A 115,343-nucleotide genomic window follows, 5' to 3' on the forward strand; every position below is an offset into this window, starting at 1 on the left:
ACGATCCAACTCCCCATACGACACCGACTCGTCACCACACCGCACCGCCACCACATCCGGCGCCGCCGCAACCCACGCCTCGATACGCTCCAGGATCAAACCGCCAGGCAGCTCAGCCCCCGTGGCATTCCACTCCGCCACCACCCGAGCCCGCTCCACCTCCCCCAACACATCGATCTCACTGACCCGCACCCCCGGATCAACCGCCACCGCCTCCAACACCCGCACCAACCGCCCCACCAACCCCCGAGCCGTACCCTCGTCAAACAAATCCACCGCATACAGCAACGCACCACCCAACCCCGCCGGCGCCCCCACACCATCGCGGTGCTCGGCAAGGTCCAGCGACAGATCGAAGCGCGCCGGGACCTGGGCGGCCGCCGGTATCCGCCGGACCCGCAGCCCCGGCAGGCCCCATTGCGGCGCCGGTACGCTCTGCAGGGCCAGCAGGACCTGGAACAGCGGGTTGTGGGAAAGCGAGCGTGACGGGTTCAGATCCTCGACCAGCCGCTCGAACGGCACGTCCTGATGTGCGTACGCGGCCAGATCGGTCTCCCGCACCTGGGCCAGCAGCTCCGTGAAGGACGGGTCCGCGCTGAGGTCGGCGCGGACGACCAGGGTATTGACGAAGAACCCCGCCAGGTCATCCAGCGCCGGGTCGCCACGGCCCGCGATCGGCACGCCTATCGGGATGTCGTCGCCCGCACCCACCCGGCTCAGCAGCGCGGAGAGGGCGGCGTGCACCACCATGAACATGGTGGCGCGGCCACGGCGGGCCACGTCCAGCAGCCGGGCGTGGGTCTCGGCGCTGATCTGGATCGGCACTTCGCCACCGCGGAAGGAGGACACCGCGGGCCGGGGCCGGTCGGTCGGCAGCGCGAGCTCCTGGGGCGCACCGGCCAACGCCTCACGCCAGTAGTCGAGTTGGTCGCTGATCACACTGTCCGGGTCCTCGGGGTCGCCCAGTACCTCGCGTTGCCACAGCGCGTAGTCCGCGTACTGCACCGGCAGCGGCTCCCACTCCGGCGCGCCACCCGCCCGACGGGCCGCGTACGCCGCCCCCAGGTCCCGCGCCAGCACGCCCATCGACCAGCCGTCCACGGCGATGTGATGCGCCACGATCAGCAGCACATACTCCGACGGCCCCGTCTTCAACAGCCGTGCCCGCCATGGCGGATCGACGGTCACATCAAAGCCACGGTCCGCGTGCAGCCCGAGTTCGGCCGCGAGGAGTTCCCCGCTGGTCTCCACGACGACCAGCCGCGGTCGGCCCGCCTCGCCTTCCAGCACCTGCTGGCGCGGCTCGCCATCGGTCTCAGGAAACAACGTGCGCAGGCTCTCGTGCCGGTCGGCGACATCGCCGAGGGCGGCTTCCAGCGCGGTGACATCCAGCTCTCCGGTCAGCCGAAGGGCCAGCGGCAGGTTGTAGACGGCTCCGGCCCCCGGGTTGGTCTCCTCGAGCCGGTTGAGGAACCACATGCGCCGCTGGGCGTACGAGAGCGGCAGTGCTTCCGGCCTCGGCCGTGGTGTCAGCGCGGACCGGGCGGCCGTACCTCCTGCCGCCGCGACGAGGCGGGCGACTCCGGCCACCGTGGGGGCGGCGAACAGCTCGCCGATGTTGAGCTCGGTGTCGAGGACGGCGCCGATCCGGGCGATGAGCTTCATGGCGAGGATCGAGTCACCACCGATGGTGAAGAACGACACCTCGGCGCCGACCCGTTCCAGCCCGAGAACCTCGCAGTACAGGCCGCTGAGGATCTCCTCGGTCGGCGTGGCGGGACCGCGCCCGGTAGCGTCGGTGAAGTCGGGTGCGGGGAGGGCGGCGCGATCCAGCTTGCCGTTGACGGTGACGGGCAGGGCGTCCAGGGCGACGACCGCTGCGGGGACCATATGGTCCGGCAGCCGCTCGGCCACGTACTCCCGCAGCCCACCGGTGTCCACATCCCCGTCAGGGACGACATAGGCGACCAGCCGCCGGTCCCCGGGACGGTCCTCCCGCACGACGACGGCCACGTGGCCGACACTCCGATGTCCGGCGAGGACGGCCTCGATCTCGCCGGGCTCGACGCGGAAGCCACGCACCTTCACCTGGTCGTCCGCACGGCCACCGAAAATCAGCTCACCATCGGTCGTCCATGTGGCGAGGTCACCGGTGCGGTACATCCGGCCACCCGTGAACGGACAGGCCACGAACCGTTCCGCCGTCAGCCCCGGGCGGCTGAGATAGCCACGCGCGAGCCCCGGCCCCGCGACATACAGCTCGCCGGCCACGCCTTTGGGTACGGGCCGCAGGAACTCGTCCAGCACAAACGCCCGCGTATTGGCGATCGGACGGCCGATCGGCACCGGCCCGGACGGCTCCAAAGGCCCACTCATCGTCGCGCATACGGTCACCTCGGTCGGCCCGTACGCATTGACCATCCGCCGCCCAGACCCCCACCGCGCCACCAACCCCGGCGGACACACCTCACCCGCAACCACCAACGTCCGCAAACTCCCCGGCAGCTCCTCCACCGTCGCCAACACCGACGGCGGCACCGTCACATGCGTCACACCGAACTCCGCCACCACCTCACCCAACGACCCCCGCGGCGGCAACCTGTCCACACCCGCCAACACCAACGCAGCACCCGAAAGCAACGCCATACACATCTCGGACACCGCGGCATCAAAACTCAACGACGCCAACTGCAACACCCGCGCATCCGCGTCCACCGCGAACCGCTCGATCTGCGCCGCCGCCAGATTGCCGATGCCTCGATGGGTCACCGCCACACCCTTCGGCCGCCCCGTCGACCCCGACGTATAGATCACATACGCCACATCATCGACATCCACCGAAACCGCAGCCGCAGGCACGGACTCCGCAGACGAACCCCACACCAGACACTCCACCCCGGACGGAACCAATCCACGGGTCCCCTCCGAACACACCACCAGCACCGGCCCGGCGTCCTCGACCATCCACCCGATCCGCTCCACCGGATACGCCGGATCCACCGGCACAAACCCCGCCCCCGCCTTCACCACCCCCAACAACACCGCCACCACATCCACCGACCGCTCCAACACCACCGCCACCAGATCACCCCGCCCCACACCCCACGCACCCAACACACCCGCCACCCGATCCGACCGATCCCCCAACTCGCCGTACGACCACTCCTCACCACCCGCACCCACCACCGCCACCGCATCCGAGGAGACGGCCACCCGCTCATCGAACAAATCCCCCAACGACCCCACCGGCACCACCCGGCCAGTGGCGTTCCACCCCTCCACCACCCGCTCCCGCTCACCGCACCCCAGCACCTCGACCTCACTCACCCGCCGCGCCGGATCCGCCGCCATCTGCTCCAGCACCCGGACCAGCCGCCGTACCACGCCCCGGGCGGCATCCCCGTCGAACGCGTCCGGGCGGTAGTCCAGCCAGAACTTCAGCTCGTCCGCCGGGTCCACCCCCAGCGTCAGCGGGAAGGTGGTCGCCATCCGGGTCGTGCTGTCGGTGAGTCGCAGAGGGGCGGCCGGTCCCGTCTCGCCCGCGTGGAAGTTCTCGAAGGCCATCAAGGTGTCGAACGTGGCGCCCGGTCCGGCCAGGCGCTGGATCTCCTTGAGGCCGAGGTGCTGGTGGTCGAGCAGCGCCGACTGCTGGGTCTGCACGACGCTGAGCAGGTGGGCGATGGAGTCTGCCGGGCGCAGCCGGACCCGTACGGGGATCGTGTTGATGAAGAGCCCCAGCATGTCCGCCATCCCCGCCAGTTCCGGCGGACGTCCGGCCACCGCGGCGCCGAACACCACATCACTCCGGCCGGTGAGCTTGCCGACGACCTGGGCCCAGGCCACCTGCAGCACGGTGTTCAGCGTGACGCCGTGGCCTCGGGCGAGTTCCCGCAGCGCACCGGCCAGTTGGTCGCCGGTCTCGGCGAGAACCTTGCGGGTCAGGACGGGTTCGGCGTTCGGGTCGAGCGCGGCGACCGTCGTCGGCTCGGACACGCCGTCCAGCGCCCGCTGCCAGGCGGCGCGCGCAGCCTCCCGGTCCTGGCGGGCGAGCCAGGCCAGATACTCACCGTAGGGAGTGGTCGGCGCCAGCTCGTGGGTGTCGCCGCCGGCCGCGTAGGCGGCCCACAGCTCGCGGATGAGGATCCGCAGCGACCAGCCGTCGAGCACGATGTGGTGCAGAGTCACGACCATGCGGTGGCGGTCGGGGCCGGTCTTCGCCAGCAGGATCCGCGCCAGCGGCGGGGCGGCGAGGTCGAAGCGGCGGGCCCGTTCCGCGCTCTCCAACCGGTCCGCCCGGTCCCGTGCCGCCTCGGTGCCGAGGTGCGACAGGTCCACCTCGTGCCAGGGCAGGGTGATGTGGCGGGCGATCACCTGGACGGGTTCGTCCACGCCGACCAGGTGGCGGAAGCCGGTGCGCAGGCTGCCGTGCCGTTCGACGAGGGCCTGCCAGGTGGCGCGCAACTTCCGTACGTTCAGCGGCCCTTCCAGCTCCAGGACCTTCTGTTCCACATAGATGTCCCGTTCCCGCTCATCGAACATCGCGTGGAAGAGCAGGCCCTCTTGGAGCGGTGACAGCGGCAGTACGTCGACCAGGCCGCCCGCCACCTCGGCTTCCAGCTCCTCGATCTGGGCTTGGTCGAGTGCCATGAGCGCGAAGTCGGACGGCGTGTGGCCACCGCCGGAGTGAGCGGCGAGGCCGGACAGCATCTCCGCCCATGCGTCGAGCAGGCGCCGGGCGGCCGGTCCGGTGAGGAGGGGCTCCGGCCATTCCAGGCTGAGGACCAGTTCGGCTCCCTCGACGCGGGCCGCCGCTTCGAGCGGATGCGTGGGCGGCCGGTCGTCGTCGCCCGGGGCGGTGAAGCCGAGCTGCGGAGTGGGCAGGTCGGCGAGCGTGGCGGCGGTGTCGGGGGTGAGGTGGCGCAGCAGGCCGTAGCCGAGGCCATCGCCGGGGACGGCCCGCGACTGTTCCTTGATCTGCTTCACGGCCCGGCCCGCGGCAGGCCCGCCGAGGCGGATCTCCGCGAGGTTGAACGGGCCGGTGTCGAGCCGTACGGGGTGGCGGTGGGCGAACGAACCCACGGTGCGGGAGAGATCGGCGCCGCCGCCCAAGGCGCCACGTCCATGGTCCGGCACCGCCACGTCCACGAGGAAGCCACCGGTCCGGTCCTGGCCGTCGCGCCAGGCGGCGAGGGCCGCGGTCAGCCCGGTCAGCAGGACGGTCCCGGCGCCGGTGTGGAACGCGTCCGGCAGGGCAGTCAGCACCGCCGCCGTGGTGTCGGCCGGGATACGCACGGAGGCGCACCGCACCGGGGCGTTGGCGTCGCGGGCCGGGTCGACGGGACGGGTGGTGAGCAACCGATCGCCGGCGGCGAGGAGTTCGGTCCAGGCAGGCAGCTCCGCGCGCCGCAGCGGGCTGTCGGCCTGCGTGACCAATGCCCGTGTCCAGTGGCGGAACGACGTCGGGACCGACGCGATCTCCCGTCCCACGACCGCGGCGGCCACGTCCTCCAGCAGGATCCGCCAGGACACCGCATCGACCACCAGCCGGTCCGCGACGACGAGCAGCCGCCCCGGCTCGTCCGGCCCGCTGTCGCACCACACGGCCTGGGCCATCACCCCGGCCCGCCGGTCCAGTCGCCGTCCGGCCGCGGCCGACTCGGCGGCGAGCAGCCGCTGGCGCCGATCGGCGTCCGTACCTGCCGCCGCCACCCGCCGCGTCCACGGCCGGACGGACACCGAGCCCGCCGGGGGTACGGTCAGCCGCCGCTCCGGCGTGGTCTCGAGCCGGGCCCGCAGCATGTCGTGGCGATCGACGACAGTCTGCAGCGCACGGGCGATGTCGCCCAGGCCGAGTCCGGCCGGGAGGTCCAGCACGGCCGACCGGAATCCCGCAGCCACCTCGGGTCCGCCGGGCCCCTGAAGTCCCTCCCGGTCCAAGAGGTCGTGCATGGCCGGGGAGAGCGGCACATGCCCGGCGCCCCGCGCCCGGTCGCCCGGCGCGGCGCCCGCGTCCAGCGGCTCGGCGACGTCGGCGAGGCGGGCCGGGGTGGCGAGCTCGAACACCTGGTACGGGGCGATCACCAGCCCGGCGCGCCGGGCCACCGACACCAGCAGCATGGTCAGAATCGAGTCGCCGCCGAGCTCGAAGAAGGATGCCTCCGCACTGACCCGCTCCAGGCCGAGGATCTCGCCATAGAGCCGGCACAGCAGTTCCTCGGTGGGCGTCCGCGGACCACGGCCCTCGGCGGCGTCGGTGAAGTCGGGGGCGGGGAGGGCGGCGCGGTCCAGCTTGCCGTTCACCGTGACCGGGAGCGCGTCCAACGCGACGACCGCGGTGGGCACCATGTACTCCGGCAGCCGCTCGGCCACGTACTCCCGCAGCCCACCGGTGTCCACATCCCCGTCAGGGACGACGTAGGCGACCAGCCGGCGGTCCCCGGGACGGTCCTCCCGCACGACCACGGCGACGTGGCGGACACCCCGATGCCCGGCGAGAGCGGCCTCGATCTCACCCGGCTCCACCCGGAAGCCACGCACCTTCACCTGCTCATCGGCCCGGCCACCGAAGACCAGCTCACCGTCGGCCGTCCGCCGGGCGAGGTCGCCGGTGCGGTACATCCGCCCGTCCGTGAACGGGCAGGCCACGAACCGTTCCGCCGTCAGCCCCGGGCGGCCGAGGTAGCCACGCGCGAGCCCCGGGCCCGCGACGTACAGCTCGCCCAGCACGCCCTCGGGGACCGGCCGCAGACGCTCGTCCAGCACGAACACCCGCGTGTTGGCGATCGGCCCACCGATCGGCACCGGCCCGGACGGCTCCAGGGGCGCGCTCATCGTGGCGCACACGGTGGCCTCGGTGGGGCCGTACGCATTGATCATCCGTCGTCCAGGAGCCCACCGCGCCACCAGCCCCGGCGGGCACGCCTCACCCGCCACCACCAGCGTCCGCAGGCTCTCCGGCAGCTCGTCCACCGTCGTCAGCACCGACGGCGGCACGGTCGCATGCGTGACGCCGTACTCCGCCACCGTCTCGCTCAACGACCCCTGCGGCGGCAACCTGTCCGCGTCCGCCATCACCAACGCGGCACCCGAGAGCAACGCCATGCAGATCTCGGACACCGCGGCGTCGAAGCTCAACGACGCCAGCTGCAACACCCGCGCATCCGCGTCCACCGCGAACCGTTCGATCTGCGCGGCCGCCAGGTTGCCGATGCCGCGATGGGTCACGAGCACGCCCTTGGGACGGCCCGTCGAGCCCGATGTGTAGATCACATACGCCACGTCATCGGCATCCACGGACACCGCGGGCGCCGGTTCACCGTCCGCGGCCGGATCCCGGACCAGGCACTCCACGCCGGCCGGAACCAACGCCCGCGTCTCCTCCGAGCACACCGCCAGCACCGGCCCGGCGTCCTCGACCATCCATCCGATCCGCTCGGCCGGATACGCCGGATCCACCGGGACGAATCCCGCCCCGGCCTTCACCACCCCCAGCCACACCGCCACCAGCTCGGCGGACCGGTCCAGCACCACCGCCACGAGGTCACCCCGCCGGACCCCGTGCGCGGCCAGTGCCCCGGCCACACGGTCCGCTCGCGCCCCCAGCTCCGCGTACGACCACTCCAGACCGTCCGGGCCGATCACCGCCACCGCGTCCGGCGACTCGGCCACCTGGGCGTCGAACAACTCGCCCAGCGGTCGCCAGGATTCGGTCGTGCCATGCATGGATGTCTCCCTCTACTGCCTGCTGCGGTACGCGATGGCGGTGATCGGAGCTACGTGTGCTCAGCCGTGGCCGGAGCTACGTGTGCTCAGCCGTGGCCGGGCGGCGGGCCGCCGGGCATCGCCCGCATGCCCGGATGGGGCCCCGGCGCATGCCCATTGCCCACCGGCCCGTGGCCATGAGGCGGCACCGGCCCACGTCCATTGGGCGGTCCCTCATGGCCGCCCGGCCCCGCACGCCCCGCGAACTGCGTGCGGTACAGCTCCGCGTAGAGCCCACCCAGGGCCAGGAGTTCCTCATGGGTGCCGCTCTCCCGCACCCGGCCGCCGTCGATCACGAGGATCTGGTCGGCGTCGCGGATCGTGGACAGCCGGTGGGCGATCACCAGCGAGGTGCGCCCCGCGAGCGCGGTCTCCAGCGCCCGTTGCAGCGCGGCCTCGGACTCGGAGTCGAGGTGTGCGGTGGCCTCGTCGAGGACGACGACCGGCGGCGCCTTGAGCAGCAGCCGGGCCATGGCGATGCGCTGCTTCTCGCCGCCGGAGAGCCGGTAGCCGCGGTCGCCGACGACGGTGTCGAAGCCGTCCGGCAGGGACTCGATCAGGCCCCAGACCTGGGCGGCCTCGCAGGCGTCGATCATCTCCTGCTCGGTGGCCTCCGGGCGGGCGTAGCGGAGGTTGTCGCCGATGGTGGCGTGGAGGAGGTAGGCGTCCTGGGTGACGACGCCGATGGTGTCGTAGAGGGACTCCAGTGTGAGGTCCCGGAGGTCGTGTCCGTCGATGCGGACGGTGCCCTCGCCGGGGTCGTACAGCCGGGGTACCAGATGGGTGATGGTGGTCTTGCCGGCGCCGGAGGGGCCGACGAGGGCGGTGAGCTTTCCGGCGGGCAGCCGGAAGCTCAGCTCGCGCAGGGTCCAGTCGTTCCTGGTGCGCTCCGTCCGCGGCAGGGCGATCGATTCGAGGGAGGCGAGCGAGACGTCCGCGGCGGCCGGGTACGAGAACGAGACGCCGTCGAAGACGATTTCGGGCGCGCCGTCGCGGGGCAGGGCGATCGCGTCGGGCTTCTCGGAGATGAGCGGTTTGAGGTCGAGGATCTCGAAGAGCCGGTCGAAGCTGACGAGCGCGGTGACCACGTTGGCCTGGGCGCTGGAGAGCTGGTTGATCGGGCCGAAGAGCCGGGTGAGCAGCGTGGCCAGGGCCACCAGGGTGCCGATCTCGAAGGCGTCGTCGATGACGAGGCGGCCGCCGACGCCGTAGACCACGGCGGTGGCGAGCGCGCTGAGAAGGACCATCGACAGGAAGAGCAGCTTGCCGTTGACGGCGGTCAGGACGCCGAGGTCGCGGACTTTGCCGGCCAGCTTGGTGAACTGGCGCAGCTCCCGGCCGGGCCGGCCGTACAGCTTGGCCAGCAGCGCTCCGGTCACGTTGAACCGCTCGTTCATCAGCGCGCCCATTTCGGCGTTCTGCTCCATCTGGGAGCGCATGAGCCGCTGCAGCCGGCGCCCGACGACCTTGCCGGGAAGGATGAAGAAGGGCAGCACGACCAGGGAGATCAGGGTGATCACCCAGGACAGGTAGAACATCGTGATGAGGACGAACAGCAGGGTGAGCGCGGCCGAGACGACCGTGGACAGCAGTGAGGTCAGGGCCTGCTGGGCCCCGACCACATCCGCGTTGAGCCGGCTGACCAGGGCGCCGGTCTGGGCCCGGGTGAAGAACGCCAGCGGCTGGCGCTGCACATGGTCGAAGACCTCGGTGCGCAGCTCGTAGACGAGCCCTTCACTGACCCGGGCCGAGTACCACGCCTCGCCGAACCCCAGCAGCGCACCGAGGACCGCCAGTCCGCCGACCGCCACGGCGATACCCACGACGACATCGGAATCATGTTCGGCGATGCCATTGTCGATGAGGTATTTGAAGAGGATGGGGACGGCCACCACAATGGCGGCGTTCGCCACGGTCATGAGCAGCAGCAGACAGATGCTGACGCGGTACGGCCGGGTATACGGAACTATCCGTTTCGCGGTCCCGGCTTTTATTTTCTGCTTGGTCACGGATGGGTCGGGGCCCACCGCGCGAATCATCATCGGCCCTGGGCCGCCTATGGACACGACGCTCTCCTCGGCTTGGGTCGTTCCGACCTATGTGAGCTGGTCGATGAGGCTCTTGGGGCGCATGTCGCGCCAGTTCTCCTCGATGTGGTCCAGGCAGTTCTTGCGGGCGTCCTCGCCGAATACGACGCGCCAGCCGGTCGGCACCTCGGCAAAGGCGGGCCACAGCGAATACTGGCCCTCGTCGTTCAGCAGGACCAGAAAGGAACCGTTTTCGTCATCGAACGGATTGGTCATCTTCACTCCTTCCAACTTCCCTGGAACGGGCCGGAATTCAAGGTAACGAGGGCCCATCGGGAGCGGCAAGGTCGACTATTGAAGTGGCGTCCAACCGCGTATTCTCTGCACTTGGACAACGGGTGAAACCCCGCGGAAACCGGAGCCGGGGCATTCTGGATCCCGTTGTCCAGGGGGCAGGGCCGAGCAGGGCCGGTTGGACAGACCGAGGAGGGGGAGCGGGTGCGCGTGCTCGTGGTGGAGGACGACCAGGAAATGGCGCAGGCGGTGGCCGTCGGCTTACGGCGGGCGCAGATGGCCGTCGATGTGGCGTTCGACGGGGAGAGCGGTCTTGAGCGGGCGCTGCTCAGTGACTACGACGTGATCGTGCTGGACCGGGATCTGCCCGGGATGCACGGCGATGAGATCTGCTCCGAGCTGATCGCGTCCGGCTGCCGCAGCCGGGTGTTGATGCTGACCGCGGCGGCCTCCGCGGAGGATCTGGTCGACGGGCTCAATCTGGGGGCCGATGACTATCTCGCGAAGCCGTTCGACTTCCCGGTGCTGATCGCCCGGATCGGCGCGCTGGCGCGGCGGGCGCATCCGGCCGTGCCGCCGGTGGTGCACCACGGCGACCTGGTGGTGGACACGGCGCGCCGCAAGGCCGCCCGGGCGGGCCGGCCGCTGGAGCTGGCGCCGAAGGAGTTCGGCGTGCTGGAGCTGCTGCTGTCGGCCAAGGGGCGGGCGGTGTCGGCGGAGGAGCTGCTGGAGCGGGTGTGGGACGAGGCGGCCGATCCGTTCACCAGCGCCGTGAAGATCACCATCAGCCGGCTGCGGGCCAAGCTGGGCGATCCGCCGGTGATCGAGACCGTCGCCAAGCGCGGCTACCGGATCTGAGGCCGCCGATGTCTCCGCTGTCCCGGCTCATGTCCCCGCTGTCCCGGCTCATGTCTCCGCTGTCCCGGCTCACCGCCCGGCTCGCGCGTTCGCCACTGCCACGGCGTACGGTCCGGCTGAAGCTGACCCTGCTGTACGGGGCGCTGTTCCTGCTCTCGGGGGCGGCGCTGCTGACGATCACGTATCTGCTGGTGCTGGGCTCCAACGGCGGTTCGCTCTCCGGCGGGCAGCAGGCGCCGGACGGTGGTGGGCCGCGGGCGGGCGGGACCGGCGGCCACTCCCCGCCGGTGCCGCCGCCGCGGGGGCGCATCGGGGAGAGCACCCGCGATGTCCTCCCGGCCGCGGCGCGGGAGATCATGGAGCTGCAGCGGGACGCCGTGCTGCACGACCTGCTGGTGCAGTCCGCCATCGCGCTCGGGCTGATGTCGGTCATCTCGATCGCGCTGGGCTGGGTGGTCTCGGGGCGGATACTGCGCCCGCTGCGTACGGTCATCGGCGCCGCCCGGGAGATCTCGGCGACCAGCCTGCATCAGCGCCTCGCCCTCGAGGGCCCGCGCGATGAACTCAAGGAGCTGGGCGACACGTTCGACGGTCTGCTCGGCCGGCTGGAGACGTCGTTCGAGGCACAGCGGCGGTTCGTCGCCAACGCCTCGCATGAGCTGCGCACTCCCCTCGCCCGGCAGCGGACGCTGGGGCAGCTCGCCCTGTCGGACCCCGACGCGGACGTGGCATCGCTGCGCGCGGCGCACGAACGGATCCTCGCCGCGGGCGCCCAGCAGGAGCGCATGATCGAGGCGCTGCTGACCCTGGCCCGTAGCCACGCGGGGATCGAGGTGCGGCGGCCGTTCGACCTGGACCGGCTGGCGCGGGAGGTCGTGGCGGCCCGCCGGACGGATGCGGAGCAGTGGCGGGTCACGCCGCGCTGTGCGCTCACGGCCACGGTCGCGGCGGGCCACCGGCCGCTGGCCGAACGGCTCGTCATCAACCTGGTGGACAACGCGCTGCGGCACAACGAGCCGTACGGCTGGGTGGAGGTGGCCACGGTGGACGAGCCCGGCCGGGCCGTCCTGACCGTGGCCAACTCCGGTCCGGTGGTGCCGCCGAGCGCGCTGGACCAGATGTTCCAGCCGTTCCAGCGGCTCGGCGACCCGCGGACCAACAAGGACGGCCTGGGCCTGGGGCTGTCGATCGTGCAGGCCATCGCGGTGGCGCATGACGCCACGCTCGCCGTGGAGGCCCGCCCGGAGGGGGGCCTCGTCTTCACGATCGGCTTTCCGCACCCGCCAGTCCACCGGCAAGAGCCGCCACCGAGCCACCGGCAGGAAGCACCACCGGACCACCGGCCGGGATCGCCAACGGCTCACCGGCAGGAACCGCCACCCGCCCACCGCCCGGGACCGCCACCCCAGCGGCGAGGGGAGCGGTGAAGAAGTCGACGAGCGCGGCGTTCACCGCGGCCGGCTTCTCCAGATAGCCGTAGTGTCCGCAGCCGGGGATCTCGGTGTAGCGGGCGCCCGGGATGGCGTCGGCGACCTCCCTGGTGAGCTGCGGCCGTACGATCAGGTCGTGCTCGAAGCCCAGGACCAGGCACGGGCAGCGGATGGCCGCGTACGCGGGCAGCCGGTTGGGGATCAGTTGCAGGCCGAGCTGACCGCGGACCGAGGCCAGGTCGATGGCGGAGATCTCGAAGATGTCCAGCCAGTCCCGCAGCCGTTGCTCATCGGCCAGGGTCTGCGGGGACAGGCTCTGCAGCGCGTTGACATAGGCGGCGTAGCGGGGCGGCAGCTTGACCCCGCTGTCGGCCAGGTCCATCTCCGCGATCGCCTGGGCGGTGGCGAAGGTGTCGGCCCGGCCGCTGGTCGCCATCAGCACGGCCGACCGGACGAGTTCGGGCCGGGCCAGGAGCAGCTCCTGGACGATGATGCCGCCCAGGGAGAAGCCCACGACCCGGCACGGGCCCGCGCCGAGGTGCTCGATGAGGCCCGCGATGTCCGCCGCCATGTCGTCGAGGGTGAAGCCCTCGGCGCAGGGGTCGCTCGGCGGGATCCCGCGGTTGTCCACGGTGATCACCTTGAAGCCGGCCGCCTTGAGCGCGGGCACCTGGTGGGTGCGCCACATCCGGCCGGGGGCCCCGGTGCCGGTCACCATGACGACCGGGTCCCCCGTCCCGTGCTCCTCGTAGTTCAGCTGGATCCCGTTGATCCGGACGACAGGCATCGTCAGGCCGGCCCCGGCTGCCAGAGCATGCCGTCGTCGGAGGTGATGAGCCCGCCGGGGAACATCGGCACATCGGGGCCGAGGTCCTCGCCGAGGAAGGCCCGGCTCTGCACCTGCGCGCCCTCCTGCATCGCCTGGCGCACCGCGGAGGAGCGGAACAGCGGCGTCATGTTCCCCTCGGCGTCGGCGGACATCTCGTCGATGGCGGAGACGAACTCGGCGGACTTGGACTTCATGCGCAGCGCGGCCGACTCGGCCCCGTCGAGGTCGAACTCCGAGGACGACACGCCCGCCACCAGCTCGACGAACGACTCCAGCTCGGTGTGCTGGTTGCGGGTGACCTTCTTCGCCGACCAGAAGTAGGAGTTCTCGTCGACGTGCATGTCGTAGAAGGACATCAGGAACTCGTAGAAGACGCCGTACTCCCGGCGGTAGCGGGCCTCGAACTCGGTGAACGCCGCCTCCTCGGAGACGATCCCGGCCAGGCTGCTGCTGATCGAGCGGGCCGCCAGCAGGGCGCTGTAGGTGGCCAGGTGGACACCGGAGGAGAAGACCGGGTCGACGAAGCAGGCGGCGTCGCCGATGAGCACGAGGCCGGGCCGCCAGAACGTGGTCTGGTGGTACGAGTAGTCCTTGCGCACCCGCAGCTGGCCGTACTGGCCCTCCGTCACCCGGGTGGCGTCCGACAGATACTCCTTGATGAGCGGGCATTCGTCGATGAGCGCCAGCAGGGCCCGCTCCGGATCGCCCTGGATCTTGTCGGCGTTCTCCCTCCGGACGACCGCGCCGACGCTGGTGAGGTCCGGGGTGAGCGGGATGTACCAGAACCAGCCGCTCTCGAACGCCACGGACAGGATGTTGCCCGAGTTGGGGGCGGGCAGCCGCTTGCCGCCCTCGAAGTAGCCGAACAGCGCGAGGCTGCGGAAGAACTGCGAGTACTCCCGGGTGCCGCCCACCCGCTTGTGCAGCCGGCTGCCGTTGCCCGACGCGTCCACGACGTACGTGGCGTGCACCTCGTGCTCGGTGCCGTCCGCGTCGGTGTACCGCACGCCGGTGACCCGCTCACCGTCCTCGAGCACATCGGAGACCGACACCCGGAAGCGCACCTCCGCGCCCTTCTCCACCGCGTGTTCCAGCAGGATGTTGTCGAACTTCGAGCGCTCGACCTGGTACGCGTGCGAGGTGGCACCCGCGATCTTCGGGGACACCGAGAAGGAGAACGTCCACGGCTCGGTGTTGGCACCCCAGCGGAACGTGCCGCCCTTCTTCGGGGTGAACCCGGCCGCGGCCAGCTTCTCCGCCACTCCGGTCATCCGGCAGACGCCGTGGATCGTGGACGGCAGCAGCGACTCGCCGATCTGATACCGCGGAAACGTCTCCTTCTCCAGAATCAGGACCCGGTGGCCCCGCATGGCGACGAGCGCGGCCAGCGTCGACCCACCGGGACCGCCCCCGACCACCACGACGTCGTACTGCTCACGACCCTCACTGCTCATTGCTTCCCCCTCCTGGCGTTCATTGCTCTTCTCGCTCTTCTCGCTCTTCTCGCACTTCTCGCACTTCTCGCGCTACTCGCTCTTCTCGGTGGCGCACCGGGGCGCGGCCGCGGTCATGCGCCCTGCCCCGCGAACCGGCCGACCTTGCCGATGACGTCCTCGCCGTACAGGCGCAGGGCCTGCTGCAGCGCGAACTCGGCCATATAGCGGCGGAACTCCTCGACCGGTTCCTCGGCCCCGCCCAGCATCCGCCGGTTGGGCACGACCGCCGGGCCGCCGAGCCGTTCCACGGCGCCGGCCACGGCCGTGTCCATCTCCTCCGGCTCGACCACCTCGTCGATCAGCAGCCGGGCGTCGGGCTCGGTGGCCCGGATCCGGCGGCCCTGGAGGATGACCTGCCGGGAGATCCGGGGTCCGGTGTGCCGGCCGAGCCGGAAGTTCGCGGCCCCCGGCACGATGCCCTCCCGGGCCGCGGGCAGGCTCAGGTAGGCGTCCGACGCGGCGAGCACATGGTCGAAGACGAGCAGCAGCTGGGTGCCGCCGCCGATGGCGAACGTGTCGACGGCCGCGACCCACGGCTTTTCGACCGTCGGGGAGTGCCAGGGCGCGGTGTCGGTGCGCACTCCCCTGACCAGCTTGTGGATATAGCCCAGCTCGCGGCGGAGCAGAAAGCCGACCAGCGAAATGGCCCCGGCGTGCAGGCTCTTGAGGTTGATGCCCGCGCTGAACACCCGCCGGCCCCGGTAGCGGGGATGGCTCATCGGGCCGCCGCGCACCACCCCGACCCTCACCTCCGGGTCGAGCAGCGCGAGGTCGACGGCGGTCTCCATGTCGTCGACCTGCTGCTCGTCCTCCGCGTTCAGGCAGTCGTCCCGGCACATCGTCAGATACGCCGCGCCGTCGCACCGCTCCATCCTTACGGACGTCGTCTCGAGAACACCGGTCCTCGTGAACTCCGGCAGCAGCCGCAGCGCCCGCGGCGTCGGCCGCAGCATCGCGTCGAGCAGATGCGGCCCGGACCGGGGCGAGCCCAGCACGGCGCGCAGGAAGATGCCCTGATCGATCTCGTACCCCTCCTTGTCCGCCTGCCGCCGGGCGCGGTCGGCCGCGAGCCGCCCGGCCGTGGGCAGCAGCGCGGGGAAGGCGGCCGCGGCGGCGCCGACGAGTTCGGCGATGCGGAGCTCGTCGGCGCCGCCGCTGGTGAGGTGGTCGTACACGGCGTCGGCGTGGGTGTGCAGATAGCGCGTCCGCAGCGCCCGGGCGGTGTCCTTGGCCGCGGCGAGCTCGGCCCGCTCCTCAGGTCCCCGGGCGCCGGGCTCGGGCAGTTTCGCCACCAGTTCGTCGACGCGGTGGGCCGCCTGCCGCAGCTCCGGCCAGAGCGGGACGGTCATGACGCCTCCACCACGGTCATGACGCCTCCCCCACCGGCCGCCGCAACACCCGGTCGCAGGCGGCCAGATGGGGGCCGAGGGCGTCCTCGAAGCTGGTCGTCGCGGCGTCGAAGAGCAGCTGCCGGCGGATCGCGATCTCCTTCCCGGCCAGCCCGCTGACCAGCCCGGCGGCGGCCGCGATCGCACCGGCCGGGTCGTCGGCCAGCTCGTCGGCCACGCCGAGCGCGAGCGCCTCGGGGGCCTCGATGGGCGCGCCGAACAGCAGCGCCCGGCGGACCCGCGCGGGTCCGGCCAGCTGGACGAGCCGGTAGCCGGCCATGCCGGGCCAGGTCGCCGTGGTGTCGCCGTGGACGAGCAGCCGGGTGCCCGGGGTGACCACCCGGATGTCGCAGACGAGGAAGGCGTCCAGGGCCGCGCCGCCGCAGTCGCCCGAGGCCACCGCGACGGTGGCCCGGGGCAGCCGCTCCAGGCGGCGCAGTGTCCGCTCCCACTTGCTGACGCGCATCACATCGAGGTCGCCGGGCCAGTCCGCCGCCGGGGCCCCGCCGGCCTGTACAGCGACGACTCCGCGGCCGGGGCGGTCCTCGGCCTTCTCGCACACGGCCTGTACGGCGTTCACGGTCGCGGCGGTCGGCGGCTCGGCCCCGTCGATCGCCACGGTCAGCAGTTCTTCCATGACACCCTCCGCGCTCACCACTGGACCAGCGCCGTCTCGATCGTGGAACCGGGCCCCATGGTCATCAGCACGCCGTACTCACCCGGTTCGGCGACTCCCTCGTCCAGGAGCCGTTCGTAGGAGAACAGGAACGAGCCGCTGGACACGTTGCCGTAGTCGCGCAGCACACCGACGGTGTGCCGGACGTCGTACCGGGTGAGCCCCAGGTTGACGACGACGGCGTCGATGACCTTCTTGCCGCCCGAGTGCACCAGCCAGTGGGAGATGTCGCCGCGGCGCAGCCCGGTGTCCGCCAGCAGCCGGTCCACGACCAGTTCGGCGTGGGCGCCGACCACATACGGGATCTGCGGGTCCAGGTAGAAGCTGAAGCGGCCCTGCTCGCGGTCCCAGTCGTAGCGCATGGCGTCGGACGCGTCCGGGATGATGCAGCTGGCGAACTTGAGGATGCGCGGCCCCTCGGGGTCGGCCACGCCGTCCGGTCCTGAGCGGAGCGCGATCGCGCTCGCGCCGTCCCCGAAGAGGCTGTTCACGACGGCGGTGCGCATCGTGGAGTCGATCGCGTACGCGGCGGAGCAGGCTTCGGCGCAGAGCACGACGGCGAGTTCGCCGGGGTGGGCGGCGGTCCAGCCCGCGACCACGCCCAGGGCGTTCAGCCCGGCGTTGCAGCCCATGCCCACGATGTCGGAGCGGCTGCAGTGCCGGTCGATGCCGAGCTCCTTGATGAGCAGGGCGCTCAGCCCCGGGGTGAGCAGTCCGGTGGAGGTCACGCAGCACAGGTGGCGCAGCTCGGCCAGCTCGGCGCCGGCCCGCTTGAGGCAGGCGCGCAGCGCCTCGGCGCCCATCTCGATGGCCTTGGCCTTGTGCTTGTCGAGCAGGTCGCCCTGCGGTTCGGGGACGCGGCCGCCCTTGCCGTCCGGCGGCGGGAGCGTCAGATGGCGGCGGTCGATGGCGCTGTTGAGAAAGACCGAACGGATCTTGGGGTCGGTGATCTCGAAGGCGTCGAGCACCTCCTGCTGGGTGTACGACGTGGATGTCACCGCCGTCCCCACGCCCAGGGCGCGGGGCCGTAACTCGGCTGCCAGGGTCATCGGAAGGTCCACCCCCACATACGCGGCTTGCTCCGGGGCCGGCGACCGCGACTCAGTCCGGACACGTTGCCTCACCTTTCTCACTGGGATCCGCTGGTGCTGTGCGACGCGCTGGGTGACGCGTCATGCGGCGCGCTGTGCGACGCGCTGTGCGCCTCGATGTGCGCCTCGATGAAGCGCGCGAGCCTCGCCGTGCCCTCGTCGATCTCGGCGGGCGTCAGATAGCTGATGGACAGCCGGATGCCGTGGTGGCCACCGGTGCCGGGGTAGAAGTGCGCCATCGGCGTCCAGATCACGCCGAAGTCCTGTGCGGATGTGGTCAGTACGGTGTTGTCCACCCGGAACGGGACCCGCATGGTGAGGAAGAAGCCACCACTGGGCTCGTTCCAGCGCACCCCGAGGGCTTCCCGGCGGGCGGCGGGCAGCCGGGCGTCCAGCCGCCGCAGCACCTCCCGCATCGCCTCGCCGTAGTACGCGGCCGCCTCGGCGTTCAGCTCCGACAGGCGGCCCCGGGCGCCGAGCAGCGCGCCCGCCACGGCGGCCTGGCTCAGCGACGAGGTGTTGACCGTCACCATGCTCTTGATCTTGGCGAGTTCGTCCGCCAGCAGCCGCTCACCGCCCGCGGCGTCCCGGACCCGCTGGTCGGCCACGACGAACCCGACCCGGGCGCCGGGGAAGACGGTCTTGGAGTACGAGCCCAGGTGCACCACGCGGCGGGCCCGGTCCCGGGACTTCAGCGTCGGCAGCGGGGTGCCGGGGCTCACCTGCCGGTACGGGCTGTCCTCCAGCACCAGGAAGTCATGGCGCTCGGCGAGCTCCAGCAGCTCCTCCCGGGCCTTCGGGCCCATGGTGTTCCCGGACGGGTTGGAGTGGTCGGGCACGACGTAGAACGCGCGGGGGCGGCGGCCGCGCGCCCGCTCCGCCAGCACCGCGGCCTCCAGATCGGCGGCGTGGAACCCGTCCTCGCGCTCCTCCACCGGGCACACGGCCACATCCAGCAGCCGGGCCGCGCCGGTGATCCCCACATAGCAGGGGCTGGAGACCAGCAGGACGTCGTCGGGGCCCGCGAAGAGCGCCCGCAGCACCAGCAGCATCGCCTCCTGGGCACCGACGGTCACCACGATGGACTCGGCCGGCACATCGGTGTCCTCGTCCACGCGCAGCGAGTCCGCGATGATCTGGCGGATCTGACCGGCGGTCGGCCCGTACTGGTACAGCGCGGTGCGGATGTCCGCCGGTGAACTTCCCTGCTCCGCCAGGTGGTCCAGATAGCGGCGGATGTGGGTGAAGACCTGCTCGGTGTCGAAGAAGCCGTCGTACGGCCGGCCCGGGGCGAAGGAAATCGCGTCGGGATAGCGATGGGTCACCTCATTGAGGAAGTTCATCGTGTCCAGCACCGGCTCGGAAACGCTGCCGTGCAGCTCTGCCATTTCCAGATGGTCCCGTGGACGGGTCTGCGCGGCGACGGTGGTTCCTGCCATGAATTCCCCCGGGCGGCAATTGAATGAGGGCGGCTGTATGAGGGCGGCTCGGATACTTCAGCATCACACGTCGGTCGGCCTTTCGACAACGCCGTCCAATTGCTCGAACTGCGCGCTTGGACAGGCTTGTCGGCGGCCCTGTGGAGCGCTATCCCGCGGGCACCGACTCAGCCGGTGCCCGGTCCCATCCGTCGGCGCCCAGCTTGGCCCCGATCCGCTCGGCGTCGGCCATGGGAACGGGCACGCGCACCCGCAGCCCGGTCGCCTCCGCGGCCTCCACGGCCTCCACGGCCTCCACGGCGACGTCGTCCACGGCGATGCCGAGCGCCGCGACGGCGCCAAGCAGCCGGGCCAGCTCCCCCGGGCGGTCCGGGACCAGGATCCGCAGGCCCGCCTCGGCCACGGGCGGACCGGCGCCCGGTCGCGGCAGTCCGGCGAGCCCGGCGACGCCCCGGGCCAGCAGGTCCTCCAGGGTCCGTACGCCCTGGTCATGGCCTCCGTAGTCGTCCTCGGCGAGCACGTCTTCCTCGGCGAGCAGGTCGAGCGCCGCCGCCACCCGGGACAGATCGGCCCGCAGCTCCCGCACGACCCCCGCCATGGCGGCCGCGTTGGACCGCAGGATGTCGCTCCACAGCCGGGGGTCCCCGGCGGCGATCCGGGTCACATCGCGCAGCCCCTGACCGGCCAGCAGCGGCACCCCGGCCGGGCCGTCGCGCAGCCGGGCCGCCATCACGCTGGCCAGCAGATGCGGAACGTGCGAGGTCAGCGCCACCACCTCGTCATGCTCCCGGCTGCGCATGACGACCGGGGCGGCGCCGCACAACTCCGCGAGCTCCAGACCCCGGTCGAGGGCGGCGCGCGAGGTCAGCCAGTGCGGCGTCAGCGCCCAGGGCCGCCCCCGGAACAGCTCGGCCCGCGCCGCCAGCGGCCCCGACCGCTCCCGGCCGGCCAGCGGATGGCCGCCGACGTAGCGGGAGGGTTCGGGGGCGCGGGCGAGCACGGCCCGCTCCGGGCCCGCCTTCACGCTCGCCACATCGGTGTAGACGCGGGCCAGACCGCGCTCCTGGGCCGCGATGAGTGCCTCGGCGATCCGGCTCGGCGGCACCGCGAGCACGGCCAGGTCGACCGGCTCCGGCGGGTCCTCCGCCCGGCCCGCGCCGAGTGCGGCGGCGGTCCTGGCGGCGGCCCGGTTCCGGTCGGAGAGATACACCGACACGCCCTGCCCGGTGGCGGCGAGCGCGACCGACGTACCGATGAGGCCGGTGCCGATGACAGCCATCGTGTGCATCACAAGACATCACCCGTCCCGTCCAAGAGGACCGCGACCCGGAAACACAAAACACGGCACAGCTTATGGAGAAGGCCCGGCGTCCACGAGTTCCGCTAACCGCCGTAATGGCATCGATGGCTGGACGCGCTTATGGCCGCCTAAAGTTCTGCGGGCTCGGTTTTCTTCCGCATCTGGGGGGCCATCATGACGAATTCACCAAATGCCGCGGAGCCGCTCGCGGATCTCGCCATCGACTATGTCGAGTTGTATGTGGAGAACCTGGATTCGAGCGCGTTCCAGTGGGTCGACCGGTATGCGTTCGCCATCGTCGGCAGCGGCGGTTCCGCGGACCACCGCAGCCTGGCACTGCGGCACGGCGAGATCACGCTGGTGCTCACCCAGGCGACCTCCGACCGCCACCCCGCCTCGGCGTACGTGCTCAGCCACGGCGACGGCGTCGCGGACATCGCGCTGCGCACCGCCGATGTGCGGGCGGCCTTCGAGGTGGCGGTGGCGAACGGTGCCGGTGTCCACCTGCAACCGGTCCGGCACACCGGTGACGGCCCGTCCGTCACCGCCGCCGTGCACGGCTTCGGGGACGTGGTCCACACCCTGGTCCAGCGCGCGCCGGACGCGGGCCCCGGACTGCCCGCGGGTTTCGTGCCGACGGACGGCCAGCAGCGGCCCGACGGACCGGGCGCCGAGGTGGGTCCGATCGAGGCGGGCCCGGCCGAGGTCGGTCCGGTCGAGGCGGGCCCGGCCGAGGTGGGTCTGCTCGACATCGACCACATCGCGGTCTGTCTCGGCACCGGCGACCTCGGCCCGGCCGTCGCGTACTACCAGCGGGCACTGGGCTTCCGGGACGTCTTCGCGGAGCACATCGTCGTCGGCGCCCAGGCGATGCACTCGAAGGTCGTACAGAGCCCGTCCGGCGCCGTCACCCTCACCCTCATCGAGCCCGACGACACGGCCCTGCCGGGGCAGATCGACGAGTTCCTGAAGAGCCACCAGGGCTCGGGCGTGCAGCACCTGGCCTTCTCCTCGCACGACGCCGTCGGCTCCGTGCGCGCCCTGTCCGACCGCGGCGTCACCTTCCTCACCACGCCCGACGCCTACTACGACCTGCTGGGTGAGCGGATCGGCCTCAGCCCGCGGCGCCTCGCCGATCTGCGCGCCACCGGGGTGCTCGCGGACGAGGACCACGACGGGCAGCTGTTCCAGATCTTCACGGCCTCCACCCACCCGCGGCACACCCTCTTCTACGAGGTCATCGAGCGGCAGGGCGCCCAGACCTTCGGCAGCGCGAACATCAAGGCGCTGTACGAGGCCGTGGAGCTGGAGAGGACCGGGCAGCGTGACTTCCGGCGCTGACCGCACCGTTCGCGGTGCGGCCGAGGCAGCCGCTGACGCCGTCGGCGATGTCGAGTGCCTGGCCGACCTCGAGCGCGCCGCCGCCGCCGCCCTGCCGCCCGACGTCCGGGACTTCGTGGCGGGCGGCAGCGGTGACGAGCTGACGCTGGCTGCCAACCGCGCGGCGTTCGACCGCACCTTCCTCGTGCCCCGGGTGCTGCGGGACGTCTCGCGGTGCACGACGGAGGCCACGCTGCTCGGCCGTCCGGCGGCGCTGCCGCTGGCGGTGGCCCCGGTGGCGTATCACCGGCTGGTGAGCGAGGACGGTGAACTGGCCACCGCCCGGGCGGCGAAGGCCGCGGGGGTGCCGTTCGCGGTCTCCACGCTGAGCAGTGTGCCGGTCGAGGAGATCACGGCGGTCGGCGGGGCGGTCTGGTTCCAGCTGTACTGGCTGCGCGACGGCGCCCGGACGCTGGAGCTCGCCCGCCGGGCGGAGGACGCGGGCTGTGCGGCGCTCATGCTCACCGTGGACGTGCCGTGGATGGGCCGCCGGCCGCGGGACATCCGCAATCGGTTCACGCTCCCGGCCGGGGTGCGGGCCGCCAACATCGACGCGGGCGGGACGGCACACCTCCGGCCCGCCGGTGCCTCGGCCGTGGCCGCGCACACCGGTGAGATGTTCTCCCCGGCGCTGACCTGGGCCATGGTGGACCGGCTGCGGGAGCATACGCGGCTGCCGCTGGTGCTCAAGGGCGTCCTGGCGCGCGAGGACGCGCTGCGCGCCGCCGAGTCCGGGGTCAACGCGCTGGTGGTCTCCAACCACGGCGGCCGTCAGCTCGACGGGGCCGTGCCGAGCCTGGACGCGCTGGCCGAGCTGGCACCCGTGCTCGACGGCCGCTGCGAGCTGCTGCTCGACGGCGGTGTCCGCAGCGGTACGGACATCCTCCGGGCCCTGGCCCTCGGCGCGGCCGGGGTGCTGGTGGGGCGGCCGGTGATCTGGGGTCTGGCCGCGTCCGGGGAGGCGGGTGCGCGGCGGGTGTTCGAGCTGCTGGCCGCCGAACTGCGGTCGTCCCTGGGGCTGGCGGGCTGCGCCGATGTCACCGAGGCCCGGAGCCTGCGCACCGTACGGTGAGCGGCGTCCGCGGAGGCGGTCCGGCCAGGACGGGCCCCTCGTCCTGGCCGGACCGCCGTGTCGGCACATGGGCTCGGCCCGCGTGTCCAACCACGGATTCCCGCTGGTTGGACACTGCCGCACCAGCGGGCGGGAAGTGGCCGCGGTCAGGAGGGAGCCGGGCCCGTGCTGGCGCGGATCACCAGCTCGGGGTCGAACAGCAGCTCACCGGTGGGCACATCGCGATTGCTGACCAGGGCCAGCACCGTACGGCCGACTTCCAGCGCGAGCCGGTCGGCGGGCTGACGCACCGTGGTGAGCGGAGGGTCCACGAACTCGGTGATCATCGTCCCGTCGTATCCCACCACCGAGATGTCCTCGGGCACCGAGCGGCCCTGGCGCCGCACCCCGCGGATGGCGCCGAGTGCCATGTAGTCACTCGCCGCGACGATCGCGGTAGCGCCGAGACCGAGCAGGGTGGTGGCGGCCGACTGGCCGCCCTCGACGGTGTACGACTGCCGGATCACCCAGCGCTCGGGGTCCTCGATGCCGCGCTTCGCCATGGCCGTGCGGAATCCCTCGACCCGCTTGTCGGCCGGGTGGTTGCCCACCGGGCCGGAGGCCATGCCGATCCTGCGGTGTCCGAGCCGGTGAAGGTGGTCGACGGCCAGTTCGGCGGCCAGGACGTCATCGGTGGAGAACACGGGCGCGGGCACACCGTCCGCGAACTCCCCGTTGATGGCCACATAGGGAATACGGCGCGTCCGCAGCATCTCGTAGGTCTCGAGATCCGCTCCCTCGACCGTGTTCGACGCGGAGAGGAACACCACCGCCGCGATGCCCTTGTCCACCAGGGAGGCGATGAAGTCGCGCTCCTGGACACCGCCGGGGAACGCGGGGCACACCACCGTCTTCAGGCCATGGGGTGCGAGCGAGGACTCGATCCGCTCGGCCACGTCCGCGAAGAACGGATTGGACACGTGCTCGGTGAGCAGGGCGACCAGCTGGCCTTGGGTCGGGCGTTCGTAGCCGAGCTCGGCCATGGCCTGCTCAACGGTGTCGCGGGTCTTCTTGGAGACTCCCGGCCGCCGGTTGATCACACGGCTGACGGTCGCCTCGCTGACCCCTGCCCGCGTGGCGACCTCGGTGATCCCCACCTTCACTGTGTGCCGCCTTCCCTGATCCGGAGTGTGGCCAGTCCCATGCTCGGTACGGGCACCGTGTGCAAGCCGGGTGTGAGCACCCGCCGACACCGGTCGATGATACGGCCACGGGGGTCGTGCACCGTGATGTCCGCGGTGCGGGCGTCTCCCTCCGCCGCCACGGTGAGCCGGTCCGCCGGGCCCGCGTTGACCAGCACGATCTCCTGCTGCCCGGCGGGCCGCAGCGGTACGACGCGGTCGCTGTGCACATCGATGACGCACACTCCATGGGCGGCCGAACGGACCAGCGGGTAGAGCTCGTCGGGGCGCCCGGGCTCGACCGTTCCGTCCAGCAGCTGCGGACGCAGACGGCGCCATTCGGCGAGCCAGAACCCGATCGCCTCACGGTGGGCCGCGGGGAGCCGGTCCAGTCGCACCGAAAGCTGCGGTACGGAGTGGAGGGTGCCGATGAGCTGGCGCACCGCGGCCTCGACCGGCGCGGAAGGATCCCACAGCAGCATGTCGGAATGGACCGCGCCACCGACGGTGAGAAGTGAGGTGTCGATGGTGCGGACCCGGTTGGCGATGGCGTCCGCGGGGCAGTCGAGGGAACGCATCATATTGCCGTACGGAGCCATCCCGGGACCGGTGTACGGCTGGCGCAGTTCCAGCAGCACATCGGGGCGGATGGTCTGCAGCGCGCACCGCAGGTCGGTCAGGAGGAGGGCCATGGCCGCTCCGACGTCCCCGGCGCCGTCGCCCGCGTACACCATGGCCTGGTCGAGGAAGTCCACCTTCAGGCCGTCGAGTCCGTGGTCGCGCACCAGGCGGACGCAACGCTCGACGATCCGGGAGCGCACCTCCGGGTGGCGGGGGTCCAGGACGGCGGCGCCGGGGACCGTGGCGGGGCGCGTGGCGTACGGTGCCCACTCCCGGTGGCATGCGGCCCGTGGGCCCAGCAGGAGCGGGGCGATCCAGACCAGGTAGCGCAGTCCGTGGCCGCGGACCCGGGCGACATGTGCGGTGAAGTCGGGGAACTTGGCCCCGTCCGGCTCCCAGTCGCCGCAGCCCGCGTAGCCGCGCCCGTGGCCGTGGCGTTGCCACCCGTCGTCCAGGATCAGGACTCCGCAGCCGAGGTCGGCGGCCAGCCGGGCCTGGGTCTCCACGGACACCGCGTCCACCTGCTGGTTGAAGGCGTACCAGGTGGAGTAGACGGGGGTGCGGGCGCTGTCGGGCACCGGCAGCGCCGCCACCTCGGCGGTGAACCAGGCGCGCAGGACGCGCAGCGCCGCGGCGACCGACTCCGCGCGCGGTACGAGCAGCAACCGGTGCGGGCCGTTCGACGCGGGCAGATGGACATGGACGACATAGGTGTCGTTCTCCTCCGAGACCCCGAACCGCAGGGCGGTCTCCGGAACCGGATCGACGGCCGCGAAGGTCAGCAGAGTGGCGCCGGAGTGGTCGTAGAGGCACCCCGCCGCGTGTCCGCCGACCAGGGAGGCCACCGACCGCCCCGCCCAGTCGGCGGGCAGGGTGCGATGCCATCCGACGCGCGGATGCCAGTATCCGGCGGCATCCCCGAGCGGTACGGAGAACCGCACCTCGACGGGGGCGCCATCGGCCCGCAGCCACAGGGTGCTGGGCCCCCCGGGCTCCTCCACAAGGTCCCAGGAGACATCCGCACCGGGGGCCGCCACCGCGATGCTCACTCCGTCGAGCAGCGGCTCACAGGCCGCGGGAGCCAGCTCCGCGGTGGTGACGGCCTGGTGGGTCGCGTGGGACATGGTCACTCCTTCACGGCACCGGCCAGCAGGCCGGAGACAAAGTGGCGTTGCAGCACGAGGAAGACGACGGCCATCGGCACCGCGGCGACGGCGGTACCGGTGAGGATGGCCCCGTAGTCGGTGTTGTTGAGCCCCTGGAGAGCGGCGAGTGCCACGGGGATGGTGAACGACTGGCTGTCGCGCAGCACGATCAGCGGCCAGATGAAGTCGTTCCACTGGTAGAGGAAGAGGAAGATGGCGAGTGCCGCGAGGGCGGGTCTCATCGGTGGGAGGACCACTTTCCAGAACAGCCGCAGCTCGCCGCAGCCGTCCATCCGGGCCGAGTCGAGCAGCTCATCGGGGAGGGCGGCCATCGACTGGCGCATGAGGAAGATGCCGAACGGCAGAGCAAGGTTCGGCATGACCACGGCCTGGTAGGTGTTGAGCCACTCCAGCTGGGCCATCAGTTTGAACAGCGGGATCAGCGTCACCTGGACCGGGATCACCAGCCCGAGCATCAGCAGTCCGAACAGCGCTTCGCGCCCCCTGAAGCGGTACTTGGCGAAGCCGTATCCGGCGAGGGTGCACACCGCGCCGGCGCACAGGGTGTAAATGGCCGCGATCAGCGTGGAGTTGAGCACCACGCGACCGAAGGACGCGGTCCGCTGGAGGGTGTCGAGGTTTTCCGCGAGGTGGCCGCCGGGCAGCAGGGGCGGGGGGCTGTCGAAGATCTCACGGCTGCTGTGGGTACTGGCGATGATCAGCCAGTAGAGGGGGATGACCACCGCGGCCAAGGTGATGGCGAGCGAGGAGGTCAGCAGGATGGCATGGCGGCGCCGCGCGGGTCTCATGACTCGCCTCCCAGCACTCGGAACTGGATCAGTCCGAGAATTCCGATGAGGACGGCGAGCACATAGGCGATGGCCGAGGCGTAGCCGAAGTCGAAGTACTTGAAGGCGGTCTGGTAGAGGTACACGCCGATGGTCAGGGTGGCGTTGTCCGGGCCGCCCCCGGTGAGGATGTACGGCTCGTCGAAGAGCTGCAGGGTGCCGATGGTGGAGAGGACCGTGGTGAGCAGCAGCGCGGGGCGGATCCCCGGCAGGGTCACCTGGCGGAAGGACTGCCAGGGTCCCGCTCCGTCCACGGCGGCCGCGTCGTAGAGCTCCTTCGGTACGGTCTGCAGCCGGGCCAGCAGAATCACCGCGTTGTAGCCGGTGTAGTGCCAGGTCAGCGCGAGGCCGATGGAGATCTTCGCCCAGAGGGGGTCGGTCAGCCAGGGGACGCCGTCGGCGCCGAAGAGTTCCAGGAACCAGTTGACCAGGCCGTACTCCTGGTGGAGGAGGACGGAGAAGACGATGCCGTAGGCCACCAGACCGGTGACCATCGGCAGGAAGAAGCCCAGCCGGAAGACCGAACGCCCGTGCAGAAGCGTCGAGTTGAGCGCCACGGCGAGTCCGGTGGCGAGGGCCAGCATCACCGGGACCTGGACGGCGAGCACCACGGCGGTGTTCTTGAGCGCGGTCCAGAACAGCGGATCGTCGACCAGCCGCCGGTAGTTGTCGCCGCCCACGAAGGTGTCGGTGCCGCCCACCGTCCTGTGGAGGCTGAGCACGAAGGACCAGCCGATGGGGTAGAGCTTGAACGCCGCGAAGAGGGCGAGGGCGGGCAGGATGAAGAGGTAGGGGGCGAGGCGCCCGCGCGGTCGGCTTCTCCTCGACCGGGCCACTCCGGCGGGGGCGGTGGCCGCCGGCGCCTTGTGGAGGACCGCGCTCATCGGACGATCTTCCGTCCGGTCTGCTTGCCGAGCTGGTCGGCGGCGCCGCCCAGCACATCGGCCGGGTCGGCGCCCTTGAGCAGCACCTTGGTCTGGGCGTCGGTGACCGCCTTGAGCGCGCGGGCGTAGTCGGCGGAGTAGTTGAACGCCGGGGAGGGCGCCTTGAGCGCCTTGAAGAAGACCTCTCCTCGCCGCTGTCCTCCGAAGTAGGCCGAAGGCTCGTGGAAGGCGGCGTCGTCGTACGTCTTCATCAGGGCCGGGGCGATGGCCTGGTCCCGGTAGATCTTCACCTGTGAGGCCGGGCGGGTGAGGACGTACTCGACGAAGGACCAGGCGGCGGCCTGGTGGGGGCTACTGCCCGCGACGGCGAGGTGGGTGGAGTTGACGGTGGCCGAACGGGAGCCGCCGGGGCGGACGGCCGGCGGCAGCTGGACGCGCCACTTGCCCTTCTGCTGGGGCACCTCGCGCTCGATGACACCGCCGAACCAGGTGGGCGAGGGCTGCACTGCGACGGTGCCCTTCTTCAGCGATCTCACCATCGTGTTCCAGCCGCCGGAGAAGTCGCTGACCAGCCCGGCGTCGTTCAGCCGCTTGACGATCCCCATGGCACGCACCGCCTCCGGGGAGTCGAGTGTGATGTCACCGGCGGCGTTGAAGTAGAAGGTGCCCTGGAGCTGGAGGAGCGTCTGGAAGAAGTTGGCGGCGTCGGCCTGGGAAGCGGGCTTGTCGATGCCGATGAGGCGAGTGCCGGTGTTGGCCTTGATCTTCTTTCCGGCCTCGATGGCGTCGTCCCAGGTGGCCAGGGCGCCCGCATCGACACCTGCCTTCTCGAAGAGGTCCGCGCGGTACCAGAAGCCCGCCGAATTGGCCTCCCAGGGAAGGGCGTTGACCCGGGTGCCGTCCGGGGAGACCGTGCGCCACAGACCCGGGGCGAAGGCCCCGCGGTATGTGTTCGCACCCAGCCCGCCCAGGTCGGCGAGTCCGTCCGGGAACTTCTCGGTGTAGCCGGGGAGGTAGTCGACGCCGATGTGCAGCACATCGGCGAGCCCCTCGCCGCCGGCCGCCATGGCGGTGGTGATCTTGTCCCAGATGGCTGGGTTCCCGATGTCCTGGACGGTCACCTCGATGCCCGGGTGCTTCTTGCGGAACTCCGGCACCAGTGCCTTGAGCGCGGTGGCGGGTCCCTGCCAGCTCCAGACGGTGATGGAGCCCTTGTTCTTGTCGCCCACGCCGCCGGCCCCGGCGGAACCGGTGCCGGAGCACGCGGAGAGCGAGGTGGCGGCGGCGAGCACGCCGCCGAACTGGAGGAGTCTTCGGCGGTCGATACCGAGGGGAGTGTTCACGGGCGAGACATTCATGGCTGATCCCTGTCTGCGGCTGCGTGCACAGCCGCGCCGTGGCACGAGGGGTGACGCCAGGAACGTAGTACTTGCAAAGATTCGCTGCAATCTTTCTGCAGACTTTATTTGCGATCCTGAGAGTGTCCAAGAAATCATGCGCATGCTCATTGCAAGCTGGTCCGGCCGATTGCTAGCGTCACCGCCCCAAGGGCCGCCCGGCTCCCGTCCACGCCAGCTGACGACCGGGAGAAACGATGAGACCTTCCCGCCTGCCCGCGCTGTCCGTGCTGTCCGCGCTCGGCGCGCTCGCGGTGACACTTCTGCCCGCGGGAGGGACGCCCGCCGCGGCCACCCCACCGGCCCTGCTGACCGTCACCGATCCCGGCTTCGAGCAGGAGGGCGCGGGCTGGACCCTCACCTCCGGCGCCGGAACCGCCACCAACCTGCCCCACGGCGGCGACCGGCTGCTCTACCTCGACGCGGGCCCGGGCAAGAAGGCGTCCCAGACCATCACGGCCCGCCGCTCCGGCACCTATGACTTCTCCGCGTGGATCGCCACCGGAGGGCCCGGCGCCCACTTCACGGTGCGGGTGAACGGAAAGGTCAAGGGCTCCGTCGCGCTGCCCAGCCGCCCGACGTACGCCCGCTTCACCATCAGCCGGGTCGCCCTCGCCCCCGACGACCAGCTGGAGATCGCCTTCGAATCCGGCGACGGCTGGGTCAACGCCGACGACGTCATGGTGTCGCCGTCATCCCCGGTGGACCCCGTGATCAGCTCCTCGGACCCGAGAATCGTGGAGATGTTCACCTGGTCGAAGCGGAAGGCCAGCAGCTGGGTGCAACTCCCCGGAACCACCGGCCCGTTGAACGTCGACGAAAACCACCGATCGGGAACCGGCACCGGTACCTACGGCCCCGCGTACTGGGCGGGCTACGCCCACCGCAGTGCGTACTACTCGCGCGACTTCGCCCACCAGCTCGGCGGAGCCGCCGTCCTCGGGCTCGGCGCCGAGAACAAGTCGATGCTCCGCTCCTACGCCGCTTCCGCCACGGCCGAACACCGCTACTACCCGGTCTGGTCGCTCAACTTCGACACCAGCACCGCGCACGCGATCGACTACCACGGCCCCGACGACTTCGTCCGCGAAGTGCCCGCCACCTTCGAACTGGTGGAGAAGGCCAATGAGGCCTACCGCTGGAGCGGCGACCGCGCCTACCTCGACGACCCCGCCCTCTGGGACTACTACCGCCACGCGACCGGGGAGTTCGTCGATCTGCACGATGGCACCAAGGACAACGGGAGGTCAAGGTGGCCGAGGGCACGGGGAAGGGCATCTTCGCCGGGGCCGCCAGCTACAACGAGGAGGGCGACGAGCACCTCGCCGAGGCCGGAGACGGTATCGCGGCGCAGTACCAGGCGTACCGCGCGCTGGCGGAGCTCGCACGCGACAAGGGCGACCGCGCCCTCGCGGCCGCGTCCGCCGCACGGGCCGAGCGGCTCAAGGAGTATTTCAACGACACCTGGAGCGGTGGCGGATCGGGCGCGTCCATGGTGCGCGCCTACCGCACCGATGGCACGGCGGTCACCGGCTGGGGCAAGGAGAACAGCTGGTTCATGCCGATGAAGGGCATCATCGACCCCGGCCCCCGCAACGACGCCTACCTCGACTACATCGACGAGCAGGCGAGCGGCCCGGGCAGGCCCGGGAACATCGAGGCCCTCACCTACCTCCCCGACACCTTCTTCCGGCACAACCGCGCGGACACGGCCTGGAAGTGGATGCGCCACATCTACGAGCAGCGGAACACCCAGCACACCGTCACCCGCCAGGGCCCCAACGGGGACTATCCCGAGGTGTCCTTCACCCTCCTGAGCCAGACGGTCCAGGGGCTGATGGGCGTCGCGCCCGACGCGCCCCATCGCTCCCTGACCACCCGGTCACGGCTGCCCAGCGGGATGGACTGGCTGAAGCTGGACCAGCTGCGCGTCGGCAAGAGCACCTTCAGCCTGCGCCACGACGGCACCACCTCCTCCACCCTCGCCCACACCTCCGGGAGCGCCGCCTACACCTGGGAGGCCCGGTTCCCCGGCAAGCACGGCCGGATCACCGTCGACGGGAAGCGGCGCCCGGTACGGACGAAGACGGTGGACGGCATGACGTACACCTACGCCGTCGTCTCCGTGGCCCCCGGAATGTCCAGGACCGTCCGGGTCGGCTGACCACCCTCCCCCGAACCGCCGCCGCACCGGGTGCCACCCACCCCCGGTGCGGCGGCCCGCGCTCCGGCGGGCGGAGGCCGGGGCGCTCCCTCCGAGGGCCCGAGTGCCTCCTCGGTGCCCGCGCGCTGTGCAACGATCGTCGCGTCAGACAGTGCGGAGAGGGGAAGCCCATGGCCGACCGGGCCGGAGACCGAAGCGATCATGCGAGCCGCGCCGGGGACACGGAGCCGGCGAGCGGCGCGGAGGAGCCCTCCGACCTGGGAGTCACCGTGGCCGAGCGGCTACGCCGCGTACAGGGCGGTCTCTCCCGGGCCGAGATGAAGATCGCCCGAGAGCTGACCGCCAACTACCCGGCCGCCGGGCTGAACTCCGCGTCGGGGCTCGCCTCCCAGGCCGGGGTCAGCGCGCCCACCGTCGTGCGTTTTGTCGCCCGGCTCGGATTCGACGGCTATCGGCAGTTCCAGCAGTCATTGCGCGAGGAGGTGCAGGCGCGCCAGGCGTCGCCGCTGACCCTGGCGCCGGTGATCGGCGCCGATTCGCCGACGTCCGAGCTGGTGGAGGCGGCACGGCAGGTGGGCACCGCCACGCTGGGGCAGACCTTCGCCGCCCTCCCCGAGCAGGAGTTCGATCACGCGGTGGGTCTGATCTGCGACCCGGCCAAACGGATCGCGTGCTTCGGCGGCCGCTTCTCCCAGCTCCTCGCCGAATACCTCGATCTGCACCTTCGGGTGCTGCGTCCGGGGACGATCGTGCACGCCCCCGCCCCGGGACGGGACGCGGGGTTCCGTGTCGATGTGGGCCGGCGGGACGTGTGTGTGGTCTTCGACTTCCGCCGCTATCAGGACGACACCGTGGAGCTGGCCCGGCACGTCCATGAGCAGGGGGCGAAGGTCGTGCTGTTCACGGATCCGTGGCTGTCGCCCGTGGCCGAGTTCGCCGATGTGGTGCTCCCCGCGCGGGTCGAGGCGCCCAGTCCGTTCGACAGCATCGTCGCCCCCCTGGCACTGGTGGAGACCCTGGTCGCCGCCGTGCACGCGCGCCTGGGGCCGGCGGCCGAGGAGCGGATGCGGGCGACGGAGGACATATGGCGGGGCGGGACCGCGACGTCATGAAAAATTTGTTTCAGCATCACCGTTGACGTGACGCATGTAATGAATATTTCATGAGGGTGTCCGCGGGCCACGCTCATGTGGCCCCCTTCTGCTCGGGAGTACGTCGTGCCCGATCATCCTCATCCGCCACGCAAACTGCGCCTCTGGGAGGCGCTGGCTCTCTCCGTCGGCCTCATGGGTCCCACCCTGGCCATGGGCCTCAACGGTGCCGGCGTCGCGGCCACCGTGGGCAAGGCGGTGCCCCTCGTCTTCCTGTTCGGTCTCCTCGGTGTCGCCGTCGTCGGCTACGGCTTCTGGCGGCTGACCCAGCACTTCCATCACGCCGGATCCGTCTACGCCCTGGCCGGGGCGACCATCGGGCCCCGCGCCGGTTTCTTCGGCGGCTTCGCCCTGCTGGGCACCTATCTGGCCTTCCTCGTCTGCACCCTCGCCGCGACGGGTGTCTTCGCTCACGCGTTCCTGCACTCCCTCGGTGTGACGTCCACGGGCCCCTGGGCCGCCGTGGCGATCGCCGCCGGCCTGGGTGTCACCGCGCTCAACTCGCGTGACACCCGGATCACCGCCCGTACCCTGCTGATCGTCGAAGGCATCGGCATCGTGGCGATGCTGCTGCTCGCCGCCGTCGTGATCGGGCGCACCGGCACCGGATCGGCCCCTCGCCACCAGTCCTTCGACCTGTCGGTGTTCACACCCGGCGCCGCCACCTACGGCGCCGTGATGACCGCGACGGTCTTCGCCTTTCTGTCCTGGGCCGGGTTCGAGGCCTGCGCGTCCCTGGGCGAGGAGACCGACGACCCCCGGCGCAACATCCCGCGTGCCCTGGCGGGCAGTGTGGTGCTCACCGGTGTTCTGTACGTCCTGATGATGTTCGTCCAGACCATCGGCTTCGGCACCGACGACAAGGGGGTGAGCGCGTTCGCCGGTGCGGAATCGGCGCTGGTGACGCTCTCCGACAGCTACGTGGGCACCTGGTTCTCGCTCGTCGTCGCCTTCACCGCGGTGGCCTCCGCCTTCGCCGCCGCGCTGTCCTCCTCCGCCGCGGCGTCCCGCATGGTGTTCGCGCTGGCCCGCGACGGCTTCGGTCCGCCGGTGCTCACCCGAACCGATCCCGGCACCGGCGCCCCCACCAGGGCCCTGTGGCTCTGCGGTGGCGTGGGAATCACGTTCACCCTGGTCATGTACGGCGTGGGCACCTCCGCGTTCGACACCTACTACTGGTACGCGACCATCGGCGTGCTGTGCGTCCTGGTGGTCTACGCCCTCGCCGGAGCCGGCGTGATCGTCTTCACGCTCTCCGGCCGCGGCGCCGTCCCCCGACGCGAACTCCCCATCCCCCTCATCGGTTTGGGCTACCTCTGTTTCGTCTTCGTCAAGCAGTCCACCGGGCTCAGCGCGCCCTACACCTACTTTCCCTGGATCGCCGCGGCCTGGTGCCTGACCGGCGTCGCCATCATCCTGCTGGCTCCCTCGCTCGCACGGCGCATCGGCACCCGTCTCACCAGTGAGCTGAACGGGGACACCGGCGTCGGACGTGAACCGGGCCCCGAGCCGGCCGCTGACAACACCAAGGTGGTTTCATGACACTCTCCGCCGACAGCTCCACCACCGTCTTCGTCGCCACATGTGACCTGGCCGGCCTGGTGCGGGGCAGGTCAGTGCCATCCGCCGCACATGACGCGGTGCTGCGCGGCGGCACCGGCTGGGTCCCCGCGAACCTCGCGATCTCCTCGTTCGGGCCGATCGCCCCCGACAACGTCTTCGGTTCCCGGGGCGACCTCCGGCTGGTCCCCGACGCCGCCACCGCGGTCGGCATCCCCGCCGACAGCACCGCGCCCGGAATGCTGCTCTACCTCGCCGACCAGACGCTGCCGGACGGGCAGCCCTGGGCGTGCTGCCCGCGTACCTTCCTGCGCGACACCCTGACGGAGCTGCGCGAACACACCGGGCTGGAGGTCGTCGCGGCCTTCGAGCACGAATTCGTCCTCGACGGGCTGCCCGAGAGCGCCCCGTTCTCACTGCGGCGCTTCCGGGACGCGGAACCCTTCGGCACGGATCTGGTACGGCTGCTGGAACACACCGGTCTTGAGCCGGAGACGTGGATTCCCGAATACGGCGACGGCCAGTTCGAGCTCACCCTGCGCCCCGCCGAGGCTCTGGCCGCGGCCGACCGTGCCGTGCTCCTCAAGGAACTCGTCCGTGATCTGGCCCGGCGCCGTGGTCTGCCCGTCACCTTCTCCCCGCTCGTCGCCACCGCCGGAGTCGGCAACGGTGTGCACATCCACCTGAGTCTGCGCGACGCGGACGGACGCCCCGCCCTGTACGACCCGCGGCGCCCCGGGCGGCTCTCCGCCACCGGTGCCCGGTTCAGCGCCGGCATCCTCGCCCACACCCCCGCGCTCACCGGCCTGACCGCGCCGAGTCCGGTGTCCTTTCTGCGCCTGACACCGCACCGCTGGAGCAGCGGCGGGGCGTTCCTGGCCGAGCGCAACCGCGAGGCGCTGCTGCGCATCTGCCCCACCACCACGCTCGGCGGCTCGGACCCCGCCGCCCAGTTCAACCTGGAATATCGCGCCGCCGACGCCACGGCCAATCCCTGGCTCGCGCTGGCCGTCCTGATCCGCGCCGGTCTGGCGGGCCTCACCCGGAACTACGACGAGCCCACCGTATGGCCGGAGGAGACCGACGAGTCCGTGCTGGCCCAGGCCCCGGCCCTGCCCGCGAGCCTCGACGAGGCCTTGGACGCCCTCGAGAAGGACCACACCGTCCGGTCCTGGTTCGACCCGCGGCTGCTGGCCACCCACCTGTCCGTCAAACGGTCCGAACTCGCCCAGCTCGACGGCCTGGACGACGCGGAGCGCATCCGGAGGGTGCGGAATGTCTACTGACCGGCTCGCCGCCGAGATCGAGCGGCTCCCTCTCGTGGATCACCATGTGCACGGCGCCCTGCGCCATGAGGCCGACCGTGCCGCGCTGGAGCGGATGCTCACCGAGTCCGACCGCCCGATCCCGCCGTGGATGACCCAGTTCGACTCACAGATCGGCTTCGCCGTCCGCCGCTGGTGCGCCCCCGCGCTCGGCCTCGCGCCGCATGCCGATCCCGAGACATACCTGGCCCGGCGCCGCGAACTCGGCACCGAGGAGGTCAACCGCAGACTGCTCAGGGCCTCCGGAATCGGCCACTATCTGCTGGAGACCGGCTACAAGGGGGAAGACATCCTCGACCCTCAGGGCATGGCCGCCGCCTCCGGCCGCCGCGTCGACGAGGTGGTACGCCTGGAGACCGTACTGGAAGACGTGGTGCGCGGCGGTGTCACCGCCGCCGCCCTTCCCGACCTGTTCCGCGAGACCCTGGCCGCCCGCACGGCCACCGCGGTCGGTCTCAAGAGCATCATCGCCTACCGCCACGGCTTCGATTTCGACCCCGGACGCCCCCATGACCACGAGGTGTCCGCCGCGGCGGACACCTGGCTCAGGGCGTGTGGAGAGACCGGCACCATCCGCGTCGACGACCCGGTTCTGCTGCGCTTCGCCCTGTGGTGCGGTGTCGACCGCGGCCTGCCGATCCAATTGCACGCCGGGTACGGCGACCCGGATGTCGAACTCCATCGGTGCGACCCGCTCCTGCTCACCCGGTTCATCAAGAACGTGGAGCCGCACGGCACCGACCTGCTGCTGCTGCACTGCTACCCCTTCCAGCGCAACGCGGGCTATCTCGCCCAGGTCTTCCCTCATGTGTACTTCGATGTCGGCCTCGGCATCAACTACACCGGTGTGCGCTCCGACGCCGTCATCGCCGAATCACTGGAACTCGCTCCCTTCGCCAAGATCCTCTTCTCCTCCGACGCATGGGGGCCGCCCGAACTGCATTACCTCGGCGCCCTGTTGTGGCGCCGAGGCATGACCAGAGCCATCACCGCCTGGACCGGCAGCGGGGAATGGGACCCGGACGACGCCCTCAAGGTGGTGCGCATGATCGGCCGCGACAACGCCCGTCGCGTCTACCGGCTGGAGACCGCGGAATGAACCAACACCACCACCTCGCCACGCTGTCCGCCGCCCTGGAGGAGGAACTGCCGGCCGCCGTGGAACTGCGCCACCGCATCCACGCACGTCCCTGCCTGTCCGGTGCGGAAGCCCCCACCCGCGATCTCCTGCTCGCCGCGCTGCCCACCGGTTCCACCACCAAGGTCGCCGACACCGGGGCCGTCGTACGCGTCGGTGGCCCGGGGCCCGCGATCGCGGTCCGCGGTGAACTCGACGCGCTCGCCGTGCGGGAGGCCACCGGCGCGCCATGGGCCTCCGAGCACCCGGGCATCATGCACGCCTGCGGCCACGACATCCATCTGGCCGCGCTTTCCGCCCTGGCCCGCGCCGTCGACTCCAGCGGTGGCCCCGCCCCACTGCTGGCGGTTCTGCAACCGAGGGAGGAGACCTATCCTTCCGGCGCCCGGGACCTCGTCGAGGACGGCATCCTCGAGCGCGAGCGCTGCCGGGCCGTGATCGGGGCACATGTCCAGCCCCTGCTGCCGGTCGGCACCGTCGCCTGCACCCCCGGTGGTGTCAACGCCTCGGCCGACGAGTTCACGGTCACCGTGCGGGGGCGCGGCGGCCACGCCGCCTACCCGCACCTCACCCGCGATCCCGTCGTCGCCCTGGCCCACGTCGTCGTCGCCCTCCAGAGCCTGGTCAGCCGCGGCACCGACCCCATGTCACACACCGTCCTCAGCATCGGCACCCTCACGGCCGGCACCGCCGCCAACGTCATCCCCAGCACCGCCGAAGCCCGCGGCACACTGCGGGCGCTGGACGGTCGCGACCGCGACATCCTGCACTCCCGGCTGGCCGAGGTCGCGGAGCTGGTGGCACAGAGCCACGGCTGCACCGCGGAGGTGACCATCGACCACGGAGAGCCCGTCCTCCACAACGACGCGGCGCTGACCGCCGCGACCCGGCCCCTGCTGGGCAGTCTCGGCCTGCGCGCCGGTGCCGACTTGCGGTCCGCGGGCTCGGACGACTTCTCCTTCTTCTGCGAACATCTGCCCTCGCTGATGGTGTTCGTGGGCAGCCACGGCGGCTCCGAACAGCTCCATTCGCCCACCTTCCTGCCGGCCGACGAGCGGATACGGGATGTCGCCCGCGCCATGCTCGCCGGTTATCTGGCCGCCGCCGAGCTGATCGCCTGACGCCCCGACACCTCGCTCGATCACAAGGACCCCGTCATGACCACCACCGGCGCACCCGCCAATCCCGCCCCCGGCTCCACAACCCGGCACCACCTGTCCCTGGCCGAGACGGCCACCGCCCACAACTACCACCCCCTTCCGGTGGTGCTGGCCTCCGGCGAGGGCGCCTGGGTCAGCGATGTGGAAGGCCGCCGCTACCTGGACTGCCTCGCGGGCTACTCGGCTCTCAACTTCGGCCACCGCCACCCCCGGCTGACGGCCGTGGCCCGCGAGCAGTTGGAACGCATCACCCTCACCAGCCGGGCCTTCCACAACGACCGCCTCGGACCCTTCTGCCGAGACCTGGCCGACCTCGCCGGCATGGACACGGTCCTGCCCATGAACACAGGCGCCGAGGCCGTCGAAACCGCCATCAAGGTCGCGCGTAGATGGGGGTGTGAACGCAAGGGCGTGGCCCCGGACCGCGCCACCATCATCGTCGCCGACGGCAACTTCCACGGACGGACCACCACGATCGTCGGCTTCTCCAGCGACCCCCTCGCCCGTGAGGGATTCGGCCCCTTCGCGCCCGGCTTCCGCACGGTCCCCTACGGCGACGCCGCGGCCCTGGAAGCCGCGGTCGACGAGACCACTGTGGCCGTGCTGCTCGAGCCCATCCAGGGCGAAGCCGGTGTGCTGATCCCGCCGCGGGGCTACCTCCGGCGGGTGCGGGAGGTGTGCGGTCGCGAGAACGTGCTCTTCATCGCCGATGAGATCCAGTCAGGACTGGGCCGCACGGGTACGACGTTCGCCTGCGAATTCGAGGATGTCACCCCCGACATCTACGTCCTCGGCAAGGCGCTCGGCGGCGGTATCGTGCCCGTCTCCGCGGTCGTCGGCCGCCATGACGTTCTCGGTGTGATCCGCCCCGGCAGCCACGGCTCCACCTTCGGCGGCAACCCGCTGGCGGCCGCCGTCGGCCACGCGGTCGTCGAGTTGCTGCGCGGTGGCGAGTACCAGGCTCGGGCGGCCGAACTCGGCAAGCAGCTGCGAGGTCGGCTCGAAGGCCTGATCGGGCACGGCGCCGTCGCCGTCCGCTGCCGCGGCTTGTGGGCCGGGATCGACATCGACCCCGCCCTCATGACCGGGCGCCAGGCATGCCAAGCACTTCTGGACCGGTCGATACTGGCCAAGGACACACACGGCTCCACCATTCGGCTCGCCCCGCCCCTCACCATCGAACCCGCGGAACTCGACTGGATGTGCGAGCAGTTGAGTACCGTCCTGGGCGGGGCCTGAACCATGCCCGGCGGCCGAGGGGCGGTCCGGAAGGACCGCCCCTCGACACGTCACCGGCCAGACGCCGCTGGACTACTGGGCGAGTTGGAGATCCACCCGGACCGCGATCTCGTCCCACATCCCCGCGCATTCACGGGCGAGGCTGGCGACGATGCCGCTGCAGTGCGGCGGCACGTTCGCGATGATTTCCTGCCACTCCTCGGTGCTGAGCATGTTGATGTTGAGCAGCCGGAGCAGCCTGCGGCCCGTTTCGTTGAACCGCAGGGCGGGGTCCGAGGTGAGGCGGTGCACGGCCGCGAGGCGGTCGGTCATCGGGACCACCTCGGCGGTGGCCGCGCCCGCCGTGGACCGGCTCAGCGCCTCGGTCCGCCGGCCCCCGGCCTGCGCCGCGCCGCGCGCCTTCGGCAGCGGGTCCTCGCCCCTGCTCATACGGTTCCTGACGTCCCGTGCGGTCTCCGGGGAGATCCCCGCGGCCCGGGCGATCTGGCGCAGCGACAGCCCCGGGTTCGCCGTGATCAGCCTGCTCGCCAGCTCGCGCCCCGCGGCGCTGTTGATGGGACGGACCCGGCCGTCCTGCCCGATACGGCTGCCGCCGGCCGCCTCCTCGGCCGACGTCCGTCGGCGGATCTCCGCGACGGTACCCGCCGAGATCCCCGAGACCGACGCGATCATGCGGTCCGACCACTGGGGGTGCGACACGATGATGCGCGCGGCCGCGGACTTCCGGTCCGCCATCGACAGTGGCAGGCCATGGGTGATGTTCGAGCCGACGGCCAGGACGAACGCATCGGCCTTGCTGCCGTCGAAGAACTTGACCTCGATCTTCTCGTCGCCGCGGAGCTCCGCGGCCCGCAGCCGGTGGGCCCCGTCGACCACCCGCATCGTGGACCGGTGAACGATGATGGGCGGTAACGTGACTTCCGTCTCCGCCAGCGCTTGGATGTGCTCCGGGTCCTCCCCTGAACTTCGCGGTGATTCCGCCGTCGAAATCGACGCGATGTCGACTTCGACGACCACTTCCTCAAGTTGCTGCTCGAACATCGCCAACCCCCCGCTCCAAGGCGAGCTCGCCTCGAAAAGAATTTCTATCCGGGGGGTGGCAGACATGCTTTGGGCACCACTTCGAAGATCGCCGATCGTGGCCGATCAATATCGACCACCCCCCGTTGCTCCACTTCGCGAAATCGCGAAAGGCCGTTCAATCTTTCGACGCAGACTCTAACAGCGGTCAGGCGGTTTGACACCCCGTATCCGCGCGCGGCGCGCCGGGGTTACTCAACTAGAACTCATGGTTTCGGATAGGGCGATCACCAGGAAGCGATGGCGTTCTGTACGTGCTTACTGATACCAGCGGGACGAGACGCGTCACATGAGGCGAATGCGGCTCCATTCAGCCACTCACCTGGTCTTTCGCGTTCCTTCCCGGAGCGCCGGAGCATGCGTGAAATGCTTTCACGGGGCATGCGGGAACGCCAAATCCGGGGAATGGCGGGAATGCCGCTCTGGAATCCATGCCGTCGTCCCGCCGGCGGGACAGAAAGCATTGGCTAGAGGTTCTACGGAGCGCTGTTTACGCCTCCAGAGCAGGCGGGCCGGCGGCCGGACCGGGAATATGCGGGACCGGGTCGTCGGCCGCCTCGTCCAGCATCTGGATGATCCAATCCATAAGCCCGAGACCGGCGGTCTCCGCCGCGCGCTCCCAGCGGATTCTGCGCTCGGCGACCACGCTCACCTGCACAACGCCCGGCTCCTGTGCGGCTTCCGGCGACTGACGCCGCATCCGTATCTGCCGGCGTAACGCATTGCGGGTCCAGCCGCCCTCCTCGGCCCGGGTCAGCAACTCCTCCTGCTCGGCCTCGGGGAGGGCGGCCACTTCCGCGTGGTGATGAAAGCTCAGCTTGCCCCGCCGCCTGCCCGGCTCGAACTTGCGTGCCACCCAGGCGTAGTTGCGCAGCGTCTGATAGTCGAGCGAGGTCTGCTTCACCGCCTGGCGGTAGCGGTCGGGGTAGTGCTCCTGGCCGAAGATGAGCCAATCGCCCAGCCACCACGCGGAGGAGTCGGCGATGACGTGGATCTGCTGGCCGAGGTGGCGCCACTCGGACAGCGGCAGATCGGGAGGGAGTGACAATCCCGTTCGCCGGGTGGTCGTCCGCCCATTCGCGGGGATGGACATCGTGCACACCTCACCTGCCCTCGTCTTCGGCGGGCTCATCCTCCACAGCGGGGGGTTTCGGCGAGGTTTCATCGCACCCGCCCGGTTCCCACCGGCCGAGAACCACCTGACGCGCGAACGACCGAGGGCGTTACGGTGCCGAAACCCACGCACCGATCTACTGGGCGCATCCATGCGGAATCAGTCTCACCGCGAGCCGACAGAGGAGGCTACATGGACACCGCAGCACGGCGGTGTGCCGAATGCGGCGCCGAGTTCACCTGGACCAGCAGGAACCCGACGCGCAGGTTCTGCGGCTCCAGATGCAAGACCCGGTGGTGGCGGGCCCACCGCCGCGACACGGTCACCGCGGACACCGCGGACCGGACACACCACCGGTCGGTGGCGCCGGTGCCCCCGCTCAGCACCGGCCATGAGTGCCCGAACTGCGGTCAGCACATCACCGTGCTCAATCTGATCGTCGCGGCCGACGGCGGTTCCGGGTCCGGTACGCTCACCGGCTGACGTCCGGCCGCAGGGCGGGCAGCACCGCGGAGCCCACGCTCTCGATCAGCTCGGTGGGCGGGTCGTAGGAACCGACGTGCTGGAGGAACACATCGGTCACCCCGTCGGCGTGCAGCGCGGTGAGCCGTTCGGCGATCTCCTTGGCGGTTCCGAAGAGGCAGAATTCCTGGGCGAAACGCAGGGCCACCTCGTCGCTCACCCAGGCCGAGCAGATCTCGACGGCGGCGTCCCAGTCCTCGGCGTGCACGAGGTCGGGATAGACCCCCGCCACCCGCGCCGGGACGTCCAGTTCGATCCCGGCCAGGGCGAGGAAGGGCGCTCCGCCGTTCTGGGCGATCGACGCGCAGATCGGCTTGAGCAGCCGGGCTTCGGCCGCCACGTCGTCGGTCACCGCGCAGAACGCCGAGACCGTCAGCGGAATCGCCTCCGTGGTGCGCCCCGCGGCCTCGGTGCCCTCCCGCACCCGGGCGGTGGCACTGGCGAGCGTCGTCCGCGAGACCCCGCTGAGCAGAATGACACCATCGGCGATTTCCCCGGCGAGCCGCAGATTGCGCGGACCGCTGGCGGCCACGTGGACGGGTACCTCCGGAGCCGGGTCCCGGAGCCGGGAGCGTACGCCGTTGAAGTCACACTCCTGTCCCTGGAGCAACGCCCGCAGCGTGGCGATCCCGGTGCGCAACTCGGCCCCGGTGCTGGAGCGCATGCCGATGGGGCCCACCGAGCTGTTGCCCACGCCGAGGCCGAGGGTGAACCGGCCGGGGGCCAGTTCGGCGACGCTGCGCGCGGCCGAGGCGACGACGGCCGGGTGCCGGGTGACGAGGTTGGTGACCGCACTGCCCAGGCCGATCCGTTCCGTCCCCAGCGCGGCGGCGGTCAGGGCCGTGAACACATCCCGCCACAGCAGCTGGGAGTCGGGAAACCACACCTGGTCGAAGCCCAGCTCCTCCGCCCGCCGGGCGGTCCCGGCCAGCCGGTCCACCCGGTCGCACGGCGGTATGCGGACGCCGACGCGTATCCCGCTCTGCTCGTTCACGGTCTCCTCCTGAGGGCTTGGTGTGAGTGCTTGGTACGGCACGGCGTACGGCGGTCAGCGCAGCTGCGCCGGATCGCTGTCGGCCACGTGCCCAGCCGGATCGCGGGGCGGCTCGGTGGTGTCGTCCGCCTCCCGCAGGAACAGGCCCGCCACCACCGAGACGGCCGACATCGCCGACATGTACACCGCGATGCCCACCCACCCGCCGGTGGTGTGCAGCAGATAGGTGGCGATGTCGGGAGAGAACGCGTTCCCGGCGATCAGCCCGACGGTGAAGCCGATCGACATGCCGGTGAACCTCAGCCGCGCCGGGAAGACCTGCGAGAAGTACGCCGGGACCACGCCGTAGTTGGCGGAGTAGCCGATGAACAGCAGGGTGAAGCCCAGCAGCATCAGCCCGTACTGCCGCGTCTGCAGCAGCGCCAGCCAGGGGAACGGCAGCACCATCAGCGAGGCCGCCCCGGCGATGAAGACAGTGCGGTTTCCGAACCGGTCGGCCAGCTTTCCGGCGAGCGGCACGCAGACCATGATGACGAGGGTGGCCGGCAGCAGCACGGCGATCATGGTGCCCTTGTCCAGGTGCAGCCCGGTGCGGGCGTACTCCAGGCTGTAGACGGTCGCCAGGGTGAAGGCCACCCCCGCGCTCAGTATCCCGGCGGCCATCAGCAGGACCCGCCCGCCGCATTCGCGGAACACCTCGACCACGGGCAGCCGGTCCACCGCGTTCCGCGCCTTGACCGCCTCGAATTCGGGGCTCTCGTCCAGGCTGAGCCGCACGAACAGACCCACGCCGACGAGCCCCGCGCTCAGCAGGAACGGAATCCGCCAGCCCCATGAGTGCAGCTGATCGTCCGGAAGCTGGAGCACCCCGAGGAAGACGAGGTTGGCCAGGAGCAGCCCGGCCGAGGTCCCGGTGTTGATCAGCGAGCCCCGGAAGCCACGTTTCCCGCGCTCCGCGTGTTCGATGGTCATCAGCACCGCCCCGCCGTATTCGCCACCGACGGAGAACCCTTGGGCGAGCCTGGCGACGATCAGCAGGATCGGCGCCGCGATCCCCACCTGGCGGTAGGTGGGCAGCAGGCCCACCGCGAAGGTGGCGATGCCCATCAGCCCCAACGTGGCCACCAGCGTGGACTTCCGGCCCAGGCGGTCGCCGAAGTGACCGAACACCACCGCGCCGACCGGCCGGGCCAGGAAGCCGATGGCGAAGGTCGACAGCGAGAGCAGCGTGCCCGTCACCGGGTCCGAGGTGGGGAAGAAGAGCTTGGCGAACACCACGGACGAGGCCAGTCCATAGATGGAGAAGTCGTAGTACTCGACGGTGGTGCCGATCCAGCCGGCGACCAGTGCCCGCCTGCTCTGATCCCGGCCGGGGCCATGAACATCGGTTGCTGTCATGAGGTTCCTTTGTCCTTAAGGGACGGTCCGTGGGGACGGGCGGGGCTCGGGTGGAGACAGGCGGGGCTCGGGAAGGGGGCGGCGGCGCTCCCCTGACAGATGCGGCGGGGTTGAGAAACCGCAGGACGCCTAGGGCCGAAGCGAGGTCGGCTCAGCGATCGCAAGTGGTCGTACTATGTACCGTCCGCCGTACGGCGTCAAGGTCACCGACATGCCCCGCGCCGAAAGGTCGGGGGCTGGGAAGGCCGGGGGCGTGGCTCAGTCGCCGGTGTGCCGCAGTACGCCGTCGATGAGGCAGTCGAGCCCGAAGAGGAACTGCTCGTCGCTGGGCAGCGTGGTCATCTCCTCGGCGAGCTCCACCATGTGGGGGAAGTCCTCGCGCGGCAGGGTCCCGTAGAAGTGCCTGCGCTGACGCCGCAGTTCCGCGGCCTCGGGATGGTCGGCCTTCCCCCACGGGCGGGGCGCCTGATAGCTGGCGAAACCCAGGCTGTACTGCACGATCAGCCCATAGACGCGCACCGCGTCCCGGTCCGCGAAACCCGCCTCGCGCAGCCTCCCGATGACCGCCTCGAACGCTCCCCGCATGGACCGCGGACCGGTGCTCACCCGGGTGGCGAAGAGCCGCACGATGCTGGGGTGTTCCCGCATCATCTCGAGGAAGGCCAGCGCCAGGGCCCTTACGACGGCCTCGGGCGAGGTCTCCTCGGCGGTGGGCAGCCGGAAGTTCCCCATGACGTAGTCGGCGATCCCGTCGAGGATCTCCTCCTTGCCGCGGAAGTAGCTGTAGAGCGTCATCGCGCCCACGCCGAGATCCGCGGCGAGCCGCCGGATCGTCAGGACGTCGATGTCCTCCTCGTCGCAGATCCGGGTGGCCACCTCGATGATCCGCTCAGCGGTGAGCGTCTTGCCACGCGACCGCTGACCCGCCACTGGGACTCTCCTCTTCGCACACCACCGGGGACCGGCGACACCGACGCCGTCGTACACCACACCGTACAGGCGTCCCGCCGATCGGGCGGCGATCAGGAGGTGTTGTCCGGGCCGGAGGTGTTGTCCGGGCCGGAGGTGTTGTCCGGATGGGCGGCCAGGTCGAGCGCGATGTCCGTGATCATGTCCTCCTGGCCGCCGACCATCCCCCGGCGGCCGACCTCGACGAGGATGGCGCGGGTGTCCAGGCCATGGCGGACCGCGGCGGCCTCGGCGTGGCGCAGGAAGCTGGAGTACACCCCCGCGTAGCCGAGGGTGAGGGTCTCCCGGTCGACGCGGACCTCGCGGTCCTGGAGGGGGCGGACGAGGTCGTCGGCGGCGTCCATGAGGGGGAACAGGTCGCAGCCGTGCTTCCAGCCCATCAGGTCGGCGACGGCGATGAACGCCTCCAGCGGGCAGTTGCCCGCCCCCGCGCCCTGACCCGCGAGCGAGGCGTCGACGCGGGTGACGCCGTTCTCCACGGCCACCACGGTGTTGGCGACGCCGAGGGCGAGGTTGTGGTGGGCGTGGATGCCGAGTTCGGTGCCCGGGTCGAGCACATCGCGGTAGGCGTGGAAGCGGTCGCGGACGCCGTCCATGGTGAGCCGGCCGCCGGAGTCGGTGACGTACACGCAGTGGGCGCCGTAGGACTCCATCAGCTGGGCCTGGCGGGCGAGTTCGGCCGGTTCCGTCATGTGCGACATCATCAGGAACCCGGCCACGTCCATGCCCATCTCGCGGGCGGCGGAGATGTGCTGGGCGGAGATGTCGGCCTCGGTGCAGTGGGTGGCGATGCGCACGGAGCGGATGCCGAGGGAGTGTGCCTGCTTGAGGTCGTGCAACGTGCCGATGCCCGGCAGCAGCAGGGTGGTGGGGATCGCCGTGCCGGTGGCCCCGACGACGGCTTCGATCCAGTCCCAGTCGGTGTGGGCGCCGATTCCGTAGGTGACGCTGGAGCCGGACAGGCCGTCGCCGTGGGCGATCTCGATGGCTGCCACCCCGGCGGCGTCCAGGGCGGCGGCGATGGTGCGGGCCTGCTCGACGGTGTAGCGGTGGCGGATGGCGTGCATGCCGTCCCGCAGGGTCACGTCCTGGACGTACAGGGCGGGCGGGACGGGCGGGGTGCCGGCGGTCGCACCGGCGTCGGTCGTGGTCATCGTGCGGCCTCCTCGCCGGAGCGGTGTGCGGCCAGGCGCTCCGCGGTGCGCAGCGCGGCCGAGGTCATGATGTCGAGGTTTCCGGCGTAGGCCGGGAGGTAGTGGGCGGCCCCCTCGACCTCGAGGAAGACCGAGACCTTCGCCGCGTCGGTGTGCGCGGCCTCGGCGGGCAGCAGGGAGCGCACCGGGTCGTCCGGCCCCACCTGGTCGAACTGCACCTTCTGCTTGAGGCGGTAGCCGGGCACATACGCCTGGACGCGGCCGACCATCTCCTCGACGGAGGCGGTGACCTCCTCGGTGGCGCAGTCCGAGACCAGGCAGTGCACGGTGTCACGCATGATCAGCGGCGGTTCGGCGGGGTTGAGGACGATGATGGCCTTGCCGCGGGCGGCGCCGCCGACGCGCTCGATGGCGGCGGCGGTGGTCTCGGTGAACTCGTCGATGTTGGCGCGGGTGCCGGGGCCCGCGGAGCGGGAGGAGATGGAGGCGACGATCTCCCCGTAGTGGACGGGGGCGACCGCGCCGACCGCGGCCACGATCGGGATCGTGGCCTGGCCACCGCAGGTGACCATGTTGACGTTGGGCGCTCCGAGGTGGGCGTCGCCGTTGACCGGGGGCACCACATAGGGGCCGATGGCGGCCGGGGTGAGGTCGACGAGGGTGCGGCCGAGGGGGCGCAGCACCTCCTCGTGGCGCTTGTGGGCACCGGCGGAGGTGGCGTCGAAGACGATGCCCACGTCGGCGAACTCGTCCATCGCCACCAGCCCGTCCACGCCCTCGTGGGTGGTGGCCACCTTCAGGCGGCGGGCGCGGGCCAGGCCGTCGGAGGTGGGATCGATCCCGGCCATCGCGGTGATCTCCAGGGTGTCGGAGAGCCGCAGCACCTTGATCAGGAGGTCGGTGCCGATGTTGCCGGACCCGATGATCGCCACTTTGGTGCGGGTGGTCGTCTCGCTGCTCACCGGTGGTCTCCTTCCGCGGCGAACCCGACTCCTACGGCGCCCAGGTTCGAGATACGGGCTTGGAACACATCTCCCGGGGCGGCCGGGACCATCGGCCCCAGTGCCCCGGTCAGGACGAGGTCGCCCGCGCGCAGCGGGTCGCCCCGCTCGGCGAGGGCCGAGGCCAGCCAGACGGCCGCGTTGAGGGGGCCGCCGAGGCAGTCGGCGCCGGTCCCCTCGGAGACCGTCTCGCCGTTGCGCGTCATGGTCATCTGTACGGAGCGCAGGTTGACCCCGGACAGCGGCACCGGGAAGGCGCCGAGGACGTACAGCCCGCAGGAGGCGTTGTCGGCGACGGTGTCCACGATGGAGATGTCCCAGTCCCGCACCCGGCTGTCGACGATCTCCAGTGCGGGCAGCGCGAATTCGGTGGCGCGCAGCAGGTCCACGACGGTGCAGTGGCGGTGTGGCAGATCGCTGCCGAGCACGAGCGCCACCTCGGCCTCCACCTTGGGCTGGAGCAGCCGCCCGGCGGGCACCTCGCCACCCTCCGGCACCGCCGTGTCGGCGAACAGCGCGCCGAAGTCCGGCTGGTCCACGCCGAGTTGGCGCTGTACGGCCGGGGACGTCAAGCCGATCTTCCGGCCGACGATCCGGCGGCCCGCGGCCTGTTCGCGTCGCAGGTTGAGCCGCTGTACCGCGTAGGCGGCCTCGATGTCGCCGTCGTCCAGGAGCGTGCGCACCGGCGCGCAGGCGATCCCGTCGCGGGTGGCGCCCGCGAGTGCGTCGGCGGCCTTGACCACGGGCCCGGGGAGGGAGTCCGTCGGGACGTGGTCGGGGACATTCGGCACGGGCTACCTCCTGGAGAAGAACATGGGGCCGGGGCCCGGCGCTCCCGATGTGGCCTCCGGTATAGACGCGCCGCCCACCACGAGCCAACTTTCGTTCCGTCACACGGAACGGGGCGCATGGCGACGTGCCGGACGAGGCGACACTGACCTCGCGCACCCGTGTCCGTCCAGCGACCCGTACCGCCTGACGGAACACCCCGAGCGAGGGGCCCGTCCGGGCCGAACGCCTCTTGACGGCATCCGAGGAGTTCCGTACAAAGTACGACCAGAAGTGCGGGCCCACCGCCCCGCGACGTCAGGAGAGTGCGTATGCTGACCGCCCACTATGCCCCCAGCCGGTTCGGCCAACTGCACTACGTCGAGTGCGGTGAGGGCGAGCCGGTGCTGCTGCTCCACCAGACCCCGCGGTCCTGGGCCGAGTACCGCGATGTGCTTCCGCTGCTCGGCGCCACACACCGGGCGATCGCGATGGACACCGTCGGCTACGGGGCGTCGGCGAAACCCGCGGACGACCAGAGCGTCGAGATGTTCGCCGACGGGGTCGAGGACCTGGTGGACGGGCTCGGGCTCGATGCGTTCCACCTGGTCGGACACCACACCGGCGGAGTGATCGCGGTGGAGGTGGCGGCCCGCCTGGGCTCCCGGGTGCGCAGCCTGACGCTCTCCGCGACGCCGTTCATCACCCCGGAGAAGCGCGCCCGGGCGGCGTGGAAGCGCCCGGTCGACTGGGTGCAGCCGAAGCCGGACGGCTCCCACCTCACCGAACTGTGGAACCGGCGCAGACACTTCTACGAGCCGGGGCAGGAGGCCGCGCTCAACCGCTTCATGGCCGACGCCCTGCGGGTGCTGGACCGGGTGGAGGACGGGCATATCGCCATCCGGCTGTTCGCGATGGACGAGCGGCTGCCACGGATCACCGCCCCGGCCACGATCATCTGCGGACAGGACGACGACCCGTCGATGCCCAGCTTCGAGCCGATGGTGCGGGCCCTGTCGGCGAAGGGGCACATCGTGTCCGGGGCCGGTGTGCCGTTCCCCGAACAGCGGCCGGAGGAGTTCGCCCGCCTCGTACGGGAAGCCGTTGAGTCCGCCGAGGTGGCGGACGGCTGACGATGGCGTGGTATCAGTGCCCTCAGGGCCCGGGGAACAGCGAGCGGTAGAAGGGCGTCGTGCGGAAGCCGTCCCCGTGGTGTGTCGAGCTCCAGCTCAGTGGCACCGCCGGGCCGTCGGCCCGGTGCAGCTCGCCGGTGAGCGCGTAGTCGGGGTGTACTCCGTCGTCACTCAGCGTCGCGGTGAAGTCGAACTCGAACCGGTCGCCCGGCCGCACCGGCAGGCCCTCCCCCGACAGCGGCGCGTAGACCGGGGTCCAATTGCTCGACTGCACCAGCGAATCGATGGGCTCGTCGTCCTCGGCCACCCACAGGCGCACGCCGAGCGCGAGTCCGGAGAATTTGCCCTTCCCGGTGAACGTCAGCTCGGCGCCGTCGACGCCCTCCGGGTCCAGGTCGCCGTTGAACTCCAGCGGCTCCACCTCGACCGAGCTCGACAGATACGACCGTTCCCGCACCTTCGGATTGTCCTGCACCCCCTCCAGCACCACCCGCAGATCGAAGGGGCGGCCCACCGCGGCGAACACCTCCTCCACATAGCGGAAGACAATGGCCGGAAAGCCGAGCGGTTGACCGGGCGACGCACCGTCCAAGTCCAGGGCGACGGCCGTGGTGGCACTGCGATGCGGGATGAACACCCCGTCGGGCTTCACCAGCCGCTTCCGCGCGTCCCTTAACACCGAGCCCGCGCCCTCGGAACCGCCGAGCGTGCCGATGATCTCCGAGACGCACACCTCGACGGGCTCGGGCAGCTCGATGTCGGTGGACAGCCCCTCGACCACCGTGATCCGGTCGGCGAAACCGGCCCGCTCGATGTTCGCCCGGGCGATCCGCGCGGACTTGGGGATGACCTCCACCGCCCACACATGCCGCGCTCCGGCGCGGGCGGCGGCCAGCGCCCACACCGCGTCCTGCCCCGTGCCGATGTCGAGCACCGTCCGGCCGGGGGCATAGCGCCGGACCGCCTCGGCGTAGGCGCCCATCCGACGCTCGTCCTTGATCATCACCTCGTATGCGACCTCGTCGTACACCGGATATTCGCCGACCGAGGGGAACAGGAACACCGGGCTCGACTCGAAATCGCACGCCCGCACCGGCACCTTGCGACCCGGTGCGGCTATCTCAGCGGTGTAGGAACGCTGCATATTCAACCTTTCTTCGGGCGGCTTTCGATACCAGCATGCCAGGTCGGAAAACCTGGAATTCCCTAGAAATGGTATGCACCACGGGTGAATAAAGTCGGAATATAGCGGGGTTAAAGCGACGACAAAGCCCACCATGTGGGGCGGGATCAACGCCCCATGCCACCGCCGCCCCATCATCATGCGGCGCCCCCTGTGAGACGTACACACCCCCGGGCAATTGGCATGCTCACGATCTCGCGGAGGTTGCCTCCGGAAGTAAGTTCGGCTGAATTTCGCGGATAGAACCGCTGGATCCCCCGCGGGACCGTCCGAAAATAGCCGCCACTAATATTATTAGCGCGGCAAGCTCTTAACGGGAACCGGTGACCGGGGCGGCGAGGAAGGCGGTGACCGCGTCGCGGCAGGCGGCGGGACGGTCGGCGTCGACGACATGTCCGGCCCTCCCTCGATGGCGCACAGGGTGGCATTCGGGAAGGTGGCTGGATACTCCCGCGCGATGGCCGGATCCCGACCGCTCCGCCGTCCGCCCGTTCCGCTCGTTCCGCCTGTTCCGCCTGTTCCGCCTGTTCCGCCTGTTCCGCCCTCAACGGATCAGATGCCGTTCATCTGGCCGCCCCCGCGTGGTCACAGGTCTTGACCACAGTGCGGGCCGGGGTCACCGATTCCTCACATGACGCGCGGGAGAGCGAATGGACGCGGCGGAGCGCAACCACCTGGGCAGACGGACACTCTTGCGGGCCACCGCCGTGATACCGGCCGCGGGCACGGTGGCCGTCGCGTCCGGGACGACACCCGGTCACGCCGCCACCCCGAAGGCGGACGGCCACCGGTACGACTCCGCGTCACCGCGGTTCAGCCTCGCGATCCTGCCGGACACGCAGTACCTCTTCGACGCCGACAGCTCCGACCCGGAACCGCTCCGGGCGACCTTCCGGTATCTGGTGTCCCAGCGCGAGGACGCCAACATCGCCTTCATGGCGCACCTGGGCGATGTCACGGAGCACGGTTCGCGGGAGGAGATCTCGCTGGCCGCGACGACGTTCGGGACCATCCACGGCAAGGTCCCCTACAGCGTGCTCGCCGGCAACCACGACATCGACTCCGGGACCGACGACCAGCGCGGCGACAGCGCCTATCTCGACGCCTTCGGCCCGCGGCGGTTCTCCTCCATGCCCACCTTCGGCGGCGCCTCGGCCGACGGCTACAACAGCTACCACGTGCTGCGCGCGGGCGGCCGGGAGTGGCTGGTCCTCGCGCTCGACTGGCGGGTCTCCGCCTCCGGTCTCGCATGGGCGCAGAAGGTGCTCGACGCGCACCCCGCCCTGCCCGCGATCCTCACCACCCACGACCTGGCCTGGGCCGACGACGACGGCGCCGCACAGCTCTCGGACAACGGCCGCCGGCTGTGGGACGGCCTCATCCGCGGCAACGACCAGATCTTCCTCGCGCTGGGCGGACACTACTGGCCCCCGGGGCGCACCGTCCTGACCAACGACGCGGGTCACGACGTCCACGTCCACATCACCAACTACCAGGACCGGTACTACGGCGGCGCCGGGATGATCCGCCGCTACGCCTTCGACCTCGTCCGCGACGTGATCGACGTGGAGACCTTCTCACCCTGGTTCCTCAGCCGCGATCCGGAGAAGCGCACCCCCCTGGAGGCCGAGACCATCGAGCTGACCGGGCCCGCCGACCGGTTCAGCCTGAGCGTCGACTTCGAGCGGCGCTTCTCCGGCTTCGCGCCGGTCGTGCCGCGCAAGCCGCGCCCGGCGTCCGCGGTGATGCCGCGCGGCACCCTCGCGTACTGGCGCTTCGACGCCTCGGGAACCGCTCCCCGCGCGCCGGGCGCGGACACACCCGTCGGTACGGACACGGTGATCCGCGATCTGTCCGGCCACGGCAACGACCTCCGGGTGACCCGGCTGCACGACAGCAAGCCCGAGATCCTGACGTGGTCCGGCGAACACCACGGCGACCAGCCGGCCCATGCCAGCCTGCGCTTCGACGGCGGCAAGGCGCCCGACCGCGGCGCGGTCCTGACCACCTCCGCCACGGCGCCGCTGAACTCCGAGAAGTTCACGAGTGGCTACACCATCGAGACGTATCTCAAGCTCCCGGACCCCTTCGAGGGCGACCACGCCTGGATGGGCATCCTCAGCTGGGAGGGCCGCAACGGCGACGCGGGCAAGACCACCGGCTGGTCGCCCGACGAGCCGACGTGCAGCCTCAATGTGACCCCCGAACGCTTCCTCCAGTTCGTGGTCTACCCGCAGGTGCAGGACGCCGATCCCACCTCCTGGAGCCACGCGCTGCCGGTGGGCCGGTGGACCCATGTGGCGGTCGTCAACGACGGCCACCACACCGTGGTGTACGTCGACGGCTCGAAGATCGCCCGCAATCCGAGCCAGCCGTCGACGGGGATCGCGACCCTCGGCAAGCCCTTCGTGATCGGTGGCACCCAGTTCGAGGAGAAGTTCGGCCAGGGCTTCTACGGCTGGATCGGCGACACGCGCATCGTCAAACGAGCCCTACGGCCGGGGGACTTCATGACCTCCCCCGCCTAGGGGGTGTCCGGCGGGTCTTGGCGCCTGCGGCGGGCTGCTTTCCCCTCCCCGCCCCTTCCCACATCTGGGGCTCCGCCCCAGACCCCCGGGGGCCAGGGGCGGGGCCCCTGCCACGCGGCGGGTACCCCGTAGTGTCTTCCCGATCAGAGGGGGTAGGTGGCGCTTGTTCCATCCGATCAACGCCGCCCTCCCCCTACGGCCAGGAGAACACGTGCCCAGAGCGCTCGTCACCGGGATCGCCGCCACCGCCGTCGCCACCGTCCTGCTCACCGGCTCCGGAGCCGTGAGCTCCACCGCCACGGCCACCGCGCCACGCGAGCCACGCGCCACCGATGTCCACCGCGTCCACATCCAGGACGACTTCGACTCGCTCGGCCCCGAGGTCCGGGCGCTGAAACTCGACTCGGGGCGCACCGCCCACTACATCGACGACGGCCCCCGGGACGGCAAGCCGGTGCTCTACATGGGCGGCACCGGCACCAGCGCGCGAGTGGCCCATATGACGGACTTCCTGCGCAGCACCCGGGAGTCCCTCGGGCTGCGGCTGATATCGGTCGAGCGCAACGGCTTCGGCGACACCGAGTTCGACAAGAGCCTGGGGAAGGCGGACTTCGCGAAGGACGCGCTCCAGGTGCTGGACCGTATCGGAGTGCGCAAGGTCAGTGTGATCGCGATCTCGGGCGGCGGTCCGTACGCCGCCGAGCTGGCGTCGCTGGCCCCGGACCGGGTGCAGTCACTGCACCTGGCCGCCGCCCTGCCGCCGTACGGCGCCAAGCGTCCCTACTGCTCGATGTCCGACGAGGAGTTGGGCAAGTCCCTGGAGAAGCAGATCGCCGACCCCCGGGTCTGGTGGGCGCTCCCGGACGACAGCCCGACCAAGCGCATCCCCGGCTTCGCCGACACCGCCTTCGAGGACGGCGCCCGCACCTACAACCAGCGCGGTCAGAAGGCCGACCCCGCACCTCAGGTGCATGAGCAGAAGCTCTACTGCCAGCGGCCCGGCCCCGATCTGTCAAAGCTGACGGCCCCCGTCACCATCTACAGCGGGAAGAAGGACACGACCGTGCCGCCCAGCACGATCGACACCTGGAAGCAGCACCTGCCCGGCGACCCGACCGTGCGCAGCTACGCCGACACGGGGCACGATGTGCAGTACCGGCACTGGGACCAGATCCTCGTCGACCTCGCCGGACACACGGACCGCACGGTCATCTGCTACCGGGGCCACAGCACGATGCCACCTGCCCGGATCGCCGACCCGCTGGTCGAGAAGGGCCGGGCCACGCTGGGCAGTTGCGCCTGGCAGAAGTCCGGTGGGGACGGCCCCGTCGACTGAGGCGGGAGCCCGATACACGTCACGGCCGCCGCGCCCAGAACAGGGCGTGGCCGCCGTCGCCCTCGGGGACGAACTCCTCTCCCTCGACGGTCAGCCCGGCCCGGGTGAGCCAGTCCCGGTAGGTGGCGGCGTCGGCGTGGCTCCACCACATCGTGGCGCCACCGCCGAGCCAGTTGTCATCGGTGCCGGTCCAGGCGCTGTGTCCGGTGGTGGCCAGGAACCAGCCGCCCGGGCGGAGCCAGGTGGCGATCCTGGCGAGGAGGGGAGGTTGTTCGTCCAGGGGGAGGTGGATCAGGGCGTAGAGGGAGACCACGGCGTCGAGGTAGGCGCCCGGGAACCCCACGTCCGTGGCGTCGGCCTGGCGGAACTCGGCCTCCGGCACGAGCTCCCGCGCCCGGCGGATCTGCTCCCCGCTGATGTCGACACCGGTCACCCGGTGTCCTGCGGCGCTGAGCGCGCGGGCGACCGGAATGCCGCAGCCGCATCCCAGGTCCAGCACGGTGGCGGCGGGCGGGATGCGCTGCTGGAGGGTGTCGAGCCAGGGCCGGTACTTGGTCTCGGTGGCGTAGGACTGCTCGTAGTGGCGGGAGAGCGCGTCGTATCCGCGCCTGACCACGTCCTTGGGGTCGTCAATGTCCACGGCTGGGCACGGTAGTTGGGGGCGGGTGCGTTCCGCGAACGGTTTTCGTGCGTCAGCGCGGCGCCGTTCGCGCCTTCGGCGCCTTTGAGCCCCGTCGGCCCATGTTGAGGACCGGTCCGGACTGCGGCGGGGGTACCCCTGGAAAGCGTTTGACAGATTAGTTGCGTCAGATCAAGCGTTTTCTGAGGGGGTACCCGGGAGGGGCTGCCCCACCGGCCCGGCGGACGGCGACGGCGCCGCGCCCCCGCCCCCCGCCGCCGCTGCTCACATGCGCCGAAGGCGCGAGACGATGCCCGCGCCTGGTCGCCAGTCCCCAGCGCCGTCAGACCCTGCGCACCGCGGCTGGAGGACCGGGAAGAGACCGCAGTCGAGCAGAGTTAGTAGAAGCATGAACAACAGCGTGGACGTCGTGGTCATCGGTGCCGGGCAGGCGGGGTTGTCCGGGGCCTATCACCTGAGGCGGGCCGGGTACGAGCCCGGGACGGACTTCGTGGTGCTCGACCACGCCCCCGCGCCCGGCGGGGCATGGCAGTTCCGGTGGCCGTCGCTGACGTACGGCAAGGTGCATGGGATGTACGACCTGCCCGGTATGCGGCTGACCAGCGACGACGCGGATCCCGAGCGGCCCTCGTCCGAGGTGATCCCGGCGTACTTCACACGTTACGAGCGCGCCTTCGATCTGCGGGTCGTCCGGCCGGTGCACGTCGACGCCGTACGGGACGGGGACGACGGCCGGCTGCTGGTCGAGACCTCGGCCGGGACCTGGGCCGGGCGGGCGCTGATCAACGCGACCGGGACGTGGGACCGGCCGTTCTGGCCGCGCTACCCCGGGCAGGAGACCTTCCGGGGGCGGCAGCTGCACACCGCGCAGTACCCGGGGCCCGAGGCGTTCGCCGGGCGGCGGGTGATCGTCGTCGGGGGCGGTGCGTCCGGGGTGCAGCACCTGCTGGAGATCGCGGAGGTGGCGGCCGAGACCACCTGGGTGACCCGGCGCCCGCCGGTGTTCCGCGAGGGGCCGTTCGGCGAGGTGCGGGGGCGGGCGGCGGTGGCGCTGGTCGAGGAGCGGGTGCGGCGGGGACTGCCACCGCAGAGCGTGGTGTCCGTGACCGGGCTGCCCCTGACGGAGCCGATGCTGCGCGCCCGGGAGAAGGGCATCCTCGACCGGCTGCCGATGTTCGAGCGGATCACCCCGGACGGGGTGGCCTGGGCGGACGGGCGCCATGTCGAGGCGGACACGATCCTCTGGGCCACCGGTTTCCGCGCCGCGGTCGACCATCTCGCCCCGCTGCGGCTGCGTGAGCGGGGTGGCGGGATCGCCGTCGAGGGGACCCGGGCGGTCCGTGATCCGCGGGTGCATCTGGTCGGCTACGGGCCGTCGGCCAGCACGGTCGGCGCCAACCGGGCGGGCCGGGCCGCCGTACACGAGATCCAGGACTTGCTGGACGCCGACCGGCACCCGGTGCCGGGAGTCCCGTTGTCACCGGAGAAGACCGCCGTCGGGCGGTGACGGGGTGCGGGGCGGGCCGGTGCTGCCCCGGACCACGAGAGTGGGGTCCAGGACGATGTCCCGGTCGGCGGTGCGCCCCTCGTCGAGTCGTTCGGCGGCTGCCCGGACGGCGGCTTCGGCCGCCTCGGCGGCATCCTGGCGTACGGAAGTGAGGTCGATGAAGGACAGCCGGGCGAGTTGGCTGTCGTCGTAGCCGACGACGGACACGTCATCGGGGACGCTGACGCCCGCGCGCAGCAACGTGCCGAGCAGACCGTGCGCACAGCGGTCGTTCCCGGCGATGACGGCCGTGGGCAACTCGGGCCGCGCGAGCAGGTCCCGGGCCACCCGGGCCCCGGATTCCTCGGTGTAGTCGCCGGGGTGGACCTGGATGTGATCGGCGAGCCCGTGGCGACGCATGGCGGCGCGGTATCCGCGTCGTCTCTCCTCGGCGGCGGGCATGCCGCCGCCGTCGATGTGCGCGATGGCACGGTGCCCTTGTACGACGAGGTGGTCGACGGCTTGGCGCATCCCGTTTCGCTCGGCGGTCCGGACGACGTCCGTACCGGCGGCTCGCGTCAGCGGGTTGATCTCCACGATGGAGGGCCGGCCGACGTCCGTGGCCAGGGGGTGCCGCTCGAACGTCGTGCCGATGGTGATGATGGCTTCACAACGCAGTCCGAGCAGTTCGTCCATCGCCTGACGCTCGTCGCGGGTGTCGACCATGGCGTTGAGCACGAGGGTGTAGCCGTGCTTCCGGGCGGCGGGGTACAGGGCCTCGACGATGCCCACGTCATGCGGCTGGCGCATCGTGAACAACACGCCCAACTGGCGGCTCCGCGCGCGGCGCAGAAGCTGGGCGGCGGTGTCGGGGCGGTAGCCCAGTTCCTCGGCCGCCCGGAACACCCGCCGACGTGTCTCGGCGCTCGCACCCGGCTGGTTGCGGAACACCAGTGACACCAGGGCCTGCGAGACGCCGACGCGCGCGGCGACGTCGGACATGGTCGGCCGCTTGAGGCGCCCCGCCGAGGTTCCCGGCCCGCCCGAGGGGCCGGCGCCCCCTGGATCCCCCATCCCTGCCTCCTCGCGCTTCATGTCTTGACATGCATCACACGCCGCCCTCATAGTACGTGGCACTTGTACGTACTAGTTGTACTGACAAAAAGACAAAGTCTCTCCGCAGCCGCACGATCGTGGCTGGCTGGGCGGCCACTCACCCGACATCGGGAAACAACCGCACGTGTCGGGGCGCCACCACACCTTCCGCTGCCTCCACGAGGAGCCAACGACGATGAACACCCGACTCGGCCCCGAGCACTCGGGCATCGCACCCCAAGAACCCGAACTACCGCCGGACACCAAAGGCCCCCATTCACGACGGCTCGGCCTGGTCGCCGTCATCGTGACCTTCGGCGGGCTGCTGTTCGGCTACGACACCGGCGTCATCAACGGTGCCCTCGATCCCCTCACCGCCGACCTCGGTCTGACCGCCCTCACCGAGGGAATCGTCGTCAGCATCCTCATCTTCGGTGCCGCCTTCGGCGCCATGATCGGCGGAGCGCTGTCCGACCGGCACGGCCGCCGCCACAACATCCTGCTGCTGGCCGTGGTGTTCATGGTCGGCACCCTGGGCTGCGTCCTGTCACCGAGCTGGCAGGTGCTCGCCCTCTTCCGCTTCATCCTCGGCCTGGCCGTGGGCGGGGCCTCGGCGACGGTTCCGGTCTACCTGGCCGAGATCGCCCCGTCCGAACGCCGCGGCTCCATCGTCACCCGCAACGAGGTGATGATCGTGACCGGCCAGTTCGCCGCGTTCGTCATCAACGCGATCATCTTCAACATATGGGGAGAGGTCGACGGAATCTGGCGGCTCATGCTCCTTGTCGCCGTCCTTCCGGCGATCGGGCTGTTCATCGGCATGCTGCGGCTGCCGGAGAGCCCGCGCTGGCTGGTCTCCCAGGGCCGTGACGAAGAGGCACTCGCGGTGCTGTCCCAGGTCCGCACCGCCGAGCGGGCCCAGGCCGAGATGGCCGAGGTCCATCGCCTCGCCGAGGAGGAGCGGGTCGCCAGGACCGCGGGCAGGGTGGATCTCGGGGTGCGATGGGTGCGTGTGCTCATCCTGATCGGGGCGGGTCTCGGATTCTGCCAGCAGTTCACCGGCATCAACTCCGTCATGTACTACGGTACGCAGCTGCTCGGCGACGCCGGGTTCTCGGGCGACTCCGCCATCATCGCGAACACCCTCAACGGCGCCTTCAGCGTCATCGGCATCACGATGGGCCTGCTGGTCATCAACAAGCTCAGCCGACGCACCATGCTGCTCGGTGGGTTCGCCCTGACCACGACGTTCCATCTGCTCGTCGGTCTCTCCGCGCTGCTGATGCCCGAGGGCGGCGCCAAGGCGTGGTTCATTCTCGTGTTCGTCGTGCTCTTCGTCTTCTCCATGCAGGCCACCATCGGTCCGCTGGTCTGGCTCATCCTCTCCGAGATGTTCCCCCTGAAGATCCGCAGCATGGCCATCGGTATCAGCATCTTCGTGCTGTGGATGGCGAACGCCCTGGTCGCCCTCGGCTTCCCGCCCGTCGTGGAGGCCATGGGCATCTCGAACACCTTCTTCGCCTTCGCGGCCTTCGGTGTGCTGGCCATCGTCTTCATCGCGACCTGCGTCCCCGAGACCAAGGACCGCTCACTGGAAGAGCTGGAGGACGACTTCCGTGCCCGCTATTCCTGACCCGATCCACTCCGGCAGAAGGGCTCCCACACCATGACCGTCATGACCGCCATCGCCGAGGGCCGCGAGGGAGACCACGCGCTGGCCGCGGGAATCGCCGAGGCCCGGCTGCTGGGCACCGATCTGGTACTGGTCAATCTGCGTCTGTCGGCGCTGGACCGTTCCGGGGTGCCCGAGGACCTGAAGATCACGATCGTCGAGCGCAGCGGTCCCGGTGACCGCGACCCGGTCGACGCCGTTCTGGACGAGATCGAGGCCCGGCCCGACGTCGACCGGCTGGTCATCGGCCTCCGCCGACGCTCGCCGGTGGGCAAGGCGCTGCTGGGCAGTGTGAGCCAGCGGCTGCTGCTGGAGAGCCCCGTCCCCGTCGTCACGGTCAAACCCCCGGCCTGACCGTGTCAACGTAACGGGCCGGCGCCTTCACCGGGGCCGACGCCTTCACCGGGGCCGCCGAGATCAGCGAACCCCAGGTCAGGCGCCCGGTCTGGACGCGAACGTCGAGTCCCGCACCACCAGTTCCGGCTGCAGCACGATCCGCCGGTGCTGGTGGGCGGCGGCCTCATCGCCGGTCTCCTCGATCAGCAGCTCGGCCGCCGTACGCCCCATCCGGAACGCCGGCTGGCGCACCGACGTCAGCGGCACCGCGGCCGCCGCCGCGAACTCGATGTCGTCGTAGCCCACCAGCGCCACCTCCCCCGGAACCGACACCCCGGCCGCGAAGAGGGCCTGGAGCACCCCCAGCGCCAGGAGGTCATTGGCGCAGAACACCGCCGTCGGCCGGGGGGAGATCCCCAGCAGCCGGGCGCCCGCGTCGCGGCCCGAGGCCACGTCGAGCCGCTCGGCCTCGATATGCACGATCGCCTCCTCCGGCAGCCCCTCCTCCGCGAACGCGCCCCGCAGCCCGGTGCGCCGGTCCTGGCACTGCGGGAGCAGCATCGGGCCGCTGACGTAGACCGCGGAGCGGTGCCCCTGGGCGATCAGATGGCGCCCGGCGAGCGCACCGCCCTCGATGTCGTCGACCGACACCGAGCAGCCGTCCGCGCTGGGCACCTCGCGGTCCACGAAGACGAACGGGATGTCGTGGCGCCGGAAGCTCTCCAGGTTGGCCCCGGTGACATCGGCCGGGGTGACGAGCACCCCGCGCACCCGGTGCTCGGCGAAGAGGCTGAGGTAGTCGGCCTCCTCCTCCGGGCTCTGCGCGCTGTTGCACACCATCACCCCAAGACCCGCCTCCCGCGCCGCACGCTCCGCACCGCTCGCCACGTCCACGAAGAACGGGTTCGCCATGTCCAGCACCAGCAGCGCGATGATGCGGCTGCGCCCGGCGCGCAGCTGACGCGCCGACTCCTGGCGTACGTAGCCCAGGCGCTCGATCACGGCCTGCACCCGGTCGCGCGTGGCCTCGGCGACCATCTCGGGCCGGTTGATCACATTCGAGACGGTACCGACCGACACTCCCGCCTGCCGCGCGACGTCCTTGATCCCCACCATGCGTCCCACGACCCGGGCCTCCGCCTTCCCGCGACCCACCGCGGTCGCGGGAACATGTTAGTGCGCTGTTCGACCGGTCGGGCAGGACCGGGCCGCCGCGGGCCCCAGGCCGCGGGCCCCGGGCCCCGGCCCCCCGCTCAGCCCCGGGTGCGCACCAGGCTCGATCCGCGGACCACGAGCTCGGGCTGGAGGACGATCCGCTGGTGACGGTGGTCCCCGGCCCGCTCCCCCGTCTCCTCGATCAGCAGCTCGGCCGCCGTACGCCCCATCCGGAACGCCGGCTGACGCACCGACGTCAGCGGCACCGCGGCCGCCGCCGCGAACTCGATGTCGTCGTACCCCACCAGCGCCACCTCCCCCGGCACCGACACCCCGGCCCCGTACAGCGACTGCAGCACCCCCAGGGCCAGCAGGTCATTGGCGCAGAAGACCGCCGTCGGGCGCGGGGACATGCCCAGCAGCCGGGCCCCCGCGTCCCGGCCGCAGGTCACATCCAGCCGGTCCACCTCGACATGGCGCAGCGCGGACTCGCCGAGCCCCCGCTCCCGCAGGGCGCGCTGCGCGCCCTCGCGGCGGTCGCGGCACTGGGCCAGCCGCATCGGCCCGCTCACATAGGCGAGGGTGGGATGGCCGAGGCCCAGGAGGTGGCGGGCGGCGAGTTCACCGCCGGTGACGTCGTCGACCGACACCGAACACCCCTCGGCGCTGGGCAGCACCCGGTCCACGAGGACGAAGGGGATGGTCCGGCGCCGGAAGGAGGCGAGATTGCGCCCGGTCATATCGGCCGGGGTCATCAGCACTCCGCGCACCCGCTGTTCGGCGAAGAGCCCGAGGTAGTCGGCCTCCTCCTCGGGGCTCTGCGCGCTGTTGCACACCATCACCCCAAGACCCGCCTCCCGCGCCGCACGCTCCGCGCCCCGCGCGACGTCCACGAAGAACGGGTTCGCCATGTCCAGCACCAGCAGCGCGATGATCCGGCTGTGGCCGGCGCGCAGCTGACGCGCCGACTCCTGGCGTACATAGCCCAGGCGCTCGATGGTGGACAGCACCCGGGCCCGGGTCTCCTCGGACACCGAGTCCGGGCGGTTGATGACGTTGGAGACCGTGCCGACCGAGACCCCGGCCTCGCGCGCCACCTCTTTGATGCCCACGCCTGGTGCCATCGTCAGGAGGGGAGGGTGAAGTCGACGACGCGGAGGGCGGAGGGTGTGGTGCCGCTGGACTTCCGCTGGTACATGAACGACAGCACACCGTCCTGGGCGAGCCGGGTGTCGTCCACGACGACCTCGCCGAAGGCGTTCAGCCCGCTGCCGTCGTAGAGGGTCTTCCAGTCCGTCCAGCCCGAGGACTTGGACGCGGCCACGATGCGGCCGTACGGCATCACGGCGTAGGCGTTGTCGTAAGCGTCGAAGACGAGGTGGCTGCGTTGGGTGGAGCCGGGGGCAACCGGGATCTCGGTCTTCTTCCAGGTGCCCGCCGTGTCCTTGAAGACGTGGAAGGTACGACCGTTCTTCGTCCGGTCGGCCACGTAGTCGGTGGTGCACTGCCCGAAGCGGCCGGGGACATAGCTGATCAGGGCGTGGGGCGCGCCGGCGGAGTCGGTGGCCTGGCTCTCCTGGTTCATCAGCGAGTGGTCCGGGTTGAGGGGGTCGACGACCGTTCCGGCGTCGCCGACCGCCACCGTGTCGGAGCCACCGGTGGTGCCGACAACGGCGCCCGCCGCGGTGCGCCAGGTGCGGCCCCGGTCGGAGCTGTAGACATAGCCGGTGTCGTGGTTGGTGAGACCGCCGCTCGCGCACATCACCGCGTTGCTCTGCTCGCGCCAGGTGTAGAAGGCCTGCAGCCGGCCGTCGGGCCCGTAGTCGATGCCGTGCAGATACATGTTGCGGGCGGCGCTGGAACCGTGCTCGCTGCTGTAGGTGCCGGTGGCGGAGGACCACTCGCCGAGGGCCCGCCACGTGGTGCCGTCGTACTCGGCGAGCGCGTTGCGGCCGTTGCCGGAGACGCCGACGCGGTAGCTGAGCTGAAGCCTGCCCTCGGGGGTGGCGATGAACTGCGGGTAGGTGAACTGGGAGGTGAGCGCGAGGCCGTCGAGGGTGGTCTGGACGGCGCCGAACTGGCCGGTGGCCCAGGGGTGTCCGGCGGGGTCGTCCACCAGCCCCGCCGCAGACTTCACGTAGAAGAAGCCGCTGCTGTGGGAGTCCATGTTCAGGTGCAGCCGGCCGTCGGTCCGCGAGATCCCCATGGAGATGACGTTGTGGGAGTCGTCGGCGGTGAGCCGGTGCGGCAGGGTGACGGTCTGCCAGCTCTGCTGGGTGAGGGCGCGGCGCCCGATGACCGCACTGCGGTCCGCGGTGTACCAGGCGGCGTACTGATAGCCCTTGTAGGTGAGCAGCCCGTTCTTCTGGAAGGCGTTGTTGTTGACCAGGCCGTCGTACGACACGAAGTAGATTGCCTTCGCGTCGAGTTGGGTGTCGGCGGCTTGGTGCACGGCCGGGCCGGGAGCGGCGACGGAACCCGCGCTTGTGCTCGTGTCCGCGCCCGCGCCCGGGGTTGCGGCGGCGAGCAGGGCGGTGGCCAGGACGGCGATGGCCAGTGGTCTCATGTCCGTTCCTTTCCTGGTGCGCTTGTGGGGGGGGAGCGAGTCTCTGTCCCCACCCCGCCCCTTCCCGAACCGTGGGCTCCGCCCCTGGACCCCGCGAATTCCGGGGGCGTCCCCGGCCCCGGGGCCAGGACGAGGCCGGAGCGCCCCGAAGGGGCGCGGGGAACTGCGCGACCAGCCACGACGGCGCCGCAGATGGCCGACGACGGACCGTGGCACCTTCAGCGGAGCGTTTACGCGAGGTGGAAGACCTCCGTCAGCGGCTGCATAGCCTCGTCCGGCCGCAGGCCGTCGCGCGCCTCGAAGAAGGGCGCCATCTCGGCCTGCCAGCGGGCATTGACCTCGGTGGCGGCCATCGCTGCACGGGCCGCCTCGAAGTCCTCGGTCTCCAGATATCCGACGAGCAGCCCGTCCTCGCGCAGGAAGAGCGAGTAGTTGTGCCAGCCGGTCTCCGAGAGCGCCGCCCGCATCTCGGGCCAGACGGCCGCGTGCCGCTCGCGGTACTCCTCGATCCGGTCCTGGCGGACCTTCAGCAGAAAACACACCCGCCGCATCGCCGACCGCCCGCCTCAGAAGTGGTACTTGTCGATGTTGGACTTCTCGAAGACGGTGGGCGGGCCGAGGATGACCTCGCCGTCCTTGCCGACCGTGTACTCGCCCAGCTTCCCGGCCTTGAACTTCTCCCCCTCGGCCCCGGTGATCTGCCCGGAGGCGAGCGCGGCCGCGGCGTACGAACCGAGGTAGCCGAGCTTCTTGGGGTCCCAGAGCGCGAACTGCTCGACGGTGCCGTCCTTGACGTACTTGCGCATCTGGTTGGGCGTGCCGAGGCCGTTGAGGACCACCTTGCCCTCGTACGAGGAGCCGCTGATGTAGCGGGCGGCCGCGGCGATGCCGACCGTGGTGGGCGCGATGATGCCCTTGAGCTTGGGGTACGCCTTGAGCAGGCCCTGGGTCTCCTGGAAGGACTTCTGGTCGTCGTCGTCCCCGTACACCGTCTTGACCAGCTTCATGTTCTTGTAGGCGGGCTTGCTCAGCTCGTCCTTCATGAAGCGGATCCAGGTGTTCTGGTTGGTGGCGTTCTGGGTGGCGGAGAGGATCGCGATCTGGCCCTTGTAGTCGAGCTGTTTGGCGAGGTGCTGGACCTGGCTGCGGCCGATCTCCTCGGAGCTGGCCTGGTTGATGAAGAGCTGACGGCAGGCCGGGGCGGTGTCGGAGTCGTACGCCACCACCTTGATGTCCTTCTTCATGGCCTGTTTGAGCGGGCCGCACACCGCGTTGGGGTCGTTGGCCGCGATCAGGATGGCGTCCTGGCGCTGCTGGACCAGGGTGTTGATGTACGACACCTGGGAGGAGGCGCTGGCGTCGGACGGGCCGACCTCCTTGCCCTTGCCGCCGAACTCCCCGGCGGCCGTGATCCCCGCCTCGTCGATGATCCTCTCGTAGGGGTTGTTGATCTGCTTGGGCAGGAAGGCCAGTTTGAGGCCCTTCTTCAGGGGGGCGCCGGGGTCGGCCTTGGCATCGCTCTTGGCGGCGCCGCCGTTGTCGTTGTCGTTCTTGGTGGTGCCGCCGCAGCCGGCCAGGGCCACGGCCAGGGCACAGACCGCGGCGGCGGTGGCGGCGGCGCGGCGGCGCGCGGTGGAGCGCTGGTTCATGAGGAGACCTTTCGCGGTGCGTGGGTGGCTCAGCTGGTCGAGGCGGCGGCGCGCCGGTGACGCCAGGCGCCCACGGTGGTGATCAGACGGGGGGTGAGGACGGAGGCCACCAGCAGCAGCCCGGTGACGATCACCTGGACCTCGTTGGCCACGTCGTTGAGGGTCAGCAGGTTCTTCAGGACGCCGATGAGCAGCACCCCGGCGACGGCGCCGAACAGCGTGCCCTTGCCGCCGTCGAAGTCGACGCCGCCCAGCAGGACGGAGGCGATGACGAGCATTTCGAAGCCCTGGCCGTTGTCGGCCCGCGCGCTGCCGTACCGCAGGGTGAACACGACCCCCGCGAAGGCCGAGATCAGCCCGCTGACGACGAACAGCAGCAGCTTGACGCGTTTGACGCGGATGCCCGCGAAGTACGCGGCGTCCTCCTGGGCGCCGATGGCGAACAGCGACCTGCCGATGCCCGTGGCGTGCAGCACCACGGCGGCGATGGCGGCCAGCACGATGAACAGCGTCACCGGATAGGTGAGGAAGGTACCGGGCACGGTGGTGGTGTCCACGGCCCACTTGGCGTACGTCTCGGGGAAGTCGGTGATGGCGTTGGAGCCGAGCACCACCGAGGCCAGCCCCCGGTAGAGCGCGAGCGTCCCGATGGTGACGGCCAGCGAGGGCAGCCCGACCCGGGTGACCAGCCAGCCGTTGAGCAGCCCGCCGGCCACCCCGACCAGCAGCACGATCGGCACGATGGTCTCGAACGCCCAGCCCGCGTCCCACAGTTGGCCGGTGAGCGCGCTGGACAGGCCGAGCATCGAGGCCACCGACAGATCCACCTGCCCGGCCACCACCAGCAGTGTCATCGGCAGCGCCATCAGCGCCACCTCGGCGATGTCGTTGAAGGCGAAGGCGAGGTTGTCGCGGCCGGCGAAGCCGTCCGTGGTGCCGAGGCCGGTGAGGAAGACGGCCACCAGCAGCACCCCGACGGCGGTGTCCCACCTGAGCTTCATCGCGCGCTCCTCTTCCTCAGCGCGCGGGTCATGCGCACCCGTACGATCCGGTCCACGCTGATGGCCGCCAGCAGCAGCGCACCGGCGATGGCGTCCTGCCAGAAGGAGTCGACCTTCAGCACGGCCAGGGCGCTGCCGATGGTGGTGAGCAGCAGCGCGCCCAGCGCCGCGCCCCACACCGTGCCGGTGCCGCCGACGATGGCGACGCCACCGACCACCACCGCGCTGACCACGGTGAGTTCCCAGCCGTGGGCGTTGTCGGCGACGACGGTGCCGAAGCGTGCCAGCCACAGCGCGCCCGCGAAGCCCGAGACGGCGCCGGAGAACAGATACGCGGCCAGCACCCGCCGCCGGATCGGCACCCCGGCCAGCCGGGCGGCCTCCGGGCTGGAGCCGATGGCGTACAGCTCACGGCCACCGCGGTAGGTGCGCAGGACGTACGCGGTCCCGGCGAGCACCACGAAGGCGATCAGCGGGAGATACGGGATGCCCAGCACGCTGCCGCTGCCGAGGTCCAGCACGGACTCCGGCACATCGGCGGCGTTGATCTGCTCGCCTTGCGCCCACCAGTAGTCGACGCCCTGGATGATGTAGAGCATTCCGAGGGTCACCACCAGCGCGGGCACCCGTCCGAAGCTCACCAGCGCACCGCTGACGATGCCGCAGCCCGCGCCGACGAGGAGGCCGAGGGCCAGGACCGTCAGCGGCCCGTGGTCGGTGCCGGAGACGAACTTCCCGCAGGCGAAGGCGGACAGGCCCACCACGGAGCCGATGGACAGATCGATGTTGCGGGTGATGACCACGACCGACTGCCCGACCGCGAGCAGCACCAGGATGGCGGCGTTGAGCAGCAGGTCCTTGATGCCCTGGTCGTCGAGGAAGCGCGGTTCGGCGATCCAGGTGAACAGCACCAGCAGCACGAGGGCCCCGGCGATGCTGATCTCCCGCGCGCGGAAGACGGCGTCGACGAGCGAGCGCGCCGAGCGTGCCGAGCGCGCCGTCTCCGGCGCGGTGGCGGGTTTGTCGGGTTTCTCGATGGTCACGCTCACGTGCGGGTCCCTTCTGCGGTGGCGCCGTCGGCGCCGGTGGGCCCGGTGGCGTGGGGGTGCCCGCTCGCGCCGGTGGCGCCGGTGGCGCCGGTGCGCCTGCTCGCGCCCGTGTCACCGGTGGCGCCGGTGGGCCCGCTCGCGCCCGTGTCACCGGTGGCGTCGGTGCGCCCGGTCGCGGCGGTGGCGCCTGTGTGCCCGCTCGCGCCGGTGGCATCGGTGGGCCCGGTCGCGGCGGCCTCGCCGGGGAGCGCGGTCGCGGCGGCCTCACCGGCGGCACCGGCGCCTTCGGCGCCACCCGTGAGCCCGGTCGCGGCGGCCATCACGGACTCCTCGGTGGCCTCGGCGCGCGGGATCTCGGCCACCAGCCGGCCCTCGTGCATCACCAGGACCCGGTCGGCCATGCCCAGCACCTCGGGCAGATCGGAGGAGATCATCAGCACCGCGAGCCCGTCGGCGGCCAGCGACGACAGCAGCCGGTGCACCTCGGCCTTGGTGCCGACGTCGATCCCTCGCGTGGGCTCGTCCACGATGAGCACCGTGGGCTCGGTCGCCAGCCACTTGGCGAGCACGACCTTCTGCTGATTGCCGCCGGAGAGCACCCCGACGTGGTCGGCGAGGCTGCCGTACTTCAGCTGGAGCCGAACCGCCCAGTCGGCGGCGCGGCCGCGCTCCAGCGCCCGTTTCACCAGCCCGGCGCGGCCCAGCCGGTCCAGACCGGTCAGCCCGATGTTCCGCTCGATGGACATCTCCATCACCAGCCCCCGCTGGCGCCGGTCCTCGGGGACGAGGGCGAGCCCGGCGTCCATGGCGGCGGTTGGCGAACCGGGCCGCAGCACCGCCCCGTCGACCCGCACCTCGCCCGCGTCCGCCCGGTCCACGCCGAAGACGGCCTGGGCGACCTCGGTGCGCCCGGCGCCGACCAGCCCGGCGAGCGCGACGATCTCACCGCGCCGCACCTCGAAGGAGACGTCCCGGAAGACGCCCTCTCGGGTCAGCCGACGCACCGACAGCGCGGTCTCGCCGACCCGGCTGTCCTGCTTGGGGTAGAGCTCGGCCAGGTCCCGGCCGACCATGCGGCGGACCAGGGCGTCCTGGGTGAGGTCGGCCAGCGGTTCGGAGGCCACCCACCGGCCGTCCCGCAGGGTGGTGACCCGCTGGCAGAGTTCGAAGATCTCCTCCAGGCGGTGGGAGATGAACAGCACGGCGGCGCCCTCGGCGCGCAGCGTCTCGACGACCGAGAAGAGCCGGGCGGTCTCGCTCCCGGTGAGCGCCGCCGTCGGCTCGTCCATGATCAGCACCCGGGCGTCGAAGGAGAGCGCCTTGGCGATCTCGACGATCTGCTGGTCGGCGATGGACAGACCCCTGGCGGGCCGGTCCGGGTCGAGTTCGACGCCGAGCCGCGCCATCAGGGCGGCGGTGGAGGTCCGTACGGCCTTGTGGTCGATCCGGCCGAGGGCCCGGCGGGGCTGACGGCCCATGAAGATGTTCTCGGCGATGGACAGATCGGGGAAGAGTGTCGGCTCCTGGTAGATGACGGCGGTGCCGACGTCGCGGGCGTCGGCGGGGCCGTGGAAGACCACCGGCGCGCCGTCCAGCAGCACCCGGCCGGAGTCGGGCCGGTGCACCCCGGCGAGGATCTTGATGAGCGTCGACTTGCCCGCCCCGTTCTCACCGGCCAGGGCATGGGCCTCACCGGCGAAGAGCTCGAGCGAGACGTCCCGGAGGGCCCGTACGGCGCCGAAGGATTTGTTCACCCCCTCGAGGGCGAGGACCGGCACACCGGTCGAAGCAGGCTGGCTCACGGAGTCTCCTGACGCGTACGCAGGGGCAATAAATGAAATGTTTCAATGCCGGATTCCGGGAAGCTAGCGGCGCCCTATGCGGCCGTCAAGGGGGTGTGCACGGGATATACCCACATCGTTTCCACCCCCTTGACGCACCCCGAGCCCCGGCCCTACGGTCCAGGCGCCTTGGATTGAATCGTTTTCATCGATCGTTTTCATCGATCGTTTTCATCCAGCCGTCCCTGGCCCTGGAGGAAGCTCGTGATCAGCAGACGCCACCTGCTCGCCACCACCGCTGCCACCGGTACGGCCCTCACGGGTCTGCCCGCCCTCACCCCGTCCGCCGCCGCCGAGGACCGCCCCGGCGCGGGGCTGCGGGTCCGGAGCACCACGGTGGAGTACGCGCCCCATCCGCTCGGCCTCGACACCGCCCGCCCCCGGCTGAGCTGGATCCTCGACTCGGACGCCCGCGACCAGCTCCAGAGCGCGTACCACATCCGGGTCGCCACCTCCCCCGACCGGCTCGGCGAGCCGGACGTCTGGGACAGCGGCAGGACGACATCGCGCCAGTCGGTCCTGGTCCCCTACGACGGACCGGCCCTGCGCCCGCGCACCCGCTACCACTGGTCGGTGCGGGTCTGGGACGGCCACGGCCACCCCTCCCCCTGGTCCGCCCCCGCCTGGTGGGAGACCGGGCTGCTGAACTCCGGTCAGTGGCAGGCCCGTTGGATCGCCGCGCCCGCCGCGCTGACCTCGCCCCCGTCCCTGGAGGGCGCCTCCTGGATCTGGTTCCCCGAGGGGGATCCGGCCACCGAGGCCCCGGCGGCCACCCGGTGGTTCCGTACCTCCGTCCACGCCCCGGGCACCGTCCGCCGCGCCCGGCTGGTGGTGGCGGCCGACGACGGCTTCACCGCCCATGTGAACGGCACCGAGGTCGCCGCCCGCGAGGCGGTGGGCGCCCTCAAAACATGGAGCCATCCGGTCACCGTCGACGTCACCGAGTTCCTCGACCGGGGCGCCGCCACCCTCGCCATCGCGGCCACCAACGCCGAGAAGGGCCCGGCGGGGCTGCTCGCCACCCTGGAGCTCACCACCGAGGACGGCACCACCCACCACCACACGGACGCCACCTGGCACACCACCGCCGCCGAACCCCCCGCCACCTGGACGGACCCGGACTACGACGACGGCGGCTGGGCCACCGCCAAGCAGCTGGCAGCCTGGGGCAGCGGCCCCTGGGGCAAAGTGCTCCCCCTCCAGTCCCCCGCCCAGCTGCGCCGCGCCTTCCGGCTCACCAAGCCCGTGGCGCGTGCCCGGCTCTACTCCACCGCCCTGGGCCTCTACGAAGCCCACCTCAACGGTGTCCGCGTCGGCCGCGACCAGCTGGCACCCGGCTGGACCGACTACCGCAAGCGCGTGGCGTACCAGACCTACGACGTCACCGACGCCCTCCGCCGCGGGACGAACGCCCTCGGGGTGACCCTCGCACCCGGCTGGTACGCCGGGAACATCGCCTGGTTCGGCCAGACCCAGTACGGCGACCACGCCGCCCTGCTCGCCCAGCTGGAGGTCACGTACACCGACGGCAGCACCGAGCGCATCACCACCGACCAGCAGTGGCGCGCGGCCACCGGCCCGCTGCTGACCGCCGATCTGCTGATGGGCGAGGAGTACGACGCCCGCGCGGAGACCCCCGGCTGGACCTCACCGGGCTTCGACGACACCGGCTGGCGCCCCACCGTCACGGCCTCGGACATCACGGCCGAGGTGGTGGCCCAGACCGATGTCCCGACCCGGGTGGAACGCGAGATCAAACCGGTCAAGGTCACCGAACCCGCCCCCGGTGTCCACCTCTTCGACCTGGGCCAGAACATGGTCGGCAGTGTCCGTCTCACGGTCTCCGGCCCGGCCGGCCACAAGGTCCGGATCCGCCACGCCGAGGTTCTCAACCCGGACGGCACCGCCTACACGGCCAATCTGCGCACCGCCCGCCCCGTCGACACCTACACCCTCAAGGGCGGCGGCCGGGAGACCTACGAGCCGCGCTTCACCTTCCACGGCTTCCGCTACGTCGAGGTCACGGGCTACCCCGGAAAGCCATCACTCGACGCGATCACCGGCCGGGTGATGCACACCGCCGCCCCGTTCACCCTGTCGTTCCACACCGACTCGGCGATGCTCAACCAGCTGCACTCCAACATCACGTGGGGGCTGCGCGGCAACTTCCTGTCCATCCCCACCGACACCCCGGCGCGGGACGAACGGCTCGGCTGGACCGGCGACATCAACGTGTTCTCCAGCACCGCCGCGTACACCATGGAGTCCGCCCGCTTCCTCACCAAGTGGCTCCAGGACCTGCGCGACGGCCAGACCGACGAGGGCTCCTTCCCCGATGTGGCACCCCACCTCGGCGACGTCGGCAACGGCGTGGCGGGCTGGGGCGACGCCGGGGTGACCGTGCCCTGGAACCTCTACCAGGCGTACGGCGACACCCGGGTGCTGCGCGAGAACTGGCCGGCCATGCGGCGCTGGATCACCTACCTGGAAGAGCACAGCACCGATCTGCTGCGGCCCGCCGAGGGCTACGGCGACTGGCTCAGCGTCGAGGCGGACACCCCCAAGGACGTCATCGCCACCGCCTACTTCGCCCACGCCACCGACCTCGTCGCCCGCACCGCACACGTCCTGGGCGAGGACCCGGCCCCGTACGAGGACCTCCTGACCCGCGTCAAGGCGGCCTTCAACCGCGCGTACGTCTCCGCCGACGGCAGGATCAAGGGCGACACCCAGACCGCGTACGTCCTGGCGCTCTCCATGGGCCTGCTCCCCGCCGGTCTCCGCACATCCGCGGCCGATCGCCTCGTCGCCCTCATCAAGGACCGCGACTGGCATCTGTCCACCGGTTTCCTCGGCACCCCGCGGCTGCTTCCGACCCTCACCGAGGCCGGTCACACGGACGTCGCCTACCGCCTGCTCCACCAGCGCACATTCCCCTCGTGGGGCTACCAGATCGACCGGGGCGCGACCACGATGTGGGAGCGCTGGGACTCGATCAAGCCGGACGGGAGCTTCCAGGACGTCGGGATGAACTCGTTCAACCACTACGCCTACGGCTCGGTCGGCGAGTGGATGTACCAGAACATCACCGGGATCGCCCCGGCCGCCCCCGGCTTCCGCGAGTTCCTCATCCGGCCGCGCCCCGGCGGCGAGGTGCGCTCCGCCGAGGGCCGCTACGACTCCCTCTACGGCCCGGTCACCACCCGCTGGTCGCAGGGCGGGGAAAACGACGGGGACAACGGCGGGGACAACGGCGGGGACTTCACCCTCACGGTGTCCATCCCCGTCAACACCACGGCCCAGATCTGGGTCCCGGCACGCCGCGCGGCGGACGTGACCGCTCGCGGCGCCCGCCCGCAGCGCATGGCGGACGGCTGCGCGGTGTTCGCCGTGGGGTCGGGGACCCACCACTTCTTGACGCGTGGCCGACCGCGCGGCTAGGTTTCTTGAATCGTTTCATGAAGGAGATTCATGTCTGACGTTCCAGCCGTGAAGGCGGCCCTCAAGAGCCAGGCGGTCGAGACGCCGTCATGGGCGTACGGCAACTCCGGAACCCGCTTCAAGGTCTTCGCCCAGCCCGGCGTCCCACGCTCCCCCCAGGAGAAGCTGGACGACGCCGCCCAGGTGCACGCCTTCACCGGGGTCGCGCCCACGGTCGCCCTGCACATCCCCTGGGACACGGTCGAGGACTACGGGGCGCTCGCCAAGTACGCGGAGGAACGCGGCCTGAAGCTGGGCGCCATCAACTCCAACGTCTTCCAGGACGACGACTACAAGCTGGGCTCGGTCACCCACCCCGACCCGGCGGTCCGCCGCAAGGCGCTGGGCCACCTCCTGGAGTGCGTCGACATCATGGACGCCACGGGCTCCCGCGACCTCAAGCTCTGGTTCTCCGACGGCACCAACTACCCCGGCCAGGACGACATCGCGGCCCGCCAGGACCGCCTCGCCGAGGCGCTGAGCGCGGTCTACGAGCGGCTCGGCGAGGGCCGGCGGATGCTGCTGGAGTACAAGTTCTTCGAGCCCGCCTTCTACACCACGGACGTCCCGGACTGGGGCACCGCCTACGCCCACTGCCTCAAGCTGGGCCCCAAGGCCCAGGTCTGCGTGGACACCGGCCACCACGCGCCCGGCACCAACATCGAGTTCATCGTCGCCCTCCTGCTGCGCGAGAAGAAGCTCGGCGCCTTCGACTTCAACTCCCGCTTCTACGCGGACGACGACCTGATGGTCGGCGCCGCCGACCCCTTCCAGCTCTTCCGGATCATGTACGAGGTGGTCCGGGGCGGCGGGCTGACCTCGGGGGTCGCCTTCATGCTCGACCAGTGCCACAACATCGAGCCCAAGATCCCGGCGATCATCCGCTCGGTGATGAACGTCCAGGAGGCCACGGCCAAGGCCCTCCTGGTCGACCGCGACGCCCTCGCCGCGACCCAGCGCGAGGGCGACGTGCTCGGCGCCAACGCGGTCCTGATGGACGCGTACAACACCGACGTACGGCCGCTACTGGCCGAGGTCCGCGAGGAGCTGGGCATCGACCCGGACCCGATGGCGGCGTACCGGGCCTCGGGGTGGGCGGAGCGGATCGTGGCGGAGCGGGTGGGTGGGCAGCAGGCGGGGTGGGGGGCGTAGCGCCTGCGGCGGGGCTGCCCCCACCCCGCCCCTTCCCGAATCCGGGGGCAAGCCCCCGGACCCCCGGAACCCGGGGCCGCGCCCCGGACCCCCTGGGCGCCGTCACCGAAACTCGCTGAGACCGGTCCACACACAGAGGACGACACGTCATGACCGCAGAACCGCATCCCAAGGCGGGCGCGCTCCTGGAGCGCTCGCATCGCCTCGGTGCCGACCCCCGCAATACCAACTACGCGGGGGGAAACACCTCCGCCAAGGGCACCGCGACCGATCCCGTCACGGGCCAGGACGTCGAGCTGATGTGGGTCAAGGGCTCCGGTGGCGATCTGGGCACGCTCACCCACGCCGGGCTCGCCGCGCTCCGGCTGGACCGGCTGCGCGCGCTCACCGGTGTCTACCCCGGGGTGGACCGCGAGGACGAGATGGTCGCCGCGTTCGACTACTGCCTGCATGGCAAGGGCGGAGCCGCGCCGTCCATCGACACCGCCATGCACGGTCTGGTGGACGCCGCCCACGTCGACCACCTCCACCCCGACTCCGGTATCGCCCTCGCCTGCGCGGCCGACGGCGAGGCGCTCACCAAGGAGTGTTTCGGCAACCAGGTCGTCTGGGTGCCCTGGCGCCGCCCCGGCTTCCAGCTGGGCCTGGACATAGCCGCCATCAAGAAGGCCAATCCGCAGGCCATCGGCTGCGTCCTCGGCGGCCACGGCATCACCGCCTGGGGCGACACCTCCGAGGCGTGCGAGGCGAACTCGCTCCGCATCATCCGCACCGCCGAACGGTTCCTCGCCGAACGCGGCAAGGCGGACCCGTTCGGCCCCGCCGTCCACCCCGCCCTCCCCGAGCCCGAACGCCGTGCCCGTGCGGCCGCCCTCGCCCCGGTGATCCGCGGCCTGGCCTCCACGGACCGCCCCCAGGTGGGCCACTTCACGGACAGCGACACCGTCCTGGACTTCGTCTCCCGCGCCGGACACCCCCGCCTGGCGGCCCTCGGCACCTCCTGCCCGGACCACTTCCTCCGTACGAAGGTCCGCCCGCTGGTCCTGGACCTCCCTCCGGACACACCTCTCGACACGACGATCGGCCGCCTCAAGGAACTCCACGCCGCGTACCGCACCGACTACGCGGCCTACTACGACCGCCACGCCACTCCCGACTCCCCGCCCATGCGCGGCGCGGATCCGGCGATCGTGCTGATCCCCGGAGTCGGGATGTTCAGCTACGGCAAGGACAAGCAAACGGCCCGTGTGGCGGGCGAGTTCTACGTCAACGCGATCAACGTCATGCGCGGCGCCGAAGCGGTTTCCACCTACTCCCCCATCGAGGAGTCGGAGAAGTTCCGCATCGAGTACTGGGCGCTCGAAGAGGCCAAGCTCCAGCGCATGCCCAAGCCGAAGCCCCTCGCGACCCGCATCGCCCTGGTGACCGGCGCGGGCTCGGGCATCGGCAGGGCGATCGCCCACCGCCTCGTGGCCGAGGGCGCATGCGTCGTGGTCGCGGACATCAACGCGGAATCGGCGCAAGCCGTAGCGCAGGAGCTCGGCGGCCCGGACAAGGCCACGGCCGTCACCGTCGACATCACCTCGGAAGAGGAGATCAAGGCGGCGTTCGATCAGGCGGCGCTGGACTTCGGCGGCGTGGACATCCTCATCAACAACGCCGGGATCAGCATCTCCAAGCCCCTCCTCGACACCACCACCGCCGACTGGGACCTCCAGCACAACATCATGGCGCGAGGCAGTTTCCTCGCCTCCCGCGAAGCCGCGAAGACCTTCATCGCCCAGAACATGGGCGGCGACATCGTGTACATCACGTCCAAGAACGCCGTGTTCGCGGGCCCGAACAACATCGCCTACTCCGCGACCAAGGCCGACCAGGCCCACCAAGTCCGCCTCCTGGCGGCGGAATTGGGCGAGCACGGCATCCGCGTCAACGGCGTGAACCCCGACGGCGTCGTCCAAGGCTCCGGCATCTTCGCGGGCGGCTGGGGTGCGCAGCGCGCGGCCGTGTACGGCGTCCCCAAGGAGAGGCTGGGCGAGTTCTACGCCCAACGCACCCTGCTCAAGCGCGAAGTGCTCCCCTCCCACGTGGCGAACGCCGTCTTCGCCCTCGTCGGCGGCGACCTGACCCACACCACGGGTCTCCACATCCCGGTCGACGCCGGCGTCGCGGCGGCGTTCCTGCGCTGATACGCGCGTGAGGGGGACGGGGTCGGAGGCCCCGTCCCCCGTCCGTACGAACCACAGCAACCACCCACGCACCCACGAGGTCCACGTGCCCACCAGAGAACACCGCTTCGCCGCCGTAGACCTCGGTGCGTCCAGCGGCCGCGTCATCGTCGGGGAGGTCGCCCCCGAACGGCTGACCCTCCACGAGGCGCACCGCTTCCCCAATGACCCGGTCCGCCTCCTCGGCACCCTGCACTGGGACATCCTGTCGCTGTACCAGGGCGTCCTGAACGGCCTCAAGGCAGCTGCCGTGCATACGGGCGACAGCCTGACCAGCATCGGCATCGACACCTGGGCCGTGGACTACGGTCTGCTCGCCGCCGACGGCACCCTGCTCGCCAACCCCGTCCACTACCGCGACACCCGCACCACCGGCGCCGCCGAAAGGGTCGCGGCCGCGCTCCCGCCCCAAGCCCTCTACGCCGCCACCGGCATCCAGCACCTCCCCTTCAACACCATCTACCAGCTCATCGCGGCGCAGGGCACCCCCGCCCGCAGCGCCGCCCACCGCCTCCTCCTCATCCCCGACCTCATCTCGTACTGGCTGACCGGCGAGCCCGGCACCGAACTGACCAACGCCTCCACCACCCAGCTGATCGACCCCCGCACCCGCGGCTGGGCCACCCCGGTGGCAGAGGCGCTGGGCATCGACCTGTCGCTCTTCCCTCCCCTGCGCCACCCGGGCGATCCGGCCGGGACCCTGCGCCAGGACGTTCTCGCCGAGACGGGCATAACCCACCCCCTCCCCGTGACCGCAGTCGGCTCGCACGACACCGCGTCCGCCGTGGTCGGCGTCCCGGCCACCACGCCCGACTTCGCGTACATCGCGACCGGCACCTGGTCCCTCGCCGGGCTCGAACTGGACGCGCCGGTGCTCACGGAGGAGAGCCGCGCGGCCAACTTCACGAATGAGCTGGGCGTGGACGGCACGGTCCGCTATCTGCGCAACATCATGGGCCTGTGGATGCTCCAGGAGTGCATCCGCACCTGGAACACCGGGAACACCGGGAACACCCGGACCGCCCAAGCCACCAGCACGGACCTCACCGCCCTGCTCCACGCCGCGGCCCGAGCCACCCCCCTCCGCTCGGTCGTGGACGCCGGCGACCCCGCCTTCATCGCCCCCCACCACATGCCCGACCGCATCGCCGACGCCTGCCGCCGCACGGGCCAGCCCGTCCCCCGCACCCCGGCCGAGACCACCCGCTGTGTCCTGGACTCCCTCGCCCTGGCCCACCGCCGCGCGATCGAGGACGCCACCCGGCTGTCCGGCCGTAGGGTCAGCGTGGTGCACATCGTCGGCGGCGGTGTGCACAACACGCTGTTGTGCCAGCTCACCGCCGACGCCTGCGGCCTCCCCGTGATCGCGGGCCCGGCCGAGGCGGCGGCCCTCGGAAACGTACTGGTCCAGGCCCGGACGGCCGGAGCGATCACCGGTGGCCTGCCAGAGTTGCGCGCCCTGCTTCACAGCACCCAGCCACTGAGGCAGTATGAGCCCACAGGTGATCATTCGGCGTGGGACCGGGCAGCCGCCCGGTTGCGGGACGCGCAGGTCACAGAGGCCGGAGCCGCCACCGGCCAGGGCGACGAGGAGGAACCGTGCGCGTAGCGCTCTTCATCACCTGCGTCAACGACACCCTCTATCCGCGCACCGGCCAAGCCGTGGTCACGCTGCTCGAGCGGCTCGGCGTGGAAGTCGGCTTCCCGGAGGCGCAGAGCTGCTGCGGCCAGCCGCAGTTCAACACCGGCTACCGCCATGAGACCGAACCGCTGTTGCGCCGCTACGCCACGGCGTTCCGCGACTACGAATACGTGGTGACCCCCTCGGGGTCATGCGCCGCGATGGTGCGGGACAACTACCCCCGGATGGGCGCCAAGGCCGCCGCCGAGGGACGCGGCCAGGAGCTCGCGGACGCGGCGGCCGAGACGGTCCCCAAGACGTACGAACTCACCGAATTCCTCACGGACATCCTGAAGGTCACCGATGTCGGCGCGTACTACCCGCACACCGTGACCTACCACCCCACCTGCCACGGCCTGCGGATGCTGAAGCTCGGCGACCGCCCGCGCTCGCTCCTCGCGGCTGTGAAGGGGCTGAGCCTGGTGGAGCTGCCGGGCGCCGAGGAGTGCTGCGGCTTCGGCGGTACGTTCGCCGTCAAGAACGCGGCCGTATCGGCGGCCATGGGGGCGGACAAGGCACGCAACATCACGGCGACCGGCGCCGAGGCGGTGTGCACCCTCGACAACTCCTGTCAGCTGCACATCGGCGGCACACTCGCCCGCCAGGGCTCCACCGTCCGCCCCGTCCATCTCGCCGAGATCCTGGCCAGCACGGAAGGAGACGTCTGGTGAGCGGAACCGACCAGGCCACCTACCTGGGGATGCCCGCCTTCCCGCAGGCGGCCGACGCCTCGACCCGGAACACCCAGCTGCGTGCCAACCTCCGGCACGCCACCCACACCATCCGCGCCAAGCGCGCCACGGCCGTGGCCGAACTGGACGACTGGTCGCGGCTGCGCGCCGCGGGCGCGGCCATCAAGGACCGTACGCTGCGCCATCTCGACCAGTATCTGGAGCAGCTGGAGAGCGCGGTCACGGCGGCCGGCGGCCAGGTCCACTGGGCGGCGGACGCGGACGAGGCGAACCGGATCGTCACCGAGCTGGTACGGGCCACGGGCGAGCGCGAGGTCGTCAAGGTCAAGTCGATGGCCACGCAGGAGATCGGCCTGAACGGCGCGCTCGCCACGGCCGGGATCACCGCGTACGAGACCGATCTCGCCGAGCTGATCGTGCAGCTCGGCGACGACCTCCCGTCGCACATCCTGGTCCCGGCGATCCACCGCAACCGGGGCGAGATCCGCGACATCTTCACGGAGAAGATGTCCCAGTGGGGCCGCCCGGCCCCGGAGGGGCTGACCGACGCGCCCGCCGACCTCGCCGAGGCCGCACGGCTCCACCTCCGCGAGAAGTTCCTGAACGCCAAGGTGGGGATCTCCGGCGCCAACTTCATGGTCGCGGAGACCGGCACGCTCGTGGTCGTGGAGTCCGAGGGCAACGGCCGGATGTGTCTGACCCTCCCCGAGACGCTGATCTCCGTCGTCGGCATCGAGAAGGTGGTGCCCACCTTCCAGGACCTGGAGGTCTTCCTCCAGCTCCTGCCGCGCTCCTCGACCGCCGAGCGGATGAACCCGTACACCTCCACCTGGACCGGCACCACGGACGCCGACGGCCCGCGCGCCTTCCACCTCGTCCTCCTCGACAACGGCCGCACCGACACCCTCGCGGACACCGTGGGACGGCAGGCGCTGCGCTGCATCCGCTGCTCGGCGTGTCTCAATGTGTGCCCGGTGTACGAGCGGGCGGGCGGCCATGCGTACGGATCGGCGTACCCGGGCCCGATCGGCGCGATCCTCACCCCCCAGCTGCGCGGCACCCAGAGCGAACTGGACGCCTCGCTCCCGTACGCCTCGTCCCTGTGCGGGGCGTGCTACGAGGTGTGCCCGGTCGCCATCGACATCCCGGAGATCCTGGTCCACCTGCGCGAGCGGGTGGTCGAGGGCGGCCCCGCCTCCGTCCGTGGCACCCGTACGGTCATCAAGCCCGCCAAGGGCCACGCCGCCGAGCGCGCCGCGATGCGGGCCGCCCGCTGGGCCCTGGACCACCCCCGGCTGCTGCGCACCGGCCAGCGGCTGGCCTCCCGCACCCGCCGCTTCCATCCGCGGCGGCTGCCCGGTCCGGGGCGGGCGTGGAGCGATACGCGGGAGCTGCCGAAGGTGCCGGAGGAGTCGTTCCGCGACTGGTGGCAACGCACCCGGGGCGGGAGCGGCACCGGGAGCGGCACGGAGGGAAGGAAGAACACCACATGACCCCGCGAGACCCCGGCTCCCAGAACCCCGGCGCGCACCACACCGGCCTCCAGAATCCCAGCGCGCACCACCCCGCCGCCCAGAACCCCGGCGCCCAGAACCCCGGCGCCCAGGGCCCGGACTCGCGCGCCCTGGTCATGGCCCGGATCCGCCGTGCCCTGGCCGATGTGCCGCGTGCCGAGACACCCGGCGAGGTGCCGGTCGAGCGCACCTACCACCGCGTCCACGGCGACCGCACCGCCGCCCGGACCGCGGACCTCCTCGCGGAGAACCTGGCCGACTACCGCGCGCTCGTCCACCGCGCCGACACCCCGTCGTCCCTCCCGGCCCTGATCGCCCGCCTCCTCGCCGACCGCGGCGCGACCAGCGTGGCCGTGCCCCCGGGCCTCCCCGACTCGTGGCTGTCCGCCGTCCCCGACGCGGTGCGCCGGGTTCCGGACACGGCGGAGCTGACCCCGCATGACCTGGACGCGGTCTCCAGCGTGGTGACGGGCTGTGCGGTGGCCATCGCCGAGACGGGCACCGTGGTCCTGGACGCCGCCCCCGACCAGGGCCGTCGTCGCATCACCCTGGTGCCCGACCACCACATCTGCGTGATCCGCGTCCCCGACCAGGTCGTGGACTCCGTCCCCGAGGCGCTCGAACGCCTCGACCCGGCCCGTCCGTTGACCTGGATCTCGGGCCCGTCCGCGACCAGTGACATCGAACTCGACCGCGTGGAAGGCGTCCACGGCCCCCGCACCCTCGAAGTGATCCTCGCCGGACCGGAATCCCCTGGTCAGAGCTGATGGAACGGCAGGGGAGCCCAGGAGGCATACCTCTGCCGTGCCGGGGCATATGCCATGGGGGCATAGAGGGGAACACCTGCGCGGGGGATGCGGCGTTCCTCACATACCGCCGGTAACACCGCTGTTGGGCGGTTTACGCCGATGCCATTGTCGGTAGGGGCCTCTACTCTTATGGTCATGCGTCCGACTCCTACTCACCAACCTGCCTTACTGACCACCCAGGCCACCGACCAGGCCAACGAGGCGATACGCGTCTTTCTGCGGGCCCGGGCCGGCCGGGCGCTGCGGCCTTCGGAGCGGGCCGAGTACAGCCGGTTGCTGAAGGTCTACACACGGGCGTTGCGCGGCGAAGTGGAAAAGGCCGCCTGAGCGGCACGGGGGCGATGCGCGCAACGGCCCGCGCCACCCAACGAAGGTGAAAGCGGCCGACCACAGGTGAAAATCGGGGGGACGCCATGCGGGCGGTGGGGAAGGTCGTCTTAGGGGCGCTGTCAGTGGGCCTCCTGGGGGTCGCGGGCTACGGCGGATACAACCTCTACACCGGCGTGACAGGCGGCGACACCACCGCGGCCCATGACGGTCCGGTGACCGGGGACGAGGCGCGGCGGACCGCGCGGGAATTCCTGGACGCGTGGGCGGACGGCAATGACATGCTCGCCGCCGGACTCACCAACGACGCCGAGTCGGCGATCGGCGCCCTCAGCGGCTATCGCGACGACGGGCATGTGAAGAAGGTGACGGCCACCCCGGGCACGGCGCGGGGCACCACGGTCCCGTTCACCATCAAGGCCGACGTGGTCTTCGGCAAGGCCCGGTCCAGCTGGACCTACACATCACGGCTGACCGTGGTGCGCGGCCGGACGACCAAGAAGCCGCTGGTCGACTGGAGGACCTCCGTCCTCCACCCCAAGCTGGGCGCCAACGAGTCCGTACGGACGGATCTGGCGGACAATCCGCCGGTCCGGGTGCTGGACCGCGGCGGCGAGGAGCTGCGGCAGGGCCGCTATCCCTCGCTCGACCCGGTGCTGATCGCGCTGCGCGCGAGATACGGGGCGGACGCGGGCGGCACGGCCCGGGTGGAGGTCTCGGCGGTCAAGCCCGACGGGACCGCCGGAGCCACGCTCCATGTGGTGACGAAGGGCACCCCGGGCACGCTGCGCACCACCCTGGACGCCGGGGTGCAGAGGAGCGCGGAGAAGGCGGTGGCCACGCGCGACGGCGCCTCCGTGGTGGCGCTCAAGCCCAGCACCGGGGAGATCCTGGCGGTGGCCAACTCCGACCAGGCCGAGTTCAACGCCGCGTTGCAGGGGCAGACGGCTCCGGGGTCCACGTTCAAGATAGTCACCGCCGCCACTCTGCTGGAGACGGGCAAGGTCAGCCCGGGCCGCCCGGTGCCGTGCCCGAAGACGGCGGCGTACGCACAGGGCATGATGTTCCACAACGTCGAGGACAGCGAGAACCCGGCCGCCACCTTCGCCCAGGACTTCGCGGCGTCCTGCAACACCGCGTTCGTCTCGCTCGCCGGGGCCGTGCCCGAAGGCGCGTTGGCCCAGGAGGCGCGGACCGTGTTCGGGCTCGGGCTGAACTGGCGGGTGGGGGTCACCACCTTCGACGGCGAGGTGCCGAACGGAAGCGGCGACGACAAGGCCGCGGCCATGATCGGCCAGGGTACGGTCCAGATGAATCCGCTCACGATCGCCTCGGTCGCGGCCACCGCCCAGACGGGCACCTTCAAGCAGCCCGTCCTCGTACCGCGCTCCGTCGACCACCGCGAGATCGCCACCAGCGACCGCGGCCTCGGCCCGGCCACCGTCGCGCAGCTGAAGGCCATGATGCGGCTGACCGCGACCAGTGGCACCGCCGCCCGCGCGATGTCCGGGCTCACCGGCGACATCGGCGCCAAGACGGGTTCGGCCGAGATCGACGGCCAGCCCAAGACCAACGCCTGGTTCACCGCCTACCGGAACGATGTGGCGGCCGCCGCCGTGGTCACCGGCGGTGGGCACGGCGGGGATGCCGCCGGACCCGTCGTCCGCGCGGTGCTCACGGCGGGCTGAGACTCCCCCTCAGCCCTCCCCGACCCTCCCTCAGCCCTCCCTCAGCCCTCCCTCAGCTCTCCCTCAGCTCTTCAGCCGCTCCCGCAGCTCCTCGACATCCGCCAGGAACCACGTCTGCCGTCCCCGATTACACTCGCGGACGAAATCCCGCAGCGCCGAACTGTCCTCCGTATGACGGGAGATGTCACCGAGGACCACCAGCCCCATGGCGTATTGCACGAACTTCTGGATGATGTCCCCGGCCACCCGCGTGCTCAGCCGGAAGAACGCCTCGTCGAACCGCTCGACCGGGATGACGACCCACTGGGCGCCCTGATACCCGGCGTTGCCGATGAGATCCAGCGCGTCGCGTTCACCGCCGATGGCCTCACCCTCGGCGGCACACATCAGGACGGTGACGCCATGGATCGTCTGCAGATCGCTCATGGCCCCAAGGCTATGGGCGCACCCGGGCGCGGTCGACGGCATTACGGCGTCCCGTCCCCCGCCGATGCCCTCCCCGAACCCGTTCCGGGCCCTCCTCAACTGCCCCTACGTGCGCGGTGTCGCTCGTCGACGTTGGCGGAGGCGCGAGCCTCAAGGGCGCGACCGTGCGAGGCTCAGGGCACATGGAGTTGGCCCTGAGCCTCGCGCGAGAAGCGGGAATCCTGTTCGAGTCGCATCCTCATGTCCCGGCACGCCGCGCGAAGCGAAACCGTGTTTGGGGAGACCAACGCGTCCACTCGCAGCGGTGCCGCATGGACATCAGCCCGGACGGTCACCGGAGGTGCACGCCGTGTAACGGCGTTGCAGCTGGAGTACTAGGATGCCGTTTTTGCTCGCTGCGCGCCGCGACGCTTGCCGAGTTGGGAGCCCAGCCCAGATCGATGTGTTCGCCGCCGTAGCCGCCATGCGCCGCGCGCGGGAGACGGAACGCACGATCCGGACGGGACAGTCATGATGGCCGACACCCCCGAGGTCGCGTTCGCTCTCGTCCTTGAACATGGGATGGACTGCCCTACCTGCCGCACCAGCGACCGCCTTTGCGACATCGGTCAGGAGCTGCTGCGCATCCACAACGCCAACCGTTCCGATGCGGCCGCCCCGCACACGGGAGCGCCCGGGCGCTGCGACTGCTGCGGCAGAAATCAGGAACTCTCGACGGTCCACGAGTCCACCCCGACCGGGCCCGAACGGACGCGCTACGTCTGCCCAGGATGCGCGCCCCGGCCCCCAGGCCGGGATCACGCTCCGGAGGGCGTCTCCGCCGGGCGGCCGGCGGCTCGGCGCGAGCGACAGCGCACCGAATAACAGCCCACCGAACGGAACGCCCCCGGGACGCGCACGGAAATCGCGTCCCGGGGGTCTCGTGGGAATAGCTACGCCATCGGCGTGAACCAGACTTCTCTGGCACTCTGGCCTTGCGGTCGGCGCCCTTGCCGCGCGCAGTTGGCCGTTGGCCTTCTTGTCCATCCGCACCTGTTTCTTCTGCAACGGCCGTATCGATCCTGCCACTTGTCCTGGTCTTCGTGTTCCTCCAGCGCTGGCTGGTGCAAGGTGTGGCACAGACCGGTATCAAGGGCTGACCGAGGAGAGTCGATGAGCTCCACGCAGCACACGCCACTGCCCTACTACGAGGACGTCTCCCCCGGCGCGGGAGCGCTGCCGCCCCGCCCCTGGACCCCATCCTCCGACGCCGCGCGGCTGAGCCTGAACGGGACGTGGTCGTTCCGGCTGTCGCCGACCGCCACCGCCGAGGACGACTCCTTCGCCCGCCCCGGCTACGACGCCCGCGGCTGGGACGAGCTCCCGGTGCCCGCCCACTGGGTGCTGCACGGCCACGGGGCGCCGATCTACACCAATGTGCGCTACCCCTTCCCGGTGGACCCGCCGCGGGTGCCCGACGAGAACCCGACCGGCGACCATCTGCGCGTCTTCGACCTCCCCGGCGACTGGCCGGAGGGCGGGGACGCGGTCCTGCGCTTCGAGGGCGTCGAGTCCTGCGCCCGGGTCTGGCTCAACGGCGAGGAGCTGGGCACCTTCAAGGGCAGCCGGCTGCCGCACGAGTTCGCGGTCGGGGGCCTGCTCCAGCCGTCGGGCAACGTGCTGGCCGTACGCGTCCACCAGTGGTCCTCCGGAACCTATCTCGAGGACCAGGACCAGTGGTGGCTGCCCGGTATCTTCCGTGAGGTGACGCTCGAGCACCGTCCCGAGGGCGCGCTCGACGACTACTTCGTCCACGCCTCGTACGACCACACCACCGGCGAGGGCACGCTGCGGATCGACTCCGACCCCGGCGGCCGGGTCACCGTCCCCGAGCTGGGTCTCGACCTGGCCACCGGGGAGAGCGCCACCGTCCCCGTCGAGCCGTGGACGGCGGAGACGCCCCGGCTGTACGAGGCGCGGCTGACCACCGTGGGCGAGAGCGTCTCGCTGCGGGTGGGCTTCCGTACCGTGGTGGTCGAGGACGGGCTGCTCAAGGTCAACGGCCGGCGGGTGCTCTTCCGCGGCGTCAACCGGCATGAATTCCACCCTGAGAACGGGCGGGCGGTGGACCTCGCGACCATGCGCCGCGATCTGGTGCTGATGAAGCGGCACAACATCAACGCCGTGCGCACCAGCCACTATCCGCCGCATCCGGCCTTCCTCGGGCTCTGCGACGAGCTGGGGCTGTGGGTCATCGACGAATGCGATCTGGAGACCCACGGCTTCGTCGACCTGGACTGGCGGAACAACCCGGTGGACGACGACCGCTGGACCCCGGCGCTGCTCGACCGCGCCGAGCGGATGGTCGAGCGGGACAAGAACCACCCGTCCATCGTGATGTGGTCGCTGGGCAACGAATGCGGCACCGGGCGCGGGCTGTCCGCCATGGCGGACTGGATCCGGGAGCGCGACCCGTCCCGGGTGATCCACTACGAGGGCGACCTGTCCTGCGCCGACACGGACATCTACTCGCGGATGTACGCGCGGCACGAGGAGGTCGACCAGATCGGCCGGCGCGCCGAGCCGCCGTGGGGCGATCCGGAGCTGGACGCGAAGCGCCGGGCGCTGCCGTTCATCGAGTGCGAGTACGCGCACGCCATGGGCAACGGTCCCGGCGGGCTGAGCGAGTACCAGCGGCTGTTCCAGGAGCATGAGCGCTGCCAGGGCGGTTTCGTCTGGGAGTGGATCGACCACGGCTTCACCCGGCGCGCCCCCGACGGCCGCTTCTACCACGTGTACGGCGGCGACTTCGGCGAGGAGCTGCACGACGGGAACTTCGTATGCGACGGGCTGGTCTTCCCCGACCGCACCCCCTCCCCCGGCCTGATCGAGTACAAGAAGGTCATCGAGCCGGTGCGGATCGAGGGCGACGGGGCCGACGGCACGGTCCGGATCACCAACGGCCATGACTTCGCCGATCTGTCCCATCTCGTCTTCTCCTGGACCTATGAGGCCGAGGGCGAGGCGATCGGCTCGGGTGAGCTGGCGGTACCGCCGCTGCCCCCGGGCGAGTCCGCCGTTCTGAAGCTCCCGGCGCCGCCCGACGCCGACGCCGGAGCGGAGACGTGGTGGACGGCCGAGGCGCGGCTCGCGGCCGCGACGGCGTGGGCCGAGGCGGGCCATCCGGTGGCCTGGGCCCAGCTCCCCGCCGCCACCCGGGCCCGCACCCCCGCCTCGGGAGTGGCGCCGCGCCGCGACGGCGGCCGGATCGTGCTCGGCCCCGGCGTCTTCGACGCGGCCACCGGCGCCCTGACCTCGCTCGGCGGGCTCCCCCTCACCGAACCGCCCCGGCTGGACATCTGGCGCGCCCCCACCGACAACGACAACGGCGCGTCCTGGCAGCCGGACGAGCGCTGGGGCCTGATCTGGCGCCGGTTCGGACTGCACCGGACGCGGCACCGGACCGACGCGGTGGAGACGACCTCGGACGGTGCGCTGACCGTCCGTACCCGCGTCGCGCCCGCCGCCGTGGACATCGGCCTGGAGACGGTCTACCGCTGGACCGCCGACGGGGACGGACGGCTGAGCCTCGCGGTCTCCGTCACCCCGCTCGGCGAGTGGACCTTCCCGCTGCCGCGCCTGGGCCTGCGGCTCGGGGTCCCGGCCGCGCTGGGCGACGCCGAGTGGTTCGGCGGCGGCCCCGGCGAGGCGTACCCGGACACCCGCGCCGCCGCGCGCGTGGGGCGGTGGGCGATGTCGGTGGACGAGCTCCAGACGCCGTACGTCCGTCCGCAGGAGAACGGCGCCCGGATCGACGTCCGCTGGGTGCGGCTGACCGCGCCCGACGGATCGGGGGTGCGGATCGAGGGCGAGCCGGCCTTCTGGTTCACCGCGCGCCGCTGGACCACCGAGCAGCTCGACGCGGCCGAGCACACACCGGATCTCGAGCCGTCGAACGAGACGGTGTGGGTGAACCTGGACCACGGACAGCAGGGCATCGGCAGCCAGTCCTGCGGCCCGGGGGTGCTGGACGAGCACCGCCTGGACGCGGCCCCCGCCGAGTTCTCGTTCACCTTCTCGCGGTTGAGCGGTTGAGCGGTTGAGCGGTTGAGCGGTTGAGCGGTTGAGCTGACGGTCGTACGGTCCGGGGCCGGTCCTGGCGACCGGCCCCGGACCGTCGTTTGCTACTCCACCCGCACCGCGCCCGATGGTCCGAACCGCGCCCGCCGCACCTCGCCGTCCCACCAGGTGACCGTCACCAGATGGGTCCCGTCGCCCGCCGGGCCCGCCGCCGCGCGGACCAGGTCGGCCAGCGGGGGCGCGGCGGCGTCGGCCGTGAGGCGGGCGAGGCAGAGGAAGAGGTCGCCCCCGGCACGGCCCGTCGTCTCACCGGCCAGCGCGGGTGAGACGGCGCGCCGGGCGAAGGCCGTGGCGGCGGCGGGCAGGGCGCCGTCCTTCATCAGGCCGTGGAGCGGCAGCAGTTCGGACCGTGGCCCCTCCTCCGCCACCGGGGGATCCGCGACCGCCCAGCCGGTCTGGCGGACGGCCCGGCCCGGCGCGGCGCCGGTCACCAGGTGGATCCGGACCTCCACGGCGCCGCGCACCAGCACCAGCGAGGTGACGCACACCTCCTCGCCCTCCTCCGGCTCCTCCCCCACCAGTCGCGCCCGATGGCGCGAGGCGGCCCAGCCGTCGCCCGCGCCCAGCGGCTCCAGCGCGGTGCGCAGGGAGATCCGGCCGCCGTGGACCAGGCCGAAGTGGTTGTCGGGGGCGACGCCGTACGGGAAGGGGCCGGTGGCCGTGGAGTAGGCGAGGCGGGCGTAGTGGGGGTCGTCCTGGTCGGGGTCGCCGGGCGGCGGGAGGTGTTCGCTGCCGTGGTTGTGGAGCCGGACCAGACCGTCGCCCGCGGTGGACTGGAGCAGCCAGTTGGGGCCGGGGACGGCGCGCGTCACGTCCGCGCGCTCGGCGGGCCCCGGCTCCTCGCGCGCCGTCCAGACCTCGTGGTCGGCCGGGAGCAGCAGCCCCAGGAAGCCCTTGGCGGCCCAGTACGGGGAGGCGGGGCCGGAGTACGGCTGGAGGACGCCGTCGTACGGGCCGTACCAGCCGAGCGAGAGCAGCCCCCGGTCCGTGGTCGCGCCCCGGTCGAGGAAGTGGCGCAGGGCACCGGAGGCGAGGCGGCGGGTGGTTCCGGGGTCAAGCGGGGTGTGGCCGGTGAGGGCGCCCAGCCAGAGGGGCGCGGCGGCGGCGAAGCGGTACGTCAGGGAGCGGCCCTGGTGCAGCGGGGCGCCGTCGGCGCCGAAGAGGTGGGCGTAGTCGGCGAGATGGGTGGCCAGCCGGCGCCCGTAGCGGGTGAGCCGCTCGTCGTCCTGGGACAGCCATGCCTCGAGCGCCGGATACAGGTGCAGGGCCCAGCCGTTGTAGTAGTCGAAGGCGCGGCCCGCGCCGTCGCTGTACCAGCCGTCGCCGGTGTACCAGGGCTCGATCCGCGCCAACCCGCGCGCCACGGCGGCGCGGGCGGCCTCCGGCTCGATGCCCGCCTCGGCGAGGAAGCCGCCGACGGCGACGGGGAACAGCTCCCAGTTGCTGGGTACGGGTTCGGCGGTGAGCGCGTCCACCAGCCAGGCTCCCACCCGCTCCCGGACGCCGTCGTCGAGCCGGTCCCACAGCCAGGGGCGGGTGAGCCGCAGCCCGAGGGCGATGGAGGCGGACTCGACCAGCGGCTGGCCGCGGTCGGTGATCCGGGGCCAGTCCTCGGATCCGTCGCCGCCGGGGTGTGCGGTGCTGGGGCGTGCGGTGCCGGGGCGTACGGTGCCGAGGTGTGCGGTGCCGGTGGCGAGCCCGTCCGCGTACCGCTCCAGCAGCCCGCCGGGATCGGCGCCGCGCGCGCCCGCGATGCGGAAGGCGGCCAGCAGAAACGTCCGGGCGAAGCCTTCGAGGCCGTCGGAGCGGGGGCCCGACCAGCTCGGCCGGTCGCCCGGGAGCGGGTAGAGCGCGCCGCCGGGGGTCGCGTACGGGGCGACGGCGGCGAGCAGGCCGTCGGCGGCGGCCTCCCAGTGGGCACGGGTCCAGCCGGTGCGGGGGCTGATGTCGCGGTCCTCCGGGGGCAGCGCGAGGTGCCGTGCGAGGCTTGGCGTGCGGTGCGGCGTGCGGTGCGGTGTGAGGCGCGGTGCGAGGCCGGTCATCGGAGCACCCCCGCGGGGACGAGGCGCTGGGCACTCAGCTCGCCGAGCACCAGCCGCGCGACCTCGGTGGCGCCGTGGGCCGAGGTGTGGGTGTTGTCGCGAACCTCGTCGTAGAGGTACAGCCGCTTGGACCCCTCGGGGCCGAGCTCCTCCACGAGCCGCTTGGTGAGCGCGGTCAGATCGATGAGCGGTACGCCCCGCTCGGCGGCGAGCGAGCGCATCTCGGCGGGCAGATTCACCCCGAGGCCGTTGATGTGCAGGGCGGTGGCGTTGTCGAGGGTGCCGTCGTCGTTGAACCAGCGGCGCACGATGGGCGTGACGAGCACGGGCTTGCCGCCACGCGCCCGTACGCCGTCGAGCAGCGCGCCGAGGTGGGCGCGGTAGTCGGCGGCGGTCGTCTGCTTGTCGTTGTGGGCGAACTGGACGAGGACGGTGTCGCCTGGTCGGATCAGCGGGCGCAGGGTGGCGAAGAGCCGGGGGTCGGCGAGGAAGGAGCCCGAACTCTCGCCCGAGTCGGCGTAGTTGGCGACCGACAGCCCGCGCCGGAAGAACTGCGGCAGCTGCTGGCCCCACCCGGTGTACGGGGCGGTGAGCTGGTCGCACACGGTGGAGTCCCCGGCGAGGAAGAGCTGGTGGCGGCGACCGGGGGTGGTTTTGGTGGCCTCGCTGACCTCGCCAGCCTCGTCGGCCTCGCTGACCTCGGTGACCTCGGTGACCTTCAGACCCGCGAGGCGCGGCGCGGCGCCGCCGAAGGCGAGGTCGAGCCCGGGGCTTCCACTGGGTCCGGTGGGCTCGCCCTCCGGCTCCCGTACGTTCACGGTGAAGGAGCGGACGAGCCGCTGCCCGGCGGCGGTCGGCGTGGCGGCGAGCATCGTCCGCCGCGACTCGGCGGTGACGCCGGTGCTGCCCGCCTCGGCGCCGCCGAGGACCGCCGTCACGTCGTACGTCCCCGGCGGGACATCGGCATGGCAGACGATGGGCGCGGTGCCGGTGCACTGCGGGACGACCGCGGCCGTGGTCGCGGCCGTGGTCGCGGCCGTGGTCGCGGCCGTGGTCGCGGCCGTGGTCGCGGCCGTGGTCGCGGCCATGGTCGCGGCCGTGGTCACGGCCGTGGTCACGGCCGTGGTCACGGCCGGGCTTTCGGCGGGCCCGGGCCCGGGGCTGGGACTCCCGGCCCAGGCCGGGGCGCCCGGTAAGGCGGCGAGGCAGGCGGTGGCGGCCAGCAGTGCGGTACCGGCGCGTCTCATGAAGGCTCCTCGGCTCGGCCCAGTTCGGCGCTGGAGGTTCGCCGATGGCGGGGGAAGCTACGGTCGGCCGCCCGACCATACGCCGTGTCGGCAAGCGCTTGCTAGAGGGCGCGAACGTCAGCGGGGGCCGCCCAAGAGGCGGCCCCCGCAAGTGATTTCCGCCGGACGCGGACGGTCGTACGGGACTTACCCGTTCCTGCCCCGCAGGGCATCGAGCGCCCGGTCCGCGTGCACGGCCATCCGGAACTCGCTCTTGACGATCTCCAGCACTTTGCGATCGGTATCGATCACAAAGGTGACCCGCTTGGTCGGCACCGCCGCGATCCCGCGCTTCACCCCGAACCGCTCCCGCACGGTCCCCTCCGGATCCGACAGCAGCGGATAGCCGAAGGAGTACGCATGGGCGAACTCCGCCTGCTTCTCGACCGAATCGGCGCTGACCCCGACCGGCTGGGCGCCGAGCTCCTTGAACTCCGCAGCGATGTCCCGGAAGTGGCACGCCTGTTTGGTACAGCCGGGCGTGAAGGCGGCCGGATAGAAGAACAGCACCACCGGGCCGTCCGCCAGCAGCCCGCTGAGCGAACGGACGGTACCGCTCTCATCCGGCAGTTCGAAGTCCTCGACCACATCACCGATGTCCATGAGGGCACGCTACCGGCCGCCGCGCCCGGCGGAGCGTCAGTAGCGCAATCGGGCGGTGTGGCCGTCGATGCGCAGGATGCATTCGGTGAACAGCGCCATCGACGGACTGTCGTCCGTGGGGACCAGCCGCAGCCCCAGGTCCATGATGGACCGGATCACGTGGGCGGTACGGCTTCCGTCGGGATCCTGTCCGCGCAGCGCGGACCACGCCTCGAACTGCGCCCGGACCGTTTCCCACGCCGGGCCCGGCGTGAAGTGACACAGAAAAACCGGCTGGTCGACCCCGTACTGGCGTAACTCGCCGACTGCGGACTCACCTTGCATAAGCCACCATGTGGCACTCATCTCGTCCCCAACTCCGTACACGGGGGTGGATACCCATCATACGGGTGCGGTCGTCCCAACGAGGACCGACTCCACATCAGGGGCCCAGCCCAGCAGCCGCTCGTCCGCTCCCGGCCGGGCCACGCACTGCACGCCCAGCGGAAGGGAATTGGCCGCCCGGCCCGCGGGCAGCGCCAGAGCGGGGGTTCCCGCGTAGCTCCAGGGGAGGCTCATCACGGAGTCGCCGGTGCTCGTCAGGCCGTACGGCGCCGGGCCCGTGGCCGCCGGGGTGATCCACAGATCGATCCCGTCCCGGTCCATGGCGGCCACCAGCCGCTCGCGGAACCCGGCGCGGGCGCGCAGGGCCGCGGCGTACGCGTCGTCGCTCATCCGCTGCCCCTCCCGGATCGCCTCGACGGTCTGCTCGCGGTACCGCTCGCCGTGGCGCGGGAACCATACGGCGTGGGTCCGCGCCAGCTCATAACGGTTGATCACCCGCTGCTCCGCCACGACCCGTTCGAAGTCGTCCGGGAAGGGCACCCGGCGGATCGTGAATCCGGCGGCCGCCAAGTGCCCCGCCCGCTCCTCGAAGGAGCTCCTGGCCTCGGCGTCGGCGCGGTCGAGGTACGGCCCGAGCGGAACGCCGAGCACCGGCCGCCGCCCCGCCGCCGCCGCCCCGCCCTCGCCGGACGGCCGCCAGCCGTCGCACAGCACGGCCGCCGCCGGGGCCAGGGTCGCCACATCGGGGGCGAAGAGGCCCACGGTGTCGAAGGTCGGGGCGTTGGGGATCACACCGTCGGAGGGGATGCGGCCGTGGGTCGGCTTGAAGCCGACGACCCCGCAGTAGGCCGCCGGGCGGATCATCGAACCGATCGTCTGGGTCCCGACCGCCAACGGCACCATCCCCGCCGCCACGGCCGCCGCCGAACCACTGCTGGAGCCGCCCGGAGTGTGGTCGAGTTGGCGCGGATTGCGGGTCGGCCCGGGAGCGGTCACGGCGAACTCGGCGGTGACGGTCTTGCCCGCCACCAGCGCCCCCGCCTCCCGCAGCCGTCCGACGAGCGACGCCTCCGCCCCGGCGAACACCTCGGCGGGAACGTCCGACCCGGCACGCGTGGGCACCCCCTCGACATGCACGATGTCCTTCACGCCCACCATGACCCCATACAGCGGCGGCCGCCCGTCCACATCCCCCCACCGCTCATCGGCCGCACGCGCCGCACGCCCCAGCCGGTCCCGCCGACCGGGCTCGGACACGAAGGCCTGGATCTCCCCGTCCCCAGCCTCGATCCGGTCACAGGTCCGCGCTGCCACGGTGGCGCAAGAGGTGTCCATGAACCGAGGCTACGCGGCGCACCGCGCTCCCGTACGCCCCGGTGAGCCGGTCCTGTCGATATGACCCCGGCCCAAATAGCCCCGGCCCGAACAGCCCCGGCCCGAGCCGGCCCGTAGTGCGTAGGCACCAGGACACATGAGTGGCTGGTCCGGGCGCACCAGGGGAAGACGGCGGCGCAGGACGATGCCCGGCGGGGCGCCGGAAGGAAGTGTTGGAGGCGCGTGAATCCCGCGCGATTCCCCTTGCCCAACGGTGTCTGGAGTGATCAACAGGTGGCTACATATCTTTACCGGATCGGACGGTGGGCCTTCCGGCGCCGCCGGCTCGTGGGTGGTCTGTGGCTGGGGGTCCTGGTGCTGGCCATCGCCGCCGCAGGCGTGGCGCCGGAGGGGAAGGAAGAGGACCTCTCCATGCCCGGCACCGAGTCGCAGAAGGCGTTCGACCTGCTGGACGAGCGCTTCCCCCAGAGCAACTCCCAGGGCGCCGAGGCCCGCTTGGTGTTCCAGGCCCCGGACGGGCAGCGGGTGACGGCCAGGGAGAACAAGGCGGCCGTCGGGAAGGCACTCGGCTCGCTGGACGGGAGCGATCAGGTCGCGTCGACCACCGACCCCTATGAGACCGACGCCGTCAGCGAGGACGGCACCATCGCCTACTCCACGATCACCTACACCGTGGGCGCCGTCGACCTGACCGGGACGACGAAGAGCGCCCTCGAGGACGCCGCCGGCCAGGCCCGGGACGCGGGGCTGACCGTGGAGATCGGCGGCTCGGCCCTGGACTCGGAAGAGGAACCGGGCGGTACGACGGAGATCATCGGCGTGGCGGTGGCCGCGGTGGTGCTGGTCCTCGCCCTCGGGTCGCTGGTCGCGGCCGGATTGTCGCTGCTGACCGCCTTCGTGGGCGTGGCCATCGCCTTCGGCCTGGTCTCCGCGCTGGCCGCTCCGCTGGGCCTGACGTCCACCGTCGCCATCCTGGCGCTGATGCTGGGGCTGGCGGTCGGCATCGACTACGCGCTCTTCATCACCTCCCGCTTCCGTGACGAGCGCGCCCAGGGCAGCGAGCCGGAGGAGGCCGCCGGCCGGGCGGTGGGCACGGCGGGATCGGCCGTCGTCTTCGCCGGTGCGACCGTCTTCATCGCCCTGGTCGGGCTGGGGGTCGTCGGAATCCCCGAACTCACCAAGATGGGCATGGGCGGCGCGGGCGCCGTGGCCCTTGCGGTACTCGTCGCGCTGACCCTGGTCCCCGCGCTGTTCGGGTTCTTCGGCCGGCGGGTACTGTCCCGCGCCGCGCGCAAGGCACCCTCGAATCGCCGGTCGGGAAGCGAGCGCCCGCACGCGGCGCCCACCGCGGCCGGCCGGCCCGGGCTCGGGACCCGCTGGGCGCGGTTCGTGCTGCGCCGGCCGGTGGCCGTGCTGCTGATCGCCGGACTCGGTCTCGGCGCCGTCGCCGTACCGGCACTGAGCCTCGAACTCGGGCTGCCCGGAGACGAGTCCAAGTCGGTGGAGACCACCCAGCGCCGTGCCTACGACCTGCTGTCAGAAGGCTTCGGCCCCGGCTTCAACGGCCCGTTGACCGTGGTCGTGGACACGTCGGAGTCCGGGGACACCCGGGCCACCACGAACCTGGTCGCCAAGACCGTACGGGCAGTGGACGGGGTCGCGTCGGTCGGTGAGCCGGTGCTCAGCCGGACCAAGGACACGGCCGTCCTCACCGCCGTCCCGCGGACCGCGCCGAACAGCGGCGAGACCAAGGACCTGGTGAACGCGATCCGGGGCGCGGTCTCCGGCATCGAGGCCGACACGGGCGCCGGCATCCTGGTGACCGGCACCACCGCGATGAACATCGACATCTCCGAAGCCATGTCCGACGCCCTCATCCCCTATCTGACCGTGGTCATCGGCCTGGCGGTGCTGCTGCTGATGGTGGTCTTCCGCTCGCTCCTGGTCCCGGTCAAGGCCGCGCTCGGCTTCCTGCTGTCGGTGGGTGCCGCCTTCGGCGTCCTCGTCGCCGTCTTCCAGTGGGGCTGGGCGGCCGACCTGATCGGCATCGAGCAGACCGGACCGGTCATGTCGCTGATGCCGATTCTCATCATCGGCATAGTGTTCGGCCTCGCCATGGATTACGAGGTCTTCCTCTTCACCCGGATGCGGGAGGCCTACGTCCATGGCGCGTCCCCCGGCGACGCGATCGTCAGCGGGTTCCGGCACAGCGGACGGGTGGTGGCCGCGGCGGCGATCATCATGATCAGCGTGTTCGCCGGATTCATCGGGATGAGCAGCCCGACCATCCAGACGATGGGCGTCGGCCTGGCCGCCGCCGTCGCCTTCGACGCCTTCGTGGTCCGGATGGCGATCGCACCCGCGGTCCTGGCACTGCTCGGCCACCGGGCCTGGTGGCTGCCTCGTATCCTGGACCGTGTGCTGCCGAATGTGGACATCGAGGGTGAGAAGCTGAACAGGCCTGTCCCGGCCTCCGCGACCGTGCCGGACGCGGCGGCGCCGCGGCTCCCCGTCGACCGGTACTGAGGCGACCATGACGCACAGGGCTGGCGATGGCCCGCGACCACGCGGCACGTGGTGGCGGGAGGGAGCGATCACGGCGACGGCGTTCGTGCTCTGTCTGCTCGGCGGCGTGCTGCGGGACGACGGCAGCACGCTGCAACCGCCGCCTGCCGCCGCCTACTTCATCGCCGTGGTGTCCTGTGCCGTGCTGCCGGTGCGGCACCGGGCGCCCCTGGCCGCCATGGCGGTCACGGCCGCGAGCGGCGTGCTGGTGCCGCCCTTGGGCCTCCTGCTGAGCCCGCTCATCGTGGCCCCCGCCGGGATCACCGCCTACTCCTACTCGCTCACCGCGCGCACCGAACGGCGCGCGGTGGGCGCGGTGTCGCTCATCTCCCTGGCGCTGCTGATCGCCTCCACCCCCTTGTTCGGGGCCCTCTCGGGGAAGGACGCGAGCAGGGTGGCCGCGGTGGTGGCGTTCCCGCTGGTGGCCGGCCTACTCGGGCACTCGGTGCGGAACCGGCGGGCCTACCTGGCGGCCGTGGAGGAGCGGGCCCGGCAGGCCGAGAAGAGCCGGGACAGCGAGGCGCGCCGGAGAGTGGGCGAGGAACGGTTGCGCATCGCCCGGGAACTGCACGACCTCGTGGCCAGTCAGATCACCCTGGCCAACGCGCAGGCCACGGTCGCCGCCCACCTCTTCGACGCCCGCCCGGAGCAGACCCGCAAGAGCCTCAAGGAGCTCATCGAGACCACCGGCGACGCGCTCGACGAACTACGGGCCACGGTCGGTCTGCTGCGTCAGTCCGGGGACGCGGACGCGCCCGCCGAACCGGCGCCCGGGCTGTCCCAGCTTCCCACGCTCCTCGAGTCGTTCCGCCGCGCGGGTCTGGAGGTGTCGGTGCACCAGGAAGGCACGGCCAGGCCGCTGCCGCCGGGACTGGACCTCACCGCCTACCGCATCGTCCAGGAGGCCCTGACCAACGTGACCAAGCACGCCGGTACCGGTAGCGCCCGGGTGCGCCTCGTCTGGAACCGCGATCGCGTGACCCTCACCGTCGCCGACGACGGCGGGGGCGCCCGTATAGCGCCGACCGCGTCCACTGGGCGGGGTGCGGCCACGGGCCCGCGTGCGGCCACGCCGGCGGACCGTCCGCCCGGCTACGGTCTGATCGGGATGCGTGAACGTGCCACCGCGGTCGGGGGGCAGCTCTCGGCGGGCAGGCGCCCGGAGGGCGGCTTCCTCGTCTCCACCCAGCTGCCCCTCCCGCCCGCCAAGGACACGACGCGCGGGACTGACGGAGCGACATGGACTGACGGAGCGACAACCATCGAGGGGCGAATGACCGACGGAGCGACGGGCGACGGACGGACGGGCGGCGGAGAGGCCGGGGGTGCGCCATGACGCTCCGGGTGCTGCTCGCCGACGATCAGGCCCTGCTGCGCGGGGCCTTCCGGCTGCTCCTCGACAGCGCCGACGACATCACCGTGGTCGGCGAGGCCGCCGACGGCAGGGAGGCGGTGAGACTCACCCGGGAGCTGCGGCCGGATGTGGTGATCATGGACATCCGGATGCCGGAGGTGGACGGTCTCACCGCCACGTCGGAGATCTGCGCGGACCCGGATCTGCGTGCCAGCCGCATCCTGGTCCTCACCACGTATGAGACCGACGAGTACGTCGCTCAGGCGCTGCGCGCGGGGGCCGGCGGCTTCATCGGCAAGGGCATCGGGGCCGAGGACCTGCTGGACGCCGTGCGGACGATCGCCGACGGCGACACTCTTCTGTCCCCCGCCGCCACCCGCTCCTTGGTCGCCCGTTTCCTGGCCACACCGGACCACGCCGCGCGGCACCACCCCGAACAGCTCGCCGTGCTCACCCCGCGCGAACGCGAGATGGTGGCCCTGGTCGCGACCGGCCTGTCCAACCAGGAGATCGCCGAGCGGATGTTCCTCAGCCCCTTCACCGTCCGTGCCCATGTGCAGCGCGCCATGACGAAGCTGGACGCCCGCGACCGGGCGCAACTCGTCGTCATCGCCTACCGGACGGGCCTGGCCCACGCCGCCCCCGACGGCGGGACCGACGGCCCGTCGTAGCCGAGTCACGGCATCGGGGCGAATTCGGGCAGGGTAAGGGCCGAGTGGGCCGGTCGTGGTGTCGCGGAGGGCATGGTGACGAGGCCGCGCAGCATGGTGTTGCGTTGCTCCAGGGCCCGCTCCGTGGTGGGGAAGAGCCTGGCCGAACCGTTGTCGACCAGTGCCTGGTTCATGGCGACGAAGTCGCGAACGCCGCGTTCGTAGGCGGCGAAGGCCGCGGTGTGGTCCCGGTTCGTGGCCAGGGCGTTGGCGAGCATGTAGGCACCGACCAGTGCGAGGCTCGAGCCTTGTCCGGTGAGGAACGAGGGTGCGTACGCGGCGTCGCCGACGAGCGCGACACGGCCGCTGGACCAGTGGGGCATGCGGATCTGACCGGCCGTGTCGAAGAACAGGTCATCCGCGTCGCGCATGGCGTTGACCATGCCGGGGACCTCCCATCCCGCGTCCGCGAAGACCGTGGCGACCAGGTCCCGCTGGGCGTCGGGGTCGCGGAGGGCGTCGAGCGGCGGTTCCGGCCGGTGGAAGTTCAGGAAGGCGTGCAGCTCGTCGTTGCCCCCGACGGCGTAGAGGGCCGCGGCTTTCCCCGGGGCGTTCCACAACACGAGCTCGCGGGAGAGCCCGAAGGTGTTCGGCATGGTGAATATGGCGAAGCAGTAGCCGAGGTAGCGGTGGAACTGTTCTTCGGGGCCGAACAGGGACTCCCGGGTGGCCGAGTGCATACCGTCGGCGCCGACCACCAGGTCGAATGTGCGCCGTTGCCCACTGTGGAAAGTGACGTCGACGCCCTGTCCGGACTGGTCGAGGGTGTCGATGGAGTCGCCGAACAGGAATTCCACGTCATCGCGGACTTTTCCGTAGAGGGCCGCGGCCAGATCGCCACGACGCACCTCGAGGTCCTGTCCCTCGACACTGCCGGCGATGGCGTGCGGGCTGAGCGAGGCCAGTTCACTGCCATCGGCGTTCAGGAAGGTGCAGCGACGCGAGTCGATGTGGGCGTCCCGCAGTCGCGGCAGTATCCCCATCCGCCGGACCACCTCGATCGCGGTACCGCGGATGTCGATCGGGTAACCACCGTCGCGCAGCCCGCCTGCCTTCTCCACCACGGTGACCGCGCATCCGGACCGGTGCAGCCAGTACGCCAGCGCGGGTCCGGCGATACTGGCCCCGGAGATCAGGACCGTGCGCTTCGCGGTGGTACTCACGTCCATCGACAGACCGGTGGGTGTCATGCCTGGGCTCCCTTTTTCTTTGTGATACGGACAACGAGCAGTGACAGTGCGGCCACGACACCGGCGACGGCGAAACCCGTGGCGAAGGCCGATTCGCTCGGCAGGCCAGTCTTCGAGTCGGCCCCGGCGTCGAGGATCGCGGCGGCGATCTGGACGCCCAGGGCGATGCCGATCACACGTGTCACCACGAGCAGGCTGGTGGCGATGCCGGTGTCCTTGGTCTCGACGGCGGTGGTGGCGCTGGTGAGCAACGCCGTGGTGCCGGCGCCCGCGGCCATCGCGGCCAGCGCCTTCGCGAGGACGAGCTGCCATTCCGCGGTGTGCAGCGAAATCAGGGCGGTCATCGTGGCCGCCATGACGACGGCCCCGGCGATGAGCACGACACGCAGACCGAAACGCCGCGCCGCGATCCCGCCGACCGAATCGCTCACCGCCCCGGCGATGGCGCCGGGGAGCAGGAACAGTCCGATGTCGGTGGTGTCGGCTCCGAAGCCGTACCCGTCGCCCGGTACCCCCAACAGCTGCGGGACCAGAAAGCTCACCATCCCGAAACCGGTGGTGATGACGATGGTGAGCATGCACGCGTGCCACATGGCGGGCTTTGCCAGCATGCGCAGATCGACCATCGGCGAGGCCGCCCGGCGCTCGACGGCAACCCATCCGGTCGCGAGGGCGGCCACGACCACCGCGAGGGCCCCGATGGCGAGTGGCGGCAGGCCTTCGTCGCCCGTCGCCCTCACGAGCCCGAGCATGAACGCGAGCAACGTGCCGCTGAGCAGAGCCACGCCGGGCCAGTCGATCCCGTACTCCGATTCGACCGGCGGATCATGCGGCATCAACCGAGCCACGAGCAACGTCATCGCGATGATCACGATCGTCGGCAGCGCGAACATCCAATGCCAGGAAAATGCCTCCGCGATCGGCCCGGCAGTCAGCGTTCCCACCATGCCGCCGCCCGTGAACAGCGCCATGACCAGCCCCATCCCCAGCTGCGACTCCCCTGCCGGGAGGTGTTTGCGCACCAGGATGAAGGAAAGGGGCAGCGCACCCACCATGGCGCCCTGCAATACCTGACCGAGCAACAACACCGGCAGGTTCGGCGCCAGACCGGCCAGCAGACCACCGGCCGAGACCACGGCCATCAGCCGGACCAGCACCCGCTTTCCGCCGTAGCGGTCGCCGAGTTTGCCTGCGACGGGTGCGACGGCGGCGCCGGTGATGAGCACCGCGTTGGAGACCAGCGCCCCTTCGCCGGAGCTGACCCCCAGCTCACGTTGCAGCAGCGGGAGCGCGGGATCCACCACTGTCTGCAGGGTGCCGAGGGCGAGCGCCAGGATGCCGAGGGCACCGATCGACAGCCACCCGATGCGGACCGGGGGCGGGGAAACCACAGCTTGGGACATAGCGTCCCTTTCATCGTTGGTGACGAGTTCATCGTTGGTCGCGAGCAGGTGCGTGGACCTGCTCGATGTGTGCGCGATGCGCGGAATTCACGCGCCTCCAACACTTCCCTCCGGCGCCCCGCCGGGCATCGTCCTGCGCCGCCGTCTTCCCCTGGTGCACCCGGACCAGCCACTCACCCGTCCTGGTGCCTGCGCACTACGAGCCGGCTCGGACCGGTCGGACGGAGAGTGTGTTGCCACGGGAGGGCGAACGACTGGACGATGGGCCGGTGAGTGATGCTTGGGCGGGGGTCGACTCCGTCGCGCTGGAGCGGGCCGTACGGGAGCGCGCGGGGCGGCCCGTGGCCGGGGTTGAGGACATGCGGAGTTACCTCGCGGCACAGGTGGCGGATGTCTCGCACCGCGAGGTGCTCGGGCCGCTGCGAGCCGGACACGGGCCCGGTGGTGTGGTCGTGCGGCGCGGCGAGGTGCTCGCCCGCTGGGGGGATCCGGCCCGGGTGGAGATGGCCTTCAGCGCGACCAAGAGCGTGCTGGCCCTCGTCGCGGGTGTCGCCTTCGACGACGGACTGCTACGGCTGGACGAACCCGTGTGCGGCTCCGTGGAGTTGCCCCAGTTCTCGGATGAACACGGGCGCCGGATCACCTGGCGGCAGCTGCTGGACCAGACGAGCCAGTGGGAGGGCGAGCTGTGGGGGAAGCCGACGGGGGTGGACGCCCAGAGCGTCCGCGAGGGGACGGAGTCGGCGGGCGGGCCGCCCGGTGAAGGGTGGGCCTACAACGATGTGCGGGTGAATCTGACGGCGCTCGCGCTCACCGTCCTGGTGCGGCGGCCGCTGCCGGAGGTGCTGCGCGCCCGAGTCATGGAGCCCATCGGGGCCTCCGGCTCATGGTCGTGGCACGGCTACGACAACTCGTTCGTGGACGTCGGCGGCGTGCGCCTGCCCGTGGTGTCCGGCGGCGCCCACTGGGGCGGCGGACTGTGGATCAGCGCGCTCGACCTGGCCCGTATCGGCCGACTCTGCCTGAACGGTGGGGAGTGGGCCGGGCGCCGGATCGTGTCACGGCGCTGGATCGAGGCGTTGTGGACGCCGTGTGCCGTCAAGCCGGAGTACGGGCTGTCGTGGTGGCTCAACGACGGCCGCGTGGTGTGGCCACAGGCCCCGTCGACCGGGCGCTGCGCCCGGGGCAACGGCGGCAATCACCTCTTGTGGGTGGACCCGGCCCGTGACCTCACCCTCGTCTCACGCTGGGGTGCCGATGTGGAAGCCCTCGTCGCGGCGGTCTCGGAGGCGGTCCGCCCCTGCTGATGACACCGGCGAGACCACCGCTCAGCGGGCTTCCACATCGGCCGCAGGCGTCAGCTGCCGCCCGTCACCTTGACGTAGTCGACGACCAGCTGCTGCGGGAAGGAGGTGTTGCCGTCCGGGTCGCCGGGCCAGTAACCGCCGACGGCCAGGTTGAGGATGATGTAGAAGGGGTGGTCGAAGACCCAGCGGTTGCCGTTGAGGTCCGAGGGCGTGCGGGTCTGGTAGACGTTGCCGTCGACGGACCAGGTGATCTTGTTCGGCGACCAGTCGATGGCGAAGGTGTGGAAGTCGTCGGAGAACTTGCCGCCATTGGGCAGGGTGTAGCCGGCGCCGATGCCGCCCGAGCCGGAGTAGCCGGGGCCGTGGATGGTGCCGTGGACGGTGCTGGGCTCGAAGCCCACGTTCTCCATGATGTCTATCTCACCGCAGTTGGGCCAGCCCGCGCTGCCGATGTCGTTGCCGAGCATCCAGAAGGCGGGCCACATGCCCTGGCCCTGCGGCAGCTTCATCCGGGCCTCGACATGGCCGGAGGCCGTGGTGAACTTCTGAGAGGTGTTGAGGCGGGCCGAGGTGTACTCACACTGGCCGTACCAGCAGTTGTAGTTGGCCGGGTTCTCCTTGCGGGCGGTGATGACGAGGTTGCCGTTGCCGTCCAGCGCCGCGTTCTTGTTGCCGTCGGTGTAGTACTGCCGCTCGTGGTTGTTGACGTTGTCACCGGTCTCCAGGCCCCACTTGGAGCCGTCGACCGCGCTGCCCGCGGCGCCGTCGAAGTTGTCGGTGAACTCGGCCGCGGCGGCCTTGGTGTGGGGGGTGTCCGTGGTGGCCGTGGCCGGAGCGGTGAGCCAGGGGGTGGCGGCGAGTGCGGTCGCGGAGAGCAGACCGATCACGGTGTTGCGCAGCGTACTTCTCATGGAACGGTGGTGCCTTCCTGTGTGGGGGATGGGACCGGTGGGTGCCGGTCCGGTGGGGGAAGGTGTGTGTCCGGCGGTTGGGGGCCGGGGTCCGCGGGCGCTATGGCACGGGCATACGGGTGGCAGGGGCCACGCGCGTCAGCGCTCCTTGAGGGGTGGTGGTCGGAGGACAGGCGGGAGGAGGGCGCGTCAGCGCTCCTTGAGGGGTGGCGATCTGCCGCCGGGCGGGACGGTGCGCGCCCTCGGTCAGGAAGTGGCGGACGGGCAGGGCGGCGGCACCGAGCGCCACGGCGTGGGGGCCGAGCCCGCTCAACCCGATGTCGGTCTTCGCATACGGCCTGCGCAGCGCCTGCGCGGCCACCGTCTCGCGGATCCGCGGCAGCATACGGGCGCCGAACATCAGCCCGGCCCAGCCGCCGAGGATGATCCGCTCGGGGTTGAAGAGATTGACGAGATTGGCTATTCCGGCGCCCAGGTACACCGCCGCCTCCTCCAGGACGCGCTGCGCGGCGGACGAGGTGTCGGCGGCCGCGAGCAGCGCGGCGAACGCGGACTCCTGGTCGGCGCCGGGGGTGACGCGGCCGCGCCGCGCCTGGCGGTAGCGCTCCAGGACCGCCTCGGCCCCGACGTACGCCTCGAGGCAGCCGCGGGCGCCGCACCGGCAGCGGCGGCCCCCGGCCTGGACGGTGGTGTGACCCCACTCGCCCGCGCTGTCGGTGGCGCCCCGGTAGGGGGAGCCGTGGGTGATGACGCTCGCGGAGACGCCGGAGCCGATGAGCGCGACGACGGCGTGCTGGACGCCGCGTCCGGCGCCGAACCACATCTCGGCCCGGCCCAGGGCCTCCGCGCCGTTGTCGATGTGCAGCGGCAGCGCGGTGCCGGTGCGCAGCAGCCGCTCCAGGGGGACACCGTCCCAGCCGACGGCCGAGACGCCGATGCCGACGCCGAGGATGTGCCCGTGGGGGATCCCGGCTTCCTCGATGACGGCGTCGAGGAAGGTCAGGATGTGGCGGACGGCGGTTTCGGCGCCGTGGGGTCCGGAGGCCAACGGGTAGACGGCTCCGGCCCGTTGGGTGAGGGCGAGGTCGAACAGCCCGACGCGGACCCGGGTATCGGCGACCTCGACGCCGATGACGTACCGGTGCTCGGAGACCAGCCGCAGCCGCGGCGATTCCCCATCCGTGACGACCTCTTCCGTGACGACGCCCTCCGTGACGACGCCTTCCGTGACGACGCCTTCGGCGATCAGTTCGCCGATGACCGCGCCCACGGTGGTGGCGCCGAGCCCCGTACGGCGGACGAGCTCCTGGCGGGTGAGCGGGGCGTGCAGATACAGCGTCCACAGCAGCGAGGAGCGGCTGCCGCGCCGCGGATCGCGCACGGTGGTGCGCAGCGAGGGCTGGGCTGCCTGCGCCTTGGCCGTCATCGGTCACCTCCGGGGAGACACAATGTCCAGCGCTGTTCGATGCATGTCAATAGGTCTGGACCTTCTTGCATCAAAGAATTTGAGGCGGGGCCCGACCCAACTCCCCCTGAACCGACAGAAGTCGAACCCTCAGCGCGCTCCACCGGTGGCGAGGAAGTGTGCCAGCGGCAGCGTGGCCGCGCCCAACGCCACAGCGTCGGGCCCCAGTTCGGCCAGCCCGATCTCGGTCTGCGCGTACGGCCGGCGCAGTGCGTAGGAGGCGGTGGCGGCCCGGATCCTGGGGAGGACCCGGCCGCCGAGGAGCAGTCCGGCCCAGCCGCCGAGGATGATCCGCTCGGGGTTGAAGAGGTTGATCAGGTCGGCGATGCCCGCGCCGAGGTAGGCGGCGGTCTCCTCCAGCACCTCGCGCGCCCGCGCCTCGATTCCGGCGGCCCCTACGATCGCGGCGAACGCGGCCTGCTGATCCTCACCGGCCCCGTCCGTGTCACCCACACCGCTCTCACCCGCACCGCCCGCGTCACCCACACCGCTCTCACCGGCACCGCCCACACCGCCCGCACCCGCTCCGCGCGCCCCGTGCCCGTAGCGGTCGAGCACCGCCTGGGCCCCGACGTACGCCTCCAGACAGCCGACCGCACCGCAGCGGCAGGCGCGCCCGCCGACCTGGACGACCGTGTGCCCCCACTCCCCCGCGCTGCTGGTCGCGCCCCGGTACGGCACCCCGGCGGTCACGATGGCCGCGCCGACGCCGGAGCCGATCAGCGCGATCACCGCGTTGTCCGCGCCGCGGCCCGCCCCGAACCACATCTCGGCCTGCCCCTGCGCGGTGGCGCCGTTGTCGATGAACAGCGGCAGATCGGTGCCGGTGCGCAGCAGCCGCTCCAGCGGCACCGCGTCCCGGCCGGCGGTCGGGCCGTGGACGAGGATCTCGTCCCCCTGTTCGACGACGCCGGGGACGCCGACCCCGACGCCGATGACCGCGTCCGGCGAGGCACCGCTCTTGGCGACGACCGCGTCCAGGCCGGTCAGGATGTGGCCGACGACCGGCTCCGGATCCCGCTCCAGCCCTCCGGGCGTCAGCGGATGCTCCCACCGGGCCAGTTCCGTCAGCGTGAGGTCGAACAGCTCCACGCGGACATGGGTCTCGCCGACGTCGACCCCGATGAGATGGCCACCGCCCGGCGTGACCCGCAGCAGCGTGCGGGGGCGGCCGCCGTCGGATTCGACGGACCCGGCCTCCTCCACCAGTTCGTCGGCGAGCAGTTCGCCGACGACATTGCTGACCGAACCGGAGCTGAGCCCGGTGAGCGCGCCCAGTTCCTGACGGCTCACCGGGCCCCGGAAGTACAGCTGGCGCAGCAGCGTCGAGCGGTTGCCGCGCCGCAGGTCGCGGACGGTCCGTCGGTTCATCTGACCCATCGGGCTCCTTCCCCCTGCCCGAACCTACCGGACGCGGCCGCTCTTGACGCCGACTGGTTTCATCGCTTAACTCACGGTCTGAATGAAGTCTCGCGCTTCACTTTTTGAACGGTCAAGGGCGGGTTGACGGTCAACGGCGGCTGAGTGACGCTGCCTCATGGCCGCCGTACGGCTCACTACTCCGCGCCCGGGGCCTGAAACAGCGCGAGCAGATCCTCCCGCCCGAACATCCGCGCCGTCTCGACGGCCGAGGGCGATCCGGCGCGCGGGTCGGCACCCTTTGCCAGCAGCACCCTCAGCACCTCCGCCTCGCCCTTGAACGTGGCCCCCGCGATGGGGGTCTGACCCCGTTCGTTCACCCGATTGGGGTCAGCGCCGCGCTCGAGCAGGGCCGACACCGCGGCGGGATGGCCGTAGTAGGCCGCGAGCATGAGCAGGGAATCGCCCTTGTCGTTGGTGAGGTTGGCGGGGACGCCCGCGTCCACATAGGCGGCGAGCGTATCGGTGTCACCCTGCCGGGCCAGGTCGAAGACCCTGGCCGCCAGTTGGAGCACCTCCGGGTCGTGGGCGGGCTCGCTCTCGGGGTTCGATTCGGTCATGGCCTGTCGCCTCCGGCTTCGCTACCTGGGTATGTGATCATCCACCCTAAGGACGGCGACGGACCCACCCGGGCAGGCGGGCACCCCGCCCCGGTCGGCGGCCGGCTCGCAGCGCCACGCCTCCATGGTGATGATTACACCGATAATCCACCCAATTGCACCTTTCGCCCGGCCGATGCATGCTGTGATCCTGGAACCACTCATGGTGACTGACCGTCCCCCATCAGCCAGGAGACCGTGATGATCCTGTCCATGTCCGGCGTCGTACTGCTCGGCATCATCGTCTTCATCTTCTTCCGCAAGGACGGCCTGAAGGGGTCGCACGCGGTCATCTGTGCGCTCTTCGGCTTCTATCTCGCGTCCACCGCGATCGCTCCGAGCATCAAGGCGGGCGGCGCGAGCCTCGCCGGCCTCCTGGGTGGGATCAAGATCTGACGTGGGCCGGAGACCGCTCCCCCGCCTCCGCCTCGGCAGCGCCGGGGCCACCCCGCTCGTCCCGCCCGGCCGCGGCCGGGCGTTCGCCCGCAGCACGGCCGACGGCGTCGCCGATGTGGTCCAGCCGCTGGTCGCGCTCTCGCGCGGGTTGCGCGTGCTCGCCGCCGCCGGGCGGCGCAAGTGGATGGAACTGCCGGGCGACCGCCGCGGACCGGTATTCACCCTCGTGGTCGCCTGCGGCTTCGTCCTCTACCTGCTGCCGTACGGGCCACTGGCGGCGGCGATCAGCCTGATCGGCGCGGCGGGCTGGGCCGGCCGGGGGCGCGCCGGGGGCGCGTCGGAGACGCCCGCCGACGGGACCGAGCGGCTGCGCACGCTCTACGAGGCACTGGTGCCGTACTTCTCCGCCTCCGAGGACCCCAGCCCGCTCTACAGCCACGGCGGCGACTGGTCCGCGGCGTTCGACTCCTTCGCCTTCGACGAGAGCGGACGGCTCACCCGGCTGCGCCTCCACTACCCCGCGTACTTCACCGACGGCGAGCCCGCGGCCCGCACCCGGATCGAGCAGCTGCTGTACGCGAAGTCGGGGCGCGGCCGTGAATATCTGTTCGAGTGGGACGAGGAGGCCAACAACCTCACCCTGACCGTGCTGCCCGCCCTGTCCACCGCGATCCACGCCCAGCGCTTCGTCACCGCGCCCGGTGAGACGGTGCTGGGCTTCACCGACCCGTCGTCGGTGCAGCGGACGCTTCCGGTGCTGGCGGGGCCGGAGACGTCCGGGGAGGACGGGGAAGACGAGGAGAGCGCGGAGGACACGAGGGACGTCGGGCTCAAGAAGGCGGCAGGGGACGGGCCGGAGACCCATGACGTACCGCCGGTGATCTGGCGCACCGGCCCGCGCTCGACCGAACCGCATCTGCTCGCGCTCGGCCAGCCCGGAAGCGGCACCACGACGCTGCTGCGCTCCATCGCGCTGCAGGCGCTGCCCCATGGTGAGGTGCTGGTGGTGGACGGCGGCGGCACCGGCGAGTACGCGTGTCTGAGCGGACGCACGGGGGTACTGGCCGTGGAGTGCGGGCCGGCCGGGGTGCTGGCCACGCTGGAGTGGGCGGGCCATGAGACCGAGCGCCGGCTGATCGCCGCCAACCGCGCCCGCCAGCTGCGGCACGCGCCACCGGAGGACATCCAGCGCCCGCTGTGGATCCTGCTGGACCGGCCGTCGGTGATGAGCCATCTCGCGGCGGCGGACGGCCGCACCGATCCGCAGGAGCTGCTGGCCGTGCCGCTGCGGCACGGACGGGCGGCGAACGTACGGGTGGTGGTCGCCGACCAGCTGGACGCCGCAGAGGCGCTGAGCGAGGCCGTACGGAGCCACACCCGGGCCCGGGTGGTGCTGGGCCCGGTCTCGTCCGAGCAGGTCACGGCCGTCCTCGGCGCGCCGCCGCACACCACGCCGACGCCCGAGGTGCCTCCGGGCCGCGGCTATGCCCGCCTCGGCGCGGGCCCGGTGCACCGCCTCCAGGTGCCGGCTACGCCCGATCCGTACGACGAGGCGGCCGGCGAGGCCGAGCGGCAGGCGGTGCTCCAGCTGCTCCCCGCCCCGGACCCGGCGGCGCCCCCGGCCCCGGCACCCGTCGGGGGCTAGCCACCGAGACCTCGTAGCGCTGCCGCACCGGGGCGCGTTACGGCACGTCAGGCCAGCGCCACAGCAACAGCAACAGCAACAGCAACAGCACGTTGCGGCACGTCAGGCCACATACGTCCGCGGCGCCTCCGCCTCGATCGTCGCACCCGTGGCCACCAGATCGGCGGCCGAGGCCAGCCGGGTGGCGGCCTTCTCGGCGACCGCTCCCCCGACCGTGAACGGCAGCCGTACGTACCCCTCGAACGCGCCGTCCACCCCGAAGCGGGGCCCCGACGGCACCCGGACCCCCAGCCGGGCGCCCGCCTCGGCGATGCGCGAGCCGGAGAGGCCGCCGGTGCGGACCCAGAGGGTGAGCCCGCCGTGCGGGACGGTGAACTCCCAGTCGGGCAGATGGCGCCGGAGGGCGCCGACGAGCGCGTCACGGTTGCCGCGCGCGAGGTCCCGGCGGATCTCGATGGCCTCCTCCCAGCCGCCGGTGTTCAGCAGCCAGGCGACGGCGAGCTGATCGATGACGGGGGTGCCCAGGTCCGCGTAGGCGCGGGCGGCGACCAGGCTGCGGATGACATCGGGCGCGGCGCGCACCCAGCCGATGCGCAGCCCCGCCCAGAAGGTCTTGCTCGCCGAGCCGACCGTGATCACGGTGCTGCCCGCCGGGTCGAAGGCGCAGACGGGCCGCGGCAGCTCCACCCCGTCGTCCAGCCGCAGCTCGGCCATGGTCTCGTCGGCGATCAGAACCGTTCCGGCGGAGCGGGCGGCGTCGACGAGCTGGCGGCGCTGGTCCTCGGTGGCGAGGGCGCCGGTGGGGTTGTGGAAGTCGGCGATGACGTAGGCAAGCCGGGGCGCGGCGGCGCTGAGCACCTGGCGCCAGGACGGGATGTCCCAGCCCGCGAGCCGGTCGGCCACGGCGACGGGGACGAGCCGGGCGCCCGCCTCCCGCATCAGCTGGAGGATGTTGGCGTAGCTGGGCGATTCGACGGCGACCCGCTCCCCGGGCCGGACCATCAGCCGGCAGGCGGCGGCGACGGCCCCCATGGCGCCGGTGGTGACCATGATCTGCTCGGGCATGGTCGGTATGCCGCGGGCGGTGTAGCGGTCGGCGAGCGCCTGGCGCAGGGCGGGCAGCCCGGCGGGGTAGTCGCCGTGGGTGTGGGCGTAGGGCGGCAGTTCGTCCAGGGCGCCGCGCATGGCGCGGGTGAGCCAGGGCTCGGGTGCGGGCAGCGCGGCACAGCCGAGGTCGATCACGGAGGCCGCGGCCTCGGGCGGGAGCGGATCGAGCCCCCGGGTGGGCAGCGGGCTTCCGGCGGGCATGGCGGTCCAGCTCCCGGCGCCGCGCCGGGACTCCAGGAACCCCTCGCCGCGCAGCGCCTCGTAGGCGGCGGCGACGGTGGTGCGGCTGACCGCGAGCGCCGCGGCGAGCTCGCGCTCGGCGGGGAGGCGGGCCGCGACCGGAACCCGGCCCTCCAGGATGAGCAGCCGTACGCCGTCGGCGAGGGAGCGGTAGGCGGGGACGCGGCGGCCCCCGGTCGGTGAGGCCGCGGCCCCGGCGGCCACGCCCTCGCGGGTGTGCTGTGACCCGAGCAGCCGGGCCAGTTGGGGTGCCCCGACAGCGGACGTCCATGGACTCATCGAAAGCGGTCCACCTTTCGGAGATTGGCCGTGGAACTGGACTGGTTCCAGGCCACAGAGTGACATGCCGCAGGCCACTCACACCAGGAGCACGCGTTGTCCGACCTTCCGCGCCGCCGCCTTCCACGCCGTCTTGCCCAGCTCTACGTGGGGCTGGTGCTCTACGGGGTGTCCATGGGGCTCCAGTTGCGCGCCACGCTCGGTCTCGACCCGTGGGACGCCTTCCACCAGGGCGTCTCCGAGCACACCTCGCTGTCGATCGGCACGGTGACGGTCGTCGTCGGCGTCGCCGCGCTGCTGCTGTGGATCCCGCTGCCCCAGCGGCCGGGGCTGGGCACGGTGTCGAACGTGCTGGTGATCGGGCCTGTGGTGGACGCCACACTGTGGCTGATACCGGAGCCGGAGGCGCTGGCGGTGCGGATTCCGCTGCTGCTCTTCGCGATCGTGCTGTGCGGGGTGGCCACCGGGCTCTACATCTCGGCGCGGTTCGGGCCGGGCCCGCGGGACGGGCTGATGACGGGGCTGCACCGGCGCACGGGGTGGTCGATCCGGCTGGTGCGGACCGGGATCGAGCTGGCGGTACTGGCCACCGGCTTCGCGCTGGGCGGCTCGGTGGGGGTGGGAACGGTGCTGTTCGCGCTGACCATCGGGCCGCTGTCGCAGTACTTCCTGCGCGTCTTCGCCATTCCCGCACCCGCCGGGACGGGCCCTGGGATCGTGGCGCGCGGCGGCGTCGAGCCGCAGGTCCGGGACCTGATTTAGGGCTGGGGCCGTCGGGGCGGTAGTGTACGCCCTTGGCCTACCAGGCGGACCGTTACTGCGCGCTAAAGTACCAGAAACGCTGGGTGACATCTGCTGCCAGATGTGACAAACCGGGCGCCTGTGGGTAGAACAACGGGGCGGCACGACGGGCGACGCATGTCCCAATACGGGAATCTTCACCGCCGACCGGACGTTGACCGGATGACGACGACAGCGACACCTGTCCTGTGGGCGACAAGCCCGGGAGGCACGATTCATGAGTGAGCGAGCTCTTCGCGGCACGCGACTCGTGGTGACCAGCTACGAGACCGACCGCGGCATCGATCTGGCCCCGCGCCAGGCGGTGGAGTACGCATGCCAGAACGGCCATCGATTTGAGATGCCGTTCTCGGTAGAGGCGGAGATCCCGCCGGAGTGGGAGTGCAAGGCGTGCGGCGCCATGGCACTCCTTGTCGACGGCGACGGTCCAGAGGAGAAGAAGGGCAAGCCCGCGCGCACGCATTGGGACATGCTCATGGAGCGGCGCACCCGCGAGGAGCTGGAGGAGGTGCTGGCCGAGCGGCTGGCGGTTCTCCGCTCCGGTGCCATGAACATCGCCGTGCATCCGCGGGACACCACCCGTAAGTCTGCCTGAACCGAGCGGCAGCACTGAGGTAACAACTGAAGTACGAGGGCCGGGGCCACTGCTCAGCAGTGGCCCCGGCCCTTGTGCGCCCTCGACCCTTAGACGCCTTCGGCCCTTAGATGCCCTTCGACCCTTAGGCGCCCTTCAGCCCTTGTGCGCCCTTCGCGCCGGCCGAACCGGGCCTCAGCCCCGGTCGCGCGGCCGCAGCCCGGGGCCCGGCTCTCCGTCGCCGTCCCGGCCCGGGTCGTCCCCGTCCCGTATCACCTCGCCCTGGATGACCGTGCCCTGCTCCGGGCGCTCCCGCCCGTCCCGGCGCTCCCACTGCTCACGGGCCTGCTGGAAGGGGTCGGACGGCGATCCGGGGACGAAGCCCATCCGGCGCGACAGCGCGCTCTCCGCGCGGCGCCGCAGCAGCGCCCGGGTCGGCGGGAACAGGCACACCAGCGCGGCCACGTCCGAGACCAGCCCCGGCACCATGAGCAGCAGCCCGCCGAGCATCGTGAAGGAGCTTCCCGGGCGCGTGGCGGGCTCCTCCGCGCCCGGCCGCATCGACCCGGCCAGGCTCTGCCACGCCCGGCGGCCACCGCGCTTGACCACGGCCCCGCCCACCACCACGCCCGCGACCAGCAGCAGGAAGACGGTCAGCCCGCCGGCGACGTCCGCCACCAGGGTCAGCAGCCAGATCTCCAGGACCAGCCAGGCGGCGATCCCCAGCGGTACGAAGGTGCGGGCGCGTGAGCGCTTCGGGCGGGTCGGGTCGCTCTGCTGCGATGCGCCGGTCATCATGCCTCCAAGTGTGCCCGGGCCCGTGACCGATACGGAGCGCGGGTCGCACGGCCAAGGGGGATCGAGGGGATCTCATGGGTTCCAACGCGCGAGGGGTCCCAGAGGGTCCAGGAGACCGGAGGAGACCGGAGGAGACCGGGCGGAATCCGCGAAAGCGCGAGGTATCGGCGGCGGCGGGCCGGGTACCCGCCGCCGACGGAGGTGTCGAACGACGGCTGTGCTGGAGGTCCTCGTGCGGTGGGCGGCGCCGACCGGGATCTGGCTGATGCTCTTCAGCCGACTCCCGGCAGGTGCGCCGGACGGCGCTGGTCGGGGTGCCCGCCACGGTGCCGCCGCTGTGCGTGGCGACCGGGCCCGGTTGAACGGGCTGCCGCGGTTCGGCTCCGGGCTCGGCAGAGCCGCCGCGGAGGAGGCCGCGGGGCACACCGCCGTGTGGCTGCCGGCGCTCTACGTCCTGGTGTCGGCGGTGACCGGGGACGCGGTGCTGCGCGCCGGGCTGCGGATCTTCGCCGGAGTGGGCCGGGCCGGGGCGCTGTTCACCGACACCGGCGGCTACCGTCGGACGGTCCTCGACGGACGCGCCGCGGCCGCCCCGGCCCATCCGCCACCGCACTGGCAGCTGACCGGGATCCTGCTCGGGCCGCTCTCCGCGGCCCTCGCCATCACCCTGGCCACACTGGCGGTACGGCGGCCGGTCCAGACCGGGACGGCCGCGCTACTCGCGCCCGTACGACGACTGCAGTCCGGGCATATCGGCGACTATGTCGCCTGGCTGATCGCCGGGACGGCGCTGCTCACGGTGCTGACCGTCCCAGGGGTCCGCTGAGCCGCCGGGACCGGGGCGCGCCCGGTCCCATAGGTCAGCGGTCAGCGGTCAGCGGTGGCGCAGTGCCGAGATCAGCTGGCTCTTGGACATCTGGGACCTGCCCTCGATGCCCGCCTTCTGGGCCTCGCGGTACAGGTCCTCCTTGGTCCGCGTCTCCATGCCGCCCGACTTGGCGCCCCCGTGGGCCGCCATGCGGCGCCCCGACGTCTTCCCGCTCTTGGCGGTCGTTTTGGCCATGTTCCGCCTCCTTCCGCCTCAAGTGTCCGGTACGGGGTGGAACATCGCTCGCGGGACTACTCCGAGCGCGGAGCCCGGTCCGGCCGCGGGGATCGGAGCACCGGGCCCGAGGGCCAGGCCCGGGTCCGGGATCCGGCGGTCCGGGGTCCGGGACCCGGGATCCCGGGCCTAGGACTCCTTGGAATCCTTGCGGCCCAGCACCTTGTTGACCCGTGAGCCCACGCCCCAGGACATCACCCGCCAGGCCGCCTCCGTGACGATGTCGCGGCTCATCTTGCTCTCGCCGCGCTCGCGTTCGATGAAGGTGACCGGAACCTCGATGACGTGGAAGCCCGCCTTGATGGCCCGCCAGGCCAGGTCGATCTGGAAGCAGTAGCCCTGGGAGGCGACCTCGTCCATGCCGATGCCCTCGAGCGTCTCCTTGCGGAACGCGCGGTAGCCCGCCGTCATGTCGCGGATCGGGACGTCGAGGAGCAGACGGGAGTAGGTGCTGCCGCCCCGGGAGATGAACTCGCGGGACTTGGGCCAGTTGACGATGCGGCCGCCGGGCACCCAGCGGGAGCCGATCACCAGATCCGCGCCCTTGAGCGCGGTGAGCAGCCGGGGCAGCTCCTCGGGCTGGTGGGAGCCGTCGGCGTCCATCTCCACCAGCACGCCGTAGCCGTGCTCGATGCCCCAGCGGAACCCGGCCAGATAGGCGGCGCCGAGGCCCTCCTTGCCCTTGCGGTGCAAGACCTTGACGTGGTCGTCCTCGGCAGCCAGCTCATCGGCGACCTTGCCCGTGCCGTCCGGGCTGTTGTCGTCCGCGACGAGGATGTGCGCGTCCGGAACCGACTCCCGGACCCGCGCGACGATCGGCTTGATGTTCTCCGCCTCGTTGTAGGTCGGGATGATCACCAAGGTCGTGCCGAGCGGACCGTACTTCCGCCGGCCACCGTCGTCCTGGCCCTCGTTGCTACGGCGCGGCTCCTCGGCCTCGGCGCCGGCCCCGTCGGCCTTCGCGCTCGGCTCGTCGGCCTTGGTGCCAGGCTCCTCGGCCTCGCGTGCGTCGCTCACGGCTACTGCCCCTTCTTGTCCGTACGTCCCCGACGGCCGATCATGATCGCGGCCGCGCAGGACAGAACGCCCACCATAGCGAGCACCCACTCGGGGGTCGCACCGACGCGGTCGGCCAGGGTCTTGCCGTCACGCAGCGGGATGCGCGCGGTGAGCACATCTTGCGTGAATTCTTTCGTCCGCTGCTCGATCGTGCCATCCGGGGAGACCACCGCGCTGATCCCGCTGGTGGCCGCGGTGATCACCGGCCGACCGTGTTCGATCGCCCTCAGCTTGGACATGACCAGCTGCTGCTCGGGCTGGCCGCTGCGTCCATAGGTGGCGTTGTTGGTCTGGACGACGATCGCCCGGGCGCCCGCGTTGACCGTGTCGCGCACGATCTCGTCGTAGGCGACCTCGAAGCAGATCACATCGCCGAGCCGCGCCGGGCCGACGTTCAGCACACCGGTGTGATCGCCGGGGTAGAAGTCCCGGGGCACCCGCTGCAGCCGGGTGATGATCTTGCTGAGCTCCTGGCGGAAGGGGACGTACTCACCGAAGGGCACCGGGTGCTGCTTGGTGTACGAGGCGCCGGGGCCGCTCTTCGGGTCCCAGACGATGCCCTGGTTCTCCACATAGCCCTGTTTGGTCGGATGGTCGACCAGGGCGCCGACCAGCACCGGAACGCCGATCGACTTGACGGCCTCGTCGATCCGGGCGTATGCCTCCCGATACTGGAAGGGATCGAGGTCGGAGGCGTTTTCCGGCCATATGACGAGATCGGGCTTGGCGATCCGGCCCGCCTTGACGTCCTTCGCCAGGTTCAGGGTCGCCTTCACATGGTTGTCGAGGATCATCATCGGGCGGCCCAGGAAGTCCATACCGGGCTGCTGCACATTGCCCTGGACGACCGCGATGTCGACCGAGTCGTCGGCGGCGGTGGGGATGGGCACCGCGAATCCGGCGGCCGTCACGGCGGCCGCGACGGCCACGGCCCCGGCGGCGGGCAGGGCGCGGCGCGGCGAGAAGCCCCCGGCGCCGCGCAGCCGCCACAGGGTGAGCGCGGCACCGGCGAGCGCTCCGCCCGTCAGCGCGACGCCGAAGGTGACCAGCGGGGCGCCGCCGAGCGCGGCGAGCGGGGTGTAGGGCGAGCCGGTGTTGGCGAAGGCCAGGCGGCCCCAGGGGAAGCCGCCGAAGGGCACCCGGTCGCGGGCCCACTCCTCGGCGACCCACAGACAGGCCGTCCACAGCGGCCACAGGGCCGGTACGGGCAGCCGGGAGACCAGGGCCAGCCCCGCCCCCATCAGCGCGAGGAAGGCCGCCTCGATGATGGACAGGCTCACCACCGCGTCCCAGCCCACCACGCTGAGCCACTTCAGCAGCAGCAGGAAGAACGGCACCCCGAAGGCGAAGCCCGTCCAGGCGCCCTGGCGGGCGGTCCGGCCGTGGGTGAGCAGGGCGAGGGCGGCGACGGCCACCAGGGACAGCGGCCACACCCCGAACGGCGGGAAGGCGAGGCCGAGCGCGAGCCCGCCGGCGGCCGCGAGCGCGCTGCGCCGCGCCTCGCGGCGGGCGAGCAGGCCGAGGCGGCGCAGCCGGCCGGGCCGCCGCTCTCCGGCGGCCGGCCCGGAGGCGGTCCTGGGGGCACTGGAGGCGGTCCTGGAGGCACTGGCGGCGGCACCGGACGCGGCGGCACCGCGCGCGGCAGACGCGGCACCGGACGCGGCAGACGCGGCACCGGATGCGGCAGTCCCCGGCGCCGCGGCCCCGGTCGCGCCTGATTCCCCGCCCTCGGCGGCGTCACGATCCTCGACGGGCTCACGACCCCCCACGGCGTCACCGCCCTCCACGGACTTACGGCCCTCGGCGGCGTCACCGCCCCCGACGGGATCACGACCCCCCACAGCGTCACCGCCCTCGGCGCCCTCGGCGCCCTCCGTGGGCGGCGTGGCGGCGGAGCCGGTCGTCCGCTGACCCGGTCGGTCTGCGTCCGGCCCGGTGGGGGCGGCTTCGGCGGTGGTGTCGGAACCCGATGGCACGGTGCGGCCTTCCTACAGGTCGTGCTGTGGTGAGGTGACCGTATAACGCGGGCGCGCGGAAGTGGTCCCGAGGTGCGGATTGTGACCTCGGGGTAGAGAAACGCTTCGGCCATGGCGGGGGTTCCCTCGCCCGGCGGCGGCCCCGCCCCCGCGTCGGGGGGCGGTCCGCCGGTGTGCGCGTGCGGAGTGGGGGCCCGACGCCCTTCGGGCCGACCTGGGACCCGCTGGCTGCGG

Annotated in this window: 88 protein-coding genes and 2 pseudogenes; 39 read left to right on the plus strand and 51 right to left on the minus strand. The window is 71.5% G+C overall.

All coding sequences use genetic code 11. The annotated features are described in order from the left end of the window. The 3 genes from JK364_RS57215 to JK364_RS42325 all read right to left on the minus strand — a co-directional run. The coding region (locus JK364_RS57215; protein ID WP_201856764.1) for a non-ribosomal peptide synthetase at positions 1-7,722 on the minus strand (7,722 nt) is incomplete at its 3' end. Positions 7,723-7,808: 86 nt separating this feature from the next. Further along, positions 7,809-9,803, minus strand: a complete 1,995-nt coding sequence (locus JK364_RS42320) for an ABC transporter ATP-binding protein (RefSeq protein ID WP_201856862.1) — start codon at positions 9,801-9,803, stop codon at positions 7,809-7,811. Between the two features lie 54 nt (positions 9,804-9,857). Continuing rightward, positions 9,858-10,064 (minus strand): MbtH family protein, encoded by a 207-nt coding sequence (locus tag JK364_RS42325; protein ID WP_201856765.1) that lies wholly within the window; start codon positions 10,062-10,064, stop codon positions 9,858-9,860. Between the two features lie 222 nt (positions 10,065-10,286). Here JK364_RS42325 and JK364_RS42330 point away from each other — a divergent pair, with 222 nt between their 5' ends. Then, positions 10,287-10,940, plus strand: coding sequence for a response regulator transcription factor (locus JK364_RS42330; protein ID WP_201856766.1), 654 nt, complete (start codon positions 10,287-10,289; stop codon positions 10,938-10,940). Between the two features lie 8 nt (positions 10,941-10,948). Continuing rightward, entirely contained in the window at positions 10,949-12,367 is a 1,419-nt protein-coding gene (locus JK364_RS42335) for a sensor histidine kinase (protein ID WP_230993330.1), read from the plus strand. On the opposite strand, the pseudogene JK364_RS55985 reads toward JK364_RS42335, so the two are convergent. The 7 genes and pseudogenes from JK364_RS55985 to JK364_RS42365 all read right to left on the minus strand — a co-directional run. Beyond that, positions 12,366-13,157 (minus strand): annotated as a pseudogene (locus JK364_RS55985) (alpha/beta fold hydrolase); the annotation flags it as partial. The gene JK364_RS42335 and the pseudogene JK364_RS55985 overlap by 2 nt on opposite strands. Before the next feature lie 2 nt (positions 13,158-13,159). Continuing rightward, complete coding sequence (locus tag JK364_RS42340) at positions 13,160-14,653, minus strand: tryptophan 7-halogenase (protein ID WP_201856767.1); 1,494 nt, start codon at positions 14,651-14,653, stop codon at positions 13,160-13,162. A 113-nt stretch (positions 14,654-14,766) separates the two neighbouring features. Next, positions 14,767-16,044 (minus strand): (3,5-dihydroxyphenyl)acetyl-CoA 1,2-dioxygenase DpgC, encoded by a 1,278-nt coding sequence (gene dpgC, locus JK364_RS42345; RefSeq protein ID WP_201856768.1) that lies wholly within the window; start codon positions 16,042-16,044, stop codon positions 14,767-14,769. Between the two features lie 16 nt (positions 16,045-16,060). Continuing rightward, on the minus strand, positions 16,061-16,720 hold the full coding sequence (gene dpgB / locus JK364_RS42350) for an enoyl-CoA-hydratase DpgB (RefSeq protein WP_201856769.1): 660 nt from the start codon (positions 16,718-16,720) through the stop codon (positions 16,061-16,063). A 14-nt stretch (positions 16,721-16,734) separates the two neighbouring features. Further along, entirely contained in the window at positions 16,735-17,808 is a 1,074-nt protein-coding gene (gene dpgA, locus JK364_RS42355; protein ID WP_201856770.1) for a 3,5-dihydroxyphenylacetyl-CoA synthase DpgA, read from the minus strand. 80 nt (positions 17,809-17,888) lie between these two features. Continuing rightward, on the minus strand, positions 17,889-19,289 hold the full coding sequence (locus tag JK364_RS42360) for an aminotransferase-like domain-containing protein (protein WP_230993331.1): 1,401 nt from the start codon (positions 19,287-19,289) through the stop codon (positions 17,889-17,891). A 148-nt stretch (positions 19,290-19,437) separates the two neighbouring features. Next, on the minus strand, positions 19,438-20,568 hold the full coding sequence (locus JK364_RS42365) for a prephenate dehydrogenase (protein WP_230993332.1): 1,131 nt from the start codon (positions 20,566-20,568) through the stop codon (positions 19,438-19,440). A gap of 195 nt (positions 20,569-20,763) precedes the next feature. On the opposite strand from JK364_RS42365, the gene hppD reads away from it, so the two are divergent. Beyond that, complete coding sequence (hppD, locus tag JK364_RS42370) at positions 20,764-21,930, plus strand: 4-hydroxyphenylpyruvate dioxygenase (RefSeq protein ID WP_201856772.1); 1,167 nt, start codon at positions 20,764-20,766, stop codon at positions 21,928-21,930. Beyond that, on the plus strand, positions 21,914-23,041 hold the full coding sequence (locus JK364_RS42375; protein WP_201856773.1) for an alpha-hydroxy acid oxidase: 1,128 nt from the start codon (positions 21,914-21,916) through the stop codon (positions 23,039-23,041). Before hppD ends, JK364_RS42375 begins: the two co-directional genes overlap by 17 nt. Positions 23,042-23,187: 146 nt before the next feature. Here the strand turns inward: JK364_RS42375 and JK364_RS42380 are convergent, their stop codons facing one another. The 5 genes from JK364_RS42380 to JK364_RS42400 are packed head-to-tail and all read right to left on the minus strand — an operon-like array spanning position 23,188 to position 29,057. Further along, the gene (locus JK364_RS42380) at positions 23,188-24,177 is read right to left on the minus strand and encodes a LacI family DNA-binding transcriptional regulator (RefSeq protein WP_307841550.1); all 990 of its coding nucleotides are present in this window, start codon (positions 24,175-24,177) and stop codon (positions 23,188-23,190) included. 2 nt (positions 24,178-24,179) lie between these two features. Then, a complete protein-coding gene (locus JK364_RS42385) occupies positions 24,180-25,946 on the minus strand; it encodes a glycoside hydrolase family 36 protein (RefSeq protein ID WP_201856775.1) in 1,767 nt (588 codons plus the stop codon). A 2-nt stretch (positions 25,947-25,948) separates the two neighbouring features. Next, complete coding sequence (locus JK364_RS42390) at positions 25,949-26,776, minus strand: carbohydrate ABC transporter permease (protein ID WP_201856776.1); 828 nt, start codon at positions 26,774-26,776, stop codon at positions 25,949-25,951. Continuing rightward, positions 26,773-27,699, minus strand: a complete 927-nt coding sequence (locus tag JK364_RS42395) for a carbohydrate ABC transporter permease (protein ID WP_201856777.1) — start codon at positions 27,697-27,699, stop codon at positions 26,773-26,775. Before JK364_RS42395 ends, JK364_RS42390 begins: the two co-directional genes overlap by 4 nt. Next, the gene (locus tag JK364_RS42400) at positions 27,696-29,057 is read right to left on the minus strand and encodes an ABC transporter substrate-binding protein (RefSeq protein WP_201856778.1); all 1,362 of its coding nucleotides are present in this window, start codon (positions 29,055-29,057) and stop codon (positions 27,696-27,698) included. The genes JK364_RS42395 and JK364_RS42400 overlap by 4 nt, the downstream gene beginning before the upstream one ends. A gap of 236 nt (positions 29,058-29,293) precedes the next feature. On the opposite strand from JK364_RS42400, the gene JK364_RS42405 reads away from it, so the two are divergent. From JK364_RS42405 to rocD, 8 genes are all read left to right on the plus strand, one after another. After that, positions 29,294-30,664, plus strand: coding sequence for a carbohydrate-binding protein (locus JK364_RS42405; protein ID WP_230993333.1), 1,371 nt, complete (start codon positions 29,294-29,296; stop codon positions 30,662-30,664). Beyond that, complete coding sequence (locus JK364_RS55995) at positions 30,589-31,260, plus strand: hypothetical protein (protein WP_230993334.1); 672 nt, start codon at positions 30,589-30,591, stop codon at positions 31,258-31,260. The genes JK364_RS42405 and JK364_RS55995 overlap by 76 nt, the downstream gene beginning before the upstream one ends. Positions 31,261-31,430: 170 nt before the next feature. Then, the gene (locus JK364_RS42410; RefSeq protein ID WP_230993335.1) at positions 31,431-32,372 is read left to right on the plus strand and encodes a MurR/RpiR family transcriptional regulator; all 942 of its coding nucleotides are present in this window, start codon (positions 31,431-31,433) and stop codon (positions 32,370-32,372) included. 105 nt (positions 32,373-32,477) lie between these two features. Further along, positions 32,478-33,953, plus strand: a complete 1,476-nt coding sequence (locus tag JK364_RS42415; RefSeq protein ID WP_307841551.1) for an APC family permease — start codon at positions 32,478-32,480, stop codon at positions 33,951-33,953. Beyond that, a complete protein-coding gene (locus tag JK364_RS42420) occupies positions 33,950-35,257 on the plus strand; it encodes a type I glutamate--ammonia ligase (protein ID WP_201856780.1) in 1,308 nt (435 codons plus the stop codon). Before JK364_RS42415 ends, JK364_RS42420 begins: the two co-directional genes overlap by 4 nt. After that, a complete protein-coding gene (locus tag JK364_RS42425) occupies positions 35,247-36,395 on the plus strand; it encodes an amidohydrolase family protein (RefSeq protein ID WP_201856781.1) in 1,149 nt (382 codons plus the stop codon). The genes JK364_RS42420 and JK364_RS42425 overlap by 11 nt, the downstream gene beginning before the upstream one ends. Further along, positions 36,392-37,555, plus strand: a complete 1,164-nt coding sequence (locus JK364_RS42430; protein ID WP_201856782.1) for a M20 metallopeptidase family protein — start codon at positions 36,392-36,394, stop codon at positions 37,553-37,555. Before JK364_RS42425 ends, JK364_RS42430 begins: the two co-directional genes overlap by 4 nt. A gap of 36 nt (positions 37,556-37,591) precedes the next feature. Next, positions 37,592-38,833, plus strand: a complete 1,242-nt coding sequence (rocD, locus tag JK364_RS42435) for an ornithine--oxo-acid transaminase (RefSeq protein ID WP_201856783.1) — start codon at positions 37,592-37,594, stop codon at positions 38,831-38,833. 72 nt (positions 38,834-38,905) lie between these two features. On the opposite strand, the gene JK364_RS42440 is transcribed toward rocD, so the two are convergent. Together JK364_RS42440 and JK364_RS42445 are read right to left on the minus strand one after the other, a co-directional pair. Next, the gene (locus JK364_RS42440) at positions 38,906-39,874 is read right to left on the minus strand and encodes a ParB/RepB/Spo0J family partition protein (protein WP_201856784.1); all 969 of its coding nucleotides are present in this window, start codon (positions 39,872-39,874) and stop codon (positions 38,906-38,908) included. A gap of 529 nt (positions 39,875-40,403) precedes the next feature. Further along, a complete protein-coding gene (locus tag JK364_RS42445; RefSeq protein ID WP_230993337.1) occupies positions 40,404-41,006 on the minus strand; it encodes an LmbU family transcriptional regulator in 603 nt (200 codons plus the stop codon). Positions 41,007-41,219: 213 nt separating this feature from the next. Here JK364_RS42445 and yacG point away from each other — a divergent pair, with 213 nt between their 5' ends. Beyond that, positions 41,220-41,510, plus strand: a complete 291-nt coding sequence (gene yacG / locus JK364_RS42450; protein WP_201856786.1) for a DNA gyrase inhibitor YacG — start codon at positions 41,220-41,222, stop codon at positions 41,508-41,510. On the opposite strand, the gene JK364_RS42455 is transcribed toward yacG, so the two are convergent. The 6 genes from JK364_RS42455 to mhpD all read right to left on the minus strand — a co-directional run bounded on the left by JK364_RS42455 (position 41,500) and on the right by mhpD (position 47,856). Further along, positions 41,500-42,543 carry an LLM class flavin-dependent oxidoreductase gene (locus JK364_RS42455; RefSeq protein ID WP_307841552.1) on the minus strand — a complete coding sequence of 348 codons (1,044 nt, stop codon included), beginning with the start codon at positions 42,541-42,543 and terminating at the stop codon, positions 41,500-41,502. The genes yacG and JK364_RS42455 overlap by 11 nt on opposite strands. A 54-nt stretch (positions 42,544-42,597) precedes the next feature. After that, complete coding sequence (locus JK364_RS42460) at positions 42,598-43,941, minus strand: MFS transporter (protein ID WP_201856787.1); 1,344 nt, start codon at positions 43,939-43,941, stop codon at positions 42,598-42,600. Between the two features lie 258 nt (positions 43,942-44,199). Next, entirely contained in the window at positions 44,200-44,871 is a 672-nt protein-coding gene (locus JK364_RS42465; protein WP_307841553.1) for a TetR/AcrR family transcriptional regulator, read from the minus strand. Between the two features lie 92 nt (positions 44,872-44,963). Continuing rightward, positions 44,964-46,064 carry a 4-hydroxy-2-oxovalerate aldolase gene (gene dmpG, locus JK364_RS42470; RefSeq protein WP_201856789.1) on the minus strand — a complete coding sequence of 367 codons (1,101 nt, stop codon included), beginning with the start codon at positions 46,062-46,064 and terminating at the stop codon, positions 44,964-44,966. Next, on the minus strand, positions 46,061-47,026 hold the full coding sequence (locus tag JK364_RS42475) for an acetaldehyde dehydrogenase (acetylating) (RefSeq protein WP_201856790.1): 966 nt from the start codon (positions 47,024-47,026) through the stop codon (positions 46,061-46,063). The genes dmpG and JK364_RS42475 overlap by 4 nt, the downstream gene beginning before the upstream one ends. Continuing rightward, entirely contained in the window at positions 47,023-47,856 is an 834-nt protein-coding gene (gene mhpD / locus JK364_RS42480; RefSeq protein WP_201856791.1) for a 2-keto-4-pentenoate hydratase, read from the minus strand. The genes JK364_RS42475 and mhpD overlap by 4 nt, the downstream gene beginning before the upstream one ends. A gap of 309 nt (positions 47,857-48,165) precedes the next feature. Here mhpD and JK364_RS42485 point away from each other — a divergent pair, with 309 nt between their 5' ends. Beyond that, positions 48,166-48,966, plus strand: a complete 801-nt coding sequence (locus JK364_RS42485; RefSeq protein WP_201856792.1) for an alpha/beta fold hydrolase — start codon at positions 48,166-48,168, stop codon at positions 48,964-48,966. Positions 48,967-48,988: 22 nt separating this feature from the next. On the opposite strand, the gene JK364_RS42490 is transcribed toward JK364_RS42485, so the two are convergent. Beyond that, positions 48,989-50,110, minus strand: coding sequence for a 50S ribosomal protein L11 methyltransferase (locus JK364_RS42490; protein ID WP_201856793.1), 1,122 nt, complete (start codon positions 50,108-50,110; stop codon positions 48,989-48,991). A 689-nt stretch (positions 50,111-50,799) separates the two neighbouring features. On the opposite strand from JK364_RS42490, the gene JK364_RS42495 reads away from it, so the two are divergent. Beyond that, entirely contained in the window at positions 50,800-52,677 is a 1,878-nt protein-coding gene (locus JK364_RS42495) for a LamG-like jellyroll fold domain-containing protein (protein WP_201856794.1), read from the plus strand. A 211-nt stretch (positions 52,678-52,888) separates the two neighbouring features. Beyond that, positions 52,889-54,013 carry an alpha/beta fold hydrolase gene (locus tag JK364_RS42500; RefSeq protein ID WP_201856795.1) on the plus strand — a complete coding sequence of 375 codons (1,125 nt, stop codon included), beginning with the start codon at positions 52,889-52,891 and terminating at the stop codon, positions 54,011-54,013. Between the two features lie 19 nt (positions 54,014-54,032). On the opposite strand, the gene JK364_RS42505 is transcribed toward JK364_RS42500, so the two are convergent. After that, positions 54,033-54,653: a class I SAM-dependent methyltransferase gene (locus JK364_RS42505; protein ID WP_201856796.1), complete on the minus strand. Its 621-nt coding sequence runs from the start codon at positions 54,651-54,653 to the stop codon at positions 54,033-54,035. A gap of 388 nt (positions 54,654-55,041) precedes the next feature. Here JK364_RS42505 and JK364_RS42510 point away from each other — a divergent pair, with 388 nt between their 5' ends. After that, on the plus strand, positions 55,042-56,160 hold the full coding sequence (locus JK364_RS42510; protein ID WP_201856797.1) for an NAD(P)-binding domain-containing protein: 1,119 nt from the start codon (positions 55,042-55,044) through the stop codon (positions 56,158-56,160). Here JK364_RS42510 and JK364_RS42515 read toward each other — a convergent pair. Next, positions 56,131-57,213 (minus strand): LacI family DNA-binding transcriptional regulator, encoded by a 1,083-nt coding sequence (locus tag JK364_RS42515; protein ID WP_307841555.1) that lies wholly within the window; start codon positions 57,211-57,213, stop codon positions 56,131-56,133. The two genes, JK364_RS42510 and JK364_RS42515, sit on opposite strands and share 30 nt — an antisense overlap. A 217-nt stretch (positions 57,214-57,430) precedes the next feature. Here JK364_RS42515 and JK364_RS42520 point away from each other — a divergent pair, with 217 nt between their 5' ends. Beyond that, positions 57,431-58,867 (plus strand): sugar porter family MFS transporter, encoded by a 1,437-nt coding sequence (locus JK364_RS42520; RefSeq protein ID WP_201856798.1) that lies wholly within the window; start codon positions 57,431-57,433, stop codon positions 58,865-58,867. 42 nt (positions 58,868-58,909) lie between these two features. Continuing rightward, positions 58,910-59,260, plus strand: a complete 351-nt coding sequence (locus JK364_RS42525; RefSeq protein WP_230993338.1) for a universal stress protein — start codon at positions 58,910-58,912, stop codon at positions 59,258-59,260. Positions 59,261-59,338: 78 nt separating this feature from the next. Here JK364_RS42525 and JK364_RS42530 read toward each other — a convergent pair whose 3' ends face one another. From JK364_RS42530 to JK364_RS42565, 8 genes are all read right to left on the minus strand, one after another. Beyond that, positions 59,339-60,358: a LacI family DNA-binding transcriptional regulator gene (locus JK364_RS42530; protein ID WP_201856868.1), complete on the minus strand. Its 1,020-nt coding sequence runs from the start codon at positions 60,356-60,358 to the stop codon at positions 59,339-59,341. Between the two features lie 137 nt (positions 60,359-60,495). Then, positions 60,496-61,521, minus strand: coding sequence for a LacI family DNA-binding transcriptional regulator (locus tag JK364_RS42535; RefSeq protein WP_201856800.1), 1,026 nt, complete (start codon positions 61,519-61,521; stop codon positions 60,496-60,498). A gap of 2 nt (positions 61,522-61,523) precedes the next feature. Then, positions 61,524-62,963: a BNR repeat-containing protein gene (locus tag JK364_RS42540; RefSeq protein WP_201856801.1), complete on the minus strand. Its 1,440-nt coding sequence runs from the start codon at positions 62,961-62,963 to the stop codon at positions 61,524-61,526. A gap of 230 nt (positions 62,964-63,193) precedes the next feature. Next, the gene (locus tag JK364_RS42545) at positions 63,194-63,514 is read right to left on the minus strand and encodes an L-rhamnose mutarotase (RefSeq protein WP_201856802.1); all 321 of its coding nucleotides are present in this window, start codon (positions 63,512-63,514) and stop codon (positions 63,194-63,196) included. A gap of 15 nt (positions 63,515-63,529) precedes the next feature. Then, a complete protein-coding gene (gene rhaS / locus JK364_RS42550) occupies positions 63,530-64,612 on the minus strand; it encodes a rhamnose ABC transporter substrate-binding protein (RefSeq protein WP_201856803.1) in 1,083 nt (360 codons plus the stop codon). A 29-nt stretch (positions 64,613-64,641) separates the two neighbouring features. Beyond that, positions 64,642-65,613, minus strand: a complete 972-nt coding sequence (locus JK364_RS42555; RefSeq protein ID WP_201856804.1) for an ABC transporter permease — start codon at positions 65,611-65,613, stop codon at positions 64,642-64,644. Next, positions 65,610-66,662 (minus strand): ABC transporter permease, encoded by a 1,053-nt coding sequence (locus tag JK364_RS42560; protein ID WP_201856805.1) that lies wholly within the window; start codon positions 66,660-66,662, stop codon positions 65,610-65,612. The genes JK364_RS42555 and JK364_RS42560 overlap by 4 nt, the downstream gene beginning before the upstream one ends. After that, positions 66,659-68,464 (minus strand): sugar ABC transporter ATP-binding protein, encoded by a 1,806-nt coding sequence (locus tag JK364_RS42565; RefSeq protein ID WP_443732273.1) that lies wholly within the window; start codon positions 68,462-68,464, stop codon positions 66,659-66,661. Before JK364_RS42565 ends, JK364_RS42560 begins: the two co-directional genes overlap by 4 nt. Positions 68,465-68,707: 243 nt before the next feature. Here JK364_RS42565 and JK364_RS42570 point away from each other — a divergent pair, with 243 nt between their 5' ends. From JK364_RS42570 to JK364_RS42610, 9 genes are all read left to right on the plus strand, one after another. After that, on the plus strand, positions 68,708-71,944 hold the full coding sequence (locus JK364_RS42570; protein ID WP_201856806.1) for an alpha-L-rhamnosidase: 3,237 nt from the start codon (positions 68,708-68,710) through the stop codon (positions 71,942-71,944). A gap of 30 nt (positions 71,945-71,974) precedes the next feature. After that, complete coding sequence (gene rhaI, locus JK364_RS42575) at positions 71,975-73,135, plus strand: L-rhamnose isomerase (protein ID WP_201856807.1); 1,161 nt, start codon at positions 71,975-71,977, stop codon at positions 73,133-73,135. 149 nt (positions 73,136-73,284) lie between these two features. Further along, positions 73,285-75,324 carry a bifunctional aldolase/short-chain dehydrogenase gene (locus JK364_RS42580; protein WP_201856808.1) on the plus strand — a complete coding sequence of 680 codons (2,040 nt, stop codon included), beginning with the start codon at positions 73,285-73,287 and terminating at the stop codon, positions 75,322-75,324. A gap of 85 nt (positions 75,325-75,409) precedes the next feature. Then, positions 75,410-76,972 (plus strand): rhamnulokinase, encoded by a 1,563-nt coding sequence (locus tag JK364_RS42585; RefSeq protein ID WP_201856809.1) that lies wholly within the window; start codon positions 75,410-75,412, stop codon positions 76,970-76,972. After that, the gene (locus JK364_RS42590; protein ID WP_201856810.1) at positions 76,963-77,715 is read left to right on the plus strand and encodes a (Fe-S)-binding protein; all 753 of its coding nucleotides are present in this window, start codon (positions 76,963-76,965) and stop codon (positions 77,713-77,715) included. Before JK364_RS42585 ends, JK364_RS42590 begins: the two co-directional genes overlap by 10 nt. Before the next feature lie 29 nt (positions 77,716-77,744). Further along, entirely contained in the window at positions 77,745-79,229 is a 1,485-nt protein-coding gene (locus JK364_RS42595) for a lactate utilization protein B (RefSeq protein ID WP_201856869.1), read from the plus strand. Positions 79,230-79,366: 137 nt separating this feature from the next. Then, positions 79,367-80,017, plus strand: a complete 651-nt coding sequence (locus tag JK364_RS42600; RefSeq protein WP_230993355.1) for a LutC/YkgG family protein — start codon at positions 79,367-79,369, stop codon at positions 80,015-80,017. 177 nt (positions 80,018-80,194) lie between these two features. Further along, positions 80,195-80,386: a hypothetical protein gene (locus JK364_RS42605; RefSeq protein ID WP_201856812.1), complete on the plus strand. Its 192-nt coding sequence runs from the start codon at positions 80,195-80,197 to the stop codon at positions 80,384-80,386. A gap of 86 nt (positions 80,387-80,472) precedes the next feature. Continuing rightward, positions 80,473-82,074, plus strand: a complete 1,602-nt coding sequence (locus tag JK364_RS42610; protein ID WP_201856813.1) for a penicillin-binding transpeptidase domain-containing protein — start codon at positions 80,473-80,475, stop codon at positions 82,072-82,074. A gap of 63 nt (positions 82,075-82,137) precedes the next feature. Here the strand turns inward: JK364_RS42610 and JK364_RS42615 are convergent, their stop codons facing one another. Beyond that, complete coding sequence (locus JK364_RS42615) at positions 82,138-82,500, minus strand: DUF4180 domain-containing protein (protein ID WP_201856814.1); 363 nt, start codon at positions 82,498-82,500, stop codon at positions 82,138-82,140. Positions 82,501-83,543: 1,043 nt separating this feature from the next. On the opposite strand from JK364_RS42615, the pseudogene JK364_RS56005 reads away from it, so the two are divergent. Both JK364_RS56005 and JK364_RS42620 read left to right on the plus strand, forming a co-directional pair. Further along, positions 83,544-83,639, plus strand: a pseudogene (locus JK364_RS56005) (carbohydrate ABC transporter permease); the annotation flags it as partial. A 13-nt stretch (positions 83,640-83,652) separates the two neighbouring features. Next, positions 83,653-86,574, plus strand: a complete 2,922-nt coding sequence (locus tag JK364_RS42620; protein WP_201856815.1) for a glycoside hydrolase family 2 TIM barrel-domain containing protein — start codon at positions 83,653-83,655, stop codon at positions 86,572-86,574. Between the two features lie 89 nt (positions 86,575-86,663). Here JK364_RS42620 and JK364_RS42625 read toward each other — a convergent pair whose 3' ends face one another. The 5 genes from JK364_RS42625 to JK364_RS42645 all read right to left on the minus strand — a co-directional run bounded on the left by JK364_RS42625 (position 86,664) and on the right by JK364_RS42645 (position 92,209). Then, positions 86,664-88,661 (minus strand): DUF2264 domain-containing protein, encoded by a 1,998-nt coding sequence (locus JK364_RS42625; protein WP_201856816.1) that lies wholly within the window; start codon positions 88,659-88,661, stop codon positions 86,664-86,666. Then, positions 88,658-89,749 carry a rhamnogalacturonan acetylesterase gene (locus JK364_RS42630; RefSeq protein ID WP_201856870.1) on the minus strand — a complete coding sequence of 364 codons (1,092 nt, stop codon included), beginning with the start codon at positions 89,747-89,749 and terminating at the stop codon, positions 88,658-88,660. The genes JK364_RS42625 and JK364_RS42630 overlap by 4 nt, the downstream gene beginning before the upstream one ends. Before the next feature lie 345 nt (positions 89,750-90,094). Then, positions 90,095-90,550: a peroxiredoxin gene (locus tag JK364_RS42635; protein ID WP_201856817.1), complete on the minus strand. Its 456-nt coding sequence runs from the start codon at positions 90,548-90,550 to the stop codon at positions 90,095-90,097. A 36-nt stretch (positions 90,551-90,586) separates the two neighbouring features. Then, on the minus strand, positions 90,587-90,895 hold the full coding sequence (locus JK364_RS42640; RefSeq protein WP_201856818.1) for a hypothetical protein: 309 nt from the start codon (positions 90,893-90,895) through the stop codon (positions 90,587-90,589). Between the two features lie 36 nt (positions 90,896-90,931). Continuing rightward, complete coding sequence (locus tag JK364_RS42645) at positions 90,932-92,209, minus strand: amidase (RefSeq protein ID WP_201856819.1); 1,278 nt, start codon at positions 92,207-92,209, stop codon at positions 90,932-90,934. A gap of 273 nt (positions 92,210-92,482) precedes the next feature. Here JK364_RS42645 and JK364_RS42650 point away from each other — a divergent pair, with 273 nt between their 5' ends. The 3 genes from JK364_RS42650 to JK364_RS42660 are packed head-to-tail and all read left to right on the plus strand — an operon-like array spanning position 92,483 to position 96,799. Continuing rightward, positions 92,483-94,735, plus strand: coding sequence for an MMPL family transporter (locus JK364_RS42650; protein WP_201856820.1), 2,253 nt, complete (start codon positions 92,483-92,485; stop codon positions 94,733-94,735). Between the two features lie 7 nt (positions 94,736-94,742). Further along, positions 94,743-96,110 carry a sensor histidine kinase gene (locus JK364_RS42655; RefSeq protein WP_201856821.1) on the plus strand — a complete coding sequence of 456 codons (1,368 nt, stop codon included), beginning with the start codon at positions 94,743-94,745 and terminating at the stop codon, positions 96,108-96,110. Beyond that, positions 96,107-96,799 carry a response regulator transcription factor gene (locus tag JK364_RS42660; RefSeq protein ID WP_201856822.1) on the plus strand — a complete coding sequence of 231 codons (693 nt, stop codon included), beginning with the start codon at positions 96,107-96,109 and terminating at the stop codon, positions 96,797-96,799. Before JK364_RS42655 ends, JK364_RS42660 begins: the two co-directional genes overlap by 4 nt. Before the next feature lie 5 nt (positions 96,800-96,804). Here the strand turns inward: JK364_RS42660 and JK364_RS42665 are convergent, their stop codons facing one another. After that, complete coding sequence (locus tag JK364_RS42665; RefSeq protein WP_201856823.1) at positions 96,805-98,028, minus strand: FAD-dependent monooxygenase; 1,224 nt, start codon at positions 98,026-98,028, stop codon at positions 96,805-96,807. Next, entirely contained in the window at positions 98,025-99,431 is a 1,407-nt protein-coding gene (locus tag JK364_RS42670) for an MFS transporter (RefSeq protein ID WP_201856824.1), read from the minus strand. The genes JK364_RS42665 and JK364_RS42670 overlap by 4 nt, the downstream gene beginning before the upstream one ends. A 269-nt stretch (positions 99,432-99,700) precedes the next feature. Between JK364_RS42670 and JK364_RS42675 the strand changes: the two genes are divergently transcribed. Continuing rightward, the gene (locus JK364_RS42675; protein WP_307841557.1) at positions 99,701-100,738 is read left to right on the plus strand and encodes a serine hydrolase domain-containing protein; all 1,038 of its coding nucleotides are present in this window, start codon (positions 99,701-99,703) and stop codon (positions 100,736-100,738) included. Between the two features lie 50 nt (positions 100,739-100,788). On the opposite strand, the gene JK364_RS42680 is transcribed toward JK364_RS42675, so the two are convergent. The 4 genes from JK364_RS42680 to JK364_RS42695 form a co-directional block, all read right to left on the minus strand. Further along, positions 100,789-101,649, minus strand: a complete 861-nt coding sequence (locus JK364_RS42680; protein ID WP_201856826.1) for a glycoside hydrolase family 16 protein — start codon at positions 101,647-101,649, stop codon at positions 100,789-100,791. 100 nt (positions 101,650-101,749) lie between these two features. Continuing rightward, complete coding sequence (locus JK364_RS42685) at positions 101,750-103,075, minus strand: ROK family protein (RefSeq protein ID WP_201856827.1); 1,326 nt, start codon at positions 103,073-103,075, stop codon at positions 101,750-101,752. 129 nt (positions 103,076-103,204) lie between these two features. Next, on the minus strand, positions 103,205-104,494 hold the full coding sequence (locus JK364_RS42690; protein ID WP_201856828.1) for an ROK family transcriptional regulator: 1,290 nt from the start codon (positions 104,492-104,494) through the stop codon (positions 103,205-103,207). A 176-nt stretch (positions 104,495-104,670) separates the two neighbouring features. Further along, positions 104,671-105,093 (minus strand): ankyrin repeat domain-containing protein, encoded by a 423-nt coding sequence (locus tag JK364_RS42695; RefSeq protein ID WP_201856829.1) that lies wholly within the window; start codon positions 105,091-105,093, stop codon positions 104,671-104,673. Between the two features lie 240 nt (positions 105,094-105,333). Here JK364_RS42695 and JK364_RS42700 point away from each other — a divergent pair, with 240 nt between their 5' ends. Next, the gene (locus JK364_RS42700; protein ID WP_201856830.1) at positions 105,334-105,528 is read left to right on the plus strand and encodes a hypothetical protein; all 195 of its coding nucleotides are present in this window, start codon (positions 105,334-105,336) and stop codon (positions 105,526-105,528) included. A 1-nt stretch (position 105,529) separates the two neighbouring features. Further along, on the plus strand, positions 105,530-107,173 hold the full coding sequence (locus JK364_RS42705; protein WP_201856831.1) for an RraA family protein: 1,644 nt from the start codon (positions 105,530-105,532) through the stop codon (positions 107,171-107,173). Positions 107,174-107,275: 102 nt separating this feature from the next. On the opposite strand, the gene JK364_RS42710 is transcribed toward JK364_RS42705, so the two are convergent. Continuing rightward, entirely contained in the window at positions 107,276-108,799 is a 1,524-nt protein-coding gene (locus tag JK364_RS42710; protein ID WP_201856832.1) for an SCO1417 family PLP biosynthesis transcription factor, read from the minus strand. A 96-nt stretch (positions 108,800-108,895) separates the two neighbouring features. Here JK364_RS42710 and yczE point away from each other — a divergent pair, with 96 nt between their 5' ends. Further along, positions 108,896-109,561 (plus strand): membrane protein YczE, encoded by a 666-nt coding sequence (gene yczE / locus JK364_RS42715; protein WP_443732274.1) that lies wholly within the window; start codon positions 108,896-108,898, stop codon positions 109,559-109,561. Positions 109,562-109,817: 256 nt separating this feature from the next. After that, a complete protein-coding gene (locus JK364_RS42720; protein WP_078639713.1) occupies positions 109,818-110,195 on the plus strand; it encodes an RNA polymerase-binding protein RbpA in 378 nt (125 codons plus the stop codon). Positions 110,196-110,369: 174 nt separating this feature from the next. On the opposite strand, the gene fxsA is transcribed toward JK364_RS42720, so the two are convergent. Further along, positions 110,370-110,969, minus strand: coding sequence for an FxsA family membrane protein (fxsA, locus tag JK364_RS42725; RefSeq protein WP_201856872.1), 600 nt, complete (start codon positions 110,967-110,969; stop codon positions 110,370-110,372). Positions 110,970-111,189: 220 nt separating this feature from the next. Here fxsA and JK364_RS42730 point away from each other — a divergent pair, with 220 nt between their 5' ends. After that, on the plus strand, positions 111,190-111,798 hold the full coding sequence (locus tag JK364_RS42730) for a hypothetical protein (RefSeq protein WP_230993340.1): 609 nt from the start codon (positions 111,190-111,192) through the stop codon (positions 111,796-111,798). Between the two features lie 48 nt (positions 111,799-111,846). Here the strand turns inward: JK364_RS42730 and JK364_RS42735 are convergent, their stop codons facing one another. The 3 genes from JK364_RS42735 to lnt form a co-directional block, all read right to left on the minus strand. Next, on the minus strand, positions 111,847-112,035 hold the full coding sequence (locus JK364_RS42735; protein ID WP_201856833.1) for a Rho termination factor N-terminal domain-containing protein: 189 nt from the start codon (positions 112,033-112,035) through the stop codon (positions 111,847-111,849). 168 nt (positions 112,036-112,203) lie between these two features. Further along, positions 112,204-112,935 carry a polyprenol monophosphomannose synthase gene (locus JK364_RS42740; protein ID WP_223864990.1) on the minus strand — a complete coding sequence of 244 codons (732 nt, stop codon included), beginning with the start codon at positions 112,933-112,935 and terminating at the stop codon, positions 112,204-112,206. 158 nt (positions 112,936-113,093) lie between these two features. Beyond that, positions 113,094-115,109: an apolipoprotein N-acyltransferase gene (lnt, locus tag JK364_RS42745; RefSeq protein ID WP_372462067.1), complete on the minus strand. Its 2,016-nt coding sequence runs from the start codon at positions 115,107-115,109 to the stop codon at positions 113,094-113,096. Positions 115,110-115,343: the final 234 nt, after the last annotated feature.

This window comes from Streptomyces endocoffeicus (assembly GCF_016741935.1).
GTDB lineage: Bacteria > Actinomycetota > Actinomycetes > Streptomycetales > Streptomycetaceae > Streptomyces > Streptomyces endocoffeicus.

Excerpts from the sequence above, each read along its gene's own strand:
- JK364_RS42320 (WP_201856862.1), bottom strand. The coding sequence starts at position 9,803 with ATGATGATTCGCGCGGTGGGCCCCGACCCATCCGTGACCAAGCAGAAA.
- JK364_RS42325 (WP_201856765.1), bottom strand. The coding sequence starts at position 10,064 with ATGACCAATCCGTTCGATGACGAAAACGGTTCCTTTCTGGTCCTGCTG.
- JK364_RS42335 (WP_230993330.1), top strand. The coding sequence starts at position 10,949 with ATGTCTCCGCTGTCCCGGCTCATGTCCCCGCTGTCCCGGCTCATGTCT.
- JK364_RS42340 (WP_201856767.1), bottom strand. The coding sequence starts at position 14,653 with ATGAGCAGTGAGGGTCGTGAGCAGTACGACGTCGTGGTGGTCGGGGGC.
- dpgC (WP_201856768.1), bottom strand. The coding sequence starts at position 16,044 with ATGACCGTCCCGCTCTGGCCGGAGCTGCGGCAGGCGGCCCACCGCGTC.
- dpgB (WP_201856769.1), bottom strand. The coding sequence starts at position 16,720 with ATGGAAGAACTGCTGACCGTGGCGATCGACGGGGCCGAGCCGCCGACC.
- dpgA (WP_201856770.1), bottom strand. The coding sequence starts at position 17,808 with ATGACCCTGGCAGCCGAGTTACGGCCCCGCGCCCTGGGCGTGGGGACG.
- JK364_RS42360 (WP_230993331.1), bottom strand. The coding sequence starts at position 19,289 with ATGGCAGGAACCACCGTCGCCGCGCAGACCCGTCCACGGGACCATCTG.
- JK364_RS42365 (WP_230993332.1), bottom strand. The coding sequence starts at position 20,568 with ATGGCTGTCATCGGCACCGGCCTCATCGGTACGTCGGTCGCGCTCGCC.
- hppD (WP_201856772.1), top strand. The coding sequence starts at position 20,764 with ATGACGAATTCACCAAATGCCGCGGAGCCGCTCGCGGATCTCGCCATC.
- JK364_RS42385 (WP_201856775.1), bottom strand. The coding sequence starts at position 25,946 with ATGTCCCACGCGACCCACCAGGCCGTCACCACCGCGGAGCTGGCTCCC.
- JK364_RS42390 (WP_201856776.1), bottom strand. The coding sequence starts at position 26,776 with ATGAGACCCGCGCGGCGCCGCCATGCCATCCTGCTGACCTCCTCGCTC.
- JK364_RS42395 (WP_201856777.1), bottom strand. The coding sequence starts at position 27,699 with ATGAGCGCGGTCCTCCACAAGGCGCCGGCGGCCACCGCCCCCGCCGGA.
- JK364_RS42400 (WP_201856778.1), bottom strand. The coding sequence starts at position 29,057 with ATGAATGTCTCGCCCGTGAACACTCCCCTCGGTATCGACCGCCGAAGA.
- JK364_RS42405 (WP_230993333.1), top strand. The coding sequence starts at position 29,294 with ATGAGACCTTCCCGCCTGCCCGCGCTGTCCGTGCTGTCCGCGCTCGGC.
- JK364_RS55995 (WP_230993334.1), top strand. The coding sequence starts at position 30,589 with ATGGTGCGCGCCTACCGCACCGATGGCACGGCGGTCACCGGCTGGGGC.
- JK364_RS42410 (WP_230993335.1), top strand. The coding sequence starts at position 31,431 with ATGGCCGACCGGGCCGGAGACCGAAGCGATCATGCGAGCCGCGCCGGG.
- JK364_RS42420 (WP_201856780.1), top strand. The coding sequence starts at position 33,950 with ATGACACTCTCCGCCGACAGCTCCACCACCGTCTTCGTCGCCACATGT.
- JK364_RS42425 (WP_201856781.1), top strand. The coding sequence starts at position 35,247 with ATGTCTACTGACCGGCTCGCCGCCGAGATCGAGCGGCTCCCTCTCGTG.
- JK364_RS42430 (WP_201856782.1), top strand. The coding sequence starts at position 36,392 with ATGAACCAACACCACCACCTCGCCACGCTGTCCGCCGCCCTGGAGGAG.
- rocD (WP_201856783.1), top strand. The coding sequence starts at position 37,592 with ATGACCACCACCGGCGCACCCGCCAATCCCGCCCCCGGCTCCACAACC.
- JK364_RS42440 (WP_201856784.1), bottom strand. The coding sequence starts at position 39,874 with ATGTTCGAGCAGCAACTTGAGGAAGTGGTCGTCGAAGTCGACATCGCG.
- JK364_RS42445 (WP_230993337.1), bottom strand. The coding sequence starts at position 41,006 with ATGTCCATCCCCGCGAATGGGCGGACGACCACCCGGCGAACGGGATTG.
- yacG (WP_201856786.1), top strand. The coding sequence starts at position 41,220 with ATGGACACCGCAGCACGGCGGTGTGCCGAATGCGGCGCCGAGTTCACC.
- JK364_RS42460 (WP_201856787.1), bottom strand. The coding sequence starts at position 43,941 with ATGACAGCAACCGATGTTCATGGCCCCGGCCGGGATCAGAGCAGGCGG.
- dmpG (WP_201856789.1), bottom strand. The coding sequence starts at position 46,064 with ATGACCACGACCGACGCCGGTGCGACCGCCGGCACCCCGCCCGTCCCG.
- JK364_RS42485 (WP_201856792.1), top strand. The coding sequence starts at position 48,166 with ATGCTGACCGCCCACTATGCCCCCAGCCGGTTCGGCCAACTGCACTAC.
- JK364_RS42490 (WP_201856793.1), bottom strand. The coding sequence starts at position 50,110 with ATGCAGCGTTCCTACACCGCTGAGATAGCCGCACCGGGTCGCAAGGTG.
- JK364_RS42495 (WP_201856794.1), top strand. The coding sequence starts at position 50,800 with ATGGACGCGGCGGAGCGCAACCACCTGGGCAGACGGACACTCTTGCGG.
- JK364_RS42510 (WP_201856797.1), top strand. The coding sequence starts at position 55,042 with ATGAACAACAGCGTGGACGTCGTGGTCATCGGTGCCGGGCAGGCGGGG.
- JK364_RS42515 (WP_307841555.1), bottom strand. The coding sequence starts at position 57,213 with ATGGGGGATCCAGGGGGCGCCGGCCCCTCGGGCGGGCCGGGAACCTCG.
- JK364_RS42520 (WP_201856798.1), top strand. The coding sequence starts at position 57,431 with ATGAACACCCGACTCGGCCCCGAGCACTCGGGCATCGCACCCCAAGAA.
- JK364_RS42525 (WP_230993338.1), top strand. The coding sequence starts at position 58,910 with ATGACCGCCATCGCCGAGGGCCGCGAGGGAGACCACGCGCTGGCCGCG.
- JK364_RS42530 (WP_201856868.1), bottom strand. The coding sequence starts at position 60,358 with ATGGTGGGGATCAAGGACGTCGCGCGGCAGGCGGGAGTGTCGGTCGGT.
- JK364_RS42535 (WP_201856800.1), bottom strand. The coding sequence starts at position 61,521 with ATGGCACCAGGCGTGGGCATCAAAGAGGTGGCGCGCGAGGCCGGGGTC.
- JK364_RS42540 (WP_201856801.1), bottom strand. The coding sequence starts at position 62,963 with ATGAGACCACTGGCCATCGCCGTCCTGGCCACCGCCCTGCTCGCCGCC.
- JK364_RS42545 (WP_201856802.1), bottom strand. The coding sequence starts at position 63,514 with ATGCGGCGGGTGTGTTTTCTGCTGAAGGTCCGCCAGGACCGGATCGAG.
- rhaS (WP_201856803.1), bottom strand. The coding sequence starts at position 64,612 with ATGAACCAGCGCTCCACCGCGCGCCGCCGCGCCGCCGCCACCGCCGCC.
- JK364_RS42555 (WP_201856804.1), bottom strand. The coding sequence starts at position 65,613 with ATGAAGCTCAGGTGGGACACCGCCGTCGGGGTGCTGCTGGTGGCCGTC.
- rhaI (WP_201856807.1), top strand. The coding sequence starts at position 71,975 with ATGTCTGACGTTCCAGCCGTGAAGGCGGCCCTCAAGAGCCAGGCGGTC.
- JK364_RS42580 (WP_201856808.1), top strand. The coding sequence starts at position 73,285 with ATGACCGCAGAACCGCATCCCAAGGCGGGCGCGCTCCTGGAGCGCTCG.
- JK364_RS42595 (WP_201856869.1), top strand. The coding sequence starts at position 77,745 with ATGCCCGCCTTCCCGCAGGCGGCCGACGCCTCGACCCGGAACACCCAG.
- JK364_RS42600 (WP_230993355.1), top strand. The coding sequence starts at position 79,367 with ATGGCCCGGATCCGCCGTGCCCTGGCCGATGTGCCGCGTGCCGAGACA.
- JK364_RS42605 (WP_201856812.1), top strand. The coding sequence starts at position 80,195 with ATGCGTCCGACTCCTACTCACCAACCTGCCTTACTGACCACCCAGGCC.
- JK364_RS42610 (WP_201856813.1), top strand. The coding sequence starts at position 80,473 with ATGCGGGCGGTGGGGAAGGTCGTCTTAGGGGCGCTGTCAGTGGGCCTC.
- JK364_RS42615 (WP_201856814.1), bottom strand. The coding sequence starts at position 82,500 with ATGAGCGATCTGCAGACGATCCATGGCGTCACCGTCCTGATGTGTGCC.
- JK364_RS42620 (WP_201856815.1), top strand. The coding sequence starts at position 83,653 with ATGAGCTCCACGCAGCACACGCCACTGCCCTACTACGAGGACGTCTCC.
- JK364_RS42625 (WP_201856816.1), bottom strand. The coding sequence starts at position 88,661 with ATGACCGGCCTCGCACCGCGCCTCACACCGCACCGCACGCCGCACCGC.
- JK364_RS42630 (WP_201856870.1), bottom strand. The coding sequence starts at position 89,749 with ATGGCCGCGACCACGGCCGCGACCACGGCCGCGACCACGGCCGCGACC.
- JK364_RS42635 (WP_201856817.1), bottom strand. The coding sequence starts at position 90,550 with ATGGACATCGGTGATGTGGTCGAGGACTTCGAACTGCCGGATGAGAGC.
- JK364_RS42640 (WP_201856818.1), bottom strand. The coding sequence starts at position 90,895 with ATGAGTGCCACATGGTGGCTTATGCAAGGTGAGTCCGCAGTCGGCGAG.
- JK364_RS42645 (WP_201856819.1), bottom strand. The coding sequence starts at position 92,209 with ATGGACACCTCTTGCGCCACCGTGGCAGCGCGGACCTGTGACCGGATC.
- JK364_RS42655 (WP_201856821.1), top strand. The coding sequence starts at position 94,743 with ATGACGCACAGGGCTGGCGATGGCCCGCGACCACGCGGCACGTGGTGG.
- JK364_RS42660 (WP_201856822.1), top strand. The coding sequence starts at position 96,107 with ATGACGCTCCGGGTGCTGCTCGCCGACGATCAGGCCCTGCTGCGCGGG.
- JK364_RS42665 (WP_201856823.1), bottom strand. The coding sequence starts at position 98,028 with ATGACACCCACCGGTCTGTCGATGGACGTGAGTACCACCGCGAAGCGC.
- JK364_RS42670 (WP_201856824.1), bottom strand. The coding sequence starts at position 99,431 with ATGTCCCAAGCTGTGGTTTCCCCGCCCCCGGTCCGCATCGGGTGGCTG.
- JK364_RS42680 (WP_201856826.1), bottom strand. The coding sequence starts at position 101,649 with ATGAGAAGTACGCTGCGCAACACCGTGATCGGTCTGCTCTCCGCGACC.
- JK364_RS42685 (WP_201856827.1), bottom strand. The coding sequence starts at position 103,075 with ATGACGGCCAAGGCGCAGGCAGCCCAGCCCTCGCTGCGCACCACCGTG.
- JK364_RS42690 (WP_201856828.1), bottom strand. The coding sequence starts at position 104,494 with ATGGGTCAGATGAACCGACGGACCGTCCGCGACCTGCGGCGCGGCAAC.
- JK364_RS42695 (WP_201856829.1), bottom strand. The coding sequence starts at position 105,093 with ATGACCGAATCGAACCCCGAGAGCGAGCCCGCCCACGACCCGGAGGTG.
- JK364_RS42700 (WP_201856830.1), top strand. The coding sequence starts at position 105,334 with ATGATCCTGTCCATGTCCGGCGTCGTACTGCTCGGCATCATCGTCTTC.
- JK364_RS42710 (WP_201856832.1), bottom strand. The coding sequence starts at position 108,799 with ATGAGTCCATGGACGTCCGCTGTCGGGGCACCCCAACTGGCCCGGCTG.
- JK364_RS42720 (WP_078639713.1), top strand. The coding sequence starts at position 109,818 with ATGAGTGAGCGAGCTCTTCGCGGCACGCGACTCGTGGTGACCAGCTAC.
- fxsA (WP_201856872.1), bottom strand. The coding sequence starts at position 110,969 with ATGACCGGCGCATCGCAGCAGAGCGACCCGACCCGCCCGAAGCGCTCA.
- JK364_RS42735 (WP_201856833.1), bottom strand. The coding sequence starts at position 112,035 with ATGGCCAAAACGACCGCCAAGAGCGGGAAGACGTCGGGGCGCCGCATG.